This window comes from Thiomicrorhabdus arctica DSM 13458 (assembly GCF_000381085.1).
In the GTDB taxonomy this organism is placed as follows: Bacteria; Pseudomonadota; Gammaproteobacteria; order Thiomicrospirales; family Thiomicrospiraceae; genus Thiomicrorhabdus; species Thiomicrorhabdus arctica.
The window spans coordinates 57,672-173,014 of the sequence record NZ_KB905901.1 but is presented as its reverse complement, the minus strand read 5'-3'; the positions used below and the strand labels follow the sequence as shown (position 1 = coordinate 173,014).

At 41.4% G+C, this 115,343-nt stretch carries 106 protein-coding genes, 1 tRNA gene and 1 pseudogene (2 of these 108 cut by a window edge); 41 read left to right on the top strand and 67 right to left on the bottom strand.

Annotated features, from left to right (window positions below):
* From F612_RS0110410 to F612_RS0110365, 10 genes are all read right to left on the bottom strand, one after another.
* Positions 1 to 903: the 5' portion of a hypothetical protein gene (locus tag F612_RS0110410; protein ID WP_019557714.1), read on the bottom strand. 501 nt of this gene lie to the left of the window's left edge; only the first 903 of its 1,404 coding nucleotides appear in the window; its start codon is at positions 901 to 903; its stop codon lies beyond the left edge, outside the window.
* The gene (locus tag F612_RS0110405; RefSeq protein ID WP_019557713.1) at positions 904 to 1,560 is read right to left on the bottom strand and encodes a tetratricopeptide repeat protein; all 657 of its coding nucleotides are present in this window, start codon (positions 1,558 to 1,560) and stop codon (positions 904 to 906) included.
* Positions 1,560 to 2,456, bottom strand: a complete 897-nt coding sequence (locus F612_RS0110400) for a type II secretion system F family protein (RefSeq protein ID WP_019557712.1) — start codon at positions 2,454 to 2,456, stop codon at positions 1,560 to 1,562. The genes F612_RS0110405 and F612_RS0110400 overlap by 1 nt, the downstream gene beginning before the upstream one ends.
* 4 nt (positions 2,457 to 2,460) lie before the next feature.
* Positions 2,461 to 3,402: a type II secretion system F family protein gene (locus F612_RS0110395; RefSeq protein WP_019557711.1), complete on the bottom strand. Its 942-nt coding sequence runs from the start codon at positions 3,400 to 3,402 to the stop codon at positions 2,461 to 2,463.
* On the bottom strand, positions 3,402 to 4,814 hold the full coding sequence (locus F612_RS0110390) for a CpaF family protein (RefSeq protein ID WP_019557710.1): 1,413 nt from the start codon (positions 4,812 to 4,814) through the stop codon (positions 3,402 to 3,404). Before F612_RS0110390 ends, F612_RS0110395 begins: the two co-directional genes overlap by 1 nt.
* Entirely contained in the window at positions 4,815 to 6,080 is a 1,266-nt protein-coding gene (locus tag F612_RS0110385) for an AAA family ATPase (protein ID WP_019557709.1), read from the bottom strand. It lies immediately after the preceding gene.
* On the bottom strand, positions 6,080 to 7,633 hold the full coding sequence (locus F612_RS0110380; RefSeq protein WP_019557708.1) for a type II and III secretion system protein family protein: 1,554 nt from the start codon (positions 7,631 to 7,633) through the stop codon (positions 6,080 to 6,082). The genes F612_RS0110385 and F612_RS0110380 overlap by 1 nt, the downstream gene beginning before the upstream one ends.
* 47 nt (positions 7,634 to 7,680) lie before the next feature.
* A complete protein-coding gene (gene cpaB / locus F612_RS0110375; protein ID WP_019557707.1) occupies positions 7,681 to 8,565 on the bottom strand; it encodes a Flp pilus assembly protein CpaB in 885 nt (294 codons plus the stop codon).
* An 85-nt stretch (positions 8,566 to 8,650) separates the two neighbouring features.
* A complete protein-coding gene (locus F612_RS0110370) occupies positions 8,651 to 9,160 on the bottom strand; it encodes a hypothetical protein (protein ID WP_019557706.1) in 510 nt (169 codons plus the stop codon).
* Between the two features lie 3 nt (positions 9,161 to 9,163).
* Positions 9,164 to 9,358, bottom strand: a complete 195-nt coding sequence (locus F612_RS0110365; protein WP_019557705.1) for a hypothetical protein — start codon at positions 9,356 to 9,358, stop codon at positions 9,164 to 9,166.
* Positions 9,359 to 10,228: 870 nt separating this feature from the next.
* On the opposite strand from F612_RS0110365, the gene F612_RS0110360 reads away from it, so the two are divergent.
* Positions 10,229 to 11,272 carry an O-antigen ligase family protein gene (locus tag F612_RS0110360; protein ID WP_157760540.1) on the top strand — a complete coding sequence of 348 codons (1,044 nt, stop codon included), beginning with the start codon at positions 10,229 to 10,231 and terminating at the stop codon, positions 11,270 to 11,272.
* 219 nt (positions 11,273 to 11,491) lie between these two features.
* Here F612_RS0110360 and F612_RS0110355 read toward each other — a convergent pair whose 3' ends face one another.
* The 4 genes from F612_RS0110355 to F612_RS0110340 all read right to left on the bottom strand — a co-directional run bounded on the left by F612_RS0110355 (position 11,492) and on the right by F612_RS0110340 (position 18,360).
* Positions 11,492 to 14,833, bottom strand: a complete 3,342-nt coding sequence (locus F612_RS0110355) for an efflux RND transporter permease subunit (RefSeq protein WP_019557703.1) — start codon at positions 14,831 to 14,833, stop codon at positions 11,492 to 11,494.
* Complete coding sequence (locus tag F612_RS12605; protein ID WP_019557702.1) at positions 14,833 to 15,972, bottom strand: efflux RND transporter periplasmic adaptor subunit; 1,140 nt, start codon at positions 15,970 to 15,972, stop codon at positions 14,833 to 14,835. The genes F612_RS0110355 and F612_RS12605 overlap by 1 nt, the downstream gene beginning before the upstream one ends.
* A gap of 68 nt (positions 15,973 to 16,040) precedes the next feature.
* Positions 16,041 to 17,396, bottom strand: coding sequence for a TolC family protein (locus F612_RS0110345; protein WP_019557701.1), 1,356 nt, complete (start codon positions 17,394 to 17,396; stop codon positions 16,041 to 16,043).
* 316 nt (positions 17,397 to 17,712) lie between these two features.
* Positions 17,713 to 18,360, bottom strand: coding sequence for an alpha/beta hydrolase (locus F612_RS0110340; protein ID WP_019557700.1), 648 nt, complete (start codon positions 18,358 to 18,360; stop codon positions 17,713 to 17,715).
* Positions 18,361 to 18,570: 210 nt separating this feature from the next.
* Between F612_RS0110340 and F612_RS0110335 the strand changes: the two genes are divergently transcribed.
* The 4 genes from F612_RS0110335 (at position 18,571) to F612_RS0110320 (ending at position 23,294) form a co-directional block, all read left to right on the top strand.
* The gene (locus F612_RS0110335; RefSeq protein WP_019557699.1) at positions 18,571 to 19,713 is read left to right on the top strand and encodes a 4-phosphoerythronate dehydrogenase; all 1,143 of its coding nucleotides are present in this window, start codon (positions 18,571 to 18,573) and stop codon (positions 19,711 to 19,713) included.
* Between the two features lie 138 nt (positions 19,714 to 19,851).
* The gene (locus F612_RS0110330) at positions 19,852 to 20,421 is read left to right on the top strand and encodes a DUF302 domain-containing protein (protein WP_019557698.1); all 570 of its coding nucleotides are present in this window, start codon (positions 19,852 to 19,854) and stop codon (positions 20,419 to 20,421) included.
* 556 nt (positions 20,422 to 20,977) lie between these two features.
* The gene (locus F612_RS0110325; protein WP_019557697.1) at positions 20,978 to 22,234 is read left to right on the top strand and encodes an OmpP1/FadL family transporter; all 1,257 of its coding nucleotides are present in this window, start codon (positions 20,978 to 20,980) and stop codon (positions 22,232 to 22,234) included.
* Between the two features lie 223 nt (positions 22,235 to 22,457).
* Positions 22,458 to 23,294 (top strand): NAD-dependent epimerase/dehydratase family protein, encoded by an 837-nt coding sequence (locus F612_RS0110320; protein WP_019557696.1) that lies wholly within the window; start codon positions 22,458 to 22,460, stop codon positions 23,292 to 23,294.
* Positions 23,295 to 23,538: 244 nt separating this feature from the next.
* Here the strand turns inward: F612_RS0110320 and F612_RS12600 are convergent, their stop codons facing one another.
* Complete coding sequence (locus F612_RS12600; protein ID WP_019557695.1) at positions 23,539 to 24,030, bottom strand: FxsA family protein; 492 nt, start codon at positions 24,028 to 24,030, stop codon at positions 23,539 to 23,541.
* A 283-nt stretch (positions 24,031 to 24,313) separates the two neighbouring features.
* Here F612_RS12600 and dsbD point away from each other — a divergent pair, with 283 nt between their 5' ends.
* The 10 genes from dsbD (at position 24,314) to F612_RS0110265 (ending at position 35,310) form a co-directional block, all read left to right on the top strand.
* The gene (gene dsbD, locus F612_RS0110310; RefSeq protein WP_019557694.1) at positions 24,314 to 26,608 is read left to right on the top strand and encodes a protein-disulfide reductase DsbD; all 2,295 of its coding nucleotides are present in this window, start codon (positions 24,314 to 24,316) and stop codon (positions 26,606 to 26,608) included.
* Between the two features lie 308 nt (positions 26,609 to 26,916).
* Positions 26,917 to 27,354: a type II 3-dehydroquinate dehydratase gene (gene aroQ, locus F612_RS0110305; RefSeq protein ID WP_019557693.1), complete on the top strand. Its 438-nt coding sequence runs from the start codon at positions 26,917 to 26,919 to the stop codon at positions 27,352 to 27,354.
* Positions 27,355 to 27,456: 102 nt separating this feature from the next.
* Complete coding sequence (gene accB, locus F612_RS0110300; protein ID WP_019557692.1) at positions 27,457 to 27,915, top strand: acetyl-CoA carboxylase biotin carboxyl carrier protein; 459 nt, start codon at positions 27,457 to 27,459, stop codon at positions 27,913 to 27,915.
* A gap of 12 nt (positions 27,916 to 27,927) precedes the next feature.
* On the top strand, positions 27,928 to 29,277 hold the full coding sequence (gene accC, locus F612_RS0110295; RefSeq protein ID WP_019557691.1) for an acetyl-CoA carboxylase biotin carboxylase subunit: 1,350 nt from the start codon (positions 27,928 to 27,930) through the stop codon (positions 29,275 to 29,277).
* Positions 29,278 to 29,379: 102 nt separating this feature from the next.
* Positions 29,380 to 30,255 carry a 50S ribosomal protein L11 methyltransferase gene (gene prmA, locus F612_RS0110290; RefSeq protein ID WP_019557690.1) on the top strand — a complete coding sequence of 292 codons (876 nt, stop codon included), beginning with the start codon at positions 29,380 to 29,382 and terminating at the stop codon, positions 30,253 to 30,255.
* 92 nt (positions 30,256 to 30,347) lie between these two features.
* Positions 30,348 to 31,328 (top strand): tRNA dihydrouridine synthase DusB, encoded by a 981-nt coding sequence (gene dusB, locus F612_RS0110285; RefSeq protein WP_019557689.1) that lies wholly within the window; start codon positions 30,348 to 30,350, stop codon positions 31,326 to 31,328.
* An 89-nt stretch (positions 31,329 to 31,417) separates the two neighbouring features.
* On the top strand, positions 31,418 to 31,672 hold the full coding sequence (locus F612_RS0110280; RefSeq protein WP_019557688.1) for a helix-turn-helix domain-containing protein: 255 nt from the start codon (positions 31,418 to 31,420) through the stop codon (positions 31,670 to 31,672).
* Between the two features lie 56 nt (positions 31,673 to 31,728).
* Positions 31,729 to 33,291: a bifunctional phosphoribosylaminoimidazolecarboxamide formyltransferase/IMP cyclohydrolase gene (gene purH / locus F612_RS0110275; protein WP_019557687.1), complete on the top strand. Its 1,563-nt coding sequence runs from the start codon at positions 31,729 to 31,731 to the stop codon at positions 33,289 to 33,291.
* A gap of 246 nt (positions 33,292 to 33,537) precedes the next feature.
* Positions 33,538 to 34,824: a phosphoribosylamine--glycine ligase gene (gene purD / locus F612_RS0110270; RefSeq protein ID WP_019557686.1), complete on the top strand. Its 1,287-nt coding sequence runs from the start codon at positions 33,538 to 33,540 to the stop codon at positions 34,822 to 34,824.
* A 216-nt stretch (positions 34,825 to 35,040) separates the two neighbouring features.
* Positions 35,041 to 35,310 carry a late competence development ComFB family protein gene (locus F612_RS0110265; protein ID WP_019557685.1) on the top strand — a complete coding sequence of 90 codons (270 nt, stop codon included), beginning with the start codon at positions 35,041 to 35,043 and terminating at the stop codon, positions 35,308 to 35,310.
* A 144-nt stretch (positions 35,311 to 35,454) separates the two neighbouring features.
* Here the strand turns inward: F612_RS0110265 and clpB are convergent, their stop codons facing one another.
* Positions 35,455 to 38,025 carry an ATP-dependent chaperone ClpB gene (gene clpB / locus F612_RS0110260; RefSeq protein WP_019557684.1) on the bottom strand — a complete coding sequence of 857 codons (2,571 nt, stop codon included), beginning with the start codon at positions 38,023 to 38,025 and terminating at the stop codon, positions 35,455 to 35,457.
* Between the two features lie 157 nt (positions 38,026 to 38,182).
* Between clpB and F612_RS0110255 the strand changes: the two genes are divergently transcribed.
* Positions 38,183 to 39,022 carry a YdcF family protein gene (locus F612_RS0110255; RefSeq protein WP_019557683.1) on the top strand — a complete coding sequence of 280 codons (840 nt, stop codon included), beginning with the start codon at positions 38,183 to 38,185 and terminating at the stop codon, positions 39,020 to 39,022.
* 151 nt (positions 39,023 to 39,173) lie between these two features.
* Here the strand turns inward: F612_RS0110255 and hemN are convergent, their stop codons facing one another.
* The gene (hemN, locus tag F612_RS0110250; protein WP_019557682.1) at positions 39,174 to 40,556 is read right to left on the bottom strand and encodes an oxygen-independent coproporphyrinogen III oxidase; all 1,383 of its coding nucleotides are present in this window, start codon (positions 40,554 to 40,556) and stop codon (positions 39,174 to 39,176) included.
* 231 nt (positions 40,557 to 40,787) lie between these two features.
* A complete protein-coding gene (gene rlmKL / locus F612_RS0110245; RefSeq protein ID WP_019557681.1) occupies positions 40,788 to 42,989 on the bottom strand; it encodes a bifunctional 23S rRNA (guanine(2069)-N(7))-methyltransferase RlmK/23S rRNA (guanine(2445)-N(2))-methyltransferase RlmL in 2,202 nt (733 codons plus the stop codon).
* Between the two features lie 164 nt (positions 42,990 to 43,153).
* Here rlmKL and F612_RS0110240 point away from each other — a divergent pair, with 164 nt between their 5' ends.
* From F612_RS0110240 to F612_RS13150, 3 genes are all read left to right on the top strand, one after another.
* Positions 43,154 to 44,407: a lytic murein transglycosylase gene (locus tag F612_RS0110240; RefSeq protein WP_019557680.1), complete on the top strand. Its 1,254-nt coding sequence runs from the start codon at positions 43,154 to 43,156 to the stop codon at positions 44,405 to 44,407.
* A gap of 24 nt (positions 44,408 to 44,431) precedes the next feature.
* Complete coding sequence (locus F612_RS13235) at positions 44,432 to 44,593, top strand: hypothetical protein (RefSeq protein WP_019557679.1); 162 nt, start codon at positions 44,432 to 44,434, stop codon at positions 44,591 to 44,593.
* A 380-nt stretch (positions 44,594 to 44,973) separates the two neighbouring features.
* A complete protein-coding gene (locus tag F612_RS13150) occupies positions 44,974 to 45,315 on the top strand; it encodes a YgaP family membrane protein (protein ID WP_019557678.1) in 342 nt (113 codons plus the stop codon).
* A 222-nt stretch (positions 45,316 to 45,537) separates the two neighbouring features.
* Here F612_RS13150 and F612_RS0110225 read toward each other — a convergent pair whose 3' ends face one another.
* A complete protein-coding gene (locus F612_RS0110225; RefSeq protein ID WP_019557677.1) occupies positions 45,538 to 46,164 on the bottom strand; it encodes a paraquat-inducible protein A in 627 nt (208 codons plus the stop codon).
* Positions 46,165 to 46,448: 284 nt separating this feature from the next.
* Here F612_RS0110225 and F612_RS0110220 point away from each other — a divergent pair, with 284 nt between their 5' ends.
* The 7 genes and pseudogenes from F612_RS0110220 to F612_RS0110190 all read left to right on the top strand — a co-directional run bounded on the left by F612_RS0110220 (position 46,449) and on the right by F612_RS0110190 (position 51,563).
* Entirely contained in the window at positions 46,449 to 47,663 is a 1,215-nt protein-coding gene (locus tag F612_RS0110220) for a patatin-like phospholipase family protein (RefSeq protein WP_019557676.1), read from the top strand.
* Between the two features lie 161 nt (positions 47,664 to 47,824).
* Positions 47,825 to 48,124 (top strand): PepSY domain-containing protein, encoded by a 300-nt coding sequence (locus F612_RS12590; RefSeq protein ID WP_019557675.1) that lies wholly within the window; start codon positions 47,825 to 47,827, stop codon positions 48,122 to 48,124.
* A 12-nt stretch (positions 48,125 to 48,136) separates the two neighbouring features.
* Positions 48,137 to 48,910 (top strand): COG4705 family protein, encoded by a 774-nt coding sequence (locus F612_RS0110210; RefSeq protein WP_019557674.1) that lies wholly within the window; start codon positions 48,137 to 48,139, stop codon positions 48,908 to 48,910.
* 19 nt (positions 48,911 to 48,929) lie between these two features.
* A complete protein-coding gene (locus F612_RS0110205; RefSeq protein ID WP_019557673.1) occupies positions 48,930 to 49,118 on the top strand; it encodes a hypothetical protein in 189 nt (62 codons plus the stop codon).
* A gap of 163 nt (positions 49,119 to 49,281) precedes the next feature.
* Positions 49,282 to 49,384: pseudogene (locus tag F612_RS13420) on the top strand (YkvA family protein); the annotation flags it as partial.
* A gap of 196 nt (positions 49,385 to 49,580) precedes the next feature.
* Entirely contained in the window at positions 49,581 to 50,249 is a 669-nt protein-coding gene (locus F612_RS0110195; RefSeq protein ID WP_019557671.1) for a response regulator transcription factor, read from the top strand.
* Positions 50,250 to 51,563: an ATP-binding protein gene (locus F612_RS0110190; protein WP_019557670.1), complete on the top strand. Its 1,314-nt coding sequence runs from the start codon at positions 50,250 to 50,252 to the stop codon at positions 51,561 to 51,563. It abuts the gene before it with no gap.
* 15 nt (positions 51,564 to 51,578) lie between these two features.
* Here F612_RS0110190 and lspA read toward each other — a convergent pair whose 3' ends face one another.
* From lspA to F612_RS0110155, 7 genes are all read right to left on the bottom strand, one after another.
* The gene (gene lspA / locus F612_RS0110185; protein WP_019557669.1) at positions 51,579 to 52,097 is read right to left on the bottom strand and encodes a signal peptidase II; all 519 of its coding nucleotides are present in this window, start codon (positions 52,095 to 52,097) and stop codon (positions 51,579 to 51,581) included.
* Positions 52,098 to 52,326: 229 nt separating this feature from the next.
* Positions 52,327 to 55,155 carry an isoleucine--tRNA ligase gene (gene ileS / locus F612_RS0110180; RefSeq protein ID WP_019557668.1) on the bottom strand — a complete coding sequence of 943 codons (2,829 nt, stop codon included), beginning with the start codon at positions 55,153 to 55,155 and terminating at the stop codon, positions 52,327 to 52,329.
* Positions 55,156 to 55,236: 81 nt separating this feature from the next.
* A complete protein-coding gene (gene ribF / locus F612_RS0110175; protein WP_019557667.1) occupies positions 55,237 to 56,175 on the bottom strand; it encodes a bifunctional riboflavin kinase/FAD synthetase in 939 nt (312 codons plus the stop codon).
* Between the two features lie 198 nt (positions 56,176 to 56,373).
* Positions 56,374 to 57,903: a murein biosynthesis integral membrane protein MurJ gene (murJ, locus tag F612_RS0110170; protein WP_026329733.1), complete on the bottom strand. Its 1,530-nt coding sequence runs from the start codon at positions 57,901 to 57,903 to the stop codon at positions 56,374 to 56,376.
* 145 nt (positions 57,904 to 58,048) lie between these two features.
* On the bottom strand, positions 58,049 to 58,357 hold the full coding sequence (locus F612_RS0110165) for a DUF3817 domain-containing protein (protein ID WP_019557665.1): 309 nt from the start codon (positions 58,355 to 58,357) through the stop codon (positions 58,049 to 58,051).
* A 93-nt stretch (positions 58,358 to 58,450) separates the two neighbouring features.
* Positions 58,451 to 58,714 carry a 30S ribosomal protein S20 gene (gene rpsT, locus F612_RS0110160; protein ID WP_019557664.1) on the bottom strand — a complete coding sequence of 88 codons (264 nt, stop codon included), beginning with the start codon at positions 58,712 to 58,714 and terminating at the stop codon, positions 58,451 to 58,453.
* Positions 58,715 to 58,918: 204 nt separating this feature from the next.
* Positions 58,919 to 59,821, bottom strand: a complete 903-nt coding sequence (locus F612_RS0110155; RefSeq protein WP_019557663.1) for a LysR family transcriptional regulator — start codon at positions 59,819 to 59,821, stop codon at positions 58,919 to 58,921.
* A 137-nt stretch (positions 59,822 to 59,958) separates the two neighbouring features.
* Here F612_RS0110155 and F612_RS0110150 point away from each other — a divergent pair, with 137 nt between their 5' ends.
* The 3 genes from F612_RS0110150 to F612_RS0110140 all read left to right on the top strand — a co-directional run bounded on the left by F612_RS0110150 (position 59,959) and on the right by F612_RS0110140 (position 62,305).
* Positions 59,959 to 60,366 carry a DoxX family protein gene (locus F612_RS0110150; RefSeq protein WP_019557662.1) on the top strand — a complete coding sequence of 136 codons (408 nt, stop codon included), beginning with the start codon at positions 59,959 to 59,961 and terminating at the stop codon, positions 60,364 to 60,366.
* On the top strand, positions 60,363 to 61,199 hold the full coding sequence (locus F612_RS0110145) for a pirin family protein (protein ID WP_019557661.1): 837 nt from the start codon (positions 60,363 to 60,365) through the stop codon (positions 61,197 to 61,199). The genes F612_RS0110150 and F612_RS0110145 overlap by 4 nt, the downstream gene beginning before the upstream one ends.
* Before the next feature lie 113 nt (positions 61,200 to 61,312).
* Positions 61,313 to 62,305, top strand: coding sequence for a glutathione S-transferase family protein (locus F612_RS0110140; RefSeq protein ID WP_019557660.1), 993 nt, complete (start codon positions 61,313 to 61,315; stop codon positions 62,303 to 62,305).
* A 221-nt stretch (positions 62,306 to 62,526) separates the two neighbouring features.
* On the opposite strand, the gene rlmH is transcribed toward F612_RS0110140, so the two are convergent.
* The 7 genes from rlmH to leuS all read right to left on the bottom strand — a co-directional run bounded on the left by rlmH (position 62,527) and on the right by leuS (position 69,662).
* Entirely contained in the window at positions 62,527 to 62,997 is a 471-nt protein-coding gene (gene rlmH, locus F612_RS0110135; protein ID WP_019557659.1) for a 23S rRNA (pseudouridine(1915)-N(3))-methyltransferase RlmH, read from the bottom strand.
* A gap of 22 nt (positions 62,998 to 63,019) precedes the next feature.
* Positions 63,020 to 63,370 (bottom strand): ribosome silencing factor, encoded by a 351-nt coding sequence (gene rsfS / locus F612_RS0110130; RefSeq protein WP_019557658.1) that lies wholly within the window; start codon positions 63,368 to 63,370, stop codon positions 63,020 to 63,022.
* Positions 63,371 to 63,410: 40 nt separating this feature from the next.
* On the bottom strand, positions 63,411 to 64,031 hold the full coding sequence (nadD, locus tag F612_RS0110125) for a nicotinate-nucleotide adenylyltransferase (protein ID WP_019557657.1): 621 nt from the start codon (positions 64,029 to 64,031) through the stop codon (positions 63,411 to 63,413).
* A 48-nt stretch (positions 64,032 to 64,079) separates the two neighbouring features.
* On the bottom strand, positions 64,080 to 65,333 hold the full coding sequence (locus F612_RS0110120; RefSeq protein ID WP_019557656.1) for a glutamate-5-semialdehyde dehydrogenase: 1,254 nt from the start codon (positions 65,331 to 65,333) through the stop codon (positions 64,080 to 64,082).
* A gap of 70 nt (positions 65,334 to 65,403) precedes the next feature.
* Positions 65,404 to 66,435 carry a DNA polymerase III subunit delta gene (gene holA / locus F612_RS0110115; protein ID WP_019557655.1) on the bottom strand — a complete coding sequence of 344 codons (1,032 nt, stop codon included), beginning with the start codon at positions 66,433 to 66,435 and terminating at the stop codon, positions 65,404 to 65,406.
* 9 nt (positions 66,436 to 66,444) lie between these two features.
* Complete coding sequence (locus F612_RS0110110; RefSeq protein WP_157760539.1) at positions 66,445 to 67,083, bottom strand: LPS-assembly lipoprotein LptE; 639 nt, start codon at positions 67,081 to 67,083, stop codon at positions 66,445 to 66,447.
* 89 nt (positions 67,084 to 67,172) lie between these two features.
* Positions 67,173 to 69,662 carry a leucine--tRNA ligase gene (gene leuS, locus F612_RS0110105; RefSeq protein ID WP_026329730.1) on the bottom strand — a complete coding sequence of 830 codons (2,490 nt, stop codon included), beginning with the start codon at positions 69,660 to 69,662 and terminating at the stop codon, positions 67,173 to 67,175.
* A gap of 147 nt (positions 69,663 to 69,809) precedes the next feature.
* Here leuS and F612_RS0110100 point away from each other — a divergent pair, with 147 nt between their 5' ends.
* Positions 69,810 to 70,199 (top strand): zinc ribbon-containing protein, encoded by a 390-nt coding sequence (locus tag F612_RS0110100; protein ID WP_019557652.1) that lies wholly within the window; start codon positions 69,810 to 69,812, stop codon positions 70,197 to 70,199.
* 30 nt (positions 70,200 to 70,229) lie between these two features.
* Here F612_RS0110100 and lnt read toward each other — a convergent pair whose 3' ends face one another.
* The 16 genes from lnt to F612_RS0110020 form a co-directional block, all read right to left on the bottom strand.
* The gene (gene lnt / locus F612_RS0110095) at positions 70,230 to 71,768 is read right to left on the bottom strand and encodes an apolipoprotein N-acyltransferase (protein WP_245539538.1); all 1,539 of its coding nucleotides are present in this window, start codon (positions 71,766 to 71,768) and stop codon (positions 70,230 to 70,232) included.
* A 41-nt stretch (positions 71,769 to 71,809) separates the two neighbouring features.
* Complete coding sequence (locus tag F612_RS0110090; protein WP_019557650.1) at positions 71,810 to 72,697, bottom strand: HlyC/CorC family transporter; 888 nt, start codon at positions 72,695 to 72,697, stop codon at positions 71,810 to 71,812.
* An 89-nt stretch (positions 72,698 to 72,786) separates the two neighbouring features.
* Positions 72,787 to 73,263: an rRNA maturation RNase YbeY gene (gene ybeY, locus F612_RS0110085; protein WP_019557649.1), complete on the bottom strand. Its 477-nt coding sequence runs from the start codon at positions 73,261 to 73,263 to the stop codon at positions 72,787 to 72,789.
* A gap of 16 nt (positions 73,264 to 73,279) precedes the next feature.
* Positions 73,280 to 74,323, bottom strand: coding sequence for a PhoH family protein (locus tag F612_RS0110080; RefSeq protein WP_019557648.1), 1,044 nt, complete (start codon positions 74,321 to 74,323; stop codon positions 73,280 to 73,282).
* A gap of 106 nt (positions 74,324 to 74,429) precedes the next feature.
* A complete protein-coding gene (gene miaB, locus F612_RS0110075; protein ID WP_019557647.1) occupies positions 74,430 to 75,842 on the bottom strand; it encodes a tRNA (N6-isopentenyl adenosine(37)-C2)-methylthiotransferase MiaB in 1,413 nt (470 codons plus the stop codon).
* Between the two features lie 256 nt (positions 75,843 to 76,098).
* Complete coding sequence (locus F612_RS13045) at positions 76,099 to 76,671, bottom strand: prepilin-type N-terminal cleavage/methylation domain-containing protein (protein ID WP_019557646.1); 573 nt, start codon at positions 76,669 to 76,671, stop codon at positions 76,099 to 76,101.
* Between the two features lie 180 nt (positions 76,672 to 76,851).
* A complete protein-coding gene (locus F612_RS0110065) occupies positions 76,852 to 77,940 on the bottom strand; it encodes an ATP-binding protein (protein WP_019557645.1) in 1,089 nt (362 codons plus the stop codon).
* A gap of 21 nt (positions 77,941 to 77,961) precedes the next feature.
* Positions 77,962 to 78,591, bottom strand: coding sequence for a response regulator (locus tag F612_RS0110060; protein ID WP_019557644.1), 630 nt, complete (start codon positions 78,589 to 78,591; stop codon positions 77,962 to 77,964).
* A gap of 26 nt (positions 78,592 to 78,617) precedes the next feature.
* Positions 78,618 to 79,976 (bottom strand): prepilin-type N-terminal cleavage/methylation domain-containing protein, encoded by a 1,359-nt coding sequence (locus F612_RS13040; protein WP_019557643.1) that lies wholly within the window; start codon positions 79,974 to 79,976, stop codon positions 78,618 to 78,620.
* The gene (locus F612_RS0110050; protein ID WP_019557642.1) at positions 79,973 to 80,908 is read right to left on the bottom strand and encodes a type II secretion system protein; all 936 of its coding nucleotides are present in this window, start codon (positions 80,906 to 80,908) and stop codon (positions 79,973 to 79,975) included. Before F612_RS0110050 ends, F612_RS13040 begins: the two co-directional genes overlap by 4 nt.
* Positions 80,905 to 81,906, bottom strand: a complete 1,002-nt coding sequence (locus F612_RS0110045) for a hypothetical protein (protein WP_019557641.1) — start codon at positions 81,904 to 81,906, stop codon at positions 80,905 to 80,907. The genes F612_RS0110050 and F612_RS0110045 overlap by 4 nt, the downstream gene beginning before the upstream one ends.
* Before the next feature lie 217 nt (positions 81,907 to 82,123).
* Positions 82,124 to 83,134 carry a porin gene (locus F612_RS0110040; protein ID WP_019557640.1) on the bottom strand — a complete coding sequence of 337 codons (1,011 nt, stop codon included), beginning with the start codon at positions 83,132 to 83,134 and terminating at the stop codon, positions 82,124 to 82,126.
* A gap of 514 nt (positions 83,135 to 83,648) precedes the next feature.
* On the bottom strand, positions 83,649 to 84,041 hold the full coding sequence (gene rpsI, locus F612_RS0110035) for a 30S ribosomal protein S9 (RefSeq protein ID WP_019557639.1): 393 nt from the start codon (positions 84,039 to 84,041) through the stop codon (positions 83,649 to 83,651).
* 14 nt (positions 84,042 to 84,055) lie between these two features.
* Positions 84,056 to 84,484, bottom strand: a complete 429-nt coding sequence (rplM, locus tag F612_RS0110030) for a 50S ribosomal protein L13 (protein WP_019557638.1) — start codon at positions 84,482 to 84,484, stop codon at positions 84,056 to 84,058.
* A 510-nt stretch (positions 84,485 to 84,994) separates the two neighbouring features.
* Complete coding sequence (locus tag F612_RS13035) at positions 84,995 to 85,690, bottom strand: TorF family putative porin (RefSeq protein ID WP_019557637.1); 696 nt, start codon at positions 85,688 to 85,690, stop codon at positions 84,995 to 84,997.
* Between the two features lie 184 nt (positions 85,691 to 85,874).
* The gene (locus F612_RS0110020) at positions 85,875 to 86,297 is read right to left on the bottom strand and encodes a winged helix-turn-helix domain-containing protein (protein ID WP_019557636.1); all 423 of its coding nucleotides are present in this window, start codon (positions 86,295 to 86,297) and stop codon (positions 85,875 to 85,877) included.
* A 186-nt stretch (positions 86,298 to 86,483) separates the two neighbouring features.
* On the opposite strand from F612_RS0110020, the gene F612_RS0110015 reads away from it, so the two are divergent.
* From F612_RS0110015 to nrdA, 3 genes are all read left to right on the top strand, one after another.
* Positions 86,484 to 86,696: a YgaP family membrane protein gene (locus F612_RS0110015; protein ID WP_019557635.1), complete on the top strand. Its 213-nt coding sequence runs from the start codon at positions 86,484 to 86,486 to the stop codon at positions 86,694 to 86,696.
* Positions 86,697 to 86,876: 180 nt separating this feature from the next.
* Positions 86,877 to 87,914, top strand: coding sequence for a GGDEF domain-containing protein (locus F612_RS0110010; protein ID WP_019557634.1), 1,038 nt, complete (start codon positions 86,877 to 86,879; stop codon positions 87,912 to 87,914).
* 821 nt (positions 87,915 to 88,735) lie between these two features.
* Complete coding sequence (nrdA, locus tag F612_RS0110005; RefSeq protein WP_019557633.1) at positions 88,736 to 91,003, top strand: class 1a ribonucleoside-diphosphate reductase subunit alpha; 2,268 nt, start codon at positions 88,736 to 88,738, stop codon at positions 91,001 to 91,003.
* A 399-nt stretch (positions 91,004 to 91,402) separates the two neighbouring features.
* On the opposite strand, the gene F612_RS0110000 is transcribed toward nrdA, so the two are convergent.
* The 10 genes from F612_RS0110000 to F612_RS0109955 form a co-directional block, all read right to left on the bottom strand.
* On the bottom strand, positions 91,403 to 92,206 hold the full coding sequence (locus F612_RS0110000; protein WP_019557632.1) for a DUF3379 family protein: 804 nt from the start codon (positions 92,204 to 92,206) through the stop codon (positions 91,403 to 91,405).
* Positions 92,203 to 92,748, bottom strand: a complete 546-nt coding sequence (locus F612_RS0109995; protein ID WP_281167322.1) for a sigma-70 family RNA polymerase sigma factor — start codon at positions 92,746 to 92,748, stop codon at positions 92,203 to 92,205. Before F612_RS0109995 ends, F612_RS0110000 begins: the two co-directional genes overlap by 4 nt.
* 151 nt (positions 92,749 to 92,899) lie before the next feature.
* Positions 92,900 to 93,736 (bottom strand): ATP-binding cassette domain-containing protein, encoded by an 837-nt coding sequence (locus F612_RS12570; protein ID WP_019557630.1) that lies wholly within the window; start codon positions 93,734 to 93,736, stop codon positions 92,900 to 92,902.
* Between the two features lies 1 nt (position 93,737).
* Positions 93,738 to 94,682 carry a FecCD family ABC transporter permease gene (locus F612_RS0109985; protein ID WP_281167321.1) on the bottom strand — a complete coding sequence of 315 codons (945 nt, stop codon included), beginning with the start codon at positions 94,680 to 94,682 and terminating at the stop codon, positions 93,738 to 93,740.
* Between the two features lie 53 nt (positions 94,683 to 94,735).
* Positions 94,736 to 95,695 (bottom strand): YihY family inner membrane protein, encoded by a 960-nt coding sequence (locus tag F612_RS12565; protein ID WP_019557628.1) that lies wholly within the window; start codon positions 95,693 to 95,695, stop codon positions 94,736 to 94,738.
* Positions 95,696 to 95,967: 272 nt separating this feature from the next.
* Positions 95,968 to 96,771, bottom strand: a complete 804-nt coding sequence (locus tag F612_RS12560; RefSeq protein ID WP_019557627.1) for an HvfC family RiPP maturation protein — start codon at positions 96,769 to 96,771, stop codon at positions 95,968 to 95,970.
* Positions 96,761 to 97,603, bottom strand: a complete 843-nt coding sequence (locus tag F612_RS0109970; RefSeq protein ID WP_019557626.1) for an HvfB family MNIO-type RiPP peptide maturase — start codon at positions 97,601 to 97,603, stop codon at positions 96,761 to 96,763. Before F612_RS0109970 ends, F612_RS12560 begins: the two co-directional genes overlap by 11 nt.
* Before the next feature lie 142 nt (positions 97,604 to 97,745).
* Positions 97,746 to 98,138 (bottom strand): HvfA family oxazolone/thioamide-modified RiPP metallophore, encoded by a 393-nt coding sequence (locus tag F612_RS0109965; RefSeq protein ID WP_019557625.1) that lies wholly within the window; start codon positions 98,136 to 98,138, stop codon positions 97,746 to 97,748.
* Positions 98,139 to 98,377: 239 nt separating this feature from the next.
* Positions 98,378 to 98,932, bottom strand: coding sequence for a DJ-1 family glyoxalase III (locus F612_RS0109960; protein WP_019557624.1), 555 nt, complete (start codon positions 98,930 to 98,932; stop codon positions 98,378 to 98,380).
* A gap of 242 nt (positions 98,933 to 99,174) precedes the next feature.
* Positions 99,175 to 100,569 (bottom strand): S41 family peptidase, encoded by a 1,395-nt coding sequence (locus F612_RS0109955; protein ID WP_157760538.1) that lies wholly within the window; start codon positions 100,567 to 100,569, stop codon positions 99,175 to 99,177.
* A 179-nt stretch (positions 100,570 to 100,748) separates the two neighbouring features.
* Here F612_RS0109955 and F612_RS0109950 point away from each other — a divergent pair, with 179 nt between their 5' ends.
* Positions 100,749 to 101,072 (top strand): ArsR/SmtB family transcription factor, encoded by a 324-nt coding sequence (locus tag F612_RS0109950; RefSeq protein ID WP_019557622.1) that lies wholly within the window; start codon positions 100,749 to 100,751, stop codon positions 101,070 to 101,072.
* A gap of 18 nt (positions 101,073 to 101,090) precedes the next feature.
* Here F612_RS0109950 and F612_RS12555 read toward each other — a convergent pair whose 3' ends face one another.
* Positions 101,091 to 101,885, bottom strand: coding sequence for a putative metalloprotease CJM1_0395 family protein (locus tag F612_RS12555; RefSeq protein ID WP_019557621.1), 795 nt, complete (start codon positions 101,883 to 101,885; stop codon positions 101,091 to 101,093).
* A gap of 301 nt (positions 101,886 to 102,186) precedes the next feature.
* Between F612_RS12555 and F612_RS0109940 the strand changes: the two genes are divergently transcribed.
* Together F612_RS0109940 and F612_RS0109935 are read left to right on the top strand one after the other, a co-directional pair.
* Complete coding sequence (locus F612_RS0109940) at positions 102,187 to 103,047, top strand: HDOD domain-containing protein (RefSeq protein ID WP_019557620.1); 861 nt, start codon at positions 102,187 to 102,189, stop codon at positions 103,045 to 103,047.
* Positions 103,048 to 103,080: 33 nt separating this feature from the next.
* Positions 103,081 to 103,836: a hypothetical protein gene (locus F612_RS0109935; RefSeq protein ID WP_019557619.1), complete on the top strand. Its 756-nt coding sequence runs from the start codon at positions 103,081 to 103,083 to the stop codon at positions 103,834 to 103,836.
* 563 nt (positions 103,837 to 104,399) lie between these two features.
* Here F612_RS0109935 and F612_RS0109930 read toward each other — a convergent pair.
* Positions 104,400 to 104,888, bottom strand: a complete 489-nt coding sequence (locus tag F612_RS0109930) for a hypothetical protein (protein ID WP_211209496.1) — start codon at positions 104,886 to 104,888, stop codon at positions 104,400 to 104,402.
* An 858-nt stretch (positions 104,889 to 105,746) separates the two neighbouring features.
* Here F612_RS0109930 and F612_RS0109925 point away from each other — a divergent pair.
* Positions 105,747 to 106,982 carry a site-specific integrase gene (locus F612_RS0109925; RefSeq protein ID WP_019557617.1) on the top strand — a complete coding sequence of 412 codons (1,236 nt, stop codon included), beginning with the start codon at positions 105,747 to 105,749 and terminating at the stop codon, positions 106,980 to 106,982.
* Between the two features lie 10 nt (positions 106,983 to 106,992).
* On the opposite strand, the gene F612_RS12550 is transcribed toward F612_RS0109925, so the two are convergent.
* The gene (locus F612_RS12550) at positions 106,993 to 107,841 is read right to left on the bottom strand and encodes a YDG/SRA domain-containing protein (protein WP_019557616.1); all 849 of its coding nucleotides are present in this window, start codon (positions 107,839 to 107,841) and stop codon (positions 106,993 to 106,995) included.
* A 100-nt stretch (positions 107,842 to 107,941) separates the two neighbouring features.
* Here F612_RS12550 and F612_RS0109915 point away from each other — a divergent pair, with 100 nt between their 5' ends.
* The 4 genes from F612_RS0109915 to F612_RS12545 all read left to right on the top strand — a co-directional run bounded on the left by F612_RS0109915 (position 107,942) and on the right by F612_RS12545 (position 111,938).
* Positions 107,942 to 108,862 carry a hypothetical protein gene (locus F612_RS0109915; protein WP_019557615.1) on the top strand — a complete coding sequence of 307 codons (921 nt, stop codon included), beginning with the start codon at positions 107,942 to 107,944 and terminating at the stop codon, positions 108,860 to 108,862.
* The gene (locus F612_RS0109910; protein WP_019557614.1) at positions 108,859 to 109,866 is read left to right on the top strand and encodes a hypothetical protein; all 1,008 of its coding nucleotides are present in this window, start codon (positions 108,859 to 108,861) and stop codon (positions 109,864 to 109,866) included. The genes F612_RS0109915 and F612_RS0109910 overlap by 4 nt, the downstream gene beginning before the upstream one ends.
* Before the next feature lie 39 nt (positions 109,867 to 109,905).
* The gene (locus F612_RS0109905) at positions 109,906 to 110,145 is read left to right on the top strand and encodes a helix-turn-helix domain-containing protein (protein WP_019557613.1); all 240 of its coding nucleotides are present in this window, start codon (positions 109,906 to 109,908) and stop codon (positions 110,143 to 110,145) included.
* 239 nt (positions 110,146 to 110,384) lie between these two features.
* On the top strand, positions 110,385 to 111,938 hold the full coding sequence (locus F612_RS12545; protein WP_019557611.1) for a replication endonuclease: 1,554 nt from the start codon (positions 110,385 to 110,387) through the stop codon (positions 111,936 to 111,938).
* Positions 111,939 to 111,973: 35 nt separating this feature from the next.
* On the opposite strand, the gene F612_RS0109890 is transcribed toward F612_RS12545, so the two are convergent.
* The 5 genes from F612_RS0109890 to rpoD all read right to left on the bottom strand — a co-directional run.
* A complete protein-coding gene (locus F612_RS0109890) occupies positions 111,974 to 112,594 on the bottom strand; it encodes a hypothetical protein (protein ID WP_019557610.1) in 621 nt (206 codons plus the stop codon).
* Positions 112,595 to 112,660: 66 nt separating this feature from the next.
* A complete protein-coding gene (locus tag F612_RS0109885) occupies positions 112,661 to 114,076 on the bottom strand; it encodes an HD domain-containing protein (RefSeq protein ID WP_019557609.1) in 1,416 nt (471 codons plus the stop codon).
* Positions 114,077 to 114,090: 14 nt separating this feature from the next.
* Entirely contained in the window at positions 114,091 to 114,564 is a 474-nt protein-coding gene (locus F612_RS0109880; protein ID WP_019557608.1) for a hypothetical protein, read from the bottom strand.
* Between the two features lie 225 nt (positions 114,565 to 114,789).
* Positions 114,790 to 114,866 (bottom strand) — tRNA-Ile (locus tag F612_RS0109875).
* Positions 114,867 to 115,081: 215 nt separating this feature from the next.
* Positions 115,082 to 115,343, bottom strand: the final stretch of a protein-coding gene (gene rpoD / locus F612_RS0109870) for an RNA polymerase sigma factor RpoD (protein ID WP_019557607.1). The gene runs 1,526 nt beyond the window's last position; 262 of the gene's 1,788 nt are visible here — the last part of the coding sequence; the start codon falls outside the window, past its right edge — the gene reads right to left on this strand; the stop codon is at positions 115,082 to 115,084.

Genomic DNA, 115,343 nt, shown 5'->3' with positions numbered 1-115,343 from the left:
GGAGGTGTTTTTTAATGGATCGTCACCATTTAAGACACTCACAGGTTTCTGGTTTAAAATGAGATTAAATGCTTCTCCATCATAACTTGTAGAGTAAAACATAAAAAAGTTGATCGTTTCGGGCGGTCTACCAATCCAAGCATCATTAAATTTTATATAAGGATATTTAGTCGCTACTGAATTAGAGATTTTGGGCTCTGAAAACCCGTAATTACAGTAGTTCTTTCTAGCATCCGAACCCTTAATAATAACGGCATCAGCCTCCGAACTTGGCATAGAAGACAAATCCGCTACCGTTAAATTCATATCCAGACATGTCGCATACCGATTTTTACAATAACAACCCGAATCGGTAAGCGTATTGGCTTGTGGCATGCCATAGATCGCTCTTCCTTGAGGTGTGTAGGAGTAGAAACTATCGGTACTCCTTAATTGTACGGCCACCGCACTAAAATCAATGGGGGTTTTCGCGGATCTTGGATTAAACTGATCACGTGTTAAAGGTATAAAACACCCTTGTCTAATCGTTGGATCTATGGAGTCACAAATTGCCGAGCTTGCTAAATTCCCGAAAGTGATCCTTTTAGTGAGGTTTTTAGAATTGGGTTGAAGGCTATCGGTATAGGTATACATTTTGACTTGCATCAATAAATCATCTGTTACAAGACGTGTTTGATTCGCACTCATTGTCCCGTTTTTAATCCCATCCATGGTGATTGCCAACTCAGAACGCAACGCCACCGCTGCAACATCTCTTGCGTAATTGTCTAATTCGCGATCCAGAATTTTGGCATTCGTGTACTGCAAAACCTGCTCAAATGAGAATAAAGACAAGACAATAGAGGCCGCGCCTAGCAAAGAAATTGCGCCACGTTGCATTTTGCGGCGTTGACTGGTTCGCATTTAAGACTCCGACAAGTTTTTTAAAAGCAGTAAATTATTACGTGCTTTGGTGTTTAAAGGATCTTTTTGTAACGCTTGTTCAAAATAGATTTTTGCACTTACATATTTCTTTTGTAAAAGTGCACTGAAGCCTAAATTATTCAAAGCACTGACTTGACGACTCATGTCAGTAGACGTTAACCAGCTCTTGTAGATATTCTCTGCCAAAACAAATTTATCCTGCATCAATGCCAAACGTCCCAACTCCGATTCATCTTCTACGGTTTTGGTTGCTTGCTTATTGGCTTGTTGCATCGCCACTAAGGCATAGTTGTTATTGTCTTGAGCTTCATAAACTTTAGCCAACATGCGATAAATCCGGACATCTTGAGGATTGACCTTACGGGCTTTATGTAAAATCCCCTCCGCTCTAGAATACTGTTTACGTTCAATGGCCAAACTGGCCAAATCCAGGGCAAACTCATATTCGTCTTGATCATTTAGTTGCGTTGCTAAGGGGGCATCTTGTTGCGAATATTTTGAATAATCAACGTTATTTTCGACCTTCGTCTTGGTAGAAGAACACCCCACTAATAAAACAACCAGGCCTGGTAGAATGGCCACACGTAAAAAATTATTGACTTTGTTCTGCTTTCTTTTCTTAATTCGTGTAAACATTACATACCCCGTGCTAACAGCACAAACTTTTCACTTAACAATAAAATAAGATAAGGCGCCATCAGAAACGGCATAATCACTACCGCCATTTTTGCTGAGGTTTTAGCGGCCTTCTCTTCTAACAACTCCTGCCTGGTTTGGTACATGCGGCGTGAAAAATCGTTTAACGCAGCACTGATGGAACTTCCCAACTTTTCATTTTGAATCAACACTTGTATTAAGGTTTGAATATCCTTCGTTGGGTTACGCTCTGCGAACTGATGTAACGCCTCTGAACGCGGCACGCCTAATTGAATTTGATCCAACAAATATTCAAACTCATAGCAAATTTCTGGATGTACCTCTTTTAGTTCTTGAGATACACGCTTGAGTGCCACCAAATAACTCAAACCGGCATTCATACAGATATTACACATATCTAAAAAATCGGGTAAGTTCTGATTAATCAGACCTAATCGACGCTGACCAAGGTGAATTAGTATGCGTTCAGGCAACAATAAAAACACAATGGGTACTGAAATAATCCACAAAGGAGAGATTCCTTGCCAGCTCCAAGCTAAGGAGGTGATGAGAATCGAGCTCACAATCAAGGCATACTTAATAAAAAAGTAAGATCCAATATGACTATCTTGACGATAACCTGCACTGATCAGTTGGCGCCGCAATAAACTAATCTCTTTGTGACTTTCAGGCCCTATCGCGCGGCCAATCGTGCACCACCAACACTGATTATAGTTCGAGGATTGTTTTACATACTGGCTGGAAAGCCCCACTCTAGACTTGATGCGTTCTATGTTAAGCTGTTTTATCTGTACCTTCAGTACACGATTCGTCAACAACCATGCACTCATAAATATTAAGCCGCCCACCATTAATAAGAGAAAAGGAAAAGACATTTCTTTAAAACCTCATTTTCAGCATCTGTCTTAAAATCAGTGTGCCGGTAAATATCAATATCAGCGAAACGACAAATAACTTGAATCCCGTTGGGTCATATAGAAAAAATTGCATAGATTCTTTATCAAAGAAATATTTATAAACAACATAAACAATGGGAGCCCCACCAATAAACCAAGCCGTAAAGCGAGACTCAGCAGTGAGTGTTTTGATTTTTGCTTGAAAGCTGACTCTTCTACGCATTAATTTAGCTAATTCACCTAAAATCAGCGAAAGTTGCCCACCTGTTTCACGTTGGATAATCAGGGTGATGACAAAAAATTGAGCTTCTGGTAAATCAACACGACGCTGAAATTCTCGCAAGACATCGCGCATACTTATCCCGATCGTCAACTGCTTATTCACCTCTTTCATTTCTTGCGCCAAAGCCCCCTGCATATCCTCACCGACAGCAGCCAGCGCACCATCGATCCCGTAACCAGATTGTAACGAACGGACAATGGAATCTAACATTTCTGGAAATTGTTGACGTAAAGCAGTCTGGCGCTGACGAATTTTAAAATAGACAAAAGCACTGGGTAAGAGGGGCAAGATAATGCTGAGTAAAATCAACTTATCATTTAAGACATTAAATTTTGTCGAAAGAATAAAAGCGCTCATAAACAGTAAGATTGCTTGAGCAGTAACCACCTTGATAATGGCATGTTTATTATTTAATCCTGCTTTTTTGAATTTACTGATAAACCAGATAAACCAACTTTTCTCTTTTTGCTGCATCAAATGATCTTGAATTGTTTTTTGTTCAAGATTATTGAGACCAATACGCGACATTAAACGGCGCACCGCTAGCTGTTTTTGCTGTTGTTTTTTTAAAGACACCACAAAACTGAGGATGGCAAAAGGCAACATAATGGCGAATGCAACAATAAAAAACCCTAAATCCATTAGTTCACTTCCTGACTAAAGTTAAACAGTTCAGATGGCAAGCTGTAACCAACAGCTTCACATTTTTTACCGCACCCTGGACGTAACCCTGTTGCTCTAAAAACGCCTTTTATGCTGCCAGATCTTTTATCTAATTTATGTTCAAAAACATAAATTTCTTGCAACACGATGTTTTCTTCTTCAACACCGACCACCTCGGTAATGGATTCAACTCGTCGGTGACCATCTTTACCACGGTTAACATAAATAATCAGATCAATTGCACTCGCAATCTGTTTACGAATAGAGGCAGCGGGTATGTCCACACCACTTAAATTAATCATTAATTCCAATCGTGAAATGCTATCGCGTGGACTGTTGGCATGTAAGGTGGCAAGTGAACCGTCGTGCCCCGTATTCATAGCCTGCAACATATCCAAAACTTCACCACCACGCACCTCACCTAATACGATTCTGTCAGGACGCATACGCAAGGCATTTTTCAAAAGCTCACGTTGTGTAACTTCACCAATGCCTTCTGCATTGGGTGGACGAGTTTCTAAACGTACTACATGGGCTTGTTGCATTCTGAGTTCGGCACTGTCTTCAATAGTGACCGTCCGTTCATTTTCTGGAATCAACCCCGAAAGCATATTGAGAGTAGTGGTTTTCCCTGACCCTGTACCGCCGCAGACCAGTATATTCAAGCCCGCTTTTACAGCATAATCTAAAAATTGAAACATCTGCTCTGTCATGGTCCCATAAGCAATCAAATCTTTTGCGCGTAAATGTTGTTCTGGGAAACGTCGAATAGAGACACTAATGCCATCAACGGATAAGGGAGGAATAATAATATTGATTCGTGATCCATCGGGTAAACGTGAATCCACTAAAGGTGAAGATTCATCCACTCGACGCCCAGTGGAATAAAGCATTCTATCGACTTTATTACGCAAATGTTCTTCACTGATAAAACGCACATCCGTCAATTCAAGTTGACCAGCACGCTCCACATAAATATTGTCATAGCCATTGATGAGTATATCTGAGACAGTTGGGTCTGCGAGGAGAGGTTCAATCGGGCCTAAACCATATATTTCATCCAGTAATTCTACCCCCAATTGACGTACTTCAATTTCTGATAAGGGATACCCCATATCGCTCGCAATTTCACGTACCAATATCTCTAAACGGGGTCTTAATTCTTGACGTGTTTCTTTGCTATCTGCTTCATAAAAGGCCTCATCTTCGGCGGCCTTCTTTTGACAGCGACCTTTAATTTCCTGAAAAGTAATATCTTGTGCCATGCTCGATTCGTTTAACGCCGTCCGTGCACTCGGAGCAATCACTTTCTTAACAGATTCAGATATATCTAAAGCAGTCGTGGCTTGGTGCTTTTGTTCTACTTGTCTTAATCGATCGCGAATACTCATTTAAGACACCACAGCCTTCTGGTCCACGTCAGAGACAGAAGAGGGTGAAGGCTTCACTTCAGACTTTTTAGACTTAAACAACGTATTGAAAAAATCAAACCTATTTGATTTTCGTGCTTTCAACTTTACCACCTCTAACTGCACGCTGCCGTTATGCAGCATATTGGCAATATTCAACAACTGACTGTTTACATTCGATTCCGGCTTGTATTCTTTGAGTAATTGCCCTTCTCTTAAGGATTCATTGAATCCTAAATAGTCATTATCAACTCGTGCAACAGTCTCAATATTTAATGAATCAATCACCTCTTCAAGCATTTCATCACATCCACTGGTGCTTCGATTTACAATGAGTTTAAGGGATTCTTTGATATAACCAAGTTTCTGACTAATCTGAATAGCGGTATTCACCGCGCGTAAAGAGGATAAGGAAGGTTCCGCCACTAATACAATACTGTCCGACTCATCTAAACAGCTTAAGGTTAAGTCTGACAAATCACTCGCGCAGTCAATCACAACATGATCATAATAACGTCGTAAAGACTGAATAATAGTTTTAATGAGTTCACCATTAAGATTGTCTAACTCCCCAACCTCTCCTGGTAAAGACAACACATATAAACCCGACTCATGGCGACTTAATGATTTATAAATTAAATTTTCATCGAAACGATTAAGGTTATAGACAAAATCCGTCAGGGTGTATAGATGTTTGGATTCCATATTTAAATAAAGTGCCGTGTCACCTAAAGGCATATTTAAATCCACCAATACTGTACGCCCTTCAGTCAAATCATTCAGATGGGAAGCGATATTAGTGGCTAAAGCAGTGCAACCTACCCCCCCTTTTAAGCTGAATAAAGAAGAGACATTCCCATTTTTGCCTTTTTGTCTGCGGTCTTGCATATGCAAGATAGAGAGAATATGAAACACTTCATTAGGACACTCAATAAACCCTTGAACACCTTGATGACTTGCTTCAATAATAAAATCGGCATCTTTATCTTTTAGCAAAACGTAAATCAAAACCCCTTTTGCCAAGGTCAGCACTTCATTAATTCTTTGCAGCGTGGTTTGCGCTTCACCATTATGTTCTAATAAAACCAAACTCACATTATCCGACCATACATGTGGAATCTCCTCCTGAGCTTCCATCACATATTTAGATAAAATGGACACACGTACGGCTTCTTGTAAGTCCGCATCCGACCCAAAATAAAGCGCTTGTTTCAAGGCAATAGAGCTTGTCGATAATCCTGCACGCATTAAGGCTTCTCCAATCCGATCTGAACAGACAGTTCAGGAAGCGCGCTCTCCCCAGGAGGTAACAACTTAGCCAACTTCCCGCTAAAGAATCCCTCAGCAGCGCTTGGTCGATCTATATTTTCTCCTGGAAGCGTGATTTTTGATGTTGGTTCAATGGGATCAACAAAGGTAGGGGTAACTAAAATCGCTAACTCTGACTGATCCTTTTCATAACTGGTTGAACGGAATAAAGTACCAATGATCGGAATATCCCCTAGGAGGGGGATTTTAGAGACGGAACTACGGAAGTTATCTTGAATCAGTCCGCCGATGACAAAACTTTGCCCTGCAGCGAGAGTGACCGTGGTGGTCGCTTTACGTGAACGGAACCCGGGTACAACAATAGAACCCGTCTGAGAGCCGGAACTTTCGTCGATACTACTGATTTCTGGTGCAACCGTCATTTGAATTTCGCCTGACTCGGTAATAATAGGACTAAAACGTAAACGTACACCAAACTCTTTATAAGAAACGGTAATCGTCTGGGCATTTTGAGCAACTGGAATGGGCACTTCTCCTCCCACAAGAAATTCAGCGGTTTCACCTGATTGAACAATCAACTCAGGCTTCGCTAAAATACGTGCCAGATGATTGCCTTCTAAAATAGAGAGTACCCCAAACAAATTACTGTTTAGAGGATTTATCCCTAATTGAAAGCCATCTGCATGTGGAAAATTAATAGCAGCACCTGTTCCTGGCGCGACACTCGCAACATTCAATAAAAAGTTTGCAGTCGAACCTAAATTTCCTGGCGGAAAAATGCCATATTGATCCGTTTTATCTCGTGCTGCAAAACCACTTCTAAATGGATTACCTTTGACAACCTCTGCAACACGAACCGATAATTTGATCTGTTGAGGACCGGTCACATTAATCATATTTATGACACTTAAACCTAATGCAGAGATGACCGAGTTAATACGCTTTTTTTGCGCTTTATTCTGTACTTCACCTGATAACAACACCAGATAATTCCCCGCCAATGGTTGCGAACTTAAGCTTCCTACTGAACTCTCACTCTGCAGCATTTGTTTATCTTGACGGGCTGATTGTTTGAGATTAGCGTCTCCATCTATCTGATTACCAATTTGATCGACTTCACGTCGAATAGCGCCTTCCGCATTGATCCAAATATTTTTGAGTTCAAACTTAACCGTACCTTGCGGGTTTAAGCCTTTCAGCAATTGCGCTAATGTTTGTTCGATCTCTTCACGGCGCGACTGATCTGGAGCTACATTCAAGACCACCTTATGGTCAATATTTGGTGAGTCTCGATAGGTGATAATGAGCTGCGTTCTGCCGGCTTCTTTACCTGTTACTAACAGCTCATTTTTACTTAAGACTTTTACAGTTGCCAATTCGGGATTGGCAATTAAAGCTCTTTTTAAGCCTTTATCGAACTTAATAATCTGACTATCTGTTTCTGTCAAGTTATAGGTTTTAGCGAGTTCTGCCTGAGCACCTAAAGACACTCCGATCAATGTCAAACCTAATATCAATGCTTTCTTATTCATAAGAGTCGCCTGCGGTACCTTATCTACTATTGTATTTTGAAAAAAATTCATCTTGTTCTCACTTCTTGAACGCGGCCACCTTGCATTATCTGTATGACATCGCGATCTTTTTTGGCTTTATAGATAGGTGGGCGCTGTTTACTGCGCTCCATCACTTTGACATTCACACCATCGGTTTCAATCAACTCCACATCTGCTGGCCCACGTAGAATAAGGTGGAAAGCACCTATATTCAGCGCCAAGGCTAACTTTTCGGCTTGTCGCATATTGACATTAAGAGCCACCATAGAGGCTTTAACAAAAGCTTCACCTTGTTGATTTTTTTGAGAGTCTTGCACGACTTCCTGACTCATTTGCCCCATGCGGTTAGTCTGGCCAATAGAGAGTACCTCAATATTTTGTAGAATCGTGCGACTAATCATGCGTTTACCGTCTGTGCTTTCAAACACACTGATCACATCAACATGATCGTTCGGATTTAGCATGCCTAACAAACCGGTTTCAGCTGAAACGGAAATACGCATGGCGCGCATGCCTTTTTCAAGTAATGCCTCAACACCGCTTACTTTGACGTCCTGAAATCCAATCTTTTGATCCATCAACCACTCGCCAGCATACATATCCTGTTTGGCAACATGTCCAATTGCGGCTTTAGGTTGTGTTAGAACCCCTGTTGCTAGTACTCCTTCAACGGGCACCATTAAAACTTTAACGTCATCCACTTCGATTTTTTCACCGCGGTAAATATCACGGCTTGCCACCATGACCGAACGTAAATCTGGCTTTTCAATGACAGTTACGGTTTTAACTTCAGTTTTACTCTCTGCCTCCGCGACTCGATTCTCGACATAGCCATAAACTAATCCAATTGCGAGTATGGCTGATAGAAAAGCGACGCCATACAGCACGACATCACTGCGTTGAATTTTCATAAAATACTCATTTTATTTGGAGGAAATAACTTCGAAAAAAGCTATTATTTGAAAGAAATACTAAATAAAAGGGGTCGACATACGGTCATACACAACTGTCTTTTATGCTGACAATGGTATTGACATTAATGGGCAACAGCACTTCAAAAAACTCTGGTAATACCAAAGAGTTCGCGACACCTGTAAAATTAATGATATACACATTAAATCCTGAAACCACATTCTTTGTAATTGTTGCAGTGGCGGGCTTACTGTTTAAAAAAGTAATATTTTTAGTCGCTAAACTGCTCTTTACTATCTGAGCAATCGCAGCATTATTACCCTCGGGCAAAACGACTTGATTCGCAACGCAAGATGCATAAAGCGGTGTAAATCCCAACACGCCCCCGGCATCTAAACTGCTCACGGCTGAAACTTCACTCAATATGCTGGTATGCATATCCGTTAGCACATCATTTACGGCAAAGCTATTTAATGCATAAGCCACTAGCTCAACTATAAATAACATTACGCCTAATACTAAGGGGAGTACATAGGCTGTTTCAATCATCACAGCCCCATGTTGAGACTTTAATTTAAGTCTACTCTCCTGCATCAATTAAGTGCCAATTGCTGCAGTGACTTTTGCTGAAATTGCTGAACCAACTGTTCCACCTGTTGCTCCCCCAAATAACACAAATCCGATCGCTACAACTCCAGCAACCACTAAAGCGTACTCAATCATGGATGCACCTTGCTGTTTCTTAACCTGTTTAGCTTTAATCAGTTTTTGTACTTTCGCTTCATTTAACATGGGAAAATCCTCATTTAGGTTTATTGATGTGCCATTTGGCTTGAATGTATTTAATGCGATAAAGAACTTAACTACAATAGAATTTATGAGGTTTCATAAACAAATCTTTTGATTAGGGGATCAGTAAAACTTCTAACCTTTTAAAGCATGATAAATACACATTTAACATATTGATATTAAAGGATATTGTTTTATAATTCCATACATATATTTAATTTATATAAGAAAATACTAATATTTATTTTATTTAAAAATTTGTGTATAAATGACACACATTCGCCAGAACACTTCCTTAGACCGCCCCCTAAAAAAACTCTTCTATTAACACAAAGACTCGTTTTTTGGAGTGTCATATATAAATAATGAGCCTTGAACTTCTAAGATATTCCCTTCAACGTTTCAATTCGTTTTATAGTGTATAAAACACTCAACACTCATGTATCATCCATCTTAAATTAACTACGATTAGCCAATTTCAATATGAAAATTAGTACTACTAACCTTTTTTATTTACCCTTTATTGTTATTCTGCTGATATGGTCACTTAGCCCCAATATTCATTTTTTAGATGAATTTAACCGCTATGATGAAAAACGTCTTTTTCAGATATTCATCATTGTGTTAGTAGGCATTTGCACTCTACTGCTCAGTGATGTTCGCAATGCCCTATATACGACACTTAAAACCATTCCCACTGCTTCTAGGTGGGCTATATCTATTTTTTTTCTTATCGGCATTCTGTCGGCCATATTTTCTGAGTCACCAAGACATTCCTTTCTGGACATTAGCCTGCTACTGCTGCTTTTTTTATCCTCGCTCTACATTGCGTCTGTTGTCATTAAGAGCCCCATAACAGCAAGTGAATGGTTAATGGCGGCTTTTGTTTTTGCCATTTCACTGCACTTTGGGGTCTTTATCAGTCAATTTATTATGATGCTGCAAGGCGCTTTGGAGCCAAGTTTTGCGGGATTGTTCACGGGGTTTATTAACCCTCGATTTGGGAATCAATGGCAAGGAATGGTTCTGCCAATTATTATTGGAACGGCTATTTATTACCAAAAATACTCCGTTAAAATTTTCTACATCACCCTATTTCTTGCTGCATTTATGTGGATGAATATACTTTTTTCTTCTGGCCGCGGGGTGGTACTCGCTACAATTTTGGGGGTTCTCCTAACAGGAATTTTATTTAAATCCCATCGTAAAGCATGGTGGAAACTAAACCTATCGGTACTGGCCAGTGGCATCATGCTTTATGCCCTTGTTATATTTATGATTTACCTTTCCACTGATACCTTCATACTTGCCAACCAACATTTAATTGACAGCTCTTCCTCGGGTCGATTCAGTCTTTGGCTGTCAGCACTGCAATTAACGTCCTTAAACCCGTGGATTGGCATAGGTCCCATGCAATTTGCACAACTCGATCAAAATGAAATCGCTGCTCACCCACACAATATTGTTCTGCAACTCCTTGCGGAATGGGGAGTGATCGCGACGATTTTAGTAGTGGCCATTACCCTGTATGGTTTTATTAAATGGATTCGTTTTGGCACTGCACAAATAAATACGCATCCTAAATCAACTATTTTGTATAGCGCTTTAACATCTGCTTTTATCACAGCAAACTTCCATGCGTTAGTCAGTGGTGTATGGGTCATGCCATTAAGTCAACTCACTTTAATCATCATTATTGGTTGGATGTATGGGCTTTACATGCAAATGAATACAAAAATAACGACACATTCTAAACCGATCTTTTTCCTGGCTGTCATTCTACTGACATTAGTTGTTTTTATTTATGGGCTCTATCCTGAACTAAGCAACCTAACAAACTGGCTTCAAACGAGCTTTGAAGCCACTGGCTCTTCCTACCTTCACCCCCGCTTTTGGTCTCAGGGCACTATTTTATAAAAGACAGTCCTTGCAAACTTGAGTGAATACAATACTTAAGACCCCAGCGTTCTTTCCAAAACGCTTGCATCAATATTCAACTAACTGAAAATAGTCTGGTAATATTAATTCACAACAAGGCTTAATCAGACTAGGTCATTTTTTTTGCCGCCGGGTTTCTTACGGGCATAAAAAAAGCCAAGATGAGCTTGGCTTTTATACGATCAAACTGAATAAGAATTAACTCTTGACTAAAGCCGCCGCGGCCTCTTCTTGCTGTTTAACACCACCATGCCAGCGCCAAATATAATAAAGCGATGGAATTACCAGCAATGTGAGTACTGTAGAAGAGAGCGTTCCGAAGATAAGCGCGACCGCCAACCCTCCGAATACTGGATCTGTAACCATAATCATTGAACCGAACATAATGGCTAAGGCGGTCAATAGAATCGGACGGAAACGTACTTTACCCGCTTCAATAACGGACTCCTTGAGTGATCGACCTTCTTTTTCATATTCTAATATGAAGTCAATTAATAGCAATGAGTTACGCACCACTATCCCTGCGAGAGCGATGACTCCAATCATGGATGTCGCGGTAAAGGCTTGATCGGTTAACCAGTGACCAGGGAAAACCCCAATCATCGTCAAAGGAATCGCTCCCATTACAATCGTGGGTATCATGAATGACTTGTAATATCCTACCAGGATTAGATAGATAAAGATTAACGCGACAATAAACGCACTGCCCATATCACGGAACACGTCTAATGTCAGACGCATTTCGCCACCCCAAAGAATCGTGTAATCCATTACATCATCAGGTGTCGCCGCAACAAACCCTAGGTTCGCAGTATGGAATGTCACACCTGTTTCAGGTAATTTCACGCCATCTAACATTTTATCCAATGACAGCACAGCATAAACAGGACTGGATTTCAGCAGTTCGCCGCCAATCATGACCATTTTATGCTGATCTCTTGCCAATATGGGTTTTGCATGCATCACTTTTTCGATATCAGCAACGGATGAAAGCGGAACGGATTCACCGCTACGTGACTGAACTCGCAAAGACAATAATTGCTCCGCAACGGTTCTTGCTGAACGCGGTAGACGTACAATGATATTCACAGGTTCACGAACATTGTTTAAATGCATATAACCCAATTCATAACCATTGATATAATCTCGCAACATCTTGGCGACCTGAGCAGGTGCCACGCCTAACAAGTTAGCTTGTTCGCGATCGATATTGACTTCAAACGTTTCAGTGTCAGACGTTACCGAATCATCAACGTTAATCAGACCGTAGATTTGATTAAAAGACTTTCCAACCTCCAACGCGGCTTCACGTAATTTATCATAATCAGGCCCATATAATTCCGCCATAATTTGAGTAGTCACGGGTGGACCAGGAGGTGTTTCATACAGTTTAATATTCGCGGTTGGAAAGACTTTTCTAAGCTCTGCCAATTCAGAATCCAAGTTCATAACAATGTCATGCGAAGATACATTACGATGATGTTTGTCGACTAGATTCACACGAATCTGAGCAAAATTAGCGCCTTGTTTAATTAAATCACCACGTACCAAGCCCGCAAAATCGATCGGTGCATGCATCCCTAAATAAACACTATAATCCGTGACATTTTGAGTCAAAGATAATCGCTCACCCACAAGACGAACCACTCGATCCGTTGCTTCTAGTGCTGTCCCCTCAGGCATGTCTACTTGAACGAGAAAAGTACTGGTATTATCATAAGGCAACATTTTAACTTCAACCCCTGCAGAGTGCAGAGGCCCATTCATGTCATCACCACGCATAAACTGCAATGCTGGTTGTAACATGGACCCTATTAAGGCAATCAAAACGACACCTAAAAAGAGGTTACGTTTAGTACGGCTGTCGATTAAGGGGGTAATCGAAGTCACATACAATCTTTGCATCCAGTCTTCTTTTTCGACATGATGCGCGTCTTGACTCTCCCTTTCCTGCATCTCCTTAATGGCTTTTTTACCTAAAAAACGGTAAGCCATGTACGGTACCAACATGTAAGCGACCAATAATGAAGCAATCATGGCGACTGGCACGTTAAAGGGAATTGGTGCCATAAATGGTCCCATCATCCCAGTAACAAACAACATCGGAATGAATGCTAAGATAACGGCAATCGTCGCGACATTGGTCGGATTGCCGATTTCGTTGGTTGCTTTAATAATGACTTCATCAAATTTATCAGGGTCAAAGCCATTATGGATATGCCGGTGAATATTCTCGATGACAACAATGGCGGCATCCACCAGCAACCCCAACGATAAGATAAGTGCAAATAAAGTAATACGGTTGATTGTCTGATCGACCAGCATTCCGACAAATAACACAACGAATAATATTAATGGAACCGTTAAAGTCACAATCCCTGCTTCACGCCATCCTAAAAAGAGAACCATAATGACAACGACCGAGGCGACAGCAATTCCTAAATGCTCCATCAATAAATTCACTGCAGCATTGGCTTTTTCGCCATCGTTGCGCGTGACCACCACATCGACATTACTTGGCAAAACACTTTTCTTTAGTGCTTCTAACTTATCAACGACGAGGTTAGCCACATCCACGGCATTTGTTCCAGGTTGCTTTGCAATGGTAATCGTTACCGCTGCCTGTTCACCCCTAGAGGAAAGTGTTGCCGAGGGACCGAAGCCGATACGCGTATAGACATCGGTTTCTTGAGGACCATCAACAATTTTAGCGATGTCTTTCAGGTAAATCGGGCGGTCTTTATCCAAGCTAATAATAATATCGCCGACATCTTTAGCACTCCCTAAGAAACCATTCACTCGAATCAGTTGATTTTGGTTATTATTGATCATCGAACCAACAGGTGTTGAAACGTTACTGCCTAATAACATCTCACTAATATCATCTAGTGACATGCCTGTTAACGAGATCTTCTGAGCATCCAACCAAACATTTACCGCTCGCTTTTGGCCCCCTACAACATCGGTGAAAGAGACCCCTGGAATATTTCGCAGATTCTCAACTAACTTAAGCGAAACATCGCGCAGGTCATAACCTGACAACTCCTTTGATGTAACCGCCAAGGTCATAATGGGCACATCATCCACATTGATCGGTTTCACAATCGGCGGTTGAGTATCAGGTGGCATTTTGTCCATATTTTGCATTAGCTGGTTGTACACTTTAACCAAGCTGTCTACCTGATTCTCGCCAACCTCAAATTGAACCGTCACCACACCAAAATCATTTCCAGCATAACCAAAGGTGTGATCCACGCCTGGCAACGCACTTAAAATGGTTTCTAATGGCTTAACCACCATATTTTCAACTTCTTCTGGCGTCGCTCCCCCCTTATGCACAATAATATTCGCAGCTGGTACGACAATTTGTGGATTATATTCGCGAGGAGTGATCAAGAACGCCATCATGCCCGCTAAGGTAATGGCAATGACAATCATCATGGTAATTTTAGAGTGAATAAAGGCTGTGGCGATCTTACCTGCCATATTCATCTTAGGCTCAATCACCTGATGCTCAGAATTTTTATTTTCAGACATCATCACGCCCCTTTGACAGTTATCGCAATGGCATCGCTGATGACTGCTTCTGGTTCAACTTGATCTTTTTGTCCGATAATATCCACTCTGTCACCGTTTAATATGCGTTGATTATTATCCACAATAATTTGATCACCTAATGCTAAACCCGCTTGAATTTCGACCTTATCTCCGACCTCAAGACCTGTACGTACCATATGAAAAAAGGCTTTACCACTTCTGTTGACAAAAACCCCCTCAATTCCCGCTCTATTGACGACGGCTGTTTTTGAAACCATCATTGTGTGCCGAACGCCACGCTTAAAACTAACCCGTGCAAAGGTTCCACTATTTACATCATTTATCACTGGCAAGCTTAATTTAACGGTGTGTGTACGAGTTTTGGGGTTTGCGGAGCTCACCAAAGTATAGATGGTTCCAACTAAAGGTCCCGACTGTCCTTCAACTAAAACAGTCGCTTCATCGCCCATTTTAATCACCGCGAATAAATCACCAGCCACTTCCGTTTGCACGATTAAAGAGGCTGTATTTTCAATCACAACTATTGGCTTACCGGGAGAAGCTAAATCTCCTGCAACGGCCATTTTATCTACAATAACTCCCTCAAAAGGCGCTTTAACATTTGCGTAATTAAGTTGTTCTTTTGCCTGATTTAAAGCAGACTTAGCCGCTGCGACACTCTGTTGGGCAATACTGTACTGTAAACGAATTTTGTCATACTGCTGTTTAGAGACGGACTTTTCCTTGTAAAGCTGCGTAAAACGATTGTAATCCAATGTTGCATCTTTTAACCCTGCAATCGCTTGTTGATACCCGGCATTTGCCTGAACGATTTGACTGTTAATGTCCGCTGAATCGATACTAAACAATAACTGCCCCCGCTTCACTGTTTGCCCGACCTTAACTTCTAAACCTTTTATATAACCGATTAAACGTGAAGAAATCTGTGCCTTTTGTTCAGGAACAATGGCGCCAGGTACAACGGCCATCAACTCAACCTCACCTAATTCTACAGTCTGCACATGCACTTTATATGTCTGCACAGCACTCACCTCAGAATGTTCTGACTCTTGCGTACAGCCTGTTAAACCAAATATCGTAACCAGCACTGATGCGGTCAGTATCTTAGACATCTGTCTCATAATAAGTCCTTTATTTCTTTAAATTTGTTTTGAAAGGTCTGAAAAATATTGTCTACCATCATCGCTCATTACAAATGATTAATATTCATGGTGCCGGTGACCAGGCGAATTTTGGCTTTAAAGACATTGACATCATATTTAGCCGCAACAAGTTCCGCTCTGGCCTTATCTAATTGAGTTTGAGCCGCTAACACCTCTGTCATAGTAGCAACACCACCTTCATATCGCTTCAGGACTAATTTTTGAGCTTCACTAGCCTGTTCAACGGCCAATATATTGAAGTCAACTTGCTTAATAGCCACCTCCATTTTGCGCCATGCCGTTAAGACTTCAAGACGTGTTTTATTCTCCTCAGAATGTAAAGCAGACTTTTTCTCAAGGGCTGCAGATTTGGCCATATCGACTGAATTACTGGTTACCCCAAAATCGGTAATTTTCCAAGAAACGACACCGGCAACGGTATAGGAGCTATGATTTAAAGCTGGAGCCTCATCATTCCACTCTTGTCTCAACATAACATTAAAACTCGGATAGTAGTCTGCCTTCGCGGCTTCAATCGCAAACTTTGTCGAGTATGCCTCCTTTCGTTTGGCTTCTAACTGAGGATTGGTTGCCATTGCCATGGATAATAATGACTCTACTGAAGTTGCCGGCAATTCCAAATCAGTACGTTCAGCAACATCAACCTCCTGATTGACATCAACATTCATTAACATCTTTAAAGTATCTAAGGCGATTTGCTCTTGACCTTGCGCTTTTAACAAGGCGACTTCAGTCGAAGACTGATTTACTTTAGCACTCAAAAATTCAGATCGAACCACAATTCCTTGCTCGACTAAGTTTTTAGTCGTTCTAACAAATTCATCAGCCGTTAGTTTGGCTTGCTCAGCAACATTAATATAAGAACGTGCGGCATGCACGGCTTCATAAGCTTGGTAGACATTGAAGGTAAGATACTGCTGTACTGCAACATCTCCTTGACGTGCAGCCTGAATCATAGCTGCAGCTTGGTCCTCATAACTGCTTATTTTGCCCCCATTCCAGACTGGTAATAATACCTCTATACGGGTATTAAAGTCGGTATGCGCGTTTGGGTTGTTTAAAGTACTTGGCTGAAAATCTGTTTGTGTATCTACTGACCGCTGCTGAAGTTTCATACCAAACACATTCAAAGCATTATCCGAGTTTGAACCTGTCATTGACAAGGTAATTTGCGGTAAACGACTGGCTTCTGCTTTGCCTAAGGCCGATTGGGCTTGATGAATACGTGCGGAACTTACGTCCATTTCAGGGTTTTGATTTAAAGCACTTTCAACACATTGTTTAAAATCATATGTTTCTGCTTTGGCATTAAAAGAGAGGGATGAAGAGAGTGCCAACGCCAGTGCCGACAACTTAAATTTTAGTATTTTATTTTTTTTCATTTTTACTCCAAATAACCTGATGCAAAACAGGACGCCAACGGGGGGACTTTTACAATAGGGGGGTCTATTGCATCTCTCTTCACGACGGTAGACAACCCATTCACAAACCAACGTAATCATTGAACCTACATGTCGATAAGAGTAGCTACAACCTCGTCATAACACAACCTTATTAGCATATAAGAATTTTCTAATATGTGGCATTATAAGCATTTGTAAGTAAACTTCAATATAAGGAAATGCTTATATTTATTATTCTAAACATCACCAATTTATTAATTTTTAAAAAAAACATTAAAAAAAGACCCGTAGCACCCTAATAAACAAGCAAAATAATATTTTTTAACCAGATTAACTCACCGTGTAAAAAATGACCGGCCTTTGCTCGCCAATAGATATCGGGCTGAAGCTCTCCCGCCATGGCCCACCGCAGTATTTCAGTCGATGAAACAACCTCATCCTTACCTCCCTGAATTAACACCCAAGGCACTTTCACCGGATGAATTCCAGAAAAGTCATATAAACCCACGGGTGGAGCAACCGTACACAAGGCATCGACACTAAGTGTTTTATTAAATTCCTGATACGCTTTTAATGCCACATAACTGCCAAAAGAAAAGCCTGCCAAGGTCAAATGCGTGCTTTTAAAACGTTGCTTTGCCCATTCAATGACCTCAACTAAATCGTTTTGTTCACCGATGCCTTGATCATGCTCCCCTTCACTTTTGCCCACCCCTCTAAAATTGTAGGCTACCGTCACATAACCTAACGACTGAAAAGCACGCTCCATAGTGGTGATAATTTTATTATTCATGGTGCCACCATATAAAGGATGTGGATGACTCAGAACAACCAACTTCATGACCTTATCTGTAACTTCACTTTCAGATGAAAGTGCTTTATAACGTACCTCGATTAAACCATTTTGGCTAGGAATTAACTCTGTAACTGATTTTGTGTTCAAATAAATTTCTCCCTACTCTTTAGTAATCATTACTATTAAATGCATGACAGCCTGAACAAAACTTGGCTTAACCGATCTTTTCTACCTGACATCAATGCCTATTATAGGGACTCAATAATTAGACCCCCTATTATTTAACTATTTACAAAACAAACCTTGAAACGTATTGTATGGAATTACACAACAGACGGCACAAAGATCCTTTCAACCATGACAAACCAAAAAACAATCATCATTGATGATGCCATCCCCTATGCGAAAGCTATCTTCTCTCATCTCGGAGAAGTGGTAACACTGCCGGGCAAAAATATTGATGCCGCATCCATTAAACATGCAGATGCATTAATTGTTCGCTCCAGAACTCAAGTCAACGCTGAATTGCTTAAAGGCAGTTCTGTCCAATTCGTTGGCAGTACAGTGGTGGGGCTCGACCATATTGACCAAACCTATTTAAAAGAGAAAGGCATCACATTCTATTCTGCACAAGGCTGTAACGCTAACTCTGTTGCAGAATTTGTCATCAGTGCTTTATTTGATCTGGCAGAAACTAAAGAGTTTGATTTGACACAAAAAACCTTAGGCATTATAGGAGTTGGCCATGTTGGCCATCTAGTGCATGAAAAAGCAACTGCCTTAGGTATTACATGTCTGTTAAACGATCCACCAAGACAACGCCAACAAACTTTGGAAAATTCGCAAGAAAGTTTTGTGGATTTAGAAACCTGCCTTAAAGCAGACATCATCACCTTTCATACACCATTGACCGTGAGTGGTCAAGATGCAACATTAGACCTGCTTTCTGCTGAACGCCTAGAAAAAATATTACCGCATCAAATCCTTATCAATGCGGCCAGAGGAGGCATTATAAATGAATCCGCCTGGTGCAAAACCCCCACGCTTGCCAATGTGATAGATTGCTGGGAAAACGAGCCAACTATTTCAGAGTCCCTATATAAAACAGCTTACCTAGCAACGCCCCATATAGCAGGCCATTCATTAGAAGCTAAAGTGGCCGGCAGTGAAATGGTTTATCAGGCACTGTGCAATTTCTGGAAAACCCCTCAACAACTGGCCTGGAAAAAAGAGTTGCCAAGCGCGCTACCAGAACTTGTGATTTCTGAGCCTGGACCAACACAAACCATTCTAAATTCCCTTTTTAAGAAAACGCATAATTCACACCAAGATGATGCGGCCATTCGGGCCGATTCCATCACAGAAATACATAATAAGTATGAGTTTTATCGGCGTAATTTTCCCATTTATCGAGAATGGCATTGCCACTCAGTACATGTGTCTAACAATGAAAATGTTTATAAACTCATAAGAACACTAGGCTTTAGCCTCAATACGTAAAATTGATATTAGCGTATTAGAATTTCTTAATAAACAAAAGTTATTAACCACCAAAAAAAATCAAATTGCTTTTTACTTTAGAACCCGTAATCTAGTGTGAGTAAAGAGCGAAATACCTTATATTCAACGGAGAACAAAATGAAATTAGTGAATTTATTAAAAGCAAGTATTCTTGCTGCAGCTGTAACCACCCTTTCTGGTTGTGGAACGATGAATGCCATCGGTAACCTAAATGACGGTGCCGGTGAGACATTCATGTCTGTCTGGGACAAATGGGTTGAGTCAGAAGGTGATATCGCTGATGCTACTATGTGGGAAGTTAAAGTAGACGACGGTATTACACTTGAAGAAGTTAAGGATGCAATCAACTCGGTAGGCACCAATTACAACCTTAAGAACGTTGGTGAACTACCGCTTTCTGAAGAGCTTATAGCACGCGGTGTCGAATCTAAAGTACTGCACGTAATGTCTTTCTGTAACCCAGAAACTGCGCGTAAAATGGTTGATTTCTCTCCAGCAATGGGTGGGTTCCTTCCTTGTCGTGTCAACATCATTGAGGAAGAAGATGGCCTTCATCTTTATACAATGAATATGGATATGGCAATCAAGATGGGTAAGAAAATGCCTCCTGAATTACTTGAAGCGACGATGCAAGTTCGTAACGCCATGTGGAAGATGCTAGAAAACGGTAAAACGGGCGCATTCTAAACCAAGCCTTTTAAAGTGACCAGGCCAGGTCTGACTTACAGCGTCTAGTGCCTAGCCAATAAAATAAAAAACCGCGAATTGATTCAATCCATTCGCGGTTTTTTATTGCCCTAACAAAATTTAATTTTTAGATCACTCTATTGTTGACAAATCTAATTAACTCTTATGAGTGACCACTTGGCACCTCATCAATTTATTCTGTTCTGCCATTTAATTATTAAAATAATGTTTTATGACAGCCTATTTACAAACCATGTTTCATAAAACATTATGACATATATATAAAATACTAAAAACTCATACATTTCAATAAGTTAACTATAACAAACTCTATTAAAACTTATACCCCTATAAATATTAAGTTGCTCTAATATTAGGCATTACCTTTATTAATCAACCCTTAAATTCTTTTGATTACCAAATATTTTTTTTGTATTGCATAGTAACTCATGAAATTTACGCAGATAAAAAATCTGCCAAACGACTAAATGACCATAAGCCTTGCACTGACTATTCCGCAAAGGCTTAAAATACACTTAAGAGAGTAAATAAAAAAATGAAAATGACTAAAGTAGCTCTAGCTGTTTCAGCGACCATCTTTGCTTCATCAGCAATGGCGACAAACGGCACAAACATGACTGGTGTTGGCGCACAGTCTTCTGCAATGGGTGGAACAGGTGTTGCGGCATTTTATGGTGCTGAAAGCGTCGTTGTTAACCCTGCGATGATCGGTAAATCCACCGGCACTGAATTTACTTTTGGTGGAACCTTGTTCCAACCAGATGTCAGTAACAATGGTGTAGTAGACGGGGATGGCCAAGCATTTGCAACGAGCTCTGGTGATACATATGTAATCCCTTCAGTATCACTAACAAGCCGCATTAATGAATCTTTAACGTTTGGTATCGGCATGTACGGTACTTCTGGTATGGGTGTCGATTACTCTGGAAATGCTCTTAACGCTGCAACTGGTCAATACAATCAATTTGAAGCACAATCAAATTTACAGATTATGCGTTTTGTACCAACTCTAGCATTCAATAAAGACAACTTTGGAATTGGTTTCTCACCAATCATCCAGTATGGTGCTTTAGATATCAACTATGCAAACCCAAACCGTGATGGCGCTGGAAACCCAACAGGAACATCTACATACATCGGTAAAGGTGCAGCATCTGACCTTGGATTTGGATATAGCCTGGGTGGTTATTTTGATATCAACGAAGATTTGACAGTAGCTGCAAGCTATACGTCAGCAATCGACATGAAATATGATGGTCAACTTTCTACGGCATCTCAGCCCTTTGTTAACCCGGCAGCAGGCTTCCCATCAGCATTCGCTGATAACCTAGAGCAACCAGCTGAACTTAAAGCTGGTATTGCATATAAAATGAATAACATCACATTAACAGGTGATTTTAAACAAATTAAGTGGAGCGATGCAAAAGGTTACAGCGATTTTGGATGGGAAGATCAAAATGTAATTTCTGTTGGTGCTAAATACCAAGGAAATGGTTATTGGGTAGGAGCGGGTTACAATAAAGCAGACAACCCTATTAAACAACAAGACGGTACTACTTACGCAGGTGCGGTAACAAACATGTTCAACAACGTGTTCTTCCCAGCAATTACTGAGCAACATTTCTCTCTAGGTGGTGGGTATAAGATCACTAAGAACGTTGCAATTGATGCTGCAGTGGTTATCGCTCCAGAAGTCAAAGTCACGAGTGATTTGACAGCCCTAGGAATGGGGAACACAACAACTAAGCATTCACAATCTGCTTATACAATGAGTGTTCGTTACAACTTCTAATTTCTTAGCCTTGGCTAAAATTAGTAAGTAATGCTTATAAAAACCGTGAAAGGAGTTAATCCTCTCGCGGTTTTTTTGCCTTAATTCACCTCAAAATCCGCACAAAGATGCCCTTCCAGACCTAACACCCCCCACTCACAAAATATTTTACTTTTTAAGCATTAATTTCGCTTTTTGATTTCTCCGTTTTGATTTACTATGGGCAAAACAGGGAGAAATTGTTATGGCAAATATTTTAATAGCAGGCTGCGGTGATGTTGGTTGCTTACTAGGCACCGAGCTGGCACAACAAGGACATAAAGTATTTGGCTTACGCCGAAATATTGATGCCTTGCCTGATTGCATCGAACCTATCGAAGCGAACTTATCCACCCCAATCAATGACCTTCCAAAAGAGATTGATTATGTTTTTTATATGGCCTCAGCAGGTAAGTTCAAAGACTCTGCTTACTACCAAGCCTATGTTTCTGGCTTAAAAAATCTACTTAAAGCCTTAAAAGACCAAGAGATTAAGCGTCTGTTTTTTATCTCCAGCTCTTCAGTATTTGGGCAAAACGAAGGTGAACTGGTCAGTGAATCGAGCTCAACACATGACACTAGTTTTTCAACTAAACGAATATTAGAAGGTGAAGTCATCGCTCTAGAGAGTGACTTTCCATCAACGGTTATTCGTTTTGGTGGAATTTACGGCCCTGGGCGCACCTATTTAATTGATTTGGTGCGTTCAGGTAAAGCGCACTGCATGGAGGACGTTTGGAGTAATCGCATTCATTCGGCGGATTGCGCTGGAATGCTCACTCACCTGCTCAATCTAAATGAAGACAATCCAGAAAGCATTGAATCACTTTATGTTGGGGTAGACAATCAACCCACTTTGGCATGTGAAGTCTATGAATGGTTAGCCGAGGAACTGTGCGTGCCAGAGATTCAACACAAAGAAGCATCTGAAAATGCCCGGTTAATGCGTAGCAATAAACGTATCTCAAATGCCAAAATAAGAGCGACTGGGTATACATTTAAATATCCAACGTACAAAGAGGGCTATATTGCTTTATTTTAGGTCAGGTATAAACATTTTTAAAAGCAGTAAGAGCTTGTCAATGGTTAAGGCGAGAGCTTTTTAAGGCTCTTTTTGATTTGAGTGTGATTGTATTCTCTTAAGTGGATGACCTTAATGTCTAAGCAAGTGTTTAGGCTTTGTTAAATTCCGTTTTTTATCTTGACCAGGCCTGATCAAATAGTTTTTATTAAAAACCTAAATTAAAAACCTAACGTTTCACGCCTTGGCAATAAACCTTTTTGAGCTACTTTTTAACCGAATCGCTAGATTCAATAATTTCACCCTCAATCACATCATCTTTAATCTGGCGTGTGTCATGGGTTGATTCTCTCCACTCACCTTCGAAATACTCATCTTGTTGTGTTTTCTGACGAAATTGCCCTCTGCTTTGCATACCATTTACACTCAATTTAATTAAAAAGTGCCTGACAAACGGCATTAGAAACAGAAAACCAATACCGTCAGTGATCAACCCAGGGAAAAACAGAAAGATACCTCCTAAAAAGATAAACACGCCTTCCATCACTTCTGTTGTCGGTGGCTGACCCGCTGCCATGGACAACTGTGCCTTCTGCATAATTGCCAACCCTTGTATCCTCATCAAAGCGATTCCGACCATTGCGGTAAATATCGTTAACAGAACCGTTGGCAAAGCGCCAATATTCTCACCGACCTGAATTAAAAAATACAGCTCAACTAAGGGAATAACAAACAACAGTAGAAATAAAATTCGCATATCAAGGTCTCTTTAGCAGTAGGGGTTTTTAGCGTATTGATTCTTTTCAATACTCGTTTTAATATTCATTAGCATTAATTAATATGCAATGTATGACAAACCAGGCCTGCCCAATTGTAAAAAGTATTATAGAATGGCTGACAGTAAGCAATTGACCTATAGATTCCATGACTTTTTAAGGTCTTTACAACCGTCTGTGACGTTATATCAGTTTCAAGTTATATAAGGTTAAACGATCAAACTTTCAAGCCATACTTCATAAGAAATGAGATGAGAAAAAATTATGCCTCAGAATAACTCGAGTTTTTTAAAAAAAATCATGAACAGTTTGTTCGCGAACTTACTCATGGTTGGACTGTTAACATCATTTATACACTCCCCTGCCGTGTATGCCTCTGATGAGCTACTTGAGGTTGATGATGCCTTTACGTTGCAGCCGCCGACAATAAAAGACCAGAACATTATTCTTTCATGGAAAATTGCTGACGACTATCATCTATATAGAGATAAGATGTCAATCACATCTGACTCGACTGCTGTCCAAGCCGCACAGTATTCAAAAGCCAAGATGGTTGATGATGCGATCTTTGGTAAAACTGAAATTTATGAACACTCCGCTACGGCGAGCCTGCCTTTTCAAAACAGCTCAAACAACGCGATAACCACCACTTTAACCGTTAGTTACCAAGGTTGTGCAGATAAAATTGGGGTTTGTTACCCTCCGCAAACACGTACCTTTAAGATTGAACTACCGACTACTCAAGCCGTAAGTCAAGCAACTTTACCAGAGACTTCTAACGGATTGAATTCTTTATCCGCCCTGAATAACTTTTTTAAACAAGATAACAATCAACCTGAATTACTGGATGCCGAAAAAGCTTTTCAGTTTTCTTACCAAATCAGTGCGGACGGTCAACTTGAATTGAGTTGGAACATCGCGCACGACTATCACCTCTACCAAGATAAGTTTAAAGTCCGCGTGTTGAATGGCGACGTCTCTATTGGTGAACTGCAACTGCCTAAAGCAGAACAAATTGATGACCCTCTATTTGGGAAAACCATGGTTTATCACGGGCTGATGACAGGCCACCTACCTATCCAGACCCTGACATCATCAGCCGTCATACAAGTGGAGTTCCAGGGGTGCTCCACCTCTGCAGGCGTTTGCTATCCTCCCATTAAAAAACAGATCTCATTAGACCCTGGTGACATACAAACGATTCAACAAAATAATTCCGAGTTAAAGACATCAAATAGTGTGCCCTCTACAACGGGTGAAGCGCTTTCTGAAAGTGATCAAATCGCTGATACTTTGAAAAACAGCAGTGTTTGGATTGTGATTGCGACTTTCTTTATCTTTGGTTTACTGCTCGCCTTTACACCTTGTGTATTCCCAATGATCCCCATCCTTTCTAGTATCATCGTCGGCCAAGGTCATAAACTGACCACTAAACGTGCGTTCATCATGTCATTGGTATATGTCTTAGCGATGTCGGTGACTTATACCGTCGCTGGTGTATTAGCTGGCATGTTCGGTGAGAACCTTCAAGCGGCCTTCCAGAACCCATGGATTATTGGCTCGTTCAGTTTCATTTTTATATTGCTCTCACTGTCTATGTTTGGGTTTTATGACCTGCAACTACCTAATCGTTTACAATCCAAGCTCACGAGCATGTCCAATAAACAACAAGGCGGGACCTTAACGGGTGTTGCCATTATGGGCTTTTTATCGGCTTTGATTGTCGGCCCTTGTGTTGCTCCTCCTTTAGCAGGTGCTTTAATTTACATTGGTCAAACGGGTGATGCCTTGTTAGGGGGGGTCGCTCTGTTTGCGATGAGCATTGGTATGGGACTGCCTCTATTAATCTTAGGAGCATCGGCTGGCAAGCTACTACCTCGAGCAGGCGCTTGGATGGACAACGTCAAAGCCGTCTTCGGAGTCATGCTGATCGGTATTGCAATTTGGATGCTCGAACGTATCATTCCAGCAGAGATCGCTATGTTAAGTTGGGCAATGTTATTTATCATCTCAGCGGTATATATGGGAGCATTTGAATCAACGTTCACCAAATCAGGTTGGCTAAAATTAGTTAAAGGTTTTGCATTAATTTTATTCCTTTATGGCACCATGATTTTGATTGGATTAATGGGCGGTAGTAACGATATGTTTCATCCTTTAAAAACGTTTAAGGGCAGTTCAAATAGCGCTCAGTTGCAATCTGAGCACCTAAATTTCAAGACGATTAAAAACATTAAGGAATTAGAGGCTGAACTTGCAAAAGGCCAACCTGTTATGCTCGATTTTTATGCTGACTGGTGCATCAGCTGTAAAGAGATGGAAAAGTTAACCTTTACCCAACCACAGGTTCATCAAGCTTTAACAGGCGTCACCCTATTACAAGCTGACGTGACCAAAAATGATGATATCGATAAAGCTCTTATGAAAAAATTTGGCTTAATCGGCCCTCCTGCGATTTTGTTTTTTAACGCTTCAGGGATAGAACAAAAATCACAACGTGTGGTTGGTTTTAAACCAGGCGATGTCTTTGTCCAGCACATCAACCGAGCCTATCAATAACATCCAATCGATTTAAACAATTTTCTCAAGATTAAATGCCCTGTCCAGACAATCTCTGACAGGGCATTTTTATAACAAGCCTGTGGATATGCCTAAGCAGTCTCATTGAGACACCGCACTGAAAGTAAAACTCCACCACCCCAGCCTTTCACTCAGCCTTATTCAAGCCAAAAAACTTTAACTTTATTACTTTTCAAAACAGAACACCTCATTTCGTGCAGAAATTACCCTGCTTTTATCGGTTTTAAATAGCAGTCAACTCTACTTTCAGTTATAATTTTGCAATTCGATTTACAGGAATAAGCTTTATGCGAACACTTCTCGTGATTAACGGTCCAAACTTAAATATGCTCGGTCGTCGCGAGCCTGAAATTTATGGTCGCCAAACCCTAGAAGACATCATTGAGTCTTTAGAAGCCCTGGCAGATATTCATAATATTCGCTTATTCAACTTTCAAAGTAATGCCGAACACGAAATTGTAGAGCGTATCCACCAGGCGATGGATGATGGGACTGATTACATCCTTATCAATCCCGCTGCATTTACCCATACGAGTGTTGCGATTCGTGATGCATTAGCGACGGTAAGCATCCCTTTTATTGAAGTGCATCTCTCAAATATTCACAAACGTGAAGACTTTAGGGCACACTCTTACTTTTCAGATTTGGCCGATGGTGTCATTGCAGGATTAGGCACCAAAGGGTACGAACTTGCATTTTTAGCGGCCTCAGAAAAAATGAGTTAATCACTTTTTATTAAGCGGTGCTTACTTTTCGTCGTTAAAAAAATACACAAAATCAAATACAAATAAAAAAACAAAAAACAATCAAAGCAGAGGATTCACCAAATGGATATTCGTTCAATTCGTAAGTTAATTGAAATCGTCGAACAGTCAGACATTGCTGAAATCGAAATTAAAGAAGGTGAGCACAATATTCGCATCACCCGCAGCAAAGAACCTGTTTACATTTCAGCACCTGCTGCTTCAGCCCCATATGCAGCGCATGCAGCACCTGCAGCTGCGCCAATTGTTGCAGCCACTTCAACGCCAGCAGCCCCTGCAGAAGTCAGTGGTCATGCCGTCACGTCACCCATGGTTGGAACCTTTTACGGCTCTCCTTCTCCTGAAGCTGGCGCCTTTGTACAAATCGGTGACCAGGTGGCGACAGGTGATACACTGTGTATTATTGAAGCCATGAAAATCATGAATCCTATTGAGTCTGATGCCTCTGGCACCGTCAAGAAAATCATGGGCATTAACGGTGAAGCGGTTGAGTATGATCAACCACTATTCATCATCGAATAAGGAAGATTGTAAATGATTGAAAAAATCCTTATTGCCAATCGTGGCGAGATTGCAATGCGCATTTTACGTGCTTGTAAAGAGTTAGGCATTAAAACGGTTGCTGTGCATTCAACGGCTGATGCGACTCTGAAACACGTCCTATTAGCAGATGAATCGGTGTGTATTGGCCCCCCAGCTTCAACCAACAGTTATTTAAATGTTCCGGCCATCATTGCAGCGGCTGAAGTCACAGACGCTGGTGCGATTCACCCAGGTTACGGCTTCTTATCTGAAAACGCCGACTTTGCCGAACGTGTCGAAGAGAGTGGTTTTGTTTTTATTGGCCCTAAAGCGGAAACGATTCGTATTATGGGCGATAAAGTAATGGCCATCCGTGCCATGAAAGCCGCTGGCGTACCAACCGTACCTGGTTCAGGTGGACCTTTAGGCGAAGACGATGCCGAAAACCATCGCGTTGCCAAAGAGATTGGATACCCAATTATTATCAAAGCTTCTGGCGGCGGCGGCGGACGAGGTATGCGTGTGGTACATACTGAAGCCAGCCTTCTAAAATCGATTCAGCTGACAAAATCTGAAGCGGGCAGTTTCTTTGGTAATCCGGAAGTTTACATGGAAAAATTCCTGGAAAACCCTCGTCATGTCGAGATTCAAATATTAGCCGACGGTCAAGGCCACGCGGTTCATTTGGGTGAACGTGATTGCTCTATGCAACGCCGTCATCAAAAAGTCGTTGAAGAAGCGCCCGCTCCAGGGGTGACGGAAGAGCAACGCGCTCGAATTGGTGCGGCTTGCGTGAATGCATGTATCGAAATCAACTACCGTGGCGCAGGTACTTTCGAATTCCTATATGAAAATGGCGAGTTCTTCTTTATTGAAATGAATACCCGCTTACAAGTTGAACATTGCGTAACTGAAATGGTTACGGGGATTGATTTGGTGAAGGCGCAAATTGAAATCGCCATGGGCAGACCGCTTAGTTTGAAACAGGAAGACATCAAAATCACAGGCCATGCCATTGAGTGTCGTGTAAATGCAGAAAACCCTTCTAAAAACTTCATGCCCTCTCCTGGCACCATTGAGCGTTTACATTTGCCAGGTGGTCTAGGGGTTCGTTGGGACTCACATATCTATACTGGATATGCCGTTCCACCACATTATGACTCTATGATTGGTAAACTAATCTGCTTTGGCAGTGATCGTACAACAGCGATTCGTCGTATGGACAGCGCATTAAGCGAGATGGTCATTAAGGGAATCGAAACCAATATCCATCTACAGCGTGAAATCATGAACGACGGTGGATTCTGTGACGGTGGACGTAATATTCACTATTTAGAAGAACGTTTAGAACATTTAGTTTAGATTTACTTCGGCTAAAAAAGATTTAACCACAAAGGCACGAAGACTCGAAGTTATTAAACTTTGGTCTTCGTGCCTTTGTGTTTTAAAAAAGGAGATAAAACAGTGGCTTGGATTCAAATAAATACAGTGGTCTCAGAAGCGATTGCAGAACCTCTATCAGATGCTTTTATGGAGAATAACGCTGCGTCAGTGACGTTTGAGGATGCTCAAGACCAACCTATTTTTGAGCCTGAGTTGGGCACAACCCCTATTTGGGACAGAACCAAGGTGGTTGGATTATTTGATGCCGAAACCAATCCTCAAGCCATCATTCAACAGCTGACTCAACAGGTTCCCGAAGTCCCTGCATCGGCCTATAAAATTGAGCAACTTGAAGACAAAGACTGGATTCGTGCCTGGATGGATCTGTTCAAACCCATGCAATTCGGAGACAACCTCTGGATTGTTCCCAGCTGGTTAGAAGCACCTCAACCAGACGCTGTGAATTTAATGCTAGATCCCGGAATGGCATTTGGAACCGGAACACACCCCACAACCTCGCTCTGTTTAACTTGGCTGGATCAACATGCCCCAAAAAATCTCAGTGTCATTGACTACGGATGTGGTTCCGGTATTCTTGCCTTAGCGGCTCAAAAACTGGGTGCGGCCTCTGTGGTGGGTACCGACATTGATCCGCAAGCGATTACTGCCAGCCGACAAAATGCTGAACGCAACCATGAGAATATCTCTTTTGAACTCGTTAAAGACTTTGATTCGGAGCCGGTTGATATATTGGTCGCCAATATTTTGGCAGGCCCCGTTAAAGAATTAGCAGGTGAGTTTATCCGTCTACTAAAACCTGGTGGAACATTGATTTTGTCTGGTCTGTTAGCCAATCAGGCAGAAGGATTAGTAAACCATTATCGTGACCTAGGCGTTGAACTCGACACCTTTGAGCAACATGAGGAATGGGGTCTTTTAGCAGGCATCCGGACTTAATATGCTCAATACAAAAAAGACAGTGTTACTTTTAAGCACTCCACATGTAAACTTACCAGGCCTGGTAAGTTTACAGTTGAGTCTTTAGACAAATGTTGCAGATTGGTTCTCACCTTTTTGAACACAATATCGTGCTTGCACCCATGGCGGGGATTACCGATTCTGTTTTTAGAGACATTTGCCGACAAAATGGCGCCTGTTATACGCTCGCCGAAATGGTGGCGTCTAAAAAACAGTTATGGGAGTCTAAAAAATCTTCCACTCGCCAAGCGAATCTGAACGATCCAGAGCCGCGTGCCATTCAATTAATTGGTACAGACCCAAATGAACTTGCCGAAGCTGCCGCTTGGCAAGTCTCCTTAGGCGCACAAATAATCGATTTAAATATGGGCTGCCCTGCTAAGAAAGTCTGCAGTGTGGCAGCCGGTTCCGCTTTAATGGCTGATCCAGGTCGAGTGACCGATATTTTTGCCGCCGTTGTGTCAGCGGTCAATGTGCCTGTGACTGTCAAAACACGCACGGGTACGGATGCAGAAAATCGCAATGCTTTGCAAATTGCACACATTGCTCAACAACAAGGTCTACAAGCCATCACTATCCACGGTCGAACTCGTGAAGATAAATTTAGAGGTTTGGCAGAATATGAGACCATCAAAGCCGTTAAACAGGCGATCGACATCCCTGTGATTGCAAATGGTGACATTTGCACACCCGAACAAGCCGAATTTGTATTAAAATATACGGCCGTTGACGGCATTATGATTGGCAGAGCCGCACAAGGCTACCCATGGATCTTTCGTGAGATAAATCATTACCTTAAAACGGGTAGTAAATTTGCTGAGCCCTCGTTCGATGAATTTTATCAAACGATTATTCGACATATATCAGGCATTCATACGTTATATGGTGAGTTGCTCGGGGTACGGATAGCTCGTAAGCACATCGGCTGGTATGGACAACATCTTCCGGCAGGCCTAGAGTTACGCAAACAGTTCAACCAACTACAAACACCAGAAGCCCAGCTTGCAATCATCGAGCGTTTTTTTGAGCCTTTATTGAGTAAGCCATATTAACGTTCAGTGTCTATTTTTTGTACATCATTTTTTGAAGTAAACACTACCTGATATTTAACATTAACTAAACAGATTGAATTGAATATTCTATGAGTAAACCAGCCGCCGAAAAACACACTCTTTCACTGAGCGAACAAGTCACCCAGACCCTTGAGGTTTATTTTGACACGCTTCAGGAACAGACGACCTGTGATCTTTATGAAATGGTCATTCATCAGGTTGAAAAACCGATGTTAGAGTTTGTCTTAGCGAAGACAGAATACAATCAAACTCAAACAGCACTCATCTTAGGCATTAACCGCAATACCTTAAGAAAGAAGATGCAGAAGTTTCAGTTAATTTAGACCTTTTGACGATTTATCCCCTATTTTTGTAGATTTTAATTTTTGGAGAAAGTTTCATGAAACCAGTACGTCGCGCATTAATTAGCGTCTCAGACAAGACCGGCATTTTAGAGTTTGCTGAGTCATTAATTGCAATGAACGTTGCTATCCTCTCAACGGGCGGCACTTTTAAGGTATTGTCAGAAGCTGGCCTAGCCGTGACAGAGGTCTCTGAATACACCGGTTTTCCAGAAATGATGGATGGACGTGTTAAAACCCTTCATCCAAAAATTCACGGTGGTCTTTTAGGTCGTCGTGGAACGGATGATTCGATTATGGCTGAACATGGCATAGATCCAATCGATATGGTCGTGGTCAACCTTTACCCATTTGAAGCGACAGTAGCCAAAGCGAACTGCTCTTTAGAAGACGCTGTTGAAAACATCGATATCGGTGGACCAACCATGTTGCGCTCTGCGGCTAAAAACCATAAAGACGTTGCTGTCGTCACCGATCCTATGGACTATGCACGAATCTTGGCTGAAATGACCAGCAATAACGGCCAACTTTCACAGACTACACGTTTTGATCTTTCGATTAAAACCTTTGAGCAAACGGCACGTTACGATGGCGCGATCGCTAACTATTTCGGAACGATGTTTAACACCGAAGAGAATGATGCTTTCCCACGTACCTACAGTTCTCAGTTTGTAAAAAAACAGTCCATGCGTTATGGTGAAAACCCTCACCAAAAAGCCGCTTTTTACACAGAGCACAATCAGAATGAAGCCTCTATTTCAACGGCTACACAACTGCAAGGTAAAGCGCTCTCTTTCAATAATATCGCGGATACGGATGCGGCTCTTGAGTTAGTTAAAACCTTTGATGAAATCGCGTGTGTGATCGTCAAGCATGCCAACCCTTGTGGTGTTTCAATTGGCGATACTCTTTTTGAAGCTTATGATCGTGCTTACAAAACCGATCCTACCTCCGCTTTTGGCGGAATTATCGCTTTCAATCGCGAGTTGGATGCCCAAACAGCACAAGCGATTGTCGATCGTCAGTTCGTTGAAGTGATTATCGCTCCAACGGTGACTGATGCAGCGCAAGCCATTATCGAAGCGAAGAAAAATCTACGCTTATTGGAATGCGGCGCACTTATCAGTCAACAGCCCGCATATGACTATAAGCGTGTCACAGGTGGATTATTGGTTCAAGACCGTGATTTAGGATCGGTCGCGGCTGATGACCTAACCGTTGTCACAAAACGAGCGCCGACCGATAAGCAGATGGCTGACCTGTTATTTGCTTGGAAAGTCGCAAAATATGTTAAATCTAATGCGATTGTTTACGTTAAAGATGGCATGACAATCGGTGTTGGTGCAGGACAAATGAGCCGTGTTTATTCTGCGAAGATCGCAGGCATTAAAGCGGCTGACGAAGGCTTAGTCGTACCAGGGTCGGTAATGGCTTCAGATGCATTCTTCCCATTCCGTGACGGAATTGATGCTGCGGCAGAAGCAGGCATTACAGCCGTGATTCACCCAGGAGGTTCCATGCGTGACCAAGAAATCATTGATGCCGCCAATGAACATGGTATTGCAATGGTGTTTACAGGAATGAGACACTTCAAACACTAGATTTTTCCGGAAGGGCTTGTTTACTCAATTTCTGCGTTGGGTAAAAGCGGCCGATGCTCACGTACTTAATGTACGCTCCGCTTCGGTTCTTTTACCCGCCTTGAACTAGAGCAAACGGCTCCTTCCTAATAATACATCTGATATTAGGATGTTCAAAAACAGAATTTAATACCCTATTTTAATAATGCTTTAGGTTATTTAGAAATGAGCTAAAGCATTATCCCAACATAGAAAGAGTAGTTAACAATGAAAGTATTAATTATTGGTGGCGGTGGCCGTGAACATGCCTTGGCTTGGAAAACCGTTCAAGCAGACACCGTTTCACAAGTCTTTGTAGCACCGGGCAATGCTGGAACAGCACTTGAAGCAAATTTAATCAATGTGAATATCGCGGCGGATGACCTACCAGGCCTGGTCGCTTTTGCAACCGAGAATACTATCGAGTTAACGATTGTTGGTCCGGAAGTTCCTTTAGTCTTGGGTGTGGTTAATGACTTTAGAGCGGCTGGCTTAAAGTGTTTTGGTCCTGATAAAGATGCCGCACAGCTTGAAGGCTCTAAAGCGTTCTCTAAAGATTTTTTAGCCAGGCACAATATCCCAACTGCGGCTTATGACGTCTTTACCGAAATCGCACCAGCACATGCTTATTTAGATAAAGTGGGCGTGCCTATTGTCATTAAAGCCGATGGATTAGCGGCTGGAAAAGGTGTTATTCTGGCGGATACGATGCAAGAAGCGAAAGATGCTGTGACAGACATGTTAGCTGGCAATAAGTTTGGCGATGCCGGTTCTCGTGTTGTTATTGAAGAATTTTTAGTCGGTGAAGAAGCCAGTTTCATTGTTATGGCAGATGGTAAAAACATCCTACCCATGGCCACCTCACAAGACCACAAAGCACGTAATAACGGTGATACAGGCCCCAATACCGGTGGCATGGGTGCTTATACGCCTGCCCCTGTGGTCACACGTGAAATTCATAATCGTATTATGAAAGAGATCATCGAACCGACCATTAAAGGCATGGCAAAGGATGGCCTACCTTATACTGGTTTTCTATACGCAGGCGTCATGATTGACCATAATGGCATCCCTAAGGTACTTGAATTCAACTGCCGTTTTGGCGACCCTGAAACGCAACCCATTATGATGCGTTTACAATCTGATCTAGCAACACTGTGCTTAGCGGCAATTGCCGGTAAGTTGGATACCGTCGCGGCTCAGTGGGACAGTCGAGCGGCGCTAGGAGTGGTGATGGCCGCTGGCGGCTATCCTGACGAATACCGAAAGGGTGATATCATTTCAGGTCTAGACAAGGCCGATGCTCCAGACCTAAAAGTTTTCCATGCTGGCACAAGTTTAAATGAAAAGGGAGAAGTGATCACCACAGGTGGACGTGTTGTCTGCGTGACAGCTTTAGGTGAAAACGTGACCGCTGCGCAAAAGCGTGCATATGAAGGCCTGAAAATGGTGACATGGGAAGAGGCATACTACCGTAATGACATTGGTCATAGAGCCGTTTCAAGAGAGCAGTAATTTTTTCATTAAGCTCTAAAACTGGACTTATAGCATCTTTAAAAGCCTCTAGCGATGAATCCGCTTGGCCGCTTTAGGGGTGCTTTTTTTTTACTCTTTTTTTATCGAACAAACTGCGGTATAGTTGAGCTCTAAATTTAATTAAAGCTGACTGAAAAGCTGAATTAAATAGTCCTTAAATGCACACATTAACGTTAGCGACACATTGGAGCCACGATGGCGATGGATACGGTTCACAACTATTATGAACGTTTGGTTTTTAATGAAATCAAAGAGCATTATGCAGATAAGATTAATGATGAAAACACGTTAGCTGATATGGCTTGTATCGCTTTAAATCGTATAGCACCGCGTTATATTCGCTACGATATTGATATGTCATTCTATATGTCTACCGATGAACATATCGAAGTAGAAAACCGCGTTTCTAAAGCGGTTAGAAAAGCTTATAAAAAAATCAAGAAAGCCGATAACATCATCGAGTAATCTCTGATTAACTTTTTCTAACTTATCCAAACAACGTTCATTAAAGTTGTCACTATGGATACAAAAAAGCCACTTACTCCTGTAGGAGTAAGTGGCTAACCTCAAAATTTCAATTTATCAACCTTCAATAAATCCCTGTCGGAATTAATTAAATTGGATTGCTCCGTCTTGCAACGTAACATGAATCGTTGACCCCGCCGGATATTCACCCTTCAGTATTTTCTGAGCTAATGGATTTTCAATACGTTGTTGAATAACGCGTTTTAATGGCCTTGCTCCAAATACTGGATCAAAACCTGCCTCGCCCAATAAGTCTAAAACAGCCTCATCCAATTCCAAGTTAATCTCAGAACCCGCTAAACGACTTCTTAAACTTTGTAACTGAATCCCAGTGATGGCACGGATCTGCGCTTTATCTAATGGGTGGAAAACAACAATATCATCAATTCGGTTAATGAACTCAGGTCTAAAATGTCCGCCAACGACTTCCATCACATCCGCTTTCATCTCTTCATAAGAAGCTTTACCGGTTTTTTCTTGGATGATTTGCGAACCTAAATTAGAGGTCATGACAATCACGGTATTCTTAAAATTGACTGTTCTCCCCTGACCATCTGTGAGACGACCATCATCCAACACCTGCAGTAGAATATTGAACACATCAGGATGCGCCTTCTCGACTTCGTCTAATAAAATAACGGAATAAGGCTTACGGCGAACCGCTTCGGTTAAATAACCACCTTGCTCATAGCCCACATACCCTGGAGGCGCCCCCACCAAACGAGACACAGAATGTTTTTCCATAAATTCCGACATATCTATTCTGACAATGGCATCCGTGGTATCAAACAAGAAATCAGCTAATGCTTTGGTCAACTCTGTTTTACCCACACCTGTAGGCCCTAAAAACAGGAAGGAGCCATTTGGACGTCCAGGCTCAGACAAGCCTGCACGAGAACGACGAATCGCATCTGACACGGCCTTAACCGCTTCATCTTGACCAATAACTTGCTTACCTAAAGCTTCTTCCATGTTTAGAAGCTTTTCACGCTCTCCTTCCAACATACGTGAGACTGGTATACCCGTCCAACGCGCGACCACTTCGGCAATTTCATCCTCAGTCACTTTATTCTTTAACAGATGCATTTCATCACCAGACTCGGCTTCACTTTCAGCCACTTCAGCGGCTTTTATTTTAGCTTCAAGATCAGGGATTTTGCCATACTGAATTTCTGACATTTTTGCCAAATCACCCGCTCTTCGAGCAGATTCTAATTCAATTTTGGCGGCTTCTAAGGCCTCTTTAAATTTTTGTGCTCCTTGTAATGCGGCTTTATCGCGTTTCCAGATCTCTTCTAAATCTGAATACTCTTTTTCAAGAGATTTGATTTCATCTTGAAGAATTCTAAGACGCTTCTTAGATGCATCGTCTTTTTCTTTCTTCAGTGCTACTTGCTCTATTTTTCGCTGTATAAGACGACGATCCAGTTTATCCATAATCTCTGGTTTCGAATCAATCTCCATACGAATTCGTGAACCCGCTTCATCAATCAGATCAATCGCCTTATCTGGCAGTTGGCGGTCGGTAATATAGCGTTGCGACAAGTGTGCCGCAGCGATAATTGCACCATCGGTAATATCGACACCGTGATGAATTTCATAACGTTCCTTTAGGCCACGTAGAATCGCAATGGTATCCTCTTCTGTAGGCTCATCAACAATGACTTTTTGAAAACGTCTTTCTAAGGCCGCATCTTTCTCAATATTTTCTCGATATTCATCCAAAGTCGTGGCACCAATAGCGTGTAATTGACCACGTGCCAATGCCGGCTTCAGCATATTACCTGCATCCATGGAGCCTTCAGTTTTACCAGCCCCAACCAATGTGTGAATTTCATCAATAAAGAGGATGACCTTGCCCTCTTCTTTTTCTAAATCTTTCAATAGTGCTTTTAGACGTTCTTCAAATTCTCCACGGTATTTTGCGCCCGCCAAAAGCGCTGCTAAATCTAAAGATAAAACTCTTTTATTCTTAATGCCTTCTGGCACTTCACCATTCACAATACGTTGTGCCAAACCTTCGACAATCGCGGTTTTACCGACGCCTGGTTCCCCTATGAGCACGGGGTTGTTTTTAGTACGGCGTTGCAACACCTGAATGGCACGACGAATTTCATCATCACGCCCGATAACAGGGTCTAATTTACCGGATTCTGCAAGCGCGGTTAAATCGACGGTATATTTTTCTAATGCCTGACGGTTCTCTTCTGCATTTTGATCGTTCACTTTTTCGCCTCCACGGACTTGTTCGATTGCATTATTAATTTGTGCGGCATTGGCGCCGGCTTTTTTAAACAGTTGTGCGGCCGTATCGTTGGTCTCTAATAAAGCGACAAAAAATAATTCACTGGCAATAAAAGCATCACCGAGCTGTTGCGCTTGCTTTTCCATGGCATTCAATAAGTTTGCCGCTGGCTGTGACAGGTGCACATTGCCCTGGCTACCAGACACTTTTGGTAAACTAGAGATTTTTTCAGCCAACGATTGACTCAAAAGGGGCACATTCACTTGTGCCAACTGCAATAGATGGCTCTGCTCACCCACTAATACTGACAATATATGAACAGGATCAATAAATTGATTATCATGGCTTATGGCTAATGTTTGCGCCTCACCGAGAACGGTCTGAAACTGCGTGGTAAATTTATCCATCATTACGGGCAAACTCCTTAAGTAAATCGTCTTAACTAAATAAAATATAAGGACAATAACTCTACATTCAAGGACAAAACTTTCTTTTCATCCCATCTTTTCTCTTAAAAAGAGCTAAACTTACTTTAAATCAAATAGCGGAACACCAGGACAAATCTTTATGTTACTTTTCGATGACCTGTTTTTTCAACTGTCTAAAATAAGTTGGGCTTTTTTAAGCCCAGGCAATTTAATCATCTTTGCATTATCACTTAGTGGGTTGCTACTGGCATTCAATAAAATACGCGCCGCTAAAATAATCTTGATTCCGAGTGCACTCATCAGTTTTATAATCATGGCTTACCCTGTCAGTGACTATTTAATGCAACCTTTAGAAGCTCGATTTACCATGCCTGAAAAATTGCCTGCCAATATTGATGGTATTATTTTGCTCGGAGGTGGTGAAGATTTAAAGCGTTCTCTCAGCTGGCAAGTGGCCGAATTAGGCATTGGCGGAGATCGTTATATTGGTGCTGCCCATTTAGCGAAACTTTATCCAAACGCGCCAGTGATATTTACCGGTGGTAGCGGTTCTTTAACCCTACAAAACAGGAGTGGTGAAGGTGCAATTGCCCGAAAAATTCTGACGACCATCGGCATCGATTCAAATCGTTTAGTTATTGAGTCCAAATCTCGTAATACCTATGAGAACTTTAAAAATACTAAACCACTACTGCCTAAACCTTCCAAGGGCAAAACAACAGGGACTTACTTTCTAGTCACCTCGGCGTTTCATATGCCACGCGCGGTAGGCGTTGCTCGACAACAAAATATCAATGTGATTCCTTACCCAGTTGATTACCACTCTAATCGCGCCACATTAAGACAATGGGATTTTGATTTGTATGATCACCTTAAATCCCTTGAACCTGCTTGGCGAGAATGGATTGGCTTAACCGTTTATTATTACACGGGCAAGACGGCTACTTGGTTTCCAAAGCCAAATGTAATCTCAAGTTAAACAATCCATCTAACCAGGCCAGGCATGCCCTGCGGCTTTAAAAAATCATGTGAGCGTAGGGTCAAGTAAGAACCCTAGCTTTTAGGCATAAAAAAACCGAGCGAAGTCTCGGTTTTTTATGTTTTTATCTGTTATTTAATTAAAAGTGATCTTAAATCACTCTTGAAAAACGATTCTCTGCCCCGGGTTTTAAATAAGCATCAAAGACCATACAGATATTACGAATCAATAGCCTTCCTTTTGCAGAAACGTATAAGTCATCCTCTGTGAGGCTAATCAATCCGTCTTCTATCATGGGTTGTAAATTGACCATCTCTTTGGCGAAATATTCTTTAAAACCAATGTTCCACTGAGCTTCAATCTTTGAGAAATTCAGATGAAAATGGCTAATTAAACCGGTAATAACATCGCGGCGTAACTCATCATCTTCACTCAACTCAACCCCTCTAAAGACCGCCAACTCACCCGCATCGATCGCCGTATAATAGTCATCTAACCCTTTACGGTTCTGTGCATAGGTATTGTTGATCAATGAAATTGAGGTCGCCCCCATACCGACTAAATCACACTCGGCATGCGTTGAATAGCCTTGAAAATTGCGATACAGGGTTTCGTTACGCTGTGCAATCGCCAGTTCATCATCGGGCTTAGCAAAGTGATCCATGCCGATATAGACATAACCGGCCTCTAAAAGACGTTCGGTCGTGGCCTGTAAAATTGCCAACTTCTCATCCGATGAAGGCATGTCGGCTTCATTCATCTTCTTCTGGGTCGGAAACATACTCGGCATATGGGCATAATTGAAGATTGAAAAACGATCCGGCTCTGCCTCCAGGACTCTATCGAGTGTGTTGATAAAACCCTTCTCCGTCTGTAACGGCAGGCCATAAATCAAATCGACATTGACTGACATAAAACCCGCTTCACGCGCACCTTCCAAGACTTCAAAGGTTTCCGCTTGGGTTTGAATACGATTGACCGCTTTCTGCACCTTAGGATCAAAATCTTGCACTCCCAAACTCATGCGATTAAAGCCGAGCTGACGCAACAATTTAACCGACTCGCGACTTGCCTCACGGGGGTCAATCTCAATAGAGTATTCACCCGAATCATCATCGTATAAATTGAAGTGTTGCCGGGTTTTATCCATCAACTGCTTCATCTCATCATTATTGATAAAGGTTGGCGTCCCTCCGCCCCAATGCAATTGCTCAACTTTTCGTTTGGGGTCAAACAACTGAGATTGCAGTTCGATTTCTTTAAACAGCCGTTGTAAATAAGGCGCCGCTTTTGAGCGGTCGCGTGTCCATACTTTGTTACAGGCACAAAAGAAACAGACCGTATCGCAAAAAGGGATATGAAAATACAGAGACAAACCACGACCAGAATCATTACTACGCTGAGCAGCCGCCTTATAATCATCTAAACCAAAGGCTTCATCAAATTGCACCGCGGTTGGATAAGAGGTGTACCGAGGTCCTGATTGGTTGTAGCGTTTAATCAATGCCTCATCAAACTGTATTTTTTGTTCCATATTGCTCGTTCCAAAATGAGAGAATGCGCAAGGATAAACCATCCTAACTTTTTAAAAGTTGACCTGTCTCAAGATTTGAGCAAGAAGTTTGTAATCGCATACGGATAAGAGGATTTTGTGAATTTTAGCCTTGAAAATGGCAATATTAAGGTTGTGCCCCCAGTCTGTTTGATGTACTTCATCGTTAAGACCCTATGAGGGGATGAGGCTACTGAATGTAGCCTCATCGTTTTAAGCTTTCGTGAATACCCAGGCCTGGTGGATTTTAGTATTGCGTTCAAAATCTCTAGGCATAGTTTGCTTAGTGATATTTTCTATCGCGACACCTTCCAGACTGGCTTCGTCCAACTTAAACTTGCGGAAGTTATTTGAGAAAATTAACTGACCGCCTGGATTTAATAATTTCATGGTTTTTTGAATAAGATCCACATGATCACGTTGTATATCCAACGTGCCTTCCATTCTTTTCGAGGTTGAGAAAGACGGAGGGTCTAAGAAAATGACATCAAACCCTTGGCTGGTCGCTTGGCTCTCCATATCCAACCAATCAATTACATCCACCTGTTTTAAGAGGTGTTGTGACTCATCGCAATCATTGAGGATTAAATTCTGTCTCGCCCAAGCTAAATAAGTTTTAGACATATCCAGACTTAAGCTGCTTTTAGCGCCTTGATTGGCAGCTTGTGCCGTCACCGTTGCGGTGTAACAGAAGAGGTTCAATAAACTTTTACGGTGTGACTTCAACGCCACAAACGCACGCACATCACGATGATCTAGAAAAATACCCGTGTCTAAATAATCCGTGAAGTTGACACGCAACTTAGTGCCATTCTCAATGATTGTATAAAACTCTTTATTCTCTTCAAGCTTCTCATATTGAGCACTGCCGCTCTGTTTTTCGCGGATTTTAAAGTTAATGCGTTCCACTGGTAGCTCAAACACGCTTGGTAGAACTGACAAGGCTTCATACAGACGTCGCTTCGCTTTCGATTTATCAATCGTTTTAGGCGCGGCATATTCATTAACCACCAACCAATCACCGCCCTCTTCGGTATGATAAAAATCAATCGACAGAGAATATTCGGGCATATCCGCATCATAAACGCGGTAGGCATTAATTTCGTGTTTTTTAGCCCATTTGCGTAATGGCTTTAAATTTTTCTTTAAACGGTTGGCGAACATAATCGCACCTTCCGATTCCGCTAAATCAGGGTAAGCGCTTTGTACACCTTCCGCTAAATCCGCACCGCCTTTAATCGCGGGTTCACGATGAAATTCTTCCGTGACGTCAAACCGAAATAACTTACACTCCATCGGTCCGTTAAAGAAATTATGGCTCCGCTTGGCTTTAAGCCCTAAATACATGCCCAACTCAGGATTACAGGTTAAGACGGCCGCTTGCCAACCTTCAAATTCATTTTTAAGAAATCTACCTAGAGCCGTATATAGGACTTTAACCTCTTCCTTTTCCCCTAAACGTTCACCATAAGGCGGATTAGTAATGACCAGGCCTGGTTGCCAGTCGCCCCAACGACGACCTTGTTCCGCTGTCATCTGCTTAACTTCGATATAGTCTGCAAAACCCGCATTCAAAATAGCTTCTTCAGCAATGTCTAAAGAACGATGCGATGCATCAGAACCAACAATTTTCGGTAAGTTATTCAAACCAAGTAGTTGACGGTTTTTGGCTTCAGCCACCAACTCTTTCCATAAATCCGCATCGTGCCCTTTCCAGGCATTGAGAATCATACGGTCATGTTTATGTAAACCTGGCGCGCCATCAGAAGCCATCAAGGCCGCCTCGACTAAAAAGGTACCTGAACCACACATAGGGTCGTAGAGCGTACCGCCTTCTTTAGCGATCGCTGGCCAGCCCGCACGCATTAACAGTGCGGCCGCCACATTCTCTTTCAAAGGGGCTTTAACCTGTTGGCCTTCACGATAACCACGTTGATGTAGGCTATAACCGATTAAATCAATGCTAAGGGTCAGTTGATTACGGTTTAAATGACCGTGGACTCGCAGGTTTGGATTCTCTGTATTAACCGATGGACGCTCATCGTTCTTGTCCATAAAGTGGTCGACGATGCCGTCTTTGATTTTAAGTGCACCAAAGTTGGTATGTTCGATGCCCATGCCTTTTCCAGAAAATGAGACCGAGAAAGTGCCATAGGAGTCCATATGATCACTCCACTCAATCTGAGCGATTTCTGTGGTCAGTTCTTCTTGGTTTTCGAGCTCAACTTCCAAAACGGTCAGAAAAATTCGATTGGCTAAACGTGACCATAAGCAAGCCCTGTAAGCGGTTTCTAAATCCGCTTCGAATGTGACTCCTCTTGGCTGTGCCTTGACATTTTCAGCCCCCAAAGACATAAGTTCTTCTCGTAATAATTCACTCAAACCACCCGCGGAGGTGGCAAAACATTTCAACATAGATCATCCAATTTTTAGCGGTGCAGGCATTTTATAATTAGGAGTAATTTTAAACTGTTTTATCTCCTTCTTTTGGTTAGTTTAGGTAGAATGTATTAATGTGATACCTAAACCTTAGCGGTTTACCCCTATTTTCAATAATACTCTAGAAAAGACCCATTAAAATGAATACATTTTTAGCGACATGCCTTGTGAGTATTTCAGTGTTTACGACACTCTCTGCTCAAGCACAAGTGACAGAAACCACACCCGTGGCTGAGATGGAACAAGACTTTCAACGTTGGTTGGTTGATTTTAAAATTCAAGCGGTTCAAGCAGGCATTTCTAGCTCAACTTTAAGTCATGCGTTTGCAGATGTGCATTTGAATCAAAAGGTTTTGGAACTAGATCGTCGACAACCAGAATTTACCAGTACTTTTTTTGAATATTATAATCGCGCAGTCTCTGACCAACGTATACAAAGTGGGGTTAAGAACCTAAAAAAACACCGTAAACTATTACACGAAGTCACACAGAAATATGGTGTTCCTGAACGTATTTTAGTGGCTTTCTGGGGTATGGAAACTAACTATGGCAGTTACACTGGCAATATACCCATCATTGAATCACTCGCCACGCTCTCTTATGATCCCCGTCGCAGAAGCTTTTTTTCGAAACAGCTCATCAATGCACTGCAAATTATTGACTTAGGTTATGTGACGCCGAAAGAGATGAAAGGTTCATGGGCGGGTGCGATGGGGCAATGCCAATTCATGCCCTCAAATTATCTAAAATATGCCGTCGATGGTGACGGCGATGGCAAAATCAATTTATGGGACAGTTTGCCTGATGCACTTTACTCTGCGGGCCACTTTTTAGAACAACTGGGTTGGCAGAAAGAACAAAATTGGGGACGCGAAGTACATTTACCAGAAGACTTTGACTATGCTTTAGCCGATGGCAAAACACAACGCAGCTTAAAAGAGTGGCAAACGTTAGGTATAAAACAAGCCAATAACCGTTCTTTGTCTACGCAGATAGATATGCCTGCGAGACTATTACTCGCCAGTGATTTTCGCGGCCCTGCTTTTTTAGTGTACGATAATTTTAAAGTGATTAAGCGTTGGAACAACTCTGATAAATACGCTATTGGCATCGGCCGCTTAGCCGATCGAATTGTCGGGAAACCGCTTTTAACCAAAAGCCAACCCAAGGATGATAAAGGGTTGAGCACTGCAGAAATGCAACAGATTCAAACCCTTCTAAATACCCTTGGGTATGATGTGGGCGAAGCCGATGGCATTGCCGGAAGCAGAACCAAAAAGGCATTACGCAACTTTCAAATAAAAAATCAACTGGCCGCGGATGGTTACCCCTCGATTAGAATGTTAAACCTTTTGCAACACACGCTCAGCGCCAATAAAGACGAAAAGTCTTAACAATCTTCCAAAAGAAGCATTTATATGTCAAACAAGCACAAATTGATGACCGAGCGTAAAACCTGTAAAACCTGTAATATGCCGGCCTATCTATTTTGGAAATTGCAAAGCCAGCTCATCAAACTGGCGCATCAGTTAAGACGTAAAAAGCTTAAAGCGGCACAACCTGAGAACCTAAATCACTAAAGCCTCTCTTCTCCTCTAAATTGCCATACTTTCTCTACTGAAGAGGCCTTAACCACACGGTTAAGCAAATTAGCACTTTATTATATTTGTATTACCAAATATAATAACCATACTCCAGCCATTTAGATGCGGTAATGTTTGAACAAGTAATCAACGATATTGCTTTTAAGTAATTAGACTTTGGCCCTAACGCCTCTTTTGATCACGCTGCTCACGCCTTGCTATAGATATTGTCAAAATATGATGTTGCAAAAAAAACCAGTGACCTACTTTAGCCTTTTTTGTAGGAGTATTCGCTACGGCCTTCTGTTTGATAAGGCTGGGGATTTAGCTTAATTCAAACCATATATTTTTGATTTTTAACACTTCTGGAGAACACCATGAAAGGTAATATAATGATGCGTTTAATCGCATTAATGATTTTAATACCAGCTGCTTTAGCACACCTTAGCGGACAAATTGATTTCACTCAACCGACTTGGTTATGGCTGACAATGGCTGCTGGTTTAAACGCATTGCAAGCATCTTTTACCGGCTGGTGTCCTGCGACGACGCTCTTTGGTAAAGATAAAATCACTGGACAATGCTGCGCTTCAGACACTACTGGCTCCTGTTGTGAACCAGTGGGCAAGGCCAGCGCTGATACTCTTATAAAAAAATCGCCAAACGAGTGCTGTGCAAATAAGGAAGAACAATCAGCATGTGACGGTCAAAACAAATAAGGAAAGTAAACATACTGAATCCATAAGCGACGCTGAGAGTGGCTCTGATGAGCTAGACATTTTGAGTCTGATAGACGGGATGGAAACGGTACAGCCACTATAATATTGATTGCAACAATAGCGATCAAAATAGACCTATCGCGAAATTGGCAGGGTATGAGGGATGGTATACCCTCCCCGGGCTGACGTTTCCGACAGTTTGTTGGACATTAAAAAGAAGGACTATGATTGAGGTATGGACTCAGAACGTCTCTCATTAACCAACAGCTGACTTGATAAAATTGATACCAAGCAATAGCCTAAAAAGTAATAGAAACCGTTTTCAAGTTGGATATGGGTTTGCAATAGACTGGAAGTATTCGCGCTGGCTTTAATGGCTAAAAAAGAGATAATCAATGCCATAACAAAGACATCTGCCATTGACCACTTGCTCAACAAAGCGCTCCATGTTGCATAACGGCCACTCCATGAAAACCTTTGCATCGCATAGGAAAATCCTAACAAACCGAGCTTTAAGGCAGGGATAACCACACTGAAAAACACAATCAAAAAAGCGACCAGTAAATTACCATCTCGCCATAACCCTTCCGCCGTGCCTAAAATACTTTTAGCGGTATCTTGAATCACCACCGATCCACTGACCTGAATCTGATTAAATACTTCCAAGGTCATCGGCATCAAAAAATTAGGAATACTCCCACTGTTTAGAATCGCTTCTTTACCCAATGCCGTCAGCTCACCTTTATCTAAAGTCGTGGTGATATGCAATACCGGTTCGGTTAATCCTGGGATCAATAATAAATACGCGCCCATTAAAAGCACTAACCCTATTTTTTGTCGAAACGGCATAACCAATCCTCTCCTAAAAATTGAATTGGTAAATTATACGCTTCTTTAACGACAATGTGATCAACCTCTATTTTAGGAGTTTAACGCGACTCCGTCTGGTTAATCTAAAAAATAGTGATAAAATTCCCCATATTCCTTTCTCTCTGAGTATAGTCGTGATAAAGCTTCTTAGCATAATAGTAACTTCCGGCATCTTTCTATCAGGTTGTACTACTTTTGGGGCCATTACTAACTCTCAAAAGACAACCGAAGCCTCTCTACCCGGCTATTCACTGCAATCCGTTATGAGCAGCAAACCACAGGGAAATGTTAGCTTATTACTGTCTTTTTCGGGAGGAGGTTCTCGCGCCGCCGCTCTTGCGTATGGTGTGCTCAAAGAACTTCGGGATACTCAGATACAACGCAATGGACACTCGTATCGACTTTTAGATGAAGTTGATGTGATCAGTTCTGTTTCAGGTGGCAGCTTTACCGCGGCCTATTACGGCCTACACGGCGACAAAACCTTCAAAAAATTTGAAAAGGTCTTTCTACGTAGAGACATCTCAACAATACTTCTAGAAAGTCTTTTTAACCCCACGCTTTGGTTCTCAACCAAAGGGCGTACGGATCGAACAATAGAATTTTATGAAACTTCTGTGTTTAAACATGCAACGTATGCAGATTTACAAAAAAAGAATGGACCACTCATTGTGATTAATGCCTCAGACTTAGGCAATGGCATCCGCTTTTCGTTTACTCAAGAATACTTTGATCTACTGTGTTCCAATATCAATGACTTTCCTATTGCTAATGCCGTCGCAGCATCCTCCTCGGTGCCGTTTATTTTTGACCCCGTTATTATTGAGAACTACCAAAACTGCAAGAATAAACAGAATGCAATGTTACTTAATTCTAAACAGACATCGCATTCCAGTCAGGAAGTGAAAGCGACCCAACAAGACCTTCATAAATACCTAAAAACCGATAAAAACTTAAAATATATTCATCTTGTGGATGGTGGAATTACAGATAATTTAGGACTACGTGCAATTTATGAAGTGATGGAACTTTCAGGAGGTGCTCAACAAATCCTCAAAAAACTCAACCGAAAACCTGTAAGTCACTTTGCCGTTATTGCCGTCAATGCCTCTACTCATTCCAGTCCAGATATTGGCAAGACCAATCAAGTTCCAAGCATAGAAAGTACGATTAATGCGGTCTCGGACATTCAACTCCATCGTTATAATGCCGCGACGATTGAACTGTTTCAAAAAGGGATGCAACGTTGGAGCCAAGAACTTTCTACGCCTGAAAAAAAGGTAACGGATTATTTTATCGAAGTGGGCTTTAGCGGCATTAAAGAACCGCTACGCAGTGACTTTTTTAATGCCATTACCAGCTCTTTTACTTTGACAAAAGATGAAGTGGACAAACTGATTGAAGCAGGCAGAATGCTACTCAGAAACCATCCCGCTTATAAAACCTTAGTGCACAACCTAAACAACTCTGTTGATTAAACATCACTCTAAGCTAAGTCGATTAATTTAAAAAACAGTGATGGTAGTATTCACATAAAGTCATATTTCTATTCTCATTCCACCTCCTAATTTTTAGCTAATTTTCATTGTTTAAATTAAGCATGAATCTAAACTTTATCTATAACCTTTGGAGCAATATTATGAAAAATGTTATGACTCACCTACTTATTCCTAGTCTATTTACAATCGGTACTTTAGGTGCCTCAACCTGCGTTTTTGCCTCAGAGCAGGAAAATTTTGCTGTACAAGATATGCAGATTACCTTAATTGAAGCCGTAAAGATTGCCGAACAGTCCACTGGCGGGAAAACAGTTAGTGCGCAATTCGAAGGTGATGACCCTCGAGCCGTATATGAAATAGAAATCGTCAATAAGCCCTTAGCTTGGGATATAAAAATAGATGCCAACACTGGCAAAATTTTGCAGCAAAAACAAGATTAATTGGGGCACAACATGAATACGAAAACAACGAACATGAGTCAAATATTACTCAACAAAGTACCTCAAGTCGTCTTACTCTTCTGGATAATTAAAATCCTATCTACAACCGTAGGTGAAACGGCCGCAGATTTTTTAGCGGTGGATTTAAATTTTGGTCTCGTCAATACTTCTTGGATCATGTTTGCCCTATTGGGATCGGCTTTGGTTTATCAAATTCGACAAGTTCAATACATTCCTTGGCTCTATTGGCTCAATGTCGTGTTGATTAGTGTAGTAGGGACATTAGTGACCGACAACCTAGTCGATAATATGGGGGTCTCTTTAGAAACCGCAACCGCTGGATTTTCGATTGCCTTATTGCTTACTTTTGGCCTTTGGTACCGCGCTGAAAAAACGCTGGATATTCAATTCATCAATACCCGAAAACGTGAACTTTATTATTGGCTAACGATTCTCTTTACCTTTGCATTAGGCACAGCGGCAGGTGATTTACTGGCGGAAAGCCTTGGATTAGGCTATGCTAATTCTTTGATCCTTTTTGGAACAGCGATAGCACTGATTGCTATTGCACATTTTAAGTGGCATTTAAACGGTATATTTAGCTTTTGGTTGGTCTATATTTTAACCCGTCCACTTGGGGCTTATTTGGGTGATTACTTATCACAAGATGTCGTAAATGGTGGGCTCGGTATCGGTGCAGCATATACCAGTGCAGGTTTCTTAACCGTGATCCTTTTAGGGGTTGTCTTTTCTACCGTAACAGCACCAAAACCCAAATTTGAATAACATCATAAGGAACACTACGATGTCTCAAAAATTTTTATTAGAGATGTCTGGTTCGCCTATTCAAACAGTACTCAGCAAAGTTCCAGAAATCACACCTGATTTCTGGATCGTCAGAATTTTTGCCACCACTCACGATAAAATCGGTGGTGATGCAGTTTCTATGTCGATGCACTTAAGCTACCTTAGAGAAAGCTCAGCATTAAAATGACTGAGTCTTTATGTCAAAATATTTTAAGTCGGTTTAAGCAATGTTACATTTTATAACTCAAATCAAAAAGTGGGCCACGAAACTGAAGTTAAATTTAGTGGCCCTTTATTATGCGACCCAGTCTAAAGAAACGCCTATCAGGGTTAAGTATTTTTCTATCCTGGTTTTGGCCTATGCACTTAGCCCAATTGATCTGATTCCAGACTTCATTCCTGTTTTAGGATATTTAGATGATTTACTCTTAGTGCCTCTTGGCATTTGGCTGGCTATAAAATGGATCCCAAAACCATTATGGCAAGATTTTCAAAACCAAGCCATTGTCTTTACCCACCAAAAACTACCTGCCTCTAAACTCGGATTATGGCTGGTGTTCTGCATTTGGGCGCTGGTCATAGTAATGACTTATGACTTCTGGATTGAATTATTCCGTTAGACTACATGTCTTAAAAGGTGGAGGATGATATGCGAATTTTGTTAGTTGAAGATGATTCTATGCTCGCCGAAGCATTGGTCATTGCCTTAAAACAGGCCGCTTACGCAGTCGATTGGGTTAAAAATGGTGAAGCAGCATTATTGACTTTAAGCACACAAAATTATCAAGCCATTTTATTAGATTTAGGTTTGCCGAAACAAGATGGCTTTAGCGTTTTACGCCAAATTCGCCTGCAAGGACTCAAACTGCCTATTTTGATTCTAACGGCACGTGATGGTTTGGAAAATCGCATTCAAGGATTAGACTTGGGAGCAGATGACTATGTCATTAAACCCTTTCACATGCAAGAGTTATTAGCACGGTTACGAGCCAGCTTACGCCGCCAAACAGGACAGGTTGTACCGCTGCTAAGCGTGGGGAGATTGCAACTTAACCCCAGTAATTTTGAAGCCTGCTGGCAGGACACGTGTCAAGTTTTAACCGCCAAAGAATTTGCATTGTTACAAACCCTTATACGCCAGCCAGGCCGCATTTTTTCTCGTTCTGAGTTAGAGGATCACCTCTATGGTTGGAATGAGGAAGTCGAAAGCAATGCGATTGATTTTTTAATCCATGCCCTGCGTAAAAAGTTAAACGCCAGTGTGATTAAAAATGTCCGCGGCGCTGGTTGGCTGGTGCCAAAGGAAAATTTAACCTAGATGTTAAACGCTAAAAGTTCGATGCCCTCTATTCGTAAACGCCTAACTGTTTTATTGCTCATCAGCATTCTGTTAGCGAGCAGCTTCGCTTCAATGACCGTTTTTTATTTTGCTTATCAAGAAGCACAAGAATTTCAAGATGACACTCTGCGCCAAATTGGGCTCCTTAATGCACAAAATACGGGTGTTCTGCATAAAAAAGTCGGAACTGACCATGAATATGCCTTAGAGGTTTGGCAATTAAACAGTCACGCATTGCCTATCTGGTTAAATTCCAAGTTGACTCCTGGCTTTCATGAAATTCAAAATGGTGAAACTCGCTACCGTCTATGGGTGAGTGACCTTCAAGCTCAGCCTCGTTTAGTGGTGGCGCAACCAACGGCAGAAAGAGATGAACTTGCGTTAAACAGTGCCTTACGAACGCTCTTTCCCATGTTATTGCTCTTGCCGATCACCCTGGGCGTTTTTATTTGGGGGTTAAATCGTGAATTACGTTCAGTTGAAAAATTGTCAAATCAAATTGATCAACAACTCAGCCATCAAGTGCCAGAAGCTTTGCCTGAGCTAGATATCCCACAAGAATTAAGTCATTTCATCTCAGCGATTAACCGTCTATTGGCACGCCTTCATCAAGCTTTTATTCAGCAAAAACGCTTTACCGCAGATGCGGCTCATGAGTTGAGAACACCTTTAGCTGCTTTATCATTGCAGGTTCAAAACTTGGAACATGCTAAAACAGTGCCTGAAATGCATGAACGTTTAGTCCCGCTTAAAGCGGGGGTAAACCGTAGCATTCGCTTAACGGAGCAACTACTGGATATTAATCGCATGCAAAGTGTGGCACTGATTAAACGACCTTTACCTTTGGCGCCCTTATTACGAGATTGCATTGGTTTGTATTTCCCAGCTGCCGATGAAAAGTCGATAGAATTATCTTTAGAGGTTGACGAGGCGTTGAGCGTTGAAACCCATCTAGAAGCCTTAAGCTTAATCGTATGTAATGCCTTGGACAATGCGATTAAATACAGTGCATCAAACACCCATATCAGTATTACAGCTACCCAAGATGGACCATGCTGGGAGATTAAAATTGAAGATCAAGGCCCCGGAATTAATGAACAACAATTACAAAACGTATTTGAGGCATTTACACGAGCTACCGAAACGGAAGTATCTGGGACAGGCCTGGGCCTGGGCATGGCCATTGCCAAATCAGCGGCGGAGCAAACAGGAGGCAAAATATTCCTCATGAATGCTCCATCGAATAGTGGATTAATCTTCCTCTATCAACAGACGATAAACCCTAAAGGTTAAAACCCGAGCTAGAGACTATTCATCTGCTTGTTTTAATATTTTTTCTTTTTTAGGCTTAAGAAAGAATTCTGATAACAATAATAAAATTGCGCCTGCGGTAATGGCCATATCAGCGACATTGAATGTGGCATAATGCCAACTTTCAATGTAGAAATCGATAAAATCTGTCACTCGCCCTTCTAAGAATCGATCTATAACATTTCCGACGGCACCTCCTAAGACTAAGTTAATTCCCCAGACTTCAACCGTTAATAATTTAGGCAGTTTTCTTAACCATAGGATTAATACAGTACTTACGACTAATGCCAAACCGCCAAAAACCCAACGTTGCCAACCGCCCATTTCGGCTAAGAAGCTAAAAGCCGCACCATCGTTATAAGCCAATGTCCAATTCAAATAAGGCATCACGGCAACGGGTTCTGCAAAGGTTAAAGTCGAAACGGCCCAAAACTTCGTTAACTGATCAAACACTATGATCAAAATCGCTATCCACAGTGAATTGAGTGCCGTAGCCGTCATTTTATTATCAGACATAATCTTTCCATTTTGATTTCATTTAATTTCGCCTACAAAAAAGCACGAATACTCCAGGTTAAAGAATCTCTAAAACCTTTATATCTCCGTGCCTAAAATAACAATGGTCTATAGCAATACAGATTACCCCTAAAACACGTCTGTTCAATACGAAAGGTGAGTTTACAGCTTGTAAACGTCTTTTTTCAATGCAGAACAGGCGTGTTTTAGACGCGATATGTGCTCTCTATTAGGCGAAGTGGCGAATTTCTCCATCCCCATCGACGTTTTCGACACAACGTGTACAGAGTTCAGGATGCGCGACTGTCTGGCCGACCGTTTCACTATGATGCCAACAACGTGCACACTTCGGTGCTTCTGCTGCGCCCGCTTCAATCCAAAGACCTGGCATTTCTGACTCTAAAGCAGCAGTAGATTTTTCGGACAAAGGCTTCAATGTCGCCGCAGAAGTAATCAATACAAAACGTAATTCGTCTTCTAATTGAGAAAGCTTAGCGAACAGAGTGTCTTCACAATACAATGTGACTTCTGCCGTTAGCGAACCTTTAATGACTTTATCTGCTCGTAACTGCTCAAGCTGTTTTGCCACTGCAGAACGTACTGAAATCATCTCGTTCCAGTAATCAGAATTAAGCGCCGTTGACTCGTCTAACACTGTTAAACCTTCATACCAAGTTGCAACAAAAACAGTCGATGGGCGTTCACCAGGAATCACTTCCCATAACTCTTCTGCAGTAAAGCTCAAGATAGGTGCAATCCAACGCGTCATTGCTTCAATAATATGATACAAAGCCGTTTGTGCAGAGCGACGTGCTAAGCCATCGGTCTTGCAAGTGTACTGACGATCTTTAATGACATCTAAATAAAACGCGCCCAATTCAACTGAACAGAAGTGTGTGACATTTTGATAAATATTATGGAAGTTGTAACTGTCGTAAGACTCGATGATCTCTTTTTGCAGCTTCGCAGTATGCCCAATGACCCACTTATCGAGCGGTAACAGATTTTCATAAGCAACCATATCGGTCGCTGGATTAAAGCCATTGATATTCGCCAGTAAGAAACGTGCGGTATTACGAATTCGACGGTAAGCATCCGCCGTACGGCTGATGATTTCATCCGAGACAGTCATCTCATAACGATAATCCGCAGCCGAAATCCACAGGCGTAAAATATCGGCACCTAAAGTATTCGAAATCTTCTGAGGTGCAACGACATTACCCTTAGACTTAGACATTTTCTTGCCGTCTTTATCGACGGTAAAACCATGTGTTAAGACTTGTTTATAAGGTGCTTTGCCGTCTAATGCTAATGAGGATAACAGCGACGATTGGAACCAACCACGATGTTGATCAGAGCCTTCTAAATACAGATCTGCTGGCGCTGATAACTCTTCACGCTGATTCAGAACCGTATAGTGTGAAATCCCCGAATCGAACCAAACATCTAAGATGTCAGTGACTTGCTCATAGTCGTCGGCTTCCGCCCCCAGCATCGCATCCATATCCAAATCATACCAAGCATCAATCGAGCTGACCTCAACGAGTTTGGCCACTTCTTCCATCAACTCAACGGTACGGGGATGCATATCACCCGTCACTTTATGGACGAAGATGGCGATTGGCACCCCCCAGAAACGCTGACGAGAGATACACCAGTCCGGGCGACCTTCAATCATGCCTTCAATACGGTTTTGGCCCCATTCAGGAATCCATTGAACTTTCTTGATTTCCGCCAAAGCAAGATCACTTAATCCGCCTTCGCTCATGCTGATAAACCACTGAGGAGTGGTACGGAAAATCAATGGCGTTTTAGTCCGCCAGCAATGCGGGTAACTGTGCTCAATGACTTCAATGTGCAATAACGCCTTGTGCTCTTTTAACACTTCAATAACGTGATCATCAACTTTTAGAACATTCTCACCTTCAAACAAAGGCGTCCCAGCCACAAAGTTACCCGAGCCATCTACTGGACAATCAACGTCTAGATCATATTTCAGACCGACCGCGAAATCTTCTTGACCATGACCTGGCGCAGTATGCACACAACCGGTACCGGCTTCTGTGGTGACATGATCCCCTAAAATTAATGGCACAATACGATCGTAAAATGGGTGCTGTAAACGGATTAAATCAAACTCTGATCCCGGACCGTATGCAATCACGCGATATTTATCGAACCCCCATTTATCCATAGAGTCTTTAATCATCGCTTCAGCGATAAACAGACGCTCTGGACCTTGTTCGCCTTCCACCTGTACGACGGCATATTCTAATTCAGGATTGATAGAAACCGCTTGGTTAGCCGGTAAAGTCCAAGGTGTCGTTGTCCAAATAACCACAGATAAAGGACCTTCACCTAAATGGTCTTCCACATGGTGGCAGCGCGCAAAAAAGGCTTTATCATCAATGACGGGAAAACGCACATCAATCGATTTAGAACGTTTATTCTCATATTCAACTTCCGCTTCTGCCAATGCGGTATGCGCACCGACACTCCAGTAAACGGGTTTAGTGCCCTTAACCAAGTGTCCGTTAGCTACAATTTTAGACAAGGCACGAATTTCATTGGCTTCAAAAGCAAAATCTTTAGTTAGATACGGATTGTCCCAATCGGCCAAAATTCCGAGACGCTGGAAATCCGCCATCTGGCCATCAACCTGTTTCTGTGCGTAAATACGGCACTCTTCGCGGAACTCAGTCGCTCCAATCTTTTGGCCGACCTTACCTTTTTTCTTTTCAACATTCAGTTCAATCGGCAGACCATGACAATCCCAACCTGGCACCAACGGTGCATCAAAGCCACTAAGACCTTTTGATTTAACAATCATGTCTTTTAGCACTTTATTGACGGCATGACCAATGTGAATATCACCATTTGCATACGGAGGTCCGTCATGCAAAATAAACTTTGGACGGCCTTTCATGTGCGCACGAACCGTTTGATATAACGATTCTGATTGCCATTTGGCAACTTGAGCAGGCTCACGGTTTGGCAGGCTTCCACGCATTGGAAAATCTGTTTCAGGCAAGTTTAAGGTTGGTTTATAGTCTGTCATGTGATCTTCACTATGTTAATGTGCTCATTTATCCCTTAGCACGAATCAAATATCGGCTAAAAATAATTACAATTGCACGGTTTAAATTTTAAAAAACTGCTTGGCTAACTCAGCATCGAGGCCTATCTGTAACGTCAAGGCCTCGAGACTTTCAAATTTCATTTCTGGACGAATAAAGTGTTCCAAAGTAACGTCAACGTGCCGACCGTAAAGGTCTTTATCCCAATGAAACAGATGCACTTCAATTGAAGGTCTTACACCGTCTACCGTTGGACGTAAGCCCAAATTAGCAACGCCTGGCCAGGGCCTGTCGGCAATACCATCAACGGTCACGGCAAAGACGCCCTGGACAGGCATATGAACACGTTTAGGATTGATATTTAACGTTCTAAACCCAAGGGTGCGACCTAATTTTTGGCCATGAATGACCCGACCACTAAACTTAAAGTCTCTGCCCAGTAAAGCCTTAGCCTCGGTTAAGTTATGCGAACTGAGTGCGGCTCTGACACGCGTACTGCTCACTCTCTCTTTAGTAAGATCAAAAGTCGGCATATCTGTCACGCTAAAACCGTTCAACTTCCCCAAGGTTTGCAAATAAACGTAATCCCCTTGGCGCTGTTTGCCAAAGCGGAAATCATCCCCAACCACCAGGTATTTAACATGTAAGCTATCCAATAATACATTCTGCACAAAATCGTCAGCACTTAATTCGGCAAAAGAGGCATTAAAACGCACGCACAAAACAAAGTCTATTTGGGTGGACTGTAGCGCTTGAATTTTTTCACGAAAATTCATTAAACGCACGGGTGCTGTTTCAGGTGCAAAATACTCAATCGGCAAGGGTTCAAAAATCATCACCACGCTGGGCAGACACCTATTCTTCGCCTGTTCGGCAACGGCTTGCACAACTTGCTGATGGCCCAAGTGCAAACCATCGAAATTACCGATTGTGAGTACACAGCCTTGCTTAAGTTGCGACTTAAATTGCTGGAGATTATGTAAGCCACGGATTAACTGCATTAACGCCAATACTAACTAAAAAAATAAGCCTTAAATTATAGCCGATTCAAAGCCTTAAGAGTCTGATAATCTTTTAAAGTGTATGATTTAACGGTTTAAAATAGTCAGAACAAGCGTCCTTTTAAACTTACCAGGCCTGTTCATCTTAAAATAGAGTCTGAATTTCACTCAAAAAAAAGGATGATTAACCCATCAACCTTAGCTTTTTAATAACCTTTTAGGGTTTAAACCCACCAGCATTAAGGTCACAAAATAGACCACCATGACACTCACTACGAGACCCAACAACCAAGTAAGGCGTTCCCAACCACTGAAACTTAACCAATGCCCTAAATCAGGATTTATGAGCAGAATGGCAATCACTAACATCACATTGGCCAATAGCACTTGAATAATCAACCTACCCCAGCCCGCCAAAGGCGTAAACACATTTTGTGTTGTCAAATACCAATACAATAATCCGGCGTTCATAAATGCAGAGATACTCGTCGCAGCCGCTAAGCCTACATGGGCAAAAGGACCGATTAAAATCAGGTTCATAATCATATTGGTTGTCAGAGCAATAATGGCCACTTTAACCGGTGTTTTCATATCTTTACGAGCATAGAATGCGGGCGCGAGAATCTTAACCAAGATAAAACCCAGTAGCCCAAATGAGTAGGCCATCAGACTCGCACTTGACATGCTGACGTCGAATGCCGTAAATTCGCCATAATAGAATAATGTAATGATGAGCGGTTTAGCTAATAACAGCAATCCCAAGGTCGCTGGCACGCCAATAATCAAAACTAAACGCAAAGCCGAATCGATATCCTTTTGAAATCCATCCCAGTTTTCATTAGCGGCTTTTTTGGACAGGCCTGGTAAGACGACTGTCGCTAAGGCCACGCCAAACACCCCTAATGGAAACTCCATTAAACGATCGGAATAATACAACCAAGAGACGGAACCCGTCATTAAAAACGACGCTAAAACGGTATCGACCAATAGGTTAATCTGTGCAACGGACACCCCAAATAGGGCCGGAATCATTAAACGCTTAATGTCACTGACTCCGGGATCTGCTTGACGAGTTGGGTGCGGTAGCAATCCTAAACGGTATAAATAAGGGAGATGAAATAAGAGCTGCACCACACCTGCGGCTAAAACACCCCATGCCAATGCCATGACAGGCACATCTAACAAGGGGGAAACCCATACAGCAAAACTGATCAGCACTAAATTTAAGAATACTGGTGTAAAGGCCGGTACCGCAAATTGATTATAGGTATTCATAATGGCCGACGAAAATGCCACCAAGGAGATCAATAATAGATAAGGAAAGGTAATCGATAACATATCGGCGGCGAGATTAAATTTCTCAGGCTCATCCATAAAACCCGGTGCAAAGACCATCATCCACAGTGAAGAACCAAAAACACCTGTTGCCGTCACCAACAATAAAATTCCCCCTAACCGATAACTCAAGGCATCGATTAAATGTTTAACGGCCGCCTTGCCCTGCTTCTCTTTGACCTCAGAGAGTATCGGCACAAAGGCTTGTGAAAAAGCCCCTTCTGCGAATAAGCGACGGAAAAAATTAGGAATTTTAAACGCGACCAAAAACGCATCTGCACCAGCCGTTGCACCAAAGTAGCGGGCAATAATCATATCGCGCACAAATCCCAAAATACGCGAGACCATGGTCATTCCTCCGACAGTGACCGTTGCTTTAATGATACGTTTCAAATGGGGGTTCTCACTCAGGTTAGTTATTGATTTACGGGACAAACTTAAACTGTTGAAATTGTACCAGACCCATAACCATGGCGGTTACGATTGTCTCAACTTATCCATGTCATCTTCAACCATCAACTTAAACCAAGCTTTCAGTTTATGCCAGGTTATTTGAAACGTTAGTCAAAGTTGCTGATTTTTTTAAGACAGTGGCTTTATAGATAAAGGTTCCAAAAGGCACAAATGAAGCAAGCGAGCCAATAAAACCCTGTCCTCCAGTGATCCGGCCTTTAAAGACGTTATAAAACAGCACCAGGTTAAAGGCAACAAACAGACCACCGTGCAAACGCCCCACCAAACTCACCGCTTCCGGCATGCCGAATTGATATTTAAGCGGCATCGCCACACATAATAAAAGCAATAATGACGTGCCTTCTAGTAAGGCCATTAAACGTAAAAATGTCATGTAAACTCCTTAGACTCAATTGATAAAATTAAGATACAAAAAAACCGGGATAAACCCGGTTTTTTATTTTACTTAGTTAAAAACTAAATAAAATTACGCCATCGCTTTAATACGAGCGTTGATACGGCTCTTAGAACGTGCCGCTTTGTTCTTAGTAATAATGCCTTTACGCGCCAAACCGTCTAACTTAGACTGAGCGGCACGGAAAGCAGTATTTGCAGCCTCTTTATCACCAGCAGCAACGGCCACTAATACTTTTTTCACGACAGTACGCATATGCGAACGTTGTGCAACGTTAAGGATACGAGTTTTTTCTGCAATGCGTGCGCGTTTGGTTGCTTGAGCTGTATTAGCCATTTTTAAATCTCCAATAATTAGGTTTTACGCATTAACCGATCCGTAGACCTCTATTAACACAACTCTCGATGCCTCAACGTAGACCACTACGAAGATAACAAAACCACAAATGGCCTGAAAGCAATCGTAGGATTATCCACATCTATCTAAGCCATGTCAAATAAATCAACAATATCTACCTTAAAAACGTTCAAAACCAAGTTATTAATGTTTATCCCAATAGATGTTATCTTTAAAATGGTCGACTAAAAAATCAATCAACACCCTCGACTTCTTGGGTAAAAAACGATTTTGGGGATAAATCGCATATGCAGCTATGCTGGGTATTTGATAGTCCGGTAACACCTTCACTAACGCACCTGACTGTAGGGCTTGCCAAGCGATAAAAGTAGGTAGCATGACCAGACCATGCCCATTGATTGCCATTTGGCATAAAAAATCGCCATTATTAGCACTCATTTGCCCCGATAAATGAATACTAACCTTACCCCCCTCTGGGTCGACTAGATGCCAATGATCTTCATACCCCCCATAACGTAACTGTAGGTGATTTTGTAAATCATCATGATGTTTAGGCACCCCATATTGTTTAAGGTATTCAGGACTTGCCAGCAGAGCAACCTGAATAGGCACTATTTTTCGCGCCTGAATAGAGGAGTTTTGTAATTGAGAAATACGAAATGCCAGGTCTAACCCCTCTGCAATCATATCGACTTGACGATCCGAAAAATCAATCTGTAGGTGGAGCTTAGGGTGCAGGCATGCAAAGGCCTCCAAGGCCGATGAAAGATGACTTAATCCGAAAGACATCGGTACAGACACGCGCAAAACGCCCTCAATCTCCCCCCCTTCCATTTCGGAGAGACCGTTCATCTCATCAACCGCATCTAACACCTTAATCGCACGCTCATAATACAACCTACCTGCCTCCGTTAGGTTTAAACGACGTGTTGTTCGCTGCAATAATTGGGTACCTAACTTGGATTCAAGCTCTGCCAATCTTCGACTGACCGCTGATTTCGCTAAATCCATCTGTTCTGCAGCTTTGCCAATACCACCCGCTTCTACGATACGAATGAAAATCTGTATGTTTTCTAACTGCCCCACACTACATCCTCCGCTGACTGTTCTCTATTAAGCAACAATGTTTTACTATTTTGCTGGTTTTTTACAACCTCTACAAGCGTTATTCTATTGGTAACTTATAGGACACTTCATTTATTTCAGTTACTCAGGAGAGAAACATGCACAACTTAATCGAATTCAGCACCAAATTTAGTGCCCCCATAGGTCGCGTTCTGCTCGCCAGCCTTTTCCTAATAGCTGGACTCAACAAGATATCTAACTATTCTGACACAGTCAATTACATGGAGGCTATGGGCGTTGCTGGCAGCTTACTCCCATTCGTCATATTAACTGAAATTGGAGGCGCTATCGCCATCATTTTAGGCTGGCATACTCGTTTGGCAGCCTTCGCTCTGGCTGGGTTTTCAATCCTATCAGCTTTACTATTCCACCTTGATTTTGCAAATCAAATCCAGATGATTATGTTTATGAAAAATATGGCCATTGCTGGCGCTTTCCTTTTATTGATTCACCATGGTGCAGGTGCGTATTCATTTGATAACCTCAAAAATAAGGAATTGCCATGATTAAAGAAATACAACAGATTTCCAAAGGAATGCCCACATCAGATGGTGCAGGCGTAAAAATGACCAGGCTGATTGGCACGCCCGAAATTGATATGCTCGATCCATTTTTAATGCTGGATTATTTTGGCACTGAAAACCCAGATGATTATATTTCTGGGTTTCCATCCCATCCACATCGGGGGTTTGAAACCATGACTTATATGATCGCGGGACATATGCGCCACGAAGATAATCATGGTAATAGTGGCCTGCTTAAACCAGGTGGCATTCAGTGGATGACGGCCGGTAAAGGCATCGTCCACTCAGAAATGCCCGAACAAGTATCAGGCGAAATGCGTGGATTCCAGCTGTGGATCAACCTTCCCAGCTACGCCAAAATGACGCCCGCGGGTTATCAAGATTATGAGCCCGAGTCGGTTCCAGTTGAAACCGCCGCAGACGGTAGTCAAACAAGGGTTATTGTCGGCAAGACAGATCAAGGCACCGTTGGCCCCGTGGTCAATAACTTTGTGCACCCTCTGTTTATGGACGTTCACCTCAAACCTGACCAGACCTGGTCACAAACGGTAAATGCCGCAGATAATAGCTTTATGTATGTTATTGATGGCGAGTTAAGCGTCGGTGAGCAAAAACGCACGCTCGGCCAGGGTAGTTTAGCGATTTTGACGGCAGGTGAGACCATAAGCCTACAAGCAAAAAGCAAAGCCAGCCGTTTTATTGTCGGCTCAGCCCTACCGATTAATGAACCGATTGCACGGCATGGTCCATTTGTCATGAATACCCAAGCGGAAATAAAACAGGCCTTTGAAGACTTTAGACAAGGTCTATTTTAGGTTTGTTATACATCAACCAGGCCTGGTTAAGTGCATCAAGCCTTTAGAAAATAGACTCAATGGTCCCTAAAAATAGACTCTACAGGGACAAACAGATTAAAAAGGAAAAGATCATGGGATTTTTAGTCAATGGGCAATGGGAACCGGTTTGGTATGATACGGAAACGACCCAAGGTGAATTCAAACGCTTAGAACCAGTGTTCAGAAACTGGATTACGACCGACGGCCAAGCAGGCCCTACAGGTACAGCTGGTTTTAAAGCCGAAGCCAATCGCTACCACCTCTATATTTCACTGGCCTGCCCTTGGGCGCATCGCACAATGATTATGCGTCAAATAAAAGGACTGGAAGCGTTCATTTCTGTTTCAGTGGTCAATGCCTATATGAATGACGCGGAAGGTTGGACGTTTCATGAAGGTGCAGGTGTGGTCGAAGATAACGTCAATCACAAAACCCTGTTGCATGAGATCTACACTTTGGCAGAACCCAATTTTACGGGTGTCGTCAGTGTACCTTTACTTTGGGATAAAAAACTAAAAACTGCGGTTAATAACGAATCTTCTGAAATTATTCGCATGCTCAACTCAGCCTTTGATCACTTGGGTGCCAAAGCGGGTGATTATTATCCTGCATCACTGAGAACAGAGATTGATGAGATCAATGAATTCGTCTACCAAACGATTAATAATGGTGTCTATCGTGCGGGATTTGCTACCAAGCAAGCGCCTTATGAGCGAGCCGTCACTAAGCTTTTCGCGGCACTGGATGTGTGTGAAGCGCGTTTATCAAAACAGCGTTTTCTGGTTGGTAACCAATTGACAGAAGCCGATATTCGGTTGTTCACGACGCTGGTTAGATTTGACGCCGTCTATTACGGACACTTTAAATGTAATCTCAAGCGTCTAGTCGACTACCCGAACCTGTTTAACTATCTACTCGATATTTATCAGCATCAGGGCATTGCACAAACCGTTGACCTGGAATACTCCAAAGCCCACTATTACGGTAGCCACGACACCATTAATCCAACGGGTATTATTCCCTTAGGCCCCATTCAAGACTTCAATCAAGTCCATAATAGAAATCGATTCGACAAAAACGGTTAACAAACGGATTAAACCAGGCGTAACCTGTATCAATTTACAGAATGACCAGGCCTGGTCATATTGTGGAAGGGTTTGGTTTGGTTTCGCTTATCTAATTTAAATAAAGAAAGAACCAAACAAAAAAGGAGGATTTTTGGCCAAGATCAAGGCAAGTTCTGGTGAAGTGTACAAATAGTACACGAGTCAGAGCATAACGAAGAGATTGAACAAAAAGACCCTTTTTACTCGCGGTGATAGGGGTGGTTGTTGATGACTGACCACGCCCGGTAGATCTGTTCAGCCACCAAGATCCGTACCATAGGATGGGGCATCGTCAGATTAGACAAACCCCACTTCCATTGCGCTTGCTGAATCAGACTCTCTTCAAGTCCATCAGGCCCTCCAACAATCAAAGCCACATCTTGTCCGCCACCAAGCCACTCTTCGAGTTTGCAGGCAAGGCCTTTTGTGGTGACTTGCTGACCGTGCTCATCCAATATAATCAAACGAGCACCTTTCGGAATCGCCGCTAAAATACGTTTGGCTTCTTCCGCTTTATAAACATCCGCAGAACCGGTTTTGCCGCGTTGCGCCATCGGCAGTTCTACCAATTTAAGCGTGCAAGCTTTCGGCAGCCGTTTGGCATATTCGAAGTAGCCGTCTTGTACCCATTTGGGCATTTTTTGGCCAACGGTTATAAAGTGAATAATCATGGTTTGCTGACGTTAACGGTTTTTATTCAGCCGCTTCACCAGTAGGTTTAACTTCCCATAGTTTTTCTAAAGCGTAATGTGCACGCGCGCTTTCTGTCATGACGTGAATGATTACATCGCCTAAATCGATTAAGACCCAGTCAGGTTGTGGCCCGGCTTCGACACCTAACGCAGGAAAACCCGCCTCTTTAAAAGCTAAGGCGACGTTGTTACCTACCCCTTTCACGTGTGCGGTGGAAGTACCCGTCGCGATAATCATTCTGTCGGCGAAATCACTGATTTCTGAGATATCGATGATTTGAATATCACGTCCCTTAAAATCTTCTAGTGTTTTAACCGCTAACGTTTCTATTGCTTGTATATCCATAGTCATAGTATTTTCTCTTTTAGTATCTTTTTAATCTGTCTCTAGCTTATTGATATAAGCCGTGTTTTTGAATAAATTCCATTACATTTGACGGTAATAAATAATCTGCTGTATGTCCGTCTTTAATCTGTTGTCGCACCATCGTTGAACTGATCTCCAGCTGAGTGACGGCCATATCAACAATTTGCCCAGATGCTTGCGTTAACTGAGCCACTTGATGGCTTTGATAAATTTTGCCGACTTCACCTTCGCTCGGCAAGACTTCACCTGGACGATGCATAATGGCCAGATTGGCGAGCTTTAAAATGCCCTGCCAGTTTTGCCACCGATGAAATTGTGAAAACGTATCGGTGCCCATCATCAACACTAAACAGGCCTCAGGCTCTCTTTGTTTCAAACTGTCCAAGGTATCCACCATATAAGATGGACCACCACGTTCAATTTCAATTTTTTCTAAGGTAAATGTCGGCTGATTTTCAATCGCTAACTCGATCATGGCACAGCGCTGTTCTGCCGACACTTGTGGCAATGCTCTATGCACCGGTTGATAACAAGGTACAAACAAAACCCGATCTAACCCAAGGTGCTGCTGTACTTCCAAAGCGGGCCTTAAATGTCCGTAATGGATGGGGTCAAAAGTGCCGCCATTAATCCCAATCAGTTTCACCGATTCACTCTCTTAAATTAAATTAGCAACGTTTCGCTTGAGGCGCTTTTACTTACGAATATTGCCATCACCCAAAACGATGTATTTCTGCGACGTTAAGCCTTCTAACCCCACTGGGCCACGCGCATGAAACTTATCGGTGCTAATACCGATTTCTGCGCCTAAACCATATTCAAATCCATCTGCAAAACGGGTCGAAACATTGACCATCACCGAACTTGAATCGACTTCCGCTAAAAATCGTCGAGAAATTGTGAAGTTTTCGGTAATAATCGATTCGGTATGCCCTGAACTATACTTCGCAATATGATCCATTGCCATATCGACATCTTTCACCACTCGTATTGATAAGATTGGAGCTAAATACTCGGTTGCCCAATCTTCTTCGGTGGCGGCATTCGCCTTAATGATGGCACAGGTTTTTTTGCAGCCACGTAACTCTACGCCCTTGTCTCCGAACTGTTTTGCCAGTTCAGGTAAGACTCTGGCGGCCTGCGACTCTGCGATCAATAAAGTCTCCATCGCATTACAGACCCCATAACGATGGGTTTTGGCATTCACCGCAACACGTATCGCTTTGTTATAGTCTGCAGAATCGTCAATATAGACATGGCAAATACCATCGAGATGCTTAATCACAGGCACGCGTGCATTCTGACTAATGCGTTCGATCAAACCTTTACCACCTCGTGGAATAATCACATCAACAAACTCTGGCATGGCAATCAATTCGCCGACCGCTTCACGATCTGTGGTTTCAACGACTTGCACAGCGGTTTCTGGTAAACCAACCGCTGCCAAACCTTGCTGAATACATTTCGCTAACGCTTGGTTAGAATATGTGGCTTCAGAACCCCCGCGTAAAATCGCCGCATTACCCGACTTTAAACACAAGGCTGCCGCATCAATGGTGACATTGGGACGTGATTCATAAATGATTCCGACCACGCCTAATGGCACACGCATTTTTCCGATTTGAATTCCTGAAGGGCGAAAACTCATCTCTGATATTTCGCCAATCGGGTCTTGCAGTGCCGCGACCTGCTGTAAGCCTTCAATCATGCCAGCGATGCCCGCATCGGTAATGGCTAAACGATCCAACATCGCGGCATCTAAACCGTTTTTCTTGCCATTTTCCAAATCTTTTGCATTCTCAGCCTTTAACAATTCAGCCGATTTTTGCAACGCATCTGCCATCGCTAATAGTGCACGATTCTTATCCTTGGTGGTGGCTCTCACTAAAGCGCGTGAAGCCGCTCTGGCTTGCCCACCTATTTTTTGCATATACTCTTTTACATTCATCTGGATACCCACCCTGTTCTTTTTATTCTTTTCTGATTCGGTGTGATTGAAAATAGTTTCAAATAACAGTTTAAGAGCGTGCCATTTTAGAAACCAGTTCGGACAAACCTAACCAAACCTCATCAGGACTCATGGTCGGCTGAATGCCTTTGATCATTAAATCGACCTTTAAAGCGGATTTTAATAACGCCTGCCAAGACATCAACCCCTGGCGGCTCAAGGCACTGCCATATTCTGACTGCTTCGACTGCCAAATACCACACTGCTTAAAGGCTTGCCCCATAGAAATCTGTTGTGAAAGTTGCGCCAAGGCAATGAGCTGACGTAACTCCTTTGACAGCAACCAGAGAATAATCGGCGCTTCAATACCTTCTTGGCGTAAACGCATCAACATCTGCAAACTGTAGGCAACCTGACCATTCAGTACGGCAGATGACAAAGCAAACAGTTGATAATGCGCTTGATCAACGACATTGTCTAAAATGGTCTGAGCATTAATACAGCTACCCGCTGGTAATAACAGCGACAACTTGAGTAATTCTTGATCGGCGGCTAATAAATTACCTTCGACCCGTTCGGCTAATAAGTTGGCCGCCTCTGGCTCCAAGGTTAAATCCAAACTTTGAGATTTTTGCTGACACCAACTTGGCAAAGCACTTATCGGCACAGGCTTGGCTTGTACCACCAGGCCTGCTGACTCTATGGCAATGACCCATTTTGACTTAAGCTGTCGGCTATCCAAACGTTCACATAAAAATACAATCACGATTTCAGGTGGTAATGTCTGCACAAATTGACACCAGTCCTGAATAAACTTCCCCCCCTCTCGACCTGGCGAACCTTTGGGTATATTCACCAAAATCATCCGTGTATCTGAAAACAGTGAACCCGCCTGGGTCTCCATTTGCAGTGACTGCCAATCAGAGTTAGCATCCATATCGTAAACATCGCCACTTAGATACCCCTGGCTGTTTAATGTTTTCCGCAAGCCATCATAACAGTCACGCAAAAAGAGCGGCTCTTCACCATACAACAAATAAACCGGTTGTACGGTAAATGAAGTCGATTTCAGTTGATTGAGAAACGCACTCGCGACAATCATAACAGCGCCTTAATCAGTTGGCACAGTGGTTGGCGTAATGGTTGGAAGAGTGCTTTCCACTGGAACAATTTTCGGGCCCGGTGATGCTTTTAACATCGCTCGATTGATTCGCTCCATAATATTCATCACCAAATCTTCAGCCATTTCACGATGAATGCTCCCCAACTCACTATTCGCGGCTAATAAGGCTGCGGTGTCAATTTGACGATCACGATAAGCTTGAGCACTGCTGCTCACAATCGTCTCATCCGTCGCAACAAGAATGGCTGAAAAGGGCTGCTCCATGCTCATAAATTCTGCCGTGGTATCACCTAATCCAGAATAGGCCGTTCGATTTACTTTATAAAGGGTCGGCTGCAATATGATCTGTAATTCCGCGGCGGCCAAGGAGTCAACCAACTGAACGCCCGACTGAGCGAGTTGCGAACGCATCGCTTGTTCTATTTCGGGACGAACGCCTGCCAGACTTTGCAATTTAACGGTTTTAAATTGCATGTAACCTATACGGTCTAAACCACGCAAATGAAAACCACAACCGTTTAATCCAGCCGTCATCATAACCAATAGACTCATCAACAGTGTGATAGACATAAGGCGCCAGAAACGAATTGACCAGGCCTGGTCATTTTTAAAAACACTTGTTTTCATAATTACATTATCGCTTTTAAAGGCTTTGTTAATATCATATTGAGTATCCTTGAGCATATGATTCACTTTAGTCTAGCACTGTTAACCCATTAGCCTTTTACGACTAAGTTAACCAATCGACCTGGTACGACGATCTCTTTTAGGATCTCTTTACCGTCTATAAACTTCAAGACAGCTTCATGCTCTTTAGCCATTGCCAAAATAGTCTCCTTATCCGCGTTCACAGACACTTCAATTTTACCGCGTAACTTACCGTTAACCTGAACGATTAATTCAAGCTCAGACTTAATCAGAGCAGAGGCATCGACAGTAGGCCAAGTCGCATCCACGATTAAACCATCCTTACCTAAAGCAATCCATAAATTCTGTGATAGGTGTGGTGTCATTGGCGATAACATCAATATTAAAATTTCTAAGGCCTCTTGCATCACACCACGACTGGATTCAGCATCCTCTTCAAATTTGGATAATTCATTCATCAGCTCCATACACGCCGCAATCGCCGTATTGAAGGTTTGACGACGCCCAATATCGTCGGTGACTTTCTGCAAGGTTTCATGCAGTTTTAAACGCAACGCTTTCGCGTCTTTACTCAACCCTTCTGATGAAGTTGCTGCAGTGACCAGGCCTGCTTCAATGTGGCTTTGCACTTGTCGCCAAACACGGTTGAGGAAGCGGAATCCACCCTCAACGCCTTTATCTGACCACTCCAAACTTTGTTCTGGCGGCGCAGCAAACATGATAAAGAGACGAACGGTGTCCGCACCAAACTTTGCAATCAGACCTTGCGGATCGACCGTATTGCCTTTCGATTTCGACATTTTACTGCCATCTAATAACACCATACCTTGGGTCAATAACTTCTTAAACGGCTCGTCAGACTTGACCAGTCCTTGATCTCGCATCAATTTATGGAAAAAGCGTGCATACAATAGATGTAAGATTGCGTGCTCAATGCCACCGATATATTGATCAACTGGCGCCCAGTAATCGGCACGTTCATCCAACATCGCAGTTGAATTGTCTTTAGACGTGTAACGAGCGTGATACCAAGACGACTCAAAGAAGGTATCAAAAGTATCGGTTTCACGCTGAGCCCGTCCACCACACTGAGGACAGTCACAGTTTTTAAAGCTGTCTAACTTAGCTAATGGAGACCCAGAACCATCTGGCACGACATCTTCAGGCAATTTAACAGGTAACTGATCTTCTGGTACAGGCAGTGCACCACACGCTGGGCAATAGATAACAGGAATTGGGCACCCCCAATAACGTTGACGAGAAATTCCCCAGTCACGTAAACGGTAGTTGGTCTGTTTTTCACCGAGACTTTTCTCGCCAATCTTTTTCTCACCGAGGACTTTCGCCATTTCGTGTAATGCTTGCTTAGATTTCAACCCATCAAACTGACCAGAATTAACCAAGAAGCCCTTTTCAGTAAAGGCTGCTTTGGAGACGTCAGCCATTTCATCGGCTTTTGGGGCAATGACCGCTTTGATCTCTAAACCGTAGGCTTTAGCAAATTCATAATCACGTTGATCATGTGCCGGTACAGACATCACCGCACCCGTACCGTAATTCATTAAGACAAAGTTCGCCGCCCAAACAGGAACGATTTCACCGGTTATCGGATGGAGCACACGAATGCCAGTATCCACACCCTTTTTTTGCATGGTTTCCATATCCGCTTCTGCCGTTGAGACATGTGAGCACTCTTCAATAAAACGTTCTAACGGTTCGTTATTGATAGAGGCTTTGACCGACAAAGGGTGATCTGAGGCTATCGCTAAGTACGTCACCCCCATCAAGGTATCCGGACGAGTCGTGTAGACATCTAAAGTCGCGTCTTGTCCTTGGGTTTGTCCTTGAATAGGAAAAGAGATCTGTAAGCCTGTCGATTTGCCAATCCAGTTGCGCTGCATGGTTTTAACTTGCTCAGGCCAGCCATCCAACTTATCTAAACCTTCTAATAACTCTTCGGCATAATCGGTAATACGCAAGAACCACTGAGCGATCTCTTTACGTTCAACCGGGGCACCAGAGCGCCAACCTTTGCCATCAATCACCTGTTCATTCGCCAACACGGTCATATCAACTGGATCCCAGTTAACCACCGATAATTTACGATAGACCAAGCCTTCTTGCATTAGGCGCGTGAATAACCACTGCTCCCAACGGTAATACTCTGGATGACACGTCGCTATTTCACGCGTCCAGTCATAACCCAAGCCCAAAGACTTGAGCTGATTACGCATATAATCGATATTTTCATAAGTCCACTTAGCGGGCGCAACATTATTCGCCATGGCGGCGTTTTCCGCTGGCAGACCAAAGGCGTCCCAACCCATTGGCTGTAATACGTTCTTACCTTGCATACGCTGGTAACGAGAAATGACATCGCCGATGGTGTAGTTACGCACATGCCCCATATGCAGTTTTCCACTTGGGTACGGGAACATAGACAGGCAGTAATACTTCTCCTTGCTGTCATCTTCATTGACCACAAAGGTCTCGTTATCGTCCCAATATTTTTGGATTTCTGCTTCAATTTTCTGAGGATTGTATTGAACTTCTGACATGGCTTTTACTTCTACTTCCAAACGGTTAGCGTGCATCTAAGAAAATCGCGTCTTTCGACTTGAGAATTCAGCATAATTCTCGACTTGCTTATTAAATTAAATAAGTTCAATATTATAGTTGAAACAGACCATTAACAGGAGAAAAAAATGAATGGCAATAAAATGCTCAAAGCCTATAGAACCTTACTGAATCATGCCAAGGAATCCCTGATTTATACAGAACAAAAAACCTGGCAGCTCTTAGGACAGGCCATTGAGAAAGCTGAACAAGCAGACTATGCCCTTGCTGAGTTAACCAGCAAAGAATTTGAACAAGTTCAACAAGATGTACATGCCGATGTAATGCAAGCCGCCGAGTATTTGTCTGAAGCTGAAAAAGGCGTTGATGAGTTCATCCATATGGATTTGCCATTACTGGAAACGATCTTAATTGATAAAGCGCTGACTTTAGCCGATCCAACGGACATTACGTTATTAAGACTGCGTTTAGCGGCCGCGATGGATGAAAACCATCCGATGTTTGATCATCCAAACTAACCGAGTTGAACTGGACAATGCCTCTGACATCTATAGTCGTCCGCTTAGGAAATAGCGTTTGGCTAACATAAAGGCAAACAGACTGAACAATAGAAACAACACTGGCAATTTACCCCATTCGGCATAGAGCGTTAACCCTTCATAAGGCTGCACTTTACCTCTCAATACGCCTATTTCATAGGCTGGGATCTGCTGTTTTATTTTACCCTTAATATCAATAATCGCACTGAAACCGGTGTTGGTACTACGCGCAATTTCACGTCCTAATTCCAACGCTCGCATTTGCACTTCTTGTAGTTGCTGTGCGGGTTCAAAGGTATGGGCAAACCAGGCGTCATTACTGACGGTAATAAGGTATTTTGCCTCCGGCAACTGTCTCGCCATCTCTTCGCCAAACGCGGTTTCATAACAGATACTTAACCCTGCCAACTGCCCACCTAACATAAGGGGCGCTTGATCGTCAGCACCGGCTGTAAAAGTCGCATAAGGAATGTTAAACAGCGAACTAACGTAAGCGAATGCATCGTTCAAGGGAAAAAATTCACTAAAGGGTACAAGATGAGACTTGTAATAACGGTCCGTAGGGCGATGCAGATTAATTAAAGCATTGTAATAATTTGCTGAACCGCGATCACCTGCGATGGCACCCACAAGAATATCCGTATTTAATAACTGAGCATCTTTAATAAAAGAATTTAAAGCACCTCGTTCGACCACATCGTAATAAGCAGGAACAGCTGTCTCCGGCCAGACAATGACATCCGCATCCATATTACTTTTGGTCATCGAAACATATCGTTTCAAAGTCGGCATAAATTCAGACTGCAGCCACTTCTTTTCCTGTGGAATATTACCTTGTAATAACGCAATATCGACGGGCTTATCAACGGGTTTCACCCACTCGACATCCTGCAATAAACCGCCTACTGACCACAGCAAACAGAGTGTGATACTGGCCACAAACCACGAACGTTTTTTAAATAACCACAACAACAAACCCGCGGACATGGCAATCGCCCACGACATGCCCCACACCCCAAATACGGGTGCATACCCCGCCAACCAGGTTTCGATATGACTATTTCCCACCAATAAAAAAGGGTAACCGCCCAGCAAAGATGAACGCACTAGTTCACCGCCCACCCAAACCGCTGGAAAGAGAACGGTTAAGACCAGGCCTGGTCGTTTACTGTCTTTAAAATACTGTGCGACCCAACCACTGAACGCGATAAACAAGGAAAGGAATAAGATAAAACTGAAGGTCATCAAAATGGCTAAAGGTAACAGCACACCCGAATAGACATAAATACTTGAGAACAACCAACTGACGCCAAAGCCGAAAAATCCGAGGCCAAACCACAAACCGATTTTAAACCCTTCAAAACGGTTTTCGGCTTCTAACCACAGCAAAAATAGACCAGTCAAAGAGGCAATGATCACGGGTGCAAAATTTAACGGCGCAAAAGACAATACGCCTAATAGTCCAAGTCCAAAAGCAATAGCCTGTTTTTTTTGAGGAATAAATAGATTAATAAGTCCGCTTAAAAATGGGTTTTTAACGGTTTTCAAATGTACAATCCTCTGCATTTAACGCAAGCTTGAAGGTGGTTTTAGGGTAATTCATCAGTATTGGTAAGACGGTCAATGTTTTCTTTAGCCTGCTCGCTAATCTTGTCGTCCAAAGGCTTAACTTCAAACAGTTCCGCGCGACGGTTATTGCCTTTCAGCACGGTAAAACAAAAGTTTTGAGTCGTTAAGCTTTCTTCTTGCAAAGGCACATGACCAAACTCAGAGGCCAAAAAACCTCCAATCGTTTCACTATTACCATCCTGTATAGAAACACCGAAGAATTCATTGAACTTTTCAATTGGCGTAAAAGCGTTAACAGAATAAGCACCAGCAACGCGTTTCTGAATGTGCTCTTGTTCATCAATATCATGTTCATCTTCAATATCACCAACAATCTGTTCTAACACGTCTTCAATCGTGACAAGGCCCGCTAGCTCGGCATACTCGTCAACCACTAACGCTAAATGGTTGCGACTGGATTTAAAATCACGCAATAACACATTCAAGCGCTTGCTTTCCGGCACAAAAATAGGCGTGCGATAGATCTTTTCTAAATCTTCTTTAGTGGTCAACTCGCCTTTCACGACCGCTCTAAAGACATCTTTCGCAAGTAAAACACCGACAATTTCATTGCCACAAATAACAGGATACCGCGAATGCGAACTTTCAAGCATGGTTTCTAAAATAGACTCTAAAGGCTCCAAGGCATCAATCAATTCAATTTGCAAACGTGGGATCATAATGTCACGTACACGCGCTTCTGAAACATTCAAAACGCCATTAATCATTAATAGTGCGTCAGAATCTATCAACCCTTGGCTTTGCGCGTCATTCAAAACACTTATTAGATCTTCTCGATTCTCCGGCTCATCTGAAAAAATCTTTGCCAGACGTTCCAGCCATGAAGAGCCGCTAATACTGTCACTCATTTACAATTTAAACCTCGGTATAAAAAACCTCTAACCTGAAAAGTAGATTAGATAGCTTTGGCGATAAACTTCACATGTGATTAAATGTGTTATGAAGCGGATTCGTAGGGATTAGCAAAACCTAACCCCTGCATAATTTTAATTTCTAAGCCTTCCATCATGTCGGCATCATCATCATTTATATGGTCGTAACCTTGTAAATGCAAGGTACCGTGCACAATCATATGTGCCCAGTGAGATTCTACCGTTTTATGTTGAGCGGCTGCCTCTAACGCAACCACTTCTGCACAGATGGCTAAATCCCCTAAATAGGGTAAAGCTTCGCCTAAATCGGCCAGGCCTGGTGGTTGTTCAAATTCGAAAGAGAGTACATTAGTTGGCTTGTCTTTATTACGATAATCACCATTCAACTGCTGACTTTCTTGCAAATCAACAATTCGAATCGTCATTTCAACGGCTTGGTTTTTTTGTCTATCAACCAATGCAGCAGAAACCCACTGTTCACACTGGCGTTGTGTGGGTAATGGTAATTCGTCAATGGCCCACTGCAATTCAATATCAAGCATACTCTATCGTTCCATTTTAAGAAGCTGTTTTAATTTTTTTATAGGTACGTTGATTAGAACGTTCACTGTCTAAAGCGTGCTGACGTTCATAGCGGTCATAAGCGTGAACAATTTTTTGGACCATCGGATGGCGAACGACATCTTGTGTTTGATAAAAGGTAAAACCAATGTCCTCAACCCCTTCTAATACCTCAATCACATGGCGCAAACCGGATTTTTGGTGACGCGGTAAGTCACATTGAGTAATATCACCCGTAATCACTGCGGTCGAACCAAACCCAATTCTCGTTAAAAACATTTTCATCTGTTCCGTACTGGTATTTTGGGCCTCGTCTAAAATAATAAAGGCTTCATTCAGAGTTCGACCGCGCATAAACGCCAAGGGTGCAATTTCGATTACATTCTTTTCAATAAGACGTTCAACGGTTTCAAATCCGAGCATATCAAATAATGCATCAAATAACGGTCTTAAATAAGGATCGACCTTCTGACTTAAATCACCCGGTAAAAAGCCTAGTTTTTCACCCGCTTCTACCGCTGGGCGTGTCAAGATAATGCGGCGTACCTGTTCATTTTCTAATGCTTCAACCGCACAAGCTACGGCTAAATAGGTCTTTCCCGTCCCTGCCGGACCGATACCAAAATTTACATCATGGTTTTTAATCGACTCAATATAGTTCGCTTGGTTAGGATTACGAGTCTTAATCGTTTTACGGCGCGTTTTAATCAAGACTTGCTCAACCGTTAAGGGCTGTACTTGATCATAACCCAACTCATGCAAGACCAAATGCACACGCTCTGGCGTGAGCGTTTCATCGGCCGTTTCTGCATACAAATCAAATATGACTTGTTCGGATTGAACCACTCGGTCTGCCAATCCGGTAATTGAAAGTAGATAACCACGGGCATTAATCTCAACCCCCAAACGGAGTTCGACTTGCTCAAAATGCTCGTTATGCCAACCACAAAGGTTCTGTAAACGTTCATTATCTTCGGGGAAAAGTTTGAATTGAATAGTATGCAAAGCGGACAAATGGCGTCTCAAAAGTAACTCAGGCACTCGCCTGAAAAAAATAAAGTAAAATTTGCAGAATCACTTGTTAGTAAATTAAACGATAACGACTTACTAACAAACGACACTAACCCTACGTAAGTATAAGTATATATTACAATGCATAGGCCTGTGGCGCAATATGAGAATCAGCTTCTGGTGTCGCAATTAAATTGCCCTGCAAAGAGTTCGTTAAGGCTTCCGTGATTTCAACATCGACAAACTGACCGATTAACTCTGGCGAACCTGAAAAATTGACCACTCGGTTATTCTCAGTACGCCCCGCAACTTGATCAAATGACTTGCGCGACAGACGTTCAACCAATACGCGTTGTACAGTACCCAGCATCGCATCACTGATGTCTGCGGTCTGCTTATTCAATAACTCTTGGATGGCGAATAACCGACGTTTTTTCTTCTCCATCGGCTCTTCATCCAGGAATCCTGCGGCAGGTGTTCCAGGACGTTCACTGTAGATAAAGCTGAAAGAACGATCGTATTTAAGCTCTTCGACTAACGCTAAAGTCTCTTTAAAGTCATCACACGTTTCCCCTGGGAAACCAATAATAAAATCACCTGATAAACATAGGTTTGGACGTAAAGCACGCACTTTGCGAATAGTGGATTTATATTCAAGCACCATGTGGTTACGCTTCATCATCGCCAATACTTTATCGGATCCCGATTGAATCGGCAGATGCAGATGCGAGACCAATTCAGGAATTTCTGCATAACAGTTGATAATACTTTGTGTCATCTCATTAGGATGTGAGGTGGTAAACCGAATACGCCCAATACCCTCAATCGCACGGACGGCGTGCATCAATACGGCCAGATCTGCAATGTCACCATCTTCCATCACACCTCGATAAGCATTGACGTTCTGACCGAGCAAATTGACTTCTCGCACACCCTGCTCGGCTAAGATACGGATTTCATGCAACACATCTTCATAAGGGCGACTGACTTCTTCACCACGAGTATAAGGCACCACACAGAAAGTACAGTATTTAGAACAACCCTCCATCACAGAGACCATTGCTGAAACCCCATTTACTTCAGGCTCTGGCAAGTGATCGAACTTCTCAATTTCTGGGAAAGAAATATCAATAACGGCTTTTTTCTTTTTGATGCTGTCATCACCACGCACACGCAAGACTTCATCAATCATTGCGGGTAAACGGTGCAGCGTTTGTGGACCAAAAATCACATCAACACATGGCGCACGTCTACGAATTTCACGGCCTTCCTGCGATGCCACACAACCACCTACCCCTATGACTCGGTTTGACTTTAACTTCTTCCACTTTTCCCAGCGACCGAGTTCAGAAAACACCTTCTCTTGTGCTTTTTCACGCACCGAGCAAGTATTCATCAAAACCACATCGGCCTCTTCTGGCTCCGTCACCAGCGTTAAGCCATGGGTTTTTGCGAGTAGACTCGCCATCTTATCAGAGTCATATTCATTCATCTGACAACCGTAAGTGATGACGTAAAGTCCGCCAGTAAAAGGGGTAGTTTGTGACATATTCATTCCGTGCAAAAATAAAGGTTTTATCGCTAAAGGTTTCAAGCGTTATGTATCTGAATCTACTAATAAATTCAGGGTCGCGTATTTTAACACAGTGAAAACCAAAAACCCTAAATCTCCACCAGACTAATTGCACAGACCATTAGATGACAACAGTAAAATTGTAGTCAAAGGTACATAGTTACAATCGTCTAGACGTAAAAAAACCGCCAAATGGCGGTTTTTTCGTTTTCTAATTTGAATCAAATCAAACTTATAACTCTTTACATACAGTAACTAATACACCCGTTGTGGTATAAGCAGCTAGAGTTGTAGGCGCAGCGTCGGTTCCAGAACGAATTGTCCCAGTAAGTGCATTACCATCATCCATCTTTTTATCCATACCTTGAGCATAAGCATCTGTAACACCAGCAGCACAGATATGATTTTTAGTGAACAATGCGCCTGTAGCTGCACCAGGAACGGCTGACCAAATCCCATCTAAAGAATGCGTCGGCCCAACATCTGCAACCCCATCAACTGGAGCACCAGAAATAAAGCCTTCTGTTCTTAAGTCAAACCAAAATAGGGGATTAGTAATCACTGCATCATAAACTCGAGGAGTGGCGTTGGTTCCATCCCCAGCAATATTCCCTGTACGATCTTGGTACGCATAATAAGCGGCACTGATATTATCAAAATCTGAAGTCACTGCTTTGATTTTAGCGTTGGTAATCAACTCTTGACCTTTCAATACCCCCCCCAATAATAAACCGATGATAACCAATACGATCGCGATTTCGACTAAAGTGAAACCTTTTTGTTTTTGTACGTTTTTAATTTCCATGACATCTTCCTTTGATTATTTAACCAACACTTCTTTGGTGTTGTCTTCATAATATAGGGCATCAAACTTTTAAAATAGAGTAAATTTTCCTTACACTCGCACAACTACTTAGGAGACATTGAATTTAGATTAATCTGCAAATCAGACTCATCAAACCAAACGCTGTTAACACCTGGAAATCTATTCCAATAGGCCTGGTAAAGTGATCGCAAACCCAAAGGCATTGTTTGTTTTTGTGAACTCAATCTGCCCACTGTGTTGTTTTAGCAGTTCCCTAGCGAGAAATAGACCCAAGCCCATTCCACTTTCACTGGTGGTCCAAAAAGGTTCAAATAAACGCTCTGAACGTATCTTGCTTTGATCTTCTAAACAGGCACTACTAATCTGAACGACGACCCATTTATTGATATCATCTGTCAAAACTTCAATGGCTAAAGGTGCTTCACAAATTTGATGATCTCTAAAATTTCCAAGTACATTTTTGAAGACCTCAAGCACTAATGGACGCGGTAATTGTGTGATGGCGTCACCAATGACACTGGCCTGCAAATCATACATTCGTAACGTTTCTTCTATCAGGGCTTTTAGCTCATAACTTCTGTTTTGAAAACTCTCAGCAAGCGGTTGTTGCATTTGCTGCACCGTTTTTTGTGCTCGTTGCGCCATAATGGGTAATGTTTGCTTCAGCCGTTCAAATAATCGCTGTTGGGCTAACGGTTCACTTACCGTTTGCACCTGTTCACTGAGCAACTGAATGAACTGGGCAATGTTCTTGATTTCATGTTGCACAAAAAGCTGATAGCGTTCTAACCGCTTTTGAGACGTGAGAATTTCAGCCTGCTTCAGCACTAAATCCTGCTCTAACACATTGATAAAGGTTTTAATGACCAGACCTGCCAGACTTTCTGATGCATTTGCCTGACGCTCCAAATAGATCACAAATTCAAACCGCATATCTTCTCTAACGACTTTAAAGGTCTGTTTATGGGTTTTAGATGGCTGATCAAGACCAAATTGGATGCTTTTGTGCTCTCCAAACCATTCAATATTGGCGTTCATCTGCAAACAACCTACATTTTTCAAAATCGGCCAGGCCTGGTCAAAAAAATCCAGGGCATCTAAATTGACACTTTGATTGAGGTGATAAAGCGTACTTAAAGCGTGACTCAGTTTTTTGGATTGATGTCGAAAGTAAAAGGCCGTAAAAAAAAGTGAGAGCCCAATGACGACAAAGATGAGCCCCGCCCATTCAGCGACAAACCCGTTCATCTCGATGCCTTGACGCTAACATTAAAGCGAATCATCAGAGTTTTCTATGCGTTGTAATTGATATTTTTTAATTAAATAATAGACGTTTTCGCGCTTAAGCCCTAAGCGACGGGCGGTTTCATAGACATTGAATTCAGTGTCTGCTAACACCTGGCGCACCAACTTCTCTTCGGCTTGATTACGAATGGATTTAACGCCTTCGCCCAAAGAAGCGTCTAACTGAAATTTTTGAACACCTTCTTTTTGCTTTAAGGCATTTTCTTGAGCATAGAACAGTAAAGCTCTTTTAACAGACATTAAAAGCGCTTCACTGGTGGTGGGTTTTTCTAAAAAATCAAATGCACCATGCTTTAGGGCCAAATAAGCCGTATCATCCGCTTGTTGACCTGTGAGGACAATCACTTTAGTGGCTATGTGCTGTTGCTGTAACCAACTTAAAACGGCCACGCCTTCCTCTGGTGTATGTTCATTGGGGGGCATCCCCATGTCCAACAAGACCACCTGGAACAGCTGTGATTTGAGTACATTAATGGCCACGACCCTAGAACTGGCCTCCGTCACACTATACCCTGCTAACTCCAAAGAGAAACTTAGCATGCCACGTAATGCAGGGTCATCGTCTACCAGAAGAATCTGTGGTTTAATGGTCATAATCACTCAAAGCAGAATTTTTCACGTTAAGGCGCAACATATCCGTAATTAATGATTTCAAATTTTGATTCTAATAACGTTTTCTCGGTGGGTGTAAAGTCCGTCGAAAGTTTAGTGGTATAAAGGGTATCCGTCTCAGAGCCACCATCGATGTTTGCAATCGGGAAATTACCATATAAATAGAGCACATCAGCTCCTTGATCCATATTAATGGTGCCATAAACGGTCCCTTTTACAATGACTTCATCATTGCCCCAACCCGCATTTAGACTCCCCTCCATAATGCCGCCTATCACTGCGTAGTCATCCCCTTTACCTAAGGTCACTGTCCCGCCAAGTGAAATATTTCCATTGACCGTGATAGTATCATTATCAATCCCCAAATCTGCATTTCCGCCTGAGCCGACATCGCCTTTGATATACAATTTATCATTGCCATCTTTAAGCTGAACATTGGCATTTAAATCGCCGTTCTCGCCCAAGCTCGAGTTTTCATCAATATAGAAAGAATTTGCCTCTCCATTGCCCACATTTAAATCATTTGCAGAGTTGACGTCTCGTCTAATAATGACATCATAGCCATCATAAATACCATTATTAAACGTCAAACTTATTTCATTTAATAAATCTAAGACCTGCTCTTTAATCTCATACCCTGAAATCGTCACTAACTGATCATCATAAGCGCCATCGCTAAAAAACTTTTTCCTGACCAACAAATCATTGTTACAGTTTTCGGCTTCATCTCCTGTTTCTGCATTACATGCATTCAGAGTGGTTGATGCGCCATTTTCATTAAAGGCCATTATAATGGCGGGAATAGAATTCACCTCAACATTGCTGGCAGTCGCATCACAGACTGCTGCTGACTTCTTGCAAACGGTATAGCTTGTGGCGACATTTGGATTCACAGAAGTCGGTGGCGTTTCCAACCTAAATGCAGGAAAATTCCCATTGCTATTCATCGTATTCGAAAAATAACTGACGGGTAAATCTTTATTGATCATTGAGGCGGCCGTCGTGACGCCCGTATCAACGCCATACGCAAATACATTGCCAAAATCATCACTGGCGATGGCGGCCCCTAATCCAAGAGAATTAAATGGCACTGTGCCAACCGAACTACTGCAAGCCAGACCTGAAATCCGATCTTCGTTACCATCATTATTGATATCTGGACAAGGCATGTAATAATTAACCTTAACGTAATTCAACATGGCTTTTTTTGTATTCTCTAAACTTCCCAAAGTATGAGATTGCTTGGAATTGTCTAGGTACGCACCCACTGTGCTGAAACCACCCCCAATCAATAGACTTAAAATAACTAAGACAATCGCCATCTCCACCAGAGAAAATCCTTGCTGTCTTTTTTGAAACTCATTCATTTTAAATCTCCTCGACCAATGATCGCTACTTTAGCCTGGTTCACCGTCAACCAAGTCATAAAATCTCGACCAGAACCCGTTCGAATATCGACAAAATCGCGACTGTTTGTACAATTGATATTTTCAGCAGCCGTTCCACTGCCACAACTTACATGTCCTGCATCGTAGCGGTAAACCTCTTTACCGTTTGCCCCCCAAGAAACCGCAACAGCAACCACGCCCCCTCCCAAAGGGTCGATAGAACCATCATAGGGTGCAGCATCTTCATTATATATATTTAAATTGGCTGTACCTGAAACAGTGCCCACGGGCGGCGTAATTAAATGAAAGAAAGGCGGGGTATCACTCGCCACACCATTGACATTCGGTCGCGGGTCAATCGTATTAACACATGTATCGGTACACACACTATTACAGTCACTTGGACCTCCAGCCGCCTTGCAATAATATAAGTTCGTTTCAGGGCATAACCATAAGTTTGTTTTTTGACCTGCGCCCGCTTTACCTAGCACACTGGCAGACTGACAAATTTCCGTAATATAACCTGCATTTTCTGCTCTTGAATTGACTCTATAATAATATTCATTGCCCCACGCATCTTTTGACTTTACCCCTAAATCACTATAGGGCAAATACCCCTCACGCGCATCACAACTGATACCATCAGAGCGATTTTCTTTGCCATCATTATCCGTATCGGGACAAGGGAGATGTGCATTCACCGTCAGATAAATATTGATAGAGCTTTGCAAGGTGCGCATATTCGCCAGCTCGGTTTGCTTGTGATCCGTTTCAAACAGCTGCTTGGCAACGCCATAAAAACTGGTCGTAATAATACCCAATATAAGCAGACCAATCGCCACCTCTATTAAGGAGAAACCATTTTGATTGGGGTGAAAAGCGTTTTTCTTGAATGTACTTACCGACATCATGGACAGACACTCCCCCAGGTTCGCCAATTGCCGCCTACAGGATTCGTAGCGGAATTGTAATCATTGTACCAGTGCCGCAAGGGGGCACCAATATCATCTAAATCTGCGATTGCATCTACAGGATCGGTTTCATCAAGATCGTAACCAATACCTTGCAAACGATTACGTTCCGCACATACACGGTGTGCAACCATTGCTAACCATTCAACATAGCTGATACCAATGATTTTGTCGGCATTTGGGTCCTCCCTCAGGTCGTCTAAATGGGTGATGAAATGACGATCACCATCTTTATTGGCTGCGTCCAATCCATCTTGTCCCGCATCTACAAGCAGAGCCACATAGCCTGTTACGCCATTTAACGTTAATACAGGATCAAATGACCGCGGTTCAAAGTTGCTCGTCTGAGCGGCAGGATCTCCCTCGAGTCTAATAGGGTTCAAAGGTGCGAATCTCTTTAGATTATCGTTTACATAACCAGGGTTTGCATAACTGAAACGTTCATCTAGAAAATAAAAATAGCGGGTTTTTTCTGCAAAATAAAAGTGACGTGAAGAGATTAACTCCGGAACATAACCAAACGTTAACGAATCGGGAAGAAAACCCGAAGTATCAGGGCTTGCCCAAAGTAGTGGGTTGGTACAACTGCCATCCGCGATACCGTCTGCTGGGCCGCCAGCACCATCATCGACATCAGGGCAAGGAAGATAGCCTGGGGCAGGCACTTTAGCAGAACCTTGCACATTGCCCGAGGTATCCGTAATATAAATATCCGGCTGCAATACCGCAAACTGCAGTAATCGTTGTTTAACCTGTTTTAAGTCTTCTAAATCATAATCGATCTGATCGCTTTTAAACAGCGAAATCAGCCGCTCTTGCTTCATCGAAAGCCACAATGTCGCAATAATCACCACGACGACAATCACGAGTATCAACACAAAGCCTTTTTGAGGTTTGTTTTGACAATATTTTGGGCTCTTGGCATCTATCTTATCCACTCAACCCACTCCCTTTCAGTGCAATCACTCTAAAATCCTTACGAAACAACCTTACAATGAAAACCCAATAAAATCAATGAATCACTTAACAGATGAATTGCCCCTTACCCCTATAAATAAGCGGCCAGAAACAAAAAAAGCCCCGCCTATAAATAGACGGGGCTTTCATTACAATGTTTCATCAAACTGTTCTAGCAACGCTAGGAGCAGAAGTTGATTAAAACTTGTGTAATAGACCAACAGAAACTAGGTTAGATGATTTACCATTCGCACCAATGTTTTTGTCATAGTTTACGAAATCAAGCTTAGCAGTAGTCTTCTTACCTAGAGAGTAATCAATACCAACTGCGAAAGCATCACCGTCATTCATAGTAGAGCTTTTGTAATCAACCATTGAGTACTTGAACTTAGGCATGATTTTACCCATTTTGTAACCAATGTTTGCTTGAATGTTTGTTCCTTCAGTAGCAACAATGCTTGTATCAAAATCTTGGAACATAACGTTAGCTAATAGACCTGAGTTTGCTTTGTACTGAGCAACAAAACGAGTTTCTTTAATGTCATCAACGCCATTTGTTACACCAGACATTTTTGAATCCCAGTTGTTATAAGCACCGGCTAAATAAAGACCTTTTTTGTTAGAACCGTAAGTCGCAGCGATAGAGTAAGCATTTGTGATTGAAGCGTCTTTAACAGCAACACCATAGTCACCGTTACCAGTGTTGTTAGTACCACTAACACCAGCTGCGATGATTTTAATACCACCAAATGATGGAGAAACATAAGCCACTACTTTCTCAGCACGAACTTCACCACCACCAATACCTAGACCACCAGCCATCGGCTTGTTATCGCCGTAACCAGATTTAGTTGCGTCGTTGAATAAATCCTTACCTTGAATCATTTTGAACGGAGTATCGTTACGACCCATTAAAACTGTACCGAAACCACCGGCTAAACCAACATAAGCGTTACGACCACTTAATGAAGTATTTGTTTCAGTCATGTTTACGCCGAATTCCATCTTGTAAACTGCTTTAAGACCATTTCCTAAGTCTTCAGAACCTTTCACACCGATACGTGAAGAGTGAGAGTTTACAGAAGCACCCTTGTCAGTTAGGTTGTCGATAGATAGGTAACCTTGACCGTATAGAGTTGGTGCGTCAGCGAATGCTACAGGAGCTGCAACTGCAGATGCGATTGCTAGAGCAATAATATTCTTTTTCATTTTGAGAATCCTTAAGTTAATTGAAACGCCGGCATATGCTGGCTTGGGAATGACTATAGGGAAGAATTACCCAAGGTGCAACTTTATTTCGTAAAAAAACGACAGACTTTTAAAATGTTGTTTTTTTGCAACATTACGAAACCTAAGCGATTGAAACCCTGAGCCGAAAGGCAATGTAGCCTTGAAGAAACCGTTTTAATGAAGCCCTACTACTTGGAGGCCCTTATTAAATAGGAGAATGACGTATAGAACGGAAGAATACGTTAAAGAATGGACAGATGACATCTAGATCGAAAAAGTGACTTTAGAATTAGATCATTAGAGGGATAGACACCTAACTCAAACCAACTAGGTCACTCTTAATATATGTACGCTTAATTTAGACGCTGTTTTTTTGTAAATCTTCACCGTTTGTTCATTCAATTTTTAAACAACGGATATAACACCTAAGGGACAGGCATAAAAAAACCCGCCAAAGCGGGTTTTTTGAACCAAAAGGTTATATATAAATATATTAACGCTTTGAGAACTGTGGGCGCTTACGTGCTTTACGTAGACCAACTTTCTTACGCTCAACTTGACGTGCATCACGTGTTAATAAACCACGCGTACGTAAAGCAGGACGATTTGCTTCATCATAGACAACAAGTGCACGAGAAATTCCGTGACGAATTGCGCCAGCTTGGCCAGTTGTTCCGCCGCCAGCAACCGTAATGAAAGCATCAAACTGTTCTAGACTTGTCGTCGCTTCTAACGGTTGGTTGATTAACATTAGGTCTGTTTCACGAGCGAAAAACTCTGCGATGTCACGACCGTTTACCGTCATTTTCCCCGTACCTGCGCGTAAGAATACACGAGCTACTGAGCTTTTACGACGACCTGTTCCGTAGTATTGTTCTGTTGCCATTTTAATAGTCCTTCTTACAAGTCAAGCGTGATAGGCTGCTGAGCAGTATGCGGATGTTCAGAACCTGCATATACTTTTAGCTTTTTAAACATTGCACGGCCTAATGGCCCTCTAGGCAACATACCCTTAACAGCGAACTCGACTGGACGCTCAGGCGCTTTTTCAAGTAACGTTTCAAGGTTAGTTGTCTTTAAGCTACCAATATAACCTGTATGGTGTTGATACAACTTATTCTTACGCTTAGTACCCGTTACAACAAATTTATCTGCATTGATTACAACAATGTAATCACCACAATCTGTATGCGGAGTATATTCTGGCTTGTGCTTACCACGTAATCGAGCAGCGATTTCAGCCGCCATACGACCTAAAGTTTTACCTTCAGCGTCTACAATATACCAGTCATGTTTAACTTCAGCTGGTTTTGCAACAAATGTTTTCATAATTTGTTCCTAAATAATTTAAATAATCCAAATCCAAAAGATTCATTCATTAACATTCTATTGTTAACCAATAAATCCACTTACTGTTTTAACGGGCAATAAGGGGGAAGGGATTAACAAGCGCGAGATTATACCTATTTATAAGAGTGCAAGCAAGACACTTACCTCTTTATTTATCAACTTATTTGACCAGGCCTGGTGAATTTGAATAGAAACCTTCAAGACCCATAGAACTAAACAGCTAGACCATGACTTACCATGCCTTTAAAAATCAATCTTACGCAACAACACCTACTACACACTCACCACAGGTTTGAAGAGCTATTTTTCAAGCAAAATGGATTTAAAAATTCCACTCCCTGCCTCGAATGTATTTTTAACCTTCGTGACGAATAGTCTCGATCCAACCCAACATAATGAACTTTATTCATACCCCCTTCCTTCAGGCACAAAAAAGCCAGCATTTAGCTGGCTTTTTCCAAACATTAAATCATTGTAATTTACATAAAATTACATCAAATCAAATGACTTTGATAGTCCGACGACGAAATAGGTTGTGTCATCTGTATTCGCATCACTAAAGATGACATCGACACCAAGGTCAAACCCTTCAACATCCGTTGCATAACCGACATCTAGATACCCTGCGTCTTTAGCTTTGTATCCAGCTGAATTTCTATCCGTCATGGTCGCACCATAAGTCAAAGAGACACCTTCAGCAACCGCACTTGCGTCCAAAGAAACCGAGTAATGAACATAGTTCGTTACATCCGGATCCACGTCCATATCAAGCCCTACAGAAACAGGACCGTAACCCGCCGACAAGTTAACTTCTTCAAAAGAACTCGCCCCTGGTGCATAAGCCACTTTATCTGTATAGCTATAGTTAGTATACATAATACCTAAATCAAATCCATTGACCGAACCACCCCAACCCGCATAAAGGTCATATTCATATTCTTTATCCATCGTGGATGCCCAAACACCTGCGAACAAACCTGAATCATGCTCATAATCAAAACCACCTTGTAATGCTGGAGAGCCCTTTGAAGTCGATTGATTCACGCCACGGAAAATATAATCAGTCACAAAACCCACATTAGCAGATACGCCCGCTTGAGCCGTTGCCGGAGCAACCGCTATTGTTGCTGCGCCAGCCACAGCCATAGATAATAATAACGTTTTTAGTTGAAATGCTTTTTTCATGTGTATTCTCCGAACAATAATAAATTAAAAATCTCAAAATCCATATAGCAACTGGCGTGCCAAAAATTAAACCGCCAAATAAGCCCCCTAAAGGGGCCTTGTGTTTAAAACTAAACCATCATAACCGTCAAGATACTACTTTAATAGTGCGCCCGCACCAAGTTAGAGCGATAAACACTCTATTTTAAAGAATAGTACGTGATTGAGCTTCTAGAAACACGATCAACTCCTTCTCTAATGCTCTAAACTCTAAAATCAAAGCTTTGCCTCTACCTGTCAACTGCGTCCCTCCACCGGATTTGCCGCCATGCTCTTTAATGACTAAAGGTTCGACGTACATTCCATTGAGATCCTGCACGAGCCTCCAGGCTTTCTTATACGACATGCCCATGGCTTTAGCTGCCTGACTCATTGAACCAAGCCTCTCAATATTCTCAAGCAACTCAATACGCCCTATTCCAACATACCCCTCAGAACGCTCTTCGGCATCACTGGTCGCATCCCCTACGATCCAAAAACGTGCACGTATTTTTGGGGAATAAGCCTCGCCAGGAAGCTTCATTTTTCCCTGTAAAGCAGGCCTGGTTTTACTTTCAGAATTGGGCACTGGCGCTTTCCTTTATTGATCTCTGTATTTAGACGTATAATATATCTTAAGCGCACACAATGCATACGTGTGCCTGACAGCGTGAGAACAGTACGCGCACTCTAAACAACAATTGATACCACTTAGAGGTCTTTGTAAAAGTCGTTTGCCGATGAAAGAGACCTCTGATCAACCAAGGAGTATATTATGAATATAAGTCCGAATATAGGATTATGGGATCGAATTATCAGAATTACATTGGGATTGACTCTAATCGGCTTAGCTTACTTTGGAATTGTGGGCGTTTGGGGCTATATTGGAGTAATTCCTTTAGTCACTGGATTAATAAAGTGGTGCCCTATTTATAGCATTTTAGGCATACAAACTTGTCCGGCACATAACACCATTAAACATACTTAAGCCCTCTCCCTATCGCTGGGTTTAGGTTGCCTAAGCCCGTTACTCAAGAAAACCCACTCCACTTCAAATAAAGATATCATTTAAACTATTGAAAACCCTTTTAACATTCCTTCTTGCCTTTTACGCATATTAGCTTGAAAATACGCAACAATGAATCAATCTACTTAATGGTGTTCTTGCATGACAAAGCATAAAAGTTTCAATATTATTGATCGCTACCAAGAACATAACGATGTGGCTGCTGAAACCTTAAAAAAGCTTGATGGATTAAAACTCCAACTTAATCCGATTCATTATTCCATTGTGTATGAATGCTTTATTAATATTGACCCCATTTTTAGCAAGCGGATTGAAGACGCTCTAAAAACCCATACCTATGATAACCAAACGGCTGAATCACTGTATACCGAGTTAATCTCTCAGTTTATCAACTTAAAAATCCCAACCGGTGAAGTGAATGAATTATTAAGCAACCTTCTTTTAGAACTTGAAACCTGGAATGAAAGCACCCAATACAAACAAGCCGTCATTACTGAGGAGGTAGATTTTATTGTCAAACAAAATCTACCTGACAAAATCATTAAAAGACTTGAAGCCGTTGTCATGCCGACCTTACAGGAGCTCTTCACAGATGCCGACAGGCTCCGCAAGTGTGTGATTGACTCTACCGAAGAGATTAAACAATTAAAAGAAGAGCTGCAACAGGCCAATAAATTAGCTAAAACAGATGAGTTGACAGGCATTCCAAACAGGAGAGGCTTTAACAGTTTCATAGAGCATGTCAGCAAAGAAGCCATTGTTCAAACCTCTTCTTTTGCATTGATTATTTTTGATTTAGATTTTTTTAAAACCATTAATGACACATACGGGCACTTGATAGGTGACAGCACCTTGCGTTATATCGCTAAATTGCTTACATCCGAGACCAAAGGCCGCGATTACATTGCGCGTATCGGCGGAGAAGAGTTTGCAGTCGTCCTACCCAACACTCACTACAGTGCCGCCTTAAAAGTGGCCGACAATATCAGACATGAAATTTCGACTAAAAAGTTAGTCGTAAAAAACCACACCAAACCTTTGCAACTTAGTGTATCTGGCGGAGTCGCCATGTACCAAATGAACGAAGTGTTAGATACCCTCGTACAACGCGCTGACAGTGCGTTATATCATGCTAAGAATCACGGCCGTAACAGAATCAGCGGCGAAGAATCTCTGTAGCAACCTATACATGATTTTTTCATGAAATTCTAACCCATTTCCGAAAATCCACCACAAACAGAACTCAACAACTCTAACAAAGCTGGCCACACTGATAAGCTCTAGAAGGAGTTTCGATATGGGCAATCCTTGAAGTTTGCTTTGCCGCTCTAAGCAAAAACTCCTTAATACCATATTGTATATTGCCAAGACTTACCTTTGAAAGAGGTAACATCTGAAAATAAACCCTTTGACTTTAAAGGGTTATACAGTAAAGCCTTACATACCTAAAAGTTCGGCCCGTCTAAGATACATTTGTACTACTTTTCACCTGAATATCACTTCAAACCAACACGTTATAAACCATTGGATATTGTTGAAACTCCATGCTTTATTCAATCACTCTAAATATGCTGTTTTATATTAAATTTCAAGGTTTTTTTCACTTATCTGCCATAGTTTTTTTTATACCCTAGGATAGAATTTTTTTCACTTTTTTTTCAAAGCAAATTAAAACTCATACACAGAGTTATCCACAGGATGGAATGCTCTAATGCGTGGGATAGTATGCTAATTGTCCACAGTAAAAGAGGGATTATATCGCCCCAAACCGAACATTAAGCATGCTTGCATGAATAGCAAAAATACACTATATTTGCTATTCAAAATAATAATGTTTACTACATGTAGTGTCTAAAGCCACGATAGACTACAAGTAGATATTCTAAGCAATTAGACTAGCTTTGCAGAAGCTCTGCTAAGCTGATGAATTTACTCAATTATTAATTACTTTATAAACAAACACCTCTTATTTGCTTTATACACAGGTTAAAAAGTTGCCCATGAAAAATCAAAAAATTCTCGTTTCTAAGCGCGACGGATCTAAAGAACCTATCAATTTAGAAAAGATCCATCGAGTAATCACATGGGCTTCAGAAGGACTTGAAAATGTCTCTGTTTCAGAAGTCGAACTGCGCTCTCACATCCAATTTTATGACGGGATTACCACTTCGGACATTCATGAAACGATTGTGAAGTCGGCGGCTGATTTAATCTCCGAAAATGCTCCAGATTACCAACATTTATCTGCGCGCTTAGCGATTTTTCACCTGCGTAAAAAAGCCTTCGACCGCTTTACACCACCAGCACTGTTTGAACATATCAATAAAATGGTCGGCAGTGGCCATTACGACAAGCAAATCATCACTGACTACAGTAAACAAGACATTGATGAACTCGACCGCTATTTAGACCATGATCGTGACTTAACGTTCAGTTATGCGGCTGTTAAGCAACTGGAAGGCAAATATCTGGTTCAGAATCGAGTCACCGGCAAAATATACGAAAGCCCACAGTTTATCTACATGCTGATTCCGATGTGTTTATTTGCCCATTACCCGGTAGAAAATCGCCTGCAATACGTTAAAGACTTTTATGACGCTTCATCTCTCTTTAAGCTTTCATTACCAACCCCAATCATGTCAGGGGTACGCACCCCAACTCGTCAATTCAGTTCCTGTGTTTTGATTGAGAGTGGAGACTCTTTGGATTCAATCAATGCCACCTCTTCAGCCATTGTTAAATACGTATCGCAACGTGCTGGTATTGGTGTAAACATTGGTCGAATTCGCGCTTTAGGCAGTGAAATTCGTGGTGGTGAAGCCTACCACACGGGATTAATTCCCTTTATTAAACACTTTCAAACAGCGGTTAAGTCTTGCTCTCAAGGGGGGGTTCGCGGTGGTGCTGCGACCCTCTTTTATCCGCTCTGGCATTTAGAAGTTGAATCCCTGCTTGTCTTAAAAAACAACCGTGGTGTTGAGGAGAACCGAGCACGTCATTTAGATTACGGCGTTCAATTCAATAAACTCATGTACCAGCGTATGATTGAAGGCGGAGACATCACACTCTTCAGCCCTTCTGATGTACCAGGATTGTATGATGCGTTCTTTGAAGATCAGGATGAATTTGAGCGTTTATACAAAATTTACGAGGTCGATGAGTCAATTCGTAAAAAGAAAGTGAAAGCCATCGACCTGTTTACCATAGTCGCGCAGGAGCGTGCCCAAACAGGCCGAATCTATATTCAAAATGTGGATCACTGTAATACTCACAGTCCATTTGATCCAAGTAAAGCCCCCGTGCGTCAATCGAACCTATGTCTGGAAATTGCCTTACCAACTGCGCCGATGAACTCTGTCGATGATCCGAATGGTGAGATTGCACTGTGCACTCTGTCTGCCTTTAACTTAGGTGCAATTGAAAACTTAGAAGAACTTGAAAGCCTTTCCAACTTAGTGGTTCGCGCACTGGATAGTTTATTGGATTATCAAGATTATCCAGTTGAAGCGGCACGTCGTTCAAGTATGGGGCGTAGAACTTTAGGGGTTGGTGTCACCAATATGGCCTATTACTTGGCTAAAAACCATGTTAAATACTCCGATGGTTCTGCCAATGGTTTAATACACCGTACCTTCGAAGCCATACAGTTCAACCTACTTAAAGCATCCAATAACCTCGCGAAAGAACAAGGTGTTTGTGGCTACTATAAAGACACCAACTATGCGAAAGGTATCCTACCCATTGATACTTATAAAAAAGAGTTGGATGAAGTCTGTAACGAACCATTACATTTAGATTGGGAAGGTTTGCGCAGTGACATCAAAGAGCACGGTTTGCGTAACTCAACACTAACCGCTTTAATGCCCTGTGAAACCTCTTCACAAATCACCAACTCGACCAACGGTATTGAACCACCTCGTGGTTATGTTTCAGTCAAGGCTTCAAAAGATGGCATATTAAAGCAAGTGGTTCCTGGCTTTAAAGAGCTACGTAACCAATATGAGTTGCTATGGCATATTCCAAACAATAAGGGTTATATTCAACTGGTTGGCATTATGCAAAAGTTTGTTGACCAAGCGATTTCATCTAACACCAATTATGATCCTGCGCGTTTTAATGAAGATAAAGTGCCAATCAAACTGGTGCTACAAGATTTGCTTTACGCCTATAAAATGGGACTTAAAACGCTGTATTATCATAATACCCGTGATGGTGCATCAGACACCCAAGAAGATGATGACTGTGCAGGCGGTGCTTGCAAACTTTAAACGTTTAAAATGGTTTTTTTGGGCAATCTCTGCGTTGTCTAAGGACTCGTTTACCAGGGTAAACTTCGCCCTTAGGCGCCTTGACCTTGACCAAAAACCCTTATTTTAAAACGTTCTCTATACTCAAAAAGCGGTTGTTTTAACCGCTTTTTTTAGGTCTCAATTAAAATGACCAGGCCTGGTCGGTCATTTATTCCCCCGATTATCCTGTCTATATTACGACCTTAAACCCATAAAACATTCATTGTTTACCCTCGCATTTATTGAATCTCTTTTGTTACCTTAACCTTATCAAAACAAACAAGTTCAAATTCCACATACAAAAAAAGCGGTTCAATAGAACCGCTTTTTTATGTAAAACCAAACGACCAGGCCTGGTCAATTTATTTAATTGAGAACCTAGGCAAACCTAACGGCTTTAAAGAACCGCATTTGCGCTAAGGCCACCTGCTCCATGCTATTCGCAACAATTGCAACAACCCCCCCTTTGACCGGAAGCAGTTCACCATGATAGCCACTGGCTGCAAAGGATTGCATGGCCTTAATCTGCTGACCAGGCATAACAATCACCGTCACTGGGCCTTGTTCATCTTGGATGACAATGTGTAAGCCTTTCTGCCCTTCAACGAGGCATTCCCCAGCATAACTCATTCGTTCAATCGGTTGATTCAGGCTGGCGCCCACAGTCGCAAATAAAGCCTGTACATCCGCTTCTGTTGTAGGCCGCTTAATCTCCGTCATTAAAGTAGGATCTTCTGCAATATGATCCAATATGTGTGCCACCATATCTGAGCCATTCAGTTGCTTTAATTCAGCAGGGGCTTGCCATAAGGTAATAGAGACTGCGACAATCATTAAGCTGGCAGCCATCGCCGACAGTCCTGCCCATGAAACAGTCGGTTCAGCATTCCAAAAGTGAATAACTTTACCGGCACTACCCTTGTGTTTCAAACCTACGTTATCATTGGACTCATCCATGGAACTATTCGCTTTAGCATCTTGATAAGACTGATTTAGCAAAATACGGGCATGCAAACCTTCTGGCACCTCTATATTTAAAGCTTCTTTAATTTGTGCATCAAAATTTCTCACGCGCTTGACCACTTTCTTCTGTTCTGGGTATTGTTCTAAATAGGCTAGCGTCTTTTCATCCAACTGATGTGGATTAATCTGAAGCTGTTTACGAAATGCTAAATCATTCATTTAGTCTGCCCCCTATCGAAGCTTGTATTGTATTGACTTTTTTTAGACGTCGTAGCCGTTAATAGGACCTTAAGCTGTTGGCGTGCCCGAAACAGCCGAGTATTGACGGTGGCCAATTTTAAATCCAGCTGTATGGCGATTTCCTCACCGCTATAACCCCAAATAATCTGCAATATCAAGGGTTCTTTATACTCTATTGGCAGCGCCATGATCGCTTGATGTAACTGTTGTTTTTCAAACTTTTCATCCGGTTCATTATGATAATCATCTGCGACGATCGACGCTTCAAGCTCAAGTAATTGGGGTTGGTACTTTTCGTACATTCGGGCATTTTCACGACGTAAAATAGTAATCAGCCACGCCTTGGCAGCCTTCTCATCCTTGAGATTATCAATCGCTTTCCAAGCACGCGTAAAGGTTTCCTGAACAAGATCTTCAGCGACAGTCGATTGCTTACACAACCAATAGGCGTAACGATATAAATCCTTTGAATAGGCTGACACGAGTTGTTCAAAAAAACGGTGTTTATCCTGCATTTGAATCCCTAATGATTGACTTGCGTAACAGTGGCCTAAGCATAGGTTGTCGCCTCATGAAATGTGTACGAATCATTGTTACTTTTTGGGTGAGTAATCACCATTGATTAGCCCATGGTGAAGATATTTGTCCCTACCGAATAAGACCTGAGTTGCCTTAAAAACTTTCAATAATAGGATAAATAAATGGGCGTTGGCTAATCGCATCAACTTCAATACGCGCGTTGATTTCTAATGCTTCACGAAGGCTATCTTGCGTTAAACAGTTCAATAGATCGCCTTGGGAATAAACATTACCCGACTGAAGAATTAAACATTGATCTGCTAACTGAGCTGCAAACGCAATGTCGTGCAATACCATAATAATGCCTAAACCTTGCGCGGCCCACGCCTGAAAATAACGCCCCAACTGTTGTTGATGTTTGATATCCAAGCCTGCTGTCCACTCGTCTAACAATAACCATTTCCCTCTAAACGCATGCGGATTTTGTGGTTCATCTGGCCAGATTTGAGCCAGCACTCGAGCGAGTTGTGCTCTTTTTTGCTCACCACCTGACAGTGTTAAGTAGTCACGAGCCTGTAAGTGTTGCATGTCACAGATCTGCAATACTGAGCGGATGATTTCCGCAGTGTGTTCGCAATGTCCACGCACTTCAACGCCAAATCGAACTAATTGTTCAACGGTAAAAGCAAAAGAGAGCTCTGTTGACTGTGATAACACTGCGCGTTGGATCGCTAGCTGAGCATATGAAAAACTTTCTAAAGGATGATTTTTCCACTTAACCCCCCCCTCTGATGGGGAGAGCTCTTTACTCAGACATTTTAAGAGAGTGGACTTACCTGCTCCATTCTGACCTAAAATACAGTGGATCTGCCCTGCAGAAAATCGCGCTGTCACCCGGTTTAACATTCGGTTCTCATGAACCGAAAAACTTAAGGAGTCGACTTCAATATCAACAAATTGGCCTACGTCTTTGCTCACATCATGACCCATATTAAATCCTTCTGCGTTTATTCAACAAAAGCATTAAAAAGAAAGGGCCACCCAGCAAGGCCATCAACAACCCAATCGGAAGCTCTGCCGGATACAGAATCTGTCGGGCGAACAAATCGGCGACCACTAACAGTATGGCTCCTGCTAAAGCACTCAATGGCAGAACCAAACGATGATCTGAACCAATCAAAAGTCGCATAATATGCGGCACCACTAAACCGACAAACCCTATGACACCGACCACTGAAACGGCTGCACCGACCATTAAGGCACTGAACCCCATGACTTGCCACTTAAACCACTTAGGCTCATACCCCATTTGTATACAGACATTTTCACCTAATACAAAAGCATTCATTGGTTTAACCAATCGCCATAAACCGATTAATGACACAAGCACCAGACTTAAAACAATACCCACTGAAGCCCAAGAAAGGTTGGCGAATGATCCCATCATCCAAAACAAGACCGAGCGTAATTGAGAATCATCCGAAAAAGTAATCAATAGTTGTGTCAATGCTCCTGCAACGGCGTTGAAAGCGACTCCGGCCAATAACATCAACGCGACGTCCGTGTGACCATTACGGGTGGCGATTGAATACAACAATGCGGTACTCAGTGCAGCCGCAATAAAAGCAGATAAACTCATTTGCCAAACACTGACATCTTGCCAAACGACACCACCCAACACTATAACCAATACAGCACCGAAAGCTGCACTGCTAGAGACACCAATTAAGCCAGGTTCCGCCAGAGGATTTCGAAATAAAGCTTGTAGGGCAACGCCTGAAATGGCTAGACCTGCGCCAACAATTGCCGTCATCAATGTTCTTGGTAAGCGTATTTCCCATAGAATCAAAGACTGTTGAGGGGATAACCCTGCGAGCAGATCCCAAGCTGACAAGCTCATATCACCAGAGAACAGACTCAAAAGCATGCTAATCACTAATAACACTATTAATAACAGTATTAAGCTGGAAATTTTGTGCCCGTTGAAGTTCACGGTTCAACCTTATCTTGCTTCTTTACTTGCTTTATTGGTTTTATAAATGGAGGAGAAGTCTGTTGGCTTGAAGTCATATATTGAGTAAGGGTCACGACCAAAGCACCATTCCAAATAACAATGAACCAAACTAGATACAACCAGAGCAGAAAAAGTGGCACCGAAGCGAAAGCACCATAAATTAGATCGTAGGTTGGAAACCATTTAATATAGAGTCCAAAACCTGCCTTCAAGAGCTCAAGTTGTATCGTCGCAAATACACCGCTAACGAAGGCTGCCTTGACAGGCACGTAAGCCACGGGCACCAATTTATACAACAAGACAAAGCCCAACAAGCTAAAAATCAACGGCAATAATCGAATGCCAAAGGTGAGTTTTTCTAACCACGGCGTGGTTTCTGCTAAAAATGGCAATGCCAACACATATGAACTGGTGACCAAACTCAATCCAAGTAAAAGAGGCCCCAATAGACTCACACCCAAATAATGCAAAATGCTCACCCACCATTTACGCTTTAGACCGTGTGGCCATAAGCCATTCAGCTTTTGGTCTATTTTCCATAGTAGCATCAACGTCGTGAACAACATAACGACCAAGGCAGGTCCTTTTAAGCTGACCGCCTGCATAGAAAACATCATCAGATATTCTTCTATTACCGGTTGTGAGTCAGGCATCAAATTATGTACGACATGCTGCATTACAATCGTTTCGAAGGAGTCAAAATAAGTGGAAACAGAGAATAAACTCAGCATAACAGCCAGCACCGGTACAATTCCAAGCAGTGTGGTGAAGGCTAAGATAGCGACAGCATCTGTGCCCTGATGCTGTCGAAAACGTACAAACACCTTAGCCCAAAATCGCCACTTCAATAATTTTTTAAAGACAGCCGTCGAATCTTGTTGATCCAAGTGAGACAGGTCATTATCAGTATTGTTTTCTGGGAGATTATTTTTCATACTTCAATGGGCTTCATACAAATTCAAGTGCCCCTATAATAACGCAAACGAAGGTTAACAGACTTGAATTCAGCCATAAAACTCAAAAGTTTCAAGACTTTTTGAACCGGAGTTAATTTTCGAAAACAATAATTTTACGATGAATGTCATTGTTTGGTGGCAGGATTCGTTTGAAATGGAAGGGTTGTTTATGATGCCTAAAAATACTTGCCTAACATCGTTGAATAAAACCAACAGCTCGTAACGTTTAGGACATGAATGATGACTAAATTTTAAATCACCACTTTAATAATGTTTAAATCAATCAGTTCTTGAATGGTTTGCAATGCAAAACCTTGTCTTTGCTCAGTGGTTAAATGATAAGATTCAGCCACTGATTCAAAAGCGATTTGTGCAGAATCAGACGTTTCTAACATCATAAGAAACTGGTACAACAAAGGCGCTAATATCATGAATTCGATAACTTCATCACCATTGGTTTTTTCGCTTCGATAGACGAGTAGCGTCGTCGTTTGAGCCGGCTTTTCTACGGGCTGAAATGCTTTGGATAGTTGGTGCACAGGCCACTCATACGCTAGAGGCCAGGCGACTGGCGACAGTTTATAGGCCCTCTCTAAATCCGCATTTTTCAAATCGGCCTGCTTCATTTCAACGCGACTAAAGCCAATTTCAATGGACACCTTCAAAGCCAATTCAACCCACTCATAATGCGCTAATTCTAATATAAAATCCGGATCGGTTGTCAGCGGGGTGAATTCAGCTTCAAGAAAAGCTAAAAACTCCTCGCCCAATTCATGGAACAATGGAGTACGTGAACGATGCTTTAACAAATATTCACGAATAATGTCGAGCCACCTTTCCTGGCCTAAAATGTCGGCACATACAGGAAAAATTTGACTAAAGAAACCTTCTATATTATTAAAAAAAAGCTCCTGATAAGTGGTTAGTCGACGTTGTTCAATAGAGACTTCACCTGTTGGTGCGTACGTTACTTGATCGGGGTTGCGGATATAATCTGTAAATTGTTGTTGTAAATCTTGAAAATGAGGGCGTTTCTCAATGGATTTAGGTAACATTCTTCTGTCTCCAAGCAACTTGATAACTGCGAATTTGTTCAACTTCTAACATGAGCTCCGTCAATGGAGGAATATTAAAATCCCGTTCCAGTAAAGTCGGCACTAAACCGTGCTGTTGATAAGTCTTTTCAAGTAAAGACCAAACCTGCTGCTTAACAGGTTGACCATGGGTATCAATTTTCAAATCATCCGCTTCATCAAAATGCCCCGCCATATGCAAATACATCATACGGTCACTCGGCATGGCTTGCATATAATCTTCGGCATTGTACTGATGATTAATTGAATTAACATAAGTGTTATTGACATCAAACAGTAAACCACAGTCCGCTTCTTGCAACACTGCATTTATAAATTCTTGTTCAGTCATCTCTTGACTGGGCATAGCGTAAAAAGAGACATTTTCAATACCAATTTTACGTTCGAGAATATCTTGTACTTTGCGAATCCTCTCGGCCACATAAAATACCGCCTCTTCCGTAAAGGGAATGGGCATTAAATCATAAAGGTGGCCACTATCACCACAATAGCTAAGGTGTTCGGTATAGGCGCGAATATCATGCTCAATAAAGAACTTTTTTAACGATCGAATATAGGTTTCGTCTAAAGGCTGAATACCTCCTAGATTGAGGGATAAGCCATGACAAACAGAGGGCAGGCGTTCGGTTAAAGTACGTAACTGGCGACCCTGACGACCGCCAAATCTTAACCAGTTTTCAGGGGCAAGTTCTAGAAAATCGATATCGAAATCTGGACGTTCCATAATTTCATCAAAAAAATCCCGTCTTAGCCCTAACCCTACACCTTCAACGGGATACACACCTTGCTTCATGAGATTTACCCTCGGTTTAATTCTAGATTCGACATCCAGCATCAAAAAAGCATGCTTATACAAATCGGACTCATCTGTTTAAGCATGCTTGTTATTCTCTAAACTTTTACCAACGCAGAAAGTCTATGCAAATAAATATGAATTAAAGCTTTTGACCGCCGCACTTTCCTTCCATTTGCTCTTTTTTAGACCAGCCACCACAACTGCCTTCTTTAGAGCTTTTCATCTCTTTTTTTTCCATGGCTTCTTCTTTCATTTTTCCGCCACACTTTCCTTCGCCACATTTCCCTTCCATATCACTTTTCTTTTCCATGGCTTCTTTTTTCATATTTCCACCACACTTTCCTTCCATGTCATCTTTCTTTTCCATGGCTTCTTTCTTCATGTTTCCACCACAATTACCTTCCATCGCCACCTGAGTGTAGCCAGATTTCATCTTGGTAAGGCCAAAAGGATTCTCACTCGCCGAAGCAACACCCGTTACGCTTACCATTGCCGCACCCGCTAATTTTAAAAAGTTTCTACGTGTTTTCATGTTCTTCTCCAATAATGACTAAGTTTTATTACGTTCTATCGGTATTAAATTGCGCTGTCATAACAAAAGACCCTATGGTTGGTTTTTTGTTTCAAATATTTTGCCCAATAAGCGGTAGGTCTTTGCTAACAAATAACCATGGTCTTAGAACCTAAGCTTAAGCGCGGAACAGGTAAAAATACCGAATTGGGATGTAACAATATAACAAAAATGCCATATTCTCTAGAAAAATGCAAAGCTTACATTCTTTGTAGCTCTTTTTCCACGTCAAGTCGAACGGCTTTTCCTTTAAGCTTTTCAATTAAGGTCAAGGCAAAATCCATGGCCGTTCCAGGACCTTTAGACGTTATCACATTGCCATCATCCACCACAGCTTGGTTGATATAAGACATTCCTTGAGCAGGTTGAATATCAATCACGCCAGGATAACTTGTCGCTTGTCGGCCATCGAGCAAGCCTGCCGTTACTAGGACTTTAGGTGCTGCGCAAATCGCACCGACAATACCACCCGCTTCCACAGTTGTGCGTAATAAGGACAAAATCCGCTTATCCTGCTCTAAATGATCCGCACCAGGTTGTCCTCCAGGTAAAACCACCATTATAAATGACTCGTCCAATATTGATTCTAAAGTCGTTTGAGCAATAAGCTGTACACCACGACTACAAGTAATCACCTTATTATGATCCAGGCTTGCCGTAATAACATCGACTCCCGCACGGACTAACAAGTCAATAATGGTCACAGCTTCCAGCTCTTCACAACCTTGCGCTAAAGGCACTAAAACCTTTGTCATATCCTTATCCTCAAATTACCCTGAAAATCTTAAATTTCGTATCAAAAAAAACCACCGTCTAATTCAAGAGCGGTGGTTTTATCTGGTTCTCAATGAGGGATTTACATCCGTCAGAAACAAGAGTCGAGAGAACATTAAATAAAGTTCTACGGTTCAAAGTGTAAACCTTGTTAACAGTACATGACTAACAAGTTGCAACGAAAACAATGACATATCAACAACTTGTATTCACTATAACCATTTTACTGTTGCATCTTCTGCGCGAGAATCATTGCTTTAATAATACGTAATGATTCGTTTAACTCATAATCTTTATCTAACAACTGTGTTAACTCTTCTGAAGCTTTTTCAACTTTGACAGCATCTTTATCATTCGCTTGTTCTTTCGAATCTGGAATCATTTCATCACTGCCATCATCCCCATTCACCAAGTGCCCAGTTAAATCTTTCTCTTTCACACGCATTAGCTTTTGCGAATCCACCTTCTCTACTTTAACCAAGTCAATCGTCACATCGGGTTTAATACCCTCTGCTTGAATTGACCGACCTAATGGCGTGAAATAGCGGGCTGTCGTGACTTTAATCGCAGCACCATTATTCAGTTGCAGTAGGGTTTGTACAGACCCTTTACCGAAACTTGTTCGCCCAGCAATCAAAGCTCTCTTCTGGTCTTGTAATGCACCCGCCACAATTTCTGAAGCCGAGGCTGAACCTTCGTTAATCAAGACAACAATAGGTTTACCTGCCATGACATCTCCACTTTCAGCTTCAAAACGCATCTGTGAGTTCTTAATTCTACCTTCGGTATAAACAATTAACCCTTTATTTAAGAAGGCATTAGAGACTTGAACGGCGGCCGTTAATACACCACCCGGGTTATTACGTAAATCCAGCACTAACCCATCTAAAGGTGCTTTATTTTGTTTTTCAAGCTTTGCAATCCCTTTGATTAAATCACTTCCCGTTCTAATTTGAAATTGACTGATACGGAGATAACCAATATTGTCTTTAAGCATACGTTGCTTAACACTCTTAACCTTAATAATCGCACGCGTAATTACGATTTTAAGCGGTGCATCTTCACCGCTTCGAATAATGGTCAACTCTAATTTAGTCCCGGGTTTACCACGCATAATGTTAACGGCTTCACCTAATGTCTTGCCTTTAACAGGTTCACTTCCTAATTTTATGACTAAATCACCCGCTTTTATTCCTGCTTTTTGTGCGGGCGTATCGTCTATAGGAGAGATGATTTTAACAAAACCGTCTTCCATACCAACTTCCATCCCTAAACCGCCGAACTCACCTGTTGTGTGCTCCTGCATCTCGGCAAAGTCTTCGGGAGGTAAATACGCCGAATGCGGATCAAGATTGGAAAGCATGCCACTGATGGCACCTTCGAGTAATTTTTTATCATCGACAGCATCAACATAGTCATGAGAAACGCGTTCGAACACTTCAACAAAAGCTCGTAACTCTTTTAAGGGTAGAGACAATGCAGCCTCTTCGGTAGGCGTGGCAGCCTGTTTTTGATCGGCCCAAACAGTCGTACCGACAGCTATCATGGCACCTAAAAGTGTACCTGTTCCAATCCACATGATTTTCTTTAAACCTGATGTACTCACACCGCTCTCCATAACAATTAAATTTTATCTTATCTTTCAATGTGTTAAGTTAAAAACCAAGACATTTATTAAATATTTGGTTCATTATAAGTGAACTTTAAGTGACAGAATGACTCGATTTCATTAGAATTTCAATATATTAATAATATTCTTATATAATGAAATCACTAACAAATGGATACTAGGTGAGTATGGATCAACAAGACAACCCTCTTTTTGGGATAAAAGAAGAAAACATCCTTAAAGCTTCTAAAGCACTAAAAGCAATGGGACATCCTCTACGACTTAAAATTCTATGCGTCATTGGTGAGCAAGAATTACCTGTTATGGATATTGTTAAAAAAGTGGGTACAACACAAAGTAATATTTCTCAGCATATTGATATTTTAAGGGAAAAAGAGATTATTGTCTCGCGTCGAGAAGGCAGTAAGATTTTGTGCAAGGTACGAGACCACAATATATTGGAACTAATGAATGCGATGCAACAAACCTTTTGCCAACTCGAAAAAAATTAAGTTTTAAAATGCAAAAGATTAGCGAAAGGTTGACCTTGGACTATTGACGGGAAACTGCACTCTTAAGTCAAACTGATTACGGTCAGAACTTACGGCAAGGATGCTCGTCTTAAGATTTTTAGTTAGAAACGCATTTTGCAAAGACATGCTATTTATGTTGGCTGAATGAGAAGAGCTCTCCAAAACAGATCCTAGCGCCACCGTACGGTCTCCAAACTCTGCCTCAGAAACTGAATCCTTTTCTGCGCTTTCTTCCGACTCAACTATTCGCTCCTTTTGAGATAACGCCACAATATCGGCGCGGGCTTGTGCCATCATTTGCGTGGCGGCACTTGCAACCTTATTATCTTGTGCCGAGGGTTCTGCCGGGGCTAAAGCCGCACCATATACCACCATCGCTTTTTGCAAAGTTGCTTGAGGATCTCCCACCACAGCTGACACATCAATTCCAACCTCTCCACCAACAGCATACTGACGACCTTCGGGACCCGTCTGATAAGTAAAGCTCATGCCACCTGTAGAATAAGCACCAGCAGCAGACAAATGCGCTATTTCGTGTGCCTTAACTTCAGAATCTCGCGCTTTAAGCTGGTTAATGACTTGCTGAACCTTAGCATTTCTCTGACGAGTTTCATTCTCCGAATCCGTCGTGCTCGCAGATGAATTTAAGGGCAGGCTGTTATTCGTATTTGACTGATTAAGCGCAGAAGCAGGTTGAGCAGGCAAGGCTTTCACCTCAGACAAAGATGTCTCTCTCACCGCTTGTGATAACGGTGCATAAACAAGACCTCCACTACTTACCTGACTAATCACATAGGCCCCCTTATGATGTTTAAAACCGTAAAGTAAACGGTCAAACGACTCCCACTTCTTTTAATTTTAGCAAAATATCTATAAAAATCAATCAATTAACGCAAAAATGCCGTTCAAACCTATGCCATTCGTAATTTAACGCGTTACCAATGCGATCTTTTCCGTTATTATGAGAGCATTATCAGTTAATGTCAGCTGAGCTTGACCGTAGGTAAATCCATTGATACGACAGTTTTGCACAACGCTTTATATAGGCAAACCGCCAAGCGATTAAAAAAGATCATAAATTTGGTAAACGACTATGCAACAAAAATTATCCATCGCAGCTCAGATCATTGCCAAAACGAGTATTCCGAATATTCCTGAAGAGATCATTCGCCTCAAGGAAGAGTTAAATAAAAAATATCCAAACACGGTCACAATAGCGAATTTAATCAGTCATAACCCAGAACTTTTGGGTAATTTTATGACGTTAGTCAATACCAACATTACTAATGAAAAAACAGATATTCGGGATGCGAAAGCTGCGGTCAATGTCTTGGGGTTAGATGAGATATACAATATATTTCTTGCAAGTAGCTTAACCAATCTAATTGCGCAAAGTCCACTTGAAAGGCAGATCTTATCTCACGGGGCAAAGGCTGGCCTCGCGGCAGCAGAACTTTCTTACTGGGTGTTTGATGTCACGCGCTCAGAAGCGTATATAGCCGGGTTGATGCAAAATGTAGGTGCTATATATATCTCTCGACTAAACCCCGAGTCTTATATTGAAACCTTTAACTCGCAATTGGCAAACCCGGTCAGTGCTTATGCCAAAGAACTTGAACAATACAACACCAGCCATACCTTTATGGGAACGTTAATTGCCAAAAAATGGCATATCAACCCAGAAGTCTATAAATCAATACTGCTACACCATGACACCGCGTTTGAGCTTAAAACGGCTAATGATCAAAAGACTCGACACATTACTGCGCTCATCATGGTATCCAACTTTATTGTCAGCTCGACGATTGATGGCCAATATATCACTCAAGAACTCAAAGAGTACCGCAACCTGGGCTTAAAAATACTTGGCCTACCCGATACAGCAGTTAAAGCCGCCAATGCCGCAGTAATGAAATGGGGGACATCAGTGGGTAAAGGTCCTGCTGGACATTAAGCCGACACCTAACCTAAAACACAGGGAAAACCCGTGACACATTTTGACAATATCAGTGGACTTAAACAATTACTCGACATAGACACGACTCTATTTAAAGAGGAACTCTACTATCCCTGGTATGTCAAAAAACCAGGTCTTATTAGCATCATAGCAGCGTACTCCGCGACCATTATTTTAAGCATTATCATTCTAGCTTTTTACACCGATATAAAGATGCTATCAATCTTAATTGTATTCGGCATATTGACGGTTATTTTTAGCCTAGCTTATCTGGCCATCTATAAATATCAATTAGAGGAAGCTAAATCCGCGGCACTGAAACCAATAATGGCGCTTGAACGCCACGAATTCATAAAATCGATACAGCCCTTTATTTCATCTGACCAGCAACTCACAGCAAAACAGATTGCAGTAGACAAAGTCTATACCCCCGCAGAATACGCCTCCATTACGCTCTCGACTCAAAGTCGAGTCATACGAAATACCGATTGCTTTATCGAAGATATCGAGCGCATGTTGCAACATCCTGACTTTAAAATTCAACCTGAGCAACCAAGGGGTGAAAATTATCAAATAACATTGACCGTCCCAGATAAAGCCAAAAAGAATTATGAAAAAATTAAGAGTTCATCTACTTTTTCAGATGATTTTTCCGTACCCGATGAAGTCAAAATTGCAATTATTAAAAAGGTTAATGAAGCCATTACTCGTGCAGCACTTGGACGTGAAGCCATGCTAAATTTGAATGGTAAAAAAGCTCAAAAACAGTCACAAATTAGGTCATAAGTTACAAAGAAGGTTATAGAGCGTTACTCGCTATTCACATACGTGAACGATAGATCCGTATCTTAAAGTTGTGGAAATTCGTTTTGCATCAGTCTTTTAATGCGCTATTTATTCGCAGTCTCAAATTAAAACTTACAACCCCCCTCCATTTCTTAACTTGATAAACCGACTTCAATGAATATCAATACAGAATCAGCCAATAGAGAGGGCTTAATACAGATGAGACTGAAACCTTTCAACTTAAGGTCACATATCCAAATGAGTTAAATGTATTCTGTCGAGATTGTCTGCATTGGGAAATGACGAACAAGACCTCCTTTATAACTAGGAGATGTTTTCGATAAGCATGATAGAAATTACTTTTGGAGTGTTCTTGATGGAATCTACTAAGAGAAAGTCCACGTAAATCAATTTCATTCTCGCATGGATCAACATGTTTTAATCTATCTTAATCACCTCCAGCCATTTTCAAAATGGTGAAACTAACTGATTCTATATGCGATAAGCTTACTACTTTAACCTAGACTATCACTTTATTCTGAGTCTCCTCTGAACTTCAAACTCTAATATTCAAGCAGAGCCTTATATTCTTGTTCTGTTATTTCAGCGGATTGTAGCATTCTACGAGTATCTGATTTTAAGGCTTGAAAATCTGTAGAACGACGGTATAGAACATTAGGAATATATTGTTGCAAGGCGTTAAATGTGGATTGGTAAGCTGCTGAAATTTGATTTAAAAGCATGATTCTAGCTTCGCCAGGGTTATTTTGTTCAAAGTCAAAATTCAGTATTTGTTGAAAAATCTGATAATTACAATTCGCGTTGTTTTGTATTGTCATTAATACATCGTCAGGTAAGTCCCTTAAAGAGACCGCTGAAAGTCTTTTATATAGTTCGATTAACTTTTGAGCCGGATCGTGAAAATTTAACTGATCGCACAGCTCCGTATCTCTCGGTAGTCTCTGAACATTAAAATTCCGTATCCTTTCGATAGATTCCTTTGTATCAAAATAAATCTCTATATTCGCAGTAATCATATTTAAGCTTTCCATAAATCCACAACTCATTATAAGCAATAATACAGACCATACAAGTACTTATTATAACCTGATCTATTAATGACCACTACTTTAGAATGTTTACAGCTCCTCAAGAAGACTTAAATCACTTTTATTTATAATCCAAATATAGAGCGCCACTTCGACTTAAATCGTTAAAAGGTAATAAAAAAGTATCTATGTATTATTAAATCAAGCGAAAAATAAAAAGCTCGTGCTTGATCTCAGCATATCTTCCACCTTTTATAAAATAAGTTAGCCATGGTTAGAACAGAGCTGTATTCAGAGCAAAACACACCATAAGTACATTATGACCTTAAGATAAATTAGATGATGCACCCTTAGCCTCTACACAAAGCAGATAATATGAATGCAATCAGCTAAATTACAAAAACGATTTTAAGTGTCAGTGAGATTGGATGTTTTTATCTCCATCAAATGCAGTGCAACTTCCGAACGGTATATCGCGTTTTGCTTAGAGAAAACACAATGCTTTAAGCCCAATGAATCAAGCTTTAATTCTCAAGGGAGGAAAAGGTATTTTTGGGTTATTGAAAATGAATATGCATAACGAAATCATAGCGTTAAATTGAGTGGATCGTAATACTGAGGGTAAAGATTGATTTGGCTACTAAATAAGAAGTGGTGGGCCCTCGCGGACTTGAACCGCGGACCTGCCGATTATGAGTCGGAATTAAGCTAAAACCACCATAAACAACAATGTACAAATATACACAAATTACCCTTCATATTCAACATCTTAAAACACTTCATAAATTCTTCATTGTTTACCCAAGTTCATAAAAGTATAATGATTCTGCTACATATGTGCTACATATACGGATATAACAAATGGCGATTAGACAAAAAATTACAATCACATCCATGAAAACCCTCTCTCCTGGATTGGAGCGTATCAACGATACAGAGATCCCAGGTTTTCATGCTCGCATATCAAAAACAGGCCGTATCACCTACTACCTGTATTACCGCCTAAATGGTCAGCAAGCCAATTTTAAAATTGGTACCTCTGGAGAACTAACCGCAACCCAAGCCAGAGATCATGCAAAACTCAAATCGGCGGACATCGCACAAGGCGTCAACATACAAGCCGATAAAAAAGTCGCTAAAACAGAAAATCAGAGACGCTACCATTTACGACTTGATCGCTTTCTTGAAGAAAACTACCTTCCCTTTCTAGAGTCCAGAAACCCCAAAACGGCTAAGAAGATATTTAGAGAACTGAACTCCAGTTTCAAAGAGTTCTTAGATCAAGACATTGATCAGATCGTCCCTTTCCAAATTGAAAAGTGGCGTAATCGAAAAATCAAAGATGGCCTAGCACCCACAACGATCAATTACTATTTAAACACTTTGAAAGGTGCACTATCACGTGCAGTTGATTGGGGTGTAATCGAAAAGCATGACCTCAATAAGGTCAAAGCTATTAGAAAAGATAACACCGTTGTCCGATACCTTTCCACTCAAGAAGAAGCGCGTTTAAGAACGGCATTAAAAGACCGTGATTCTGAAATAAAACAATCGAGAGAAAGCGCGAATCAATTTAGAACTGATCGCGGCTATGAGCTATTACCTTCTTTAGTAAACACGCGCTTTGTAGATCATTTAGAACCCATGATCTTACTTGCCATGAATACAGGCATGCGCCGCGGCGAAATACTTTCGCTTGAATGGGCACAAGTCGATCTCATTAATAAGGTACTGACCATAACCAGCGAAAACAGCAAGTCTAAAAACTCCCGACACATTCCGCTTAACGGTGAAGCCTTTCAAGCGATAAACGATTGGAAAGATCAGACTAATAGCAAAAAGTATGTCTTTGAGTCCAAGCCAGGAATTCCATTTAAAGATACAAAGAAGGGATTTTTAGCGATATTGAAAGATGCTGAAATAGAGAGCTTTCGATTTCACGATCTACGTCATCACTTTGCGAGTAAACTTGTAATGGCGGGAGTCGATCTGAATACCGTTCGTGAATTACTCGGGCACTCAGATCTTAAGATGACTTTGCGTTATGCCCATCTTGCACCTGAGCACAAAGCGGCGGCTGTAAATTTAATTGGCTAAGCCTTTAGAGCTACTTCAAGCGTCTGTGATATCGGATATTTTCTATATCAATTGGATGCTCACTACCTTTAAACAACAATCTATGACCCTGACGTTTTCCGGAAATATCATTAATAGTGTAATCATCCTCAATAGTTATACCTCCATTATCAAATAAGACATGATGATTGGGACAAAGGCATAAAATATTATTCAAAGCATCAGAGCCATCATGAGGAAATCCTAGTGGTTTAATATGAGCTCCTTCCGCATATAATCCGGCTTTCGTTTCTAAAGCTTCTCCACATATTTGACACTTGTAGCCATAGATTTTCTTTACTTGCTTGGAAAGCCTTGAGTCTCTAACCTGCCTCTGAACCAGGGCCTCAATTCTTTGAACCTTACGATCATATTCTCCCTTATCTTCTTCAACTCCTCTAGCTTTAGAACCATCTTCTAGTTTTATCAACCGATACTGCCAAAAAGCTTTCCCAAGGCTGGTTATATTTTGCCAATAATCATCAACTCGGTATAAACCCGCATACACAAAATGATCACCATCAACCTTTCTAGAAACCCTTACTGGCAACCCTTCATTTTTATTTTTTGCTAGAGCTTTATTTCCTGAATTAAACATTTGATCTTCTGTAACAAAACCATCTTTCCCAGGTTTACCACCCTCTCCGGTATATATAATTTCATTGCCATTATCTAAATCGGTATATTCACCTGCCAAAACAACAGAATACGCTCCCTCATCTTGTAGCCCTGCTATTCCTTTATACATGTCATGATGAACACCTCTATCTTTCAGGTCCTTTTTATTTTGAAAGATATCACCTTCTTTCACTCCATCTATACCGCCAAAAACCTTACTCATAAAATAAATTTCCTACCTAACCTACTGAATATAAAACATTGAATTTATACCACCATGAACTAATATACACAGGATTACGCACAAATAAACGATAAAAACAATGATTGCAGAAAGAGACTACTTACATTTAGAAGAAGCTGATCGAATTCCCGGATTAAATAAATTTGATCTAATAGAGATGTTTCATAAAAATCAAATCAAGCTCTACTGCTGGTGCAGTGCAAGTAGATTGTTTGCAGAAGGCTCATACAAAGGAGATGAAAAACCAAGCATACTTGGATCATTTTCATACACAGGAGCAGTAGGCATTCAAAAAGATAAAATTAATGATTTACTAACTAAGAATAAGCTCATTAAGATTCGTCGCTTTGTAATTAAACAGCCTGAAGAAGTTAGAAGTTGGTCCGATAGTATTCCACTTAAATTAGACCTTCCAAATGAAACATATCTACAATATAAACACTGTAAAGCTCCCGATTTTGACTTTTGGGCTTTTATTAATGTAACAACGGCTTCAAAGACGCAAGCAGCTTCCTCAATAAGCAATATTTTTAACTCTTTTATAGCATCTAGGACTGATGATTTTGATGCTGAATCCCATGAGCAATTAAATCAATCAAAAAAAGACTTTAAACGACTCTTCGATCAAAAGGTCAGTTATGACACAAAAGAGTTTTATCCCGCTGATTTAAGATTTTGTAAATCGGAAATTTTAAAATTAGTACAGCCTGAAATAGCTTCTTTACCGGCTCCTATTTCACGACCAAAGGCACCTAACGCCCTTGATGAAGTCATCATTACTATTCTTGAAAATAATCCCGGTCGCTCAGATCATGTTTGGAACATCCTAAGAATCGAATCTAAAAAAGAGATTTTTGATCGCTCATATGATATTGACGGTATTTTAGAAGAAGTCTCTCAAACCCTCATAACTTGGAGAGATGAGCGAAATAGAAAAAAAAGAGAGCTTTCTAGAGAAAGTTATAAAAACAAGCTTTCTAAATTGAGAAAAAAACTATGAATATAAAGCAGCTAACTAATTATTTACTCTCCGAACTAAAAGAACCTATATTAGACATATGGCGTAATAAGGCTTCGTTTTTCTACGCATTACTTGCGTCATCATTAACAATAACTTTTTATATTTATCATTATGATTTCGACCAAGATGCTAATGTTTTGTGGTCAATAATGCTATCTACAATTAGCATTTCCATAATCATGAAATACTTTCATAGAAATGATTATAGATATGACAGTTTTAACAAAGCCATGAATGTTTTGGGGGCAAGCCTTATCGTTAACGCTCTTCTTACATTTTTATTCATTTTTATTCTTTCTTTAATCAATCTAAATAGCCCAATAGCTATTGACGCAATACAAACCATACTCCTATTAACTCTGGTTTTCTCATTACTTACTACAAGCTTAATGTCCATGATTCCTCTAATGAACAAATCAAGAGAGCGAAATAAATCAACGTATGTTGCCCTACTAGTAACAACATTTTTAGGGCTTAATTTCATTCTGTTTCAACCCCTTTTTAAGGAGTTGATCGGAGATGAAAACCATGTGCTTTCTTCAGCTTTTATCTACACGGCTATAGGAACAGTTAGCTCACACTTTATTTTGAAAAACTTTTCTGGTAAATCTGAAAGATTAACTGAACTCTCATCATTCGCTATCGTTTTCGGAATATATATGTACATATATATAGACAACTTTAGGCAAAACGGCACCATAGAACAATTTAAGGTTTTGTTTGACGTGTCATCAAACTTAACGTTTCCAATAATTACAGGTATTTTATTTTCGACTATCCTTATCCTTTCAGAAGATAAAACACCTCAAAAAATCATAAATATACGAAGTAAAGAAGAGAGAATTTCATTGCTAGATATTGTTTTCTTACCCATTTCAATTCCTATAATAATAATTCAATATAGTATTTTAAAAGCATTCTTTCTCACTAAAAAATCAAGATCACCATTTGCGTCATCGGTAGCGTCACTACCTAAAAAGTGACGCTATTGTGTATTCCAACAGAACAAGGAGTACACAAACATGAACAATCAAAACGCATCACGCGCTCTCACTGAGCAAGAAACATCTCAATATATTGGAATGAGTCGTTCATTCCTTCGTCAATCAAGAATGGAGGGGAATCGTTCCGGTAGAACCATTGCCCCACCGTTTATCAAGATCGGTCGATCTATTCGTTATTTAAAAGATGATTTAGACCTTTGGCTCGAAAGCTTCCGGAAACATATTTCCGGTAATTTCCCGGAGGTTTCCGGTGAATAATTTCAAAGGCAATAAAGCTCTATTACTTAAATGGTTTCAACAGGGAAACACAGTAGAACAATGCTCGGAACCGGGCCCTTCTTTCGGTAAGTTTTCCGGAATTGAAGAGTGTCCGATTTCCGGGATTACTCCGGTAATACATCGACTTTTCCGGGATGGTGAAATTCGGTATACAACCTTCAACAGTTTTGGATTGAGATGGGAACGTTATTATTCCGTTAACGTTAACGGTGAAACTAATGACTAACATTAATATCTCGACAGTTATTCGTGACGATCAAGATTTCGTTAAAGAGAAACTTTCAACCTTCCCTTACGAAATTCAAAAAATATTATTCCGAGAATACTGTTCAATAAAAGAAAGAAGAGATGCCAACCTATTCCTATTAAATTTCGAGGAACATATTGGTCAAAAGCTTAACATCAAACCCTCGCTACTAAATCTTAATCATGACGAAGACTCTCTTCGAGAATACGCTGATCAGAGGGCTCATATTTGCACGGTTTACAGTGCGTCTTCTAATAACGTTAACATTAACGAAATTTGTAGCAATCTAATTAACTACGCTAACACCTATGGTATTTCAGTTAACGTTAACGGAAATCCACAGGGTATTGTTAAACGTCTTTGTGACCCCTTATGGTGGCTAAGAAAGTTTAGAAGATCGTTAACGAGAAATATTGAAACTGTGCAGCATCACTTGAATGCAGTGAATCGCATTAAAGGTATCTATGCCAGTGACTGGTTAGCCTCACAACGAAGAAATCAATTACGCAGACATGAGCGCTCGATGTCATCCACCATGTTCACAAATAATTTAGGACAGAGCTTTTCCCTTAAAGAACTTTCCGATAAAAGTGTATCAAATCCTCAGATACGCAAAGCCGAACTTATGGTTAGAATCAGAGGCTTTGAAGACATCTCAAAAACTCTAAATCACGAAGCTCTTTTTTTAACAATTACCTGCCCTTCAAAGTATCACCGTTCATTTAGTCGCTCAGGTGATTCAAACCCTAAATGGGGAGGATACACTCCGCTAGATGCCCAAAATTATCTAAATAATATATGGCAACGAATCCGGGCAAAACTCGACCGTGAAAATATAAGATTCTATGGCTTTAGAGTTGCTGAACCCAATCATGATGGAACACCACACTGGCATTTGTTACTTTTCGTTAACGTTAACGAATCAAAACTGTTAACGGAAATTTGTAAAGAGTATGCACTAATGAAAGATCCTAACGAAAAGGGTGCGCAAGAGCATCGCTTTACCGTTAAAAGAATTGATCCTAATAAAGGATCAGCTACAGGATACATAGCAAAGTACATTTCTAAAAATATCGATGGTAGTGATTTAGATACCGGAATATATGGAGAGAATCCTGTTACCGCTGCTGAACGCGTTAACGCTTGGGCATCTTGTTGGGGTATTAGGCAATTTCAACAGCTAGGAGGCCCCTCTGTTTCCGTCTGGAGAGAAGCAAGAAGACTAAAAGAGCATCAAACAGAACAAAACAAAGCATTAAATGAACTACGGCATTCAGCAGATACATCTAACTGGCAAGCGTTTATTAAAATCATGGGAGGTGTATTTGTGAAGCGCAAAGATCAACTCGCTAGACCGTTATATGACTACACAAGAGATAATGAAACAGGTGAGTTGAGCCAAAGCTATTACGATGAAGAGCCAACTAAATCTATTAAAGGAATGTTATTAGGTAATTCAAAGATTATTACCAGATTTCTGAAATGGACAAGACAGGCCTTTCGTCAGAAAACTCAGTTTAATTAAACTTGTTCTCAGAAGCCATAATAGTACCAAAACCATTAATTAATAATATTTGTTTGGGAGCTAGCCATGTCTTTATCAGTAGCATCAGCAACGTCCCCTAAATCACTTTCTGAAAGTTCTCTAATGAATTTAAGCTCAAAAAAATCGGAAATTACTGTAAACATTGAGCCAGGTATTACATATAAACCTGAGTTCTCAGGTGCAAAAATGGCGACATCAAAATCAATAATGATACCGTCTTCGTCCTCTTCAAATGGAAGTGTTTTGAAGATGTATAGATTCTTATCATCAGCAAACTCCTCATGGATTCTGTATATACCTAAACGAGGAGGGCTGTCTTGTATTGTGTCCAAATTAGAGTTTGGCATGAACCCTGAGTATGTAAGTGAATGGACATGGTCACGCATAAATCGGGCTTGCTCTAAAAGCTCTCTAGGCATTTCAGATTCAAAAACAGGGGCATCACGCTCAACAATTTCTAACCAGTCCTCGTCGATAAACTTATCTACAAGCATGAACTTTTCAGGTAAGAAAATATCAAATGACCAGAAGTCAGAGCCTTTAAATTCTTCAATAAATGGAATAAATATGGCTCTATCTTTGTTTTCACCTTGTGTGATTCGATACACACCTGGTGTTGGCACTTGTGATGACATGAATATCCTTTTTAAGAAATTAAACCTGTTATTTCAACCCCCAATCATTTCAAACTTGGAGTTCTGTCAATAAGTGTACGCATCCTTGAAGAACTGTTGAATCAATTGACTCAGTTCACTCACATACTGCTCATGATTATCTATTGGCAGGATAAAAACTCTAATATCTGAAAGGTTTTGTTCGGCCAAAATCCTAATCATTGAATCAGGTAATTCAATAAGAGGCTTTGGTTTTTCTGCATAAGATAAATCAGTTATAAAAACCAACTCTTCCTTATTAGGAATTGAATCTAAACCATCTTTAGAACATAACAATGAAGGCGGAACCTTTGAAATATAATGTTCTTTTGACCATAAATAGACATAATCTGGATCAATGCCTTGTTTAGTACAATACTCCTCAACAATTTTTTCAACCTCTATTCTTGCCTTAATATGAACTTCTAATTCAGAGCCATGAATATATTCTTGAAATGAACAAACCTGAATTGCTGCAGCGCCATATAAAACAGCATTAATATGGTATGCATTTGCTTTTTGCATATTATGCCTTTTGTTGTAATGAGTTTCTAAAACTTTAATCGCTGAAATGATTTCATTATCATCAAAACCTCTAATATCACCTTTCTGAATTCGATCAATTAATTGTTCTTGAGATACATCGATAATGCGAGAATGAGCGGCCTCTTTAACACACTCAATCAAAGACCATTCCAAAGGAATTAACTTTTTGTGAAAAACAACCTGTTGATAATCGTGAAACCTAGCTAACAACATATGATCTATAGACTTCTTTGCTTTTCCAGCAAAACAAATTTGACCATTTATATAACGTGTATTACTAATCAAATAATCTATGTCTACGTTGCCATATGGTAAGCCTGTAAAATGCGAAGTTCTTTTTAAGTAGTCCATTCGATCGCAATCAAGTTCAGAACTGATTATTGGCTTAAGGTTTAACGCCCCTTCATTAATCCCAACATCATTACTTGCAAAAACAGAAGCTACATCTGCTGCATCTAATCCAGCTTTCTCTAAAATAGATTGTATCTCAGGAGAGTTCATAATGATCAATTCTCCAAAAGCTTCATGATTACTAATGACTTCACACCTATCACCAGTATAACCTTCAGAATCCATGTCTTTTTTATACTGTTTTAAAGCTCCTTCTGTAGCATGCGAAAAAGGGAAGTGTCCGATATCATGCATAAGTGCGGCTAAACGGTATTTAGTTTCAACGGGTTCAATTTGAGCAGAAAGCGAATGATCATTTGCTTTTAAGGCTTGAAGCATCTTACCTGCATTTCTCAGCGCACCAATAGAGTGAGAAAATCGAGAATAATTTGCGCCGGGAAATATTAGGTTTGCTTGCCCTAACTGTTTAACGTTATGCAAGCGTTGGAAGGTAGCGGTATTAATGATTTCAGCTTCAATAGGACGAAGCTGAATGGATCCATAAAGAGGGTCGGCTATAGTTTTCAAAAAAACTGCACCTATTAGATTAAGTTAATTTTTTTCAAATTTCGTATCGCGTCATTACGCATATCTTCATCAATATGTGATTTTTGACTAAATAAAACAGCAATTGCTTCATCTTCAGTTTTGTGGGTTTTTTTGATCAAGAACACAATAGAAGCAAGCGCCTCTACCCATTTAGGTAGAATCTTTCCATCAACATCATGCTTATGAATCACTTCTGATAAAGAGTTCAATTTTTCTTTAACAGCTTGATTAAACTTAAATTGACTCGGCTTATCCACATAACCTTGTAGTTTAAAATAATCTTCTGTCAGAGATGGACTATAAGGCCCCTTTACATACCAGTTATATGTATAGTCTAAAGACACGCCAACCGACTGACCAAGCAATGCAACCTTTTGCAAAACTAACCTTTGATCAATACTAACAACATCCTGTGGAACATTTAACTCACAGTAAAACTGTTTTAACAATTGTAAATTCGTATCCATATATGCCCCCTAAATTACTTAAACTAGGCTTTTCAAATCTAAGTTTAACAAAAGTCCGGGGATTATACATCAGTGAGGCATTTAAAATATAGTAATTAGTACTTATTCAAAGTAATCTGCCAATAAGCAACTTCACTTTGCTACAAATGTGCTACAAATGCGCTACAAAATTATATTTTCTTAATAGATAGGAAAGGATATTACGAGATAACTCGTTGATAAATATGGTGGGCCCTCGCGGACTTGAACCGCGGACCTGCCGATTATGAGTCGGATGCTCTAACCAGCTGAGCTAAGGGCCCCAAATAGGGAGTTTAAACTCACCAGGCCTGGTGAGTTTAATTGGCGCTTATTATAACGACTGCCAACCGCTTTGTGAAACATTAATACAGACTATCTCGAACTAAGAAACTTCTATTCAATTTGATACAAGCAATTAAATAGAAAGCTTACTAATGTAAGCCACCATTGTCTAACGCTGAAGGGTAGCCGTTAATAGAATTCCTCGCTCGTAGAATTAATCTAAGAAGCTTTTTAAACGTTCTGCTCGACTAGGATGGCGAAGCTTTCGTAACGCTTTTGCTTCAATTTGACGAATACGCTCACGCGTCACATCGAACTGTTTGCCAACCTCTTCTAACGTATGGTCTGTATTCATGCTTAGACCAAAACGCATGCGCAATACTTTCGCTTCACGCGGTGTAAGAGTGTTTAACATCTCTCGAACCGTTTCACTCATACCTTCTGAATCCGCTGCATCCTGTGGAGAAAGAATGTTC

Coding starts and splice junctions, on each gene's coding strand:
- rpsT (WP_019557664.1), bottom strand. CDS start 58,714: ATGGCTAATACAGCTCAAGCAACCAAACGCGCACGCATTGCAGAAAAA.
- F612_RS0110330 (WP_019557698.1), top strand. CDS start 19,852: ATGAAATTAGTGAATTTATTAAAAGCAAGTATTCTTGCTGCAGCTGTA.
- F612_RS0110060 (WP_019557644.1), bottom strand. CDS start 78,591: ATGACCATTAAACCACAGATTCTTCTGGTAGACGATGACCCTGCATTA.
- F612_RS0110050 (WP_019557642.1), bottom strand. CDS start 80,908: ATGATGTCGGTAAGTACATTCAAGAAAAACGCTTTTCACCCCAATCAA.
- F612_RS12565 (WP_019557628.1), bottom strand. CDS start 95,695: ATGAAAAATAATCTCCCAGAAAACAATACTGATAATGACCTGTCTCAC.
- F612_RS12570 (WP_019557630.1), bottom strand. CDS start 93,736: ATGGGTCATGATGTGAGCAAAGACGTAGGCCAATTTGTTGATATTGAA.
- aroQ (WP_019557693.1), top strand. CDS start 26,917: ATGCGAACACTTCTCGTGATTAACGGTCCAAACTTAAATATGCTCGGT.
- F612_RS0110380 (WP_019557708.1), bottom strand. CDS start 7,633: ATGAATAAGAAAGCATTGATATTAGGTTTGACATTGATCGGAGTGTCT.
- leuS (WP_026329730.1), bottom strand. CDS start 69,662: ATGTCAGAAGTTCAATACAATCCTCAGAAAATTGAAGCAGAAATCCAA.
- F612_RS0110140 (WP_019557660.1), top strand. CDS start 61,313: ATGGGATTTTTAGTCAATGGGCAATGGGAACCGGTTTGGTATGATACG.
- F612_RS13040 (WP_019557643.1), bottom strand. CDS start 79,976: ATGAATGAGTTTCAAAAAAGACAGCAAGGATTTTCTCTGGTGGAGATG.
- F612_RS0110190 (WP_019557670.1), top strand. CDS start 50,250: ATGTTAAACGCTAAAAGTTCGATGCCCTCTATTCGTAAACGCCTAACT.
- F612_RS0110120 (WP_019557656.1), bottom strand. CDS start 65,333: ATGAATGTAAAAGAGTATATGCAAAAAATAGGTGGGCAAGCCAGAGCG.
- F612_RS13035 (WP_019557637.1), bottom strand. CDS start 85,690: ATGAAAAAAGCATTTCAACTAAAAACGTTATTATTATCTATGGCTGTG.
- cpaB (WP_019557707.1), bottom strand. CDS start 8,565: ATGAAAATTCAACGCAGTGATGTCGTGCTGTATGGCGTCGCTTTTCTA.
- F612_RS12605 (WP_019557702.1), bottom strand. CDS start 15,972: ATGAGACAGATGTCTAAGATACTGACCGCATCAGTGCTGGTTACGATA.
- F612_RS0110015 (WP_019557635.1), top strand. CDS start 86,484: ATGAATATAAGTCCGAATATAGGATTATGGGATCGAATTATCAGAATT.
- F612_RS0110225 (WP_019557677.1), bottom strand. CDS start 46,164: ATGCCGTTTCGACAAAAAATAGGGTTAGTGCTTTTAATGGGCGCGTAT.
- hemN (WP_019557682.1), bottom strand. CDS start 40,556: ATGGAACAAAAAATACAGTTTGATGAGGCATTGATTAAACGCTACAAC.
- F612_RS0109905 (WP_019557613.1), top strand. CDS start 109,906: ATGAACAATCAAAACGCATCACGCGCTCTCACTGAGCAAGAAACATCT.
- F612_RS0109955 (WP_157760538.1), bottom strand. CDS start 100,569: ATGGAGAGCGGTGTGAGTACATCAGGTTTAAAGAAAATCATGTGGATT.
- dusB (WP_019557689.1), top strand. CDS start 30,348: ATGTTGCAGATTGGTTCTCACCTTTTTGAACACAATATCGTGCTTGCA.
- F612_RS0109960 (WP_019557624.1), bottom strand. CDS start 98,932: ATGACAAAGGTTTTAGTGCCTTTAGCGCAAGGTTGTGAAGAGCTGGAA.
- F612_RS12550 (WP_019557616.1), bottom strand. CDS start 107,841: ATGAGTAAGGTTTTTGGCGGTATAGATGGAGTGAAAGAAGGTGATATC.
- F612_RS13150 (WP_019557678.1), top strand. CDS start 44,974: ATGAAAGGTAATATAATGATGCGTTTAATCGCATTAATGATTTTAATA.
- rlmKL (WP_019557681.1), bottom strand. CDS start 42,989: ATGTTGAAATGTTTTGCCACCTCCGCGGGTGGTTTGAGTGAATTATTA.
- purD (WP_019557686.1), top strand. CDS start 33,538: ATGAAAGTATTAATTATTGGTGGCGGTGGCCGTGAACATGCCTTGGCT.
- lspA (WP_019557669.1), bottom strand. CDS start 52,097: ATGTCTGATAATAAAATGACGGCTACGGCACTCAATTCACTGTGGATA.
- F612_RS0110405 (WP_019557713.1), bottom strand. CDS start 1,560: ATGTTTACACGAATTAAGAAAAGAAAGCAGAACAAAGTCAATAATTTT.
- F612_RS0110150 (WP_019557662.1), top strand. CDS start 59,959: ATGCACAACTTAATCGAATTCAGCACCAAATTTAGTGCCCCCATAGGT.
- F612_RS0109940 (WP_019557620.1), top strand. CDS start 102,187: ATGCAACAAAAATTATCCATCGCAGCTCAGATCATTGCCAAAACGAGT.
- dsbD (WP_019557694.1), top strand. CDS start 24,314: ATGCCTCAGAATAACTCGAGTTTTTTAAAAAAAATCATGAACAGTTTG.
- F612_RS0109890 (WP_019557610.1), bottom strand. CDS start 112,594: ATGTCATCACAAGTGCCAACACCAGGTGTGTATCGAATCACACAAGGT.
- F612_RS0109880 (WP_019557608.1), bottom strand. CDS start 114,564: ATGGATACGAATTTACAATTGTTAAAACAGTTTTACTGTGAGTTAAAT.
- rpsI (WP_019557639.1), bottom strand. CDS start 84,041: ATGGCAACAGAACAATACTACGGAACAGGTCGTCGTAAAAGCTCAGTA.
- F612_RS13045 (WP_019557646.1), bottom strand. CDS start 76,671: ATGGAAATTAAAAACGTACAAAAACAAAAAGGTTTCACTTTAGTCGAA.
- F612_RS0110365 (WP_019557705.1), bottom strand. CDS start 9,358: ATGTTAAATGAAGCGAAAGTACAAAAACTGATTAAAGCTAAACAGGTT.
- F612_RS0110210 (WP_019557674.1), top strand. CDS start 48,137: ATGAATACGAAAACAACGAACATGAGTCAAATATTACTCAACAAAGTA.
- F612_RS12560 (WP_019557627.1), bottom strand. CDS start 96,771: ATGTTACCTAAATCCATTGAGAAACGCCCTCATTTTCAAGATTTACAA.
- rlmH (WP_019557659.1), bottom strand. CDS start 62,997: ATGATTATTCACTTTATAACCGTTGGCCAAAAAATGCCCAAATGGGTA.
- F612_RS0109950 (WP_019557622.1), top strand. CDS start 100,749: ATGGATCAACAAGACAACCCTCTTTTTGGGATAAAAGAAGAAAACATC.
- F612_RS0110040 (WP_019557640.1), bottom strand. CDS start 83,134: ATGAAAAAGAATATTATTGCTCTAGCAATCGCATCTGCAGTTGCAGCT.
- purH (WP_019557687.1), top strand. CDS start 31,729: ATGAAACCAGTACGTCGCGCATTAATTAGCGTCTCAGACAAGACCGGC.
- F612_RS0110090 (WP_019557650.1), bottom strand. CDS start 72,697: ATGAGTGACAGTATTAGCGGCTCTTCATGGCTGGAACGTCTGGCAAAG.
- F612_RS0110240 (WP_019557680.1), top strand. CDS start 43,154: ATGAATACATTTTTAGCGACATGCCTTGTGAGTATTTCAGTGTTTACG.
- F612_RS0110345 (WP_019557701.1), bottom strand. CDS start 17,396: ATGAAAAAAAATAAAATACTAAAATTTAAGTTGTCGGCACTGGCGTTG.
- ileS (WP_019557668.1), bottom strand. CDS start 55,155: ATGACAGACTATAAACCAACCTTAAACTTGCCTGAAACAGATTTTCCA.
- clpB (WP_019557684.1), bottom strand. CDS start 38,025: ATGATGGATAAATTTACCACGCAGTTTCAGACCGTTCTCGGTGAGGCG.
- F612_RS0110360 (WP_157760540.1), top strand. CDS start 10,229: ATGGCGGCTTTTGTTTTTGCCATTTCACTGCACTTTGGGGTCTTTATC.
- F612_RS0110205 (WP_019557673.1), top strand. CDS start 48,930: ATGTCTCAAAAATTTTTATTAGAGATGTCTGGTTCGCCTATTCAAACA.
- F612_RS0110325 (WP_019557697.1), top strand. CDS start 20,978: ATGAAAATGACTAAAGTAGCTCTAGCTGTTTCAGCGACCATCTTTGCT.
- accB (WP_019557692.1), top strand. CDS start 27,457: ATGGATATTCGTTCAATTCGTAAGTTAATTGAAATCGTCGAACAGTCA.
- accC (WP_019557691.1), top strand. CDS start 27,928: ATGATTGAAAAAATCCTTATTGCCAATCGTGGCGAGATTGCAATGCGC.
- F612_RS12590 (WP_019557675.1), top strand. CDS start 47,825: ATGAAAAATGTTATGACTCACCTACTTATTCCTAGTCTATTTACAATC.
- F612_RS0110370 (WP_019557706.1), bottom strand. CDS start 9,160: ATGCAGGAGAGTAGACTTAAATTAAAGTCTCAACATGGGGCTGTGATG.
- nrdA (WP_019557633.1), top strand. CDS start 88,736: ATGAAAAATCAAAAAATTCTCGTTTCTAAGCGCGACGGATCTAAAGAA.
- F612_RS0109965 (WP_019557625.1), bottom strand. CDS start 98,138: ATGAAAACACGTAGAAACTTTTTAAAATTAGCGGGTGCGGCAATGGTA.
- F612_RS0109970 (WP_019557626.1), bottom strand. CDS start 97,603: ATGAAGCAAGGTGTGTATCCCGTTGAAGGTGTAGGGTTAGGGCTAAGA.
- F612_RS0110355 (WP_019557703.1), bottom strand. CDS start 14,833: ATGATGTCTGAAAATAAAAATTCTGAGCATCAGGTGATTGAGCCTAAG.
- F612_RS0110390 (WP_019557710.1), bottom strand. CDS start 4,814: ATGAGTATTCGCGATCGATTAAGACAAGTAGAACAAAAGCACCAAGCC.
- miaB (WP_019557647.1), bottom strand. CDS start 75,842: ATGTCACAAACTACCCCTTTTACTGGCGGACTTTACGTCATCACTTAC.
- F612_RS0110385 (WP_019557709.1), bottom strand. CDS start 6,080: ATGCGTGCAGGATTATCGACAAGCTCTATTGCCTTGAAACAAGCGCTT.
- F612_RS0110000 (WP_019557632.1), bottom strand. CDS start 92,206: ATGAATGATTTAGCATTTCGTAAACAGCTTCAGATTAATCCACATCAG.
- F612_RS0110400 (WP_019557712.1), bottom strand. CDS start 2,456: ATGTCTTTTCCTTTTCTCTTATTAATGGTGGGCGGCTTAATATTTATG.
- F612_RS12545 (WP_019557611.1), top strand. CDS start 110,385: ATGACTAACATTAATATCTCGACAGTTATTCGTGACGATCAAGATTTC.
- F612_RS0110195 (WP_019557671.1), top strand. CDS start 49,581: ATGCGAATTTTGTTAGTTGAAGATGATTCTATGCTCGCCGAAGCATTG.
- F612_RS0110280 (WP_019557688.1), top strand. CDS start 31,418: ATGAGTAAACCAGCCGCCGAAAAACACACTCTTTCACTGAGCGAACAA.
- ribF (WP_019557667.1), bottom strand. CDS start 56,175: ATGCAGTTAATCCGTGGCTTACATAATCTCCAGCAATTTAAGTCGCAA.
- F612_RS0110395 (WP_019557711.1), bottom strand. CDS start 3,402: ATGGATTTAGGGTTTTTTATTGTTGCATTCGCCATTATGTTGCCTTTT.
- F612_RS0110265 (WP_019557685.1), top strand. CDS start 35,041: ATGGCGATGGATACGGTTCACAACTATTATGAACGTTTGGTTTTTAAT.
- F612_RS0110335 (WP_019557699.1), top strand. CDS start 18,571: ATGACAAACCAAAAAACAATCATCATTGATGATGCCATCCCCTATGCG.
- F612_RS0109925 (WP_019557617.1), top strand. CDS start 105,747: ATGGCGATTAGACAAAAAATTACAATCACATCCATGAAAACCCTCTCT.
- F612_RS0110110 (WP_157760539.1), bottom strand. CDS start 67,083: ATGAAAACAAGTGTTTTTAAAAATGACCAGGCCTGGTCAATTCGTTTC.
- F612_RS12600 (WP_019557695.1), bottom strand. CDS start 24,030: ATGCGAATTTTATTTCTACTGTTGTTTGTTATTCCCTTAGTTGAGCTG.
- F612_RS0110065 (WP_019557645.1), bottom strand. CDS start 77,940: ATGAACGGGTTTGTCGCTGAATGGGCGGGGCTCATCTTTGTCGTCATT.
- F612_RS13235 (WP_019557679.1), top strand. CDS start 44,432: ATGTCAAACAAGCACAAATTGATGACCGAGCGTAAAACCTGTAAAACC.
- F612_RS0110220 (WP_019557676.1), top strand. CDS start 46,449: ATGAGCAGCAAACCACAGGGAAATGTTAGCTTATTACTGTCTTTTTCG.
- F612_RS0109910 (WP_019557614.1), top strand. CDS start 108,859: ATGAATATAAAGCAGCTAACTAATTATTTACTCTCCGAACTAAAAGAA.
- F612_RS0110165 (WP_019557665.1), bottom strand. CDS start 58,357: ATGACATTTTTACGTTTAATGGCCTTACTAGAAGGCACGTCATTATTG.
- F612_RS0109930 (WP_211209496.1), bottom strand. CDS start 104,888: ATGGAAAGCTTAAATATGATTACTGCGAATATAGAGATTTATTTTGAT.
- F612_RS0109915 (WP_019557615.1), top strand. CDS start 107,942: ATGATTGCAGAAAGAGACTACTTACATTTAGAAGAAGCTGATCGAATT.
- F612_RS0110100 (WP_019557652.1), top strand. CDS start 69,810: ATGAATGGCAATAAAATGCTCAAAGCCTATAGAACCTTACTGAATCAT.
- rplM (WP_019557638.1), bottom strand. CDS start 84,484: ATGAAAACATTTGTTGCAAAACCAGCTGAAGTTAAACATGACTGGTAT.
- ybeY (WP_019557649.1), bottom strand. CDS start 73,263: ATGCTTGATATTGAATTGCAGTGGGCCATTGACGAATTACCATTACCC.
- F612_RS0110145 (WP_019557661.1), top strand. CDS start 60,363: ATGATTAAAGAAATACAACAGATTTCCAAAGGAATGCCCACATCAGAT.
- F612_RS0110255 (WP_019557683.1), top strand. CDS start 38,183: ATGTTACTTTTCGATGACCTGTTTTTTCAACTGTCTAAAATAAGTTGG.
- F612_RS0110010 (WP_019557634.1), top strand. CDS start 86,877: ATGACAAAGCATAAAAGTTTCAATATTATTGATCGCTACCAAGAACAT.
- rsfS (WP_019557658.1), bottom strand. CDS start 63,370: ATGACTATGGATATACAAGCAATAGAAACGTTAGCGGTTAAAACACTA.
- holA (WP_019557655.1), bottom strand. CDS start 66,435: ATGATTGTCGCGAGTGCGTTTCTCAATCAACTGAAATCGACTTCATTT.
- F612_RS0110320 (WP_019557696.1), top strand. CDS start 22,458: ATGGCAAATATTTTAATAGCAGGCTGCGGTGATGTTGGTTGCTTACTA.